This window comes from Parapedobacter sp. 2B3 (assembly GCF_041925275.1).
Classification (GTDB): domain Bacteria; phylum Bacteroidota; class Bacteroidia; order Sphingobacteriales; family Sphingobacteriaceae; genus Parapedobacter; species Parapedobacter pyrenivorans_A.
Window position 1 is genome coordinate 115,343 of record NZ_JBHEUZ010000009.1, and the last position, 96,899, is coordinate 212,241.

Genomic DNA, 96,899 nt, shown 5'->3' on the forward strand with positions numbered 1-96,899 from the left:
GGATGCATTGTTAATCTCATTTCGTATCTGCAGGCTGTCGGATGACATCACATAGAACTCCTCCTGCGGTCTTGGCTTTGTAAACGGTTCACGCTGCAGTTCACTTAGCTTTCCACTACTCAGTTGTTTCTCCAACACTCCGTACGATGGGCTCTCCCGTACATCCATAGACCCTCCATTATCAAATTGTGGCCGACCGTTGTAAACGTATAGATAGTCTTTTGTCCGAACCGCCCGTTCGTAAGCCTCGAAATCATGCCAGTTGTGTTCTGAAAACACATGGTTGCGGAAGGATAATGATGGATTTTTCAATACAGAAAGAAAGCTCTTTCCCTGCATATCCGGTGAAGGCATCACGCTGGCCATATCCAGTATCGTCGGCCCGACATCCACTCCGCTGCACAGCGCTTCCGTCACCGCAGTCTGCCCGATACGCTGGGGCCAATACACGATAAAAGGAACCTTCAGCCCCCGGTCTTGCAACCGGGTCTTGCTGCCTGGAAACGGCCGCCCGTTGTCCGCCATGAAAATGATGACGGTATGATCCAATATCTTTTTTTTCCGAAGACTATGGACAATCTTTCCTACATAGCTATCCAGCCGGCCGATCTCGTTGTAGTACGACGCGAGGTCTTTCCGCGTCTCGCCGTCGCCCAACAGCGTAGGCGGAATCTCTACCTCTCGCTCCGGGTCATGCAGCACATTAAATTGGCTGTCGGCGGACCAGGGCCGATGCGCATCGACCGAGGCCAGCCAGAGGAAAAAGGGCCTCCCGCTCGCATATGCCGTATCCAACACGTCCATCCATCGCTCCTCACCACCCTCGCCGTTCTTCCGGCCAACTTCCATCCGGTCATACGCCCTGGCTGTTTCGGGTCCTTCATGCCACTTGCCAGCAAGCGCCGTATAATAACCCGCTTGCTGCAAAAGCTCGGGAAAAAACGTCAGGTGCGCCGGCAATGGCTCATGCAGCTCAGCCGCCCCCGTATTGTGCGGGTATCGACCCGTCAATAAGCTGGTCCGGCTCGGGCTGCAGGAACTCGAAGTGACGTACATATTATCAAAGCGAATGCCTTGGGAGGATAGGCTATCTATATGAGGCGTTTTCACTTTCGAATTACCATAACAACCAATATCATCGTAGCTGATATCATCGCCGATAATAAGGATGATATTCGGCTTTAGGCCGGTAGGGTTCCCCTGACCGAACACCATGATTGCCTGCGCAACGCTAAAAGCGACGCAACCTATACATCGTAAAATATACATAGTTAAAAAGATTTCCTAACCTACTTCCAGACATCGTGTTGTTCCAGATTCGGATTAGCGTCCAACTCTGTCAATGGAACAGGAAACACCTCGGATTTTCTCCCTTGATAGTTAACCAGCGACTGATCCGGAAATCCGACTGGATCGGCCTTTAGCGTTTCATAGGCTTCCTCAACAGTACCCCAACGCTTCAGATCGAAAAAACGATGCCCTTCGAAAGCCAGTTCCACACGCCTTTCGTGCCGCAGTATCTTCCGCAACTGGTCTTGGGATAGGCCTGTGCCTTCGACATCCTCGATGGCAGGCATATCAACCCGGTTCCTGACCGCATTAATTAACGCATAGACTTCGTCTGTAAGCTGATTATCCTCAATCAACGCTTCAGCCCGCATGAGCAGAACATCCGCATAACGGATAAGGTAGTAATCCTGCCCTCCGGGGTCAGCAACGGCAGCTCCCTTTGCCGTTGTCTTTGACCGAACATATTTCTTGATTCCATAACCGGTATCGTTGGCGGTAAAAATGATGTTCCTGTCTTCGATAAAAACGTCGCCGCGGAAATATACAGATGACAAAAGCCGTGGATCCCTATTCATTTTAGGATTGGCCGCGTCGTACAGCGGTGACTCGGCAATTGACAGCCCATCCGCACAATAATAGTCGTTCACCAGGTTGCTAAGCGCTTGATGCGTCCATTTCGGAGTACTCATGTTCGTCACAGAAAATACCTCTCCCGTATTAAATCCTGCGGCTTCTTCAAATCTCACAGAGAAAATAATATCCTTTGCGAACTCTCCGTCATAGGTGAACTCATTTTCATAGGGAAAGTCCAGGTCATAGTTGTTTGAGTTAATCACCTCCAGTGCTGCCTCAGCTGCCCGCCCGAATTGCTTATCGAAGAGGAGTACCCGCGCGAGTAAGCCGTTTGCCGCCCCTTTGGTGGCATATCCATATAGACTTTCCGGATACGTAAGAGGCAAAAGCGCTATAGCTGATTCCAGATCAGCAATTACCTGGTCAAGTACTTCACGTTGGCTGTTCTTTTCCACATATGCATTGTCCAATGACTGGACACCTAAAATAAGCGGAACATCCTCGTAATAAACCGCAAGGTTAAAATAAAAAAGCGCCCGTAAAAAATACGCTTGCCCCAGGTATTCGTTGATTGCCGAGGCATCGACCAAGTTATCCGACAGCATCTTCTGGATGTTTGCCACGGCTTCGTTGCACCGCGCGATTCCCTTGTAGCTTTCCTGCCAAAGCAGCCGGAAAAGTGCTTCTGACGGATCCAGCGTACCTCTGATAAAGAAACCCGGCCCCTCGAACCGAATCCGGTTCCAGCTGTTATCGCCGAAGCTATCGTAATGAACCAAACTTACCGTACTGTTCCAGCTTCCGCCATACAATGTTCTGGATTGCAACACGTCGTAAATACCATTAACAGCAATCTGAACATCCTTTGTTGTTTTCCAGAAATTCCCGGAAGAGAGCTCTGTCTTCGAATGCAGGTCTAAAAATGACTCGTTGCATCCCATCAGGGAAAAGATCAATATCGCATACGTGAATTGTTTCATCGTTCCTTGTTCTAAATTAAAATACAATATTTACCCCGCAAGTTACCGTTTTGTAGATCGGGACCGTGTTGACCCCTGTGGTCGTCGACAGTCTTTCCGGATCAAAATTCTCCATCTGGGAGAATGTCAGCAGGTTCTGCCCGGCCACATAAAAACGAAGTTTCTGCATCCGCATTCTATGGGTCCATCTTTCTGGAAAACTGTAACCGATCTCAACATTTTTCAGCCTCAAAAAAGATGCGTCTTCGATGTAATAGGTCGATAGCTTCTGGACGTTATTCCTTGATCCGCCTGCTTTGATAATCTCTGTCGAAGGATTATCCGTTGTCCATCTGTTTTCGAAATACCTGAACACATTGGATACCTCATTCCCACCAAGCAGATTCGCGTCGCCCATAACGATGCGATCCACGTTCTGAATTCCCTGAAATGTGAAACCCATATCGAATCCCCTGTAAGACAATGATCCGTTCAATCCGTACATCCACTCAGGATACGGGTTGCCGATTACCACCCGGTCGAATGCATCAACAATACCGTCGGCAACACCGGCCGGACCGCTTACATCGCTGAATTTCAGATCACCCGGAGCCAATACATCTCCAAATTGCCCAGGAGAATTCTCGATCTCTTCAACCGTTTGAAAAATACCGGTATGCTGATAACCGTAGTAAGCCATAAAGGGCTCTCCGGATGTAATGATTGTATTATTATTAATGGTTGGGATTCCACGATCGCCAAGATTGACCACCTTATTCGGAGCCATCCGGGTAAAATTGGCACTCACCTGGTAAGCAAAATCGCCACGATGATTGTACCCTACATTCACTTCGACTCCCTTGTTCAAGATTTCCGCTGAATTCTGCGCAGCAATGTCGGTGACGCCTATGGTGGAAGGGACCGGAAAGTTGGTATACAAGACATCAAAGCTCCGTCTCCGGAAATAATCACCTTCAAGAAATACCTTACCTGACAATAAACTTGCATCCAGCCCGATATCCATTTGTTCGGTAGTTTCCCATCGGATCGTCGGATTTGCCAGACTTGTCAACGCAGCTCCGCTCACGATGGTACCACTTCCTAATACATAGTCCAAACCGGAATTGTAAGTTTGATCATAGATATAGTTGCCGATACGGTTATTGCCAGTCCTTCCCCAACTACCTCTTAACTTCACCTGATTGACCCATCTGTTGTTTAGGATATTTTTAAGGAAAGATTCCTCGGAAAGCCGCCATCCTGCTGAGAACGAAGGAAAGTTACCATATCTTCTTCCCGGGCCGAATCGTGAGGATCCATCCCGCCTGAAATTTGCTTCAAACAGATAACGGTCTTTATAGGCGTAATTGATACGCGAGAAAAACGATTGCAAGGTCACTTCAGCCCGTGATCCCGCCACGGAGGGATTTGACACGCCCCCTGAGTTGAACTCCTCAAGGTTTTCCGAAGGAAAATTCTCCAAACCGCCACTGAACCAATCGGTATTGTCATACATGACCGAGTGTCCAACCATGAATGAAAAATCATGCTGCTCACCAAAGACCATTTTATAGCGCACTAAGTTATCGTTCAATATTCGGTAATTTTTGTCAAATCGATTGGTCAACTGATTGTAGCTGCCGGCCGACACGACATTGCCGTCCCAATCTCTGTTTTCATTGTACGGGGTAAAATCGGATTGATCCTGGAATATCAGGTATAATGACAACGATGTTTCAAAGGTCAGCCCTTTAATCGGCTCCAAAACCACGTTGAACCGCTCTTTGAAGTTATAATACTCCGATTTATAATTTCCGAATTCTCCCAATTTGACGGGATTTGGTTGGCCCGTCAATGGAGAGCTGGAATAAAAACTACCGTCTACAAAACCGTAATCTCCGTTGGCATACCTGACCGGTACCGTTGGAGCCCTTGAAGCGCCCGCTAATATAGTAGCTGCAGTTCCGTCACCGCCGGAAGGCCCCTTACTTTTTTCCAAAGCCGCCGAAAAATTATTATTAACCGAAATCCAATTATTTAGATGCGACGATACATTGGCAAGGAAATTATAGCGGTCGTACTTAAATTTGCCTTTCACGATAGCATCCTGCGATAGATAGCCCAATGACAGTCGGTAAAGTGTCTTTTTCGATCCGCCGGAGAAAGACAAGTAATGATTGTGTACCCCGGCATCCTTCAAAATTTCATCCGTCCAGTTGGTGCTGGCAAATCTGTAGGGATCCGTACCGTTTCTGATCGCCTCTATATCTGCTGACGAATAACGGGCTGCTTCGGGATTCCCTCCTGCATTATTGACTAATAATTCATTAATATACGCTGTATAACCAATCGCATCAAGGAATTCCGGCACTACCGTAGGCCGCTGCGAACCGAAGTATGAATTCAATTCTACCTTGAAATTATCTGCCATTCCCTTCTTAGTCGTCACGATAATCACGCCATTGGCACCACGCGCGCCGTAAATAGCGCCTGCGGAAGCATCTTTCAATACCGTTATGTTTTCGATATCCGATGGAGCCAGCTGATTGAATTCCCGTAGACCATCGAACTGTATTCCGTCTATGACTACCAATGGATTGGTATTGCCGAAAGTTCCAACCCCACGGATCAATACTGAAGAGGCATCGTTGCCTGCAAGGCCTCCATTCTGTGTTAATTGAACCCCCGAAAACTTACCATACATCAGCTGGGCAGAATTCGCCACAGGGGTATTGACCGCATCATTGAAGGTAATCGACTGCACCGAACCCGTTAGGTTGACTTTCTTTTGCGTCCCATACCCTACCACTACCACCTCCTCCAAATCGCTTACCGATGGTTTCATCGATATACTAATCGTTGACTGGTTTCCAATTGGCCATTCGACCGCCTCGAATCCTACGATAGTAAAAACTAACGTATTTCCATTTATAGGAATTTCTACCCGATAATTGCCAGTGTCATCAGTGGTGACGGCCAAAGAAGTACCCTTGATGGCTACAGTTACTCCTGCTAACGGTTGACCAGATTCATCAGTTACTTTGCCTGTTATAATTCGCTCCTGTGACATAGAAGTCTCTGGCGCATCCTTCCCAACACTACGAAGGCCACGTCGTCCTCTTATAGCGATGGTTTTACCTTGAATTTGGTAAGTCAAAGCACGCGGCGTCAGGACCTGATCAAGCACAGCTTCCAATGGCTTGTCTACGACGTTAAGGGAAACCAACAGATCCTGTGTTACATACCGGTCGTTATATACGATCAAATAACCCGTTTGGGCTTTGATAGAAGCAAGAACCTGTGTAATAGGTTGTCGGTTGACATTTAAGGTAACTGTCTGGGACAATGTTTTGGCACTTACATGTAGACAGATTATAGCCAAAAGCAGCGACGTTAGTCTCATAATTCGGAATAATTGGATTACCCAATTGGCCCCATTTTTCCCTGCCAATAGGTAAAATACATAATTTATCATTACGTTTGTATGTTTAAATAGCCTCAAACTAGTTATAATTTATAATTCGGATTATACTGGTGCTGTTTGGACGCGAAGGGGAGTGTTGGCCGCACTTCCCTTTCACGTTTTTATTGTTATGTCTTTCTCATCGTGTCATGATTTATCTATTTATAATCTGGTTATTTACTAGGCTTCTTATTTACTAGGCTTCATTTCTACTGTACAATTAGTGTACGTCCCTCCAAGCTGATCACCGCGTCAGAAATATCCAATAGGTCCAATGTTGCCTGTAGCGTTAAATCACGGGCCATTTCACCTGTAAACGATTCTTTGGGAATACCCTTGCTATAAACTACTTCTATATCATACCAGCGTGCCACCTGCCGAATCATCTCATCGAACGGTGTATGGTCGAAATAGAACCTGCCATCTTTCCAGGCGATGTACTGATTTGGATCCACCTGCCGAACGGCTGTTGTAGCTTCTTGGGTAATGCTTTGTTCCCCAGGTAGAAGTTTATTTACGATTTTGGACGTTAGGTTTACGATTTGTACAGCCCCCTCTACCAATGTCGTCTTTATCTCAGGATCGTCTGGGTAGGCAGAGACGTTAAATCCGGTACCCAACACTTCAATTTGCTGGCCTCTGCTGATTACCTTAAAGGGCTTATCCTTGTTCCTTGCTACGGAAAAATAGGCTTCTCCCGAAATCTCGACCAATCGTTCATTACCCGTAAAATGGGAAGGATATTTCAGTGCACTATTCGCATTCAACCAAACTTGGGAGCCATCAGGAAGGGTGATTTGATAGGTACCCCCTTTGGGAGTGATAAGTGTCAACGTCTCCGGTGTAGAGGACACCTCAACTCGATCTAATATCGCAACCTGTGTAGTGCCGTCACTATAGGTGATGTCCTCGTTTCTGACAATGATGCCGGTTCGAGTTTCGTCTAATACAATTGTTTGGCCGTCTGCAAGGGTGAGCGTCGCTTTGTTCCCGCCGGGGGCAATATCGTGCGTATCTGCAATGGCCGTTTTATGATTCAGGAGTTGGTCGCCAAAGAAACCCCATATACCTAAGAAGGTAATGAGCAGGATGGCAGCGGCATAAGGCAGCCATCTGCCAATATGCAGCGAACGCCGTGATTCCGTGTGCTGCCTGAAAGCTGCATCTAACCGATCGGCCGATGCCTGCATGCGCCGTTCATCCGGAAAAAGCGAACTATCCTGTACCTTTTTGTTCAGATAGTGTTCTACTAATCGCCTTTCCTCAGGAGTACAGGTACCCTTCCGGTACTTTTCAAGCAGTTCGTTTGCGTTGTGCGCCATGTCTGTTTCTAACGTGCCTTTATAATCAAGTCAGTTAATGCCCGGCTTTTTCCCGAAAAATTTTCACTTTTTTTGAGATAGGGAAATTAGACCGCTACAAGGCCGTTAAAACAGGAAGAAAAAAAAACTGCGAAAGCGCTGATGTAACGCTTTCATGGTTTGGCTCATAAGGTTTTTAACGGTTTTTTCGGAAATCCCTAACCGATCGGCGATTTGCTCATCCGGCACGTTATCCTGCCGCATCCGGAACACATCTGCCATCTTACCGGGCAACCGTTCGACTATCATTTGGAGCCGCTCGAAGAGTTCTTTCTCTTCAATATGATCGTCAACATGATAGACTGCCTCATCAAGATAGTGCTGCAAATCGTCAACAGTTTTCTGTCTCACTTTTAGGTGCTGAATAATATTAAGGTATTTGTAACGAGCCGCTCGGAGAAGATACGGCTTCAAAATAATACGCTCATCAATGCTTCCGCGCTTTTCCCAAAGGGAGAGGAAAATATCTTGTACGATATCATCCGCATAGCCTTCATCCTCGGTCAATCGATAAGCGTACAGATAAAGAACATCGTGATAGTGTCGGTAAAGCACGGTAAAAGCATCTGCGTCGCCTGCATTTAAAAGAAAAAGGAGTTCCTGATCCGTATATTTACCGTTATCCGCCACGTCATGATTAATTTAATACAAAACAAAGGTAAACAGAATATAAACTAGTTTCCAAATGTGTGGGGAATTAAGGGGACTTATTTGTAGAATCTAACAATACGCCCTGCATACGTGCATCATACGTTTAAATGATAGTCAAACCCCGCTCTCTGAAAAAGCGAAAAGCCCGGAATTTTGGGATTACCGGACTTTTCTTATCTAAAGATATTGTCAATAACGTAAATGCAGGGCGTTTGTTTTGCGTGGCTGAAGAATTATTTTCATCTAATAAGTTTCCAAAATAATTGCTAAAATTGAGGATTAGACGAATCGACAAAACACATCAGCTGAAATGAGAGAACAATTATGAGTAATCATCCTAAAGTATTTATTTCCTATAGTTGGAGTAACCCTGATCACGAAAACTGGGTTGTCAACCTGGCAGAGCGGTTGGTCGCAGATGGCGTGGATGTGACCATTGATAAATGGGATCTCAAGGAAGGCCAGGACAAGTACACTTTTATGGAATCAATGGTGAGATCCAACGATATTCAACGTGTACTGATTATACTGGACAAAAAATACGCGGACAAAGCCGAACAACGGGCAGGTGGTGTGGGTACAGAAACGCAGATTATCAGTCCGCAGATATACGAAAATGTATCACAGGAAAAGTTCATCCCTATCGTCACGGAAAAAGATGACAAAGGAGATGCCCACATGCCCACCTATTTGAAAGGCAGGATTTACCTGGACTTCAGCGAACAGACGGATTTTGAGAACAATTATGAAAATCTATTAAGAAACATTTTCAAAAGACCGGCATACAGCAAACCGAAAATAGGCACACCCCCTCCGTATTTATTCGAGGATACACCGCACCATCAAAAGACGTCTTCTCTTGTACGGAGCTTTGACAATCTGGTCAATAAAAACCCCAATAGACTGAATCCCATGATCCGGGATTTTTTGGATGAATATTATACAAGCATTGATGAATTTGTAATTACGTTTACTTCCCGCGATACGATTGAAGCGGGGAAAACAATTTGCGACAACATTCAATCGTACACCCCTTTACGGGATGACTTTATTCTATTTTTCGACAAGGTTTTTAAACTTGGGGATCAGTTTGATATTGACATTCTTATTCACTTTTTGGAACGAACACCACAATTGACTTATCCAAGGGATGAAAGGGGTCAATGGTATGACGGCGACTATGATAACTTTAGGTTTTTTGTGCATGAAATATTCCTCTATCTTATCGCTTTGGGGTTAAAAAACGAAAACTACATGGTTATTGAAGAATTGCTACATTCTAACTACTTCTTCAAAAGTCGCTATGAAGATAAAGCGAATCCGAAGCATTTTACTGAGTTGTATGGTCATATCGCATCCATAAAACAGTATTATAACCAGGCATTTTCTCAAAATTTTTTCAGCCCGATGGCTGATTTGATTATTAAAAGAATACCGAAAGGAATGTCAAAAGACCAACTTATAGATGCGGACTTGCTTTGCCATTATGTGGCCGAATTGTCGGGAAGCTACTGGTTCCCGATTACTTATATATACCGAAGTCGAGGAAATCTGGATTTGCTTGGAAAGTTGGTATCACAAAGATTTTTTGAAAAGGTAAAAGGATTGTTCAATGTTGCCAATGCAGAAGAGTTCCAAAACCTCTTACAATCTTATAAAGAGCAAAACAAAAATCCGGAACGTGTGAGCTATTCGGGTTCGTTTGACCGTGTATTACCTATATATGAAATTGTTGAGATTGATAATGTCGCGACTATTAGATGATTTACTGATATTTTAAAGGATTTCAAGCTAAACGATATCCGATAATTTTTTGATTTCCTGAACACTAAAAAATAGAGGAGTGCCGTTGTAAGTTAGGATATTATAAATAGCGAGGTGTGACAAACATAGAAGGATACATTGAAAGCAATATTGGCATTCTTAGTGGAGAACTTGCCAAATACATTGTTGAAAAAAATGCGGCAAGCCAATCGGCGCGCCTGGCATTCCAAGCCTCGGTGACCAATCGAGGGAGTTCTTCGGGTGTTGTTGCTTTTTCCATCGGGTGCTTTTACCAAAGGTAAGGCAAAGGAGCATAAATTCCTGCCTTTTGTAAAATTGATGCTAGATAGGATGAAGGATTACACCAATTTCCCTCAAAGTTGTTTATCTTCACACAGAAAGGAGGATACGGCCATGTCCATGAACAAATTTTTCACGTCCCTGATTACACTATTGGCATGCAGTGCCAGTGCACAGGCGCAGGTAATCGTCAACCCGGATGGGACGCATTCCGTTGCCATGGGAAATATCATTGTGAATTCCGATGGCACCCATTCCGTGCGCACGGGCGATGTGATTGTCAATCCGAACGGCACCCATTCGGTGATCAGCGGCAATGTGCTGGTGACCCCGGATGATAGGCATGTCCCTTTTTTTGACACGAGCCAAAAAAAGGCCGATCACAAGGCAGCCGCAAGGGACGATAACCGCTACAGGTATGGGGCCATGACGCAGCGTGCGCTATGGTTAAAACGCATGGATGCCCTTAAAAAGCAGCGCCGGGAGGAGCGCAAGCTCCGGAAAGCGCGGAATAAAGAACTGCGAGATGTTTTTCACCGTGCCGTTAGGTGACGTCTACGGTAAGCCAAAAAAATTCCATAAATAATTTGCTTAGTGTAAAAAATACACTATCTTTGCATCATCATAATTTAGGTTTATAATTGGTTAGTAAAGGTTTCCATTCTCCCCGTTTGGAAACCTTTCGTTTTCTAATCCCCCTACACCGCTTATTTCTTATGCCATTTCGAGCGTGCGATGGCGACCTCTCTTTCATCAGCATTTAGCGCGAGACGTACTTACTGGGTTTATAATATTGGTTTATGGGATAGCTTGATGCTCACAAGGAAAACGCTGGACCAGTTTGGTCATCGGCATTTTTCTCTTGTTGGCAAGATTGTTCGGGCGCCGATTGTTGCTCCTTTTTATCCAACTGCTCCACAGACTGCTCCCGTTCAATCCGTTCCAGTTCATCCAACATCAGCTCCCTGACTTCACGCTTTATTTTCAGGTAATTTTCCCGGATGTCCTCGGTGGCGACCGTCGCAATCTTCGGGATGTCCTTGTAAGTGGCCTCTTCCGCAGCGATGGCGGCGTGGTCATTCTGGACTTCGGCATGGAACACCTTCAAGGCAATCTTTTCCTCGGGGTTGTCGGCGACCATGCCGACGAAGCTACCGGAAGATAGCGTGGCGATTTTGGAGGCGGGAATGGCGTAGTCCAGCTGCGCAGACTTGGTGAAGGTAGTGTCGCTGCTGCTGAGCGTGCTACTATTGCGCTCCTGCATAATCTTGCCAAAGGTTTCGGAAAGCGTCTTGGCCGTAGCGCCGGTGACCTGGCCAGCGATGACATTGCCGACAATGCCCGCGATGACGTCGGCCTGTTCGGAACCATAATCCTTTTTGAGCTGACTGAAGTCCTGCACGGCGATGGTGGTGGCGACCTTGTTGGAACGGGCGGTAGCGATGAGGCTGTCGATGTTATTAAAGTAGATAGTGGGAAATTCATCGAAGATGAGGCTGCTTTTCTGCCTGCCTTTTTTGTTGACGAGCTTGATCATTCGGGAGATATAGAGGGAGAGCACTGCACCGTAGGTCTGGAGTTTTTCGGGATTGTTACCTACACAGATAATTTTGGGATCATGCGGATTGTTGACGTCCAGCGTGAAGTCGTTTCCGGAGAGGACGTAGTAAAGCTGCGGCGAGGACAGCCGGGCGAGGCCTATCTTGGCGGAGGCGATCTGCCCTTCCAATTGTTCCTTGGCGTTGTTTTGGAAGGCGGAGATGAAGGGATTGATGAGTGTCTTGATCTCGTCCTGCTGGCTGAGGATGGCGAAGAGCGGGTCATAGTCCACCTGCATCAGTTCGATGACATGGGGCAATGTACAAAAGTTACCGTCCCGGTACCGGCGCAGGTACCAGATAATGGCCGTGAGGAAGTTGATGGGGGACTCCACGAAGAAGTCACCCTGTTTCTTGATCCATTCCCTATTGAGGCCAAGCATGACTGTCCGTGACGCTTCGGTAGCATCGGTGATGTCGTCCATGCTGTGCGGATTGAGGGGGTTGCACCGATGGGTGCGGCTGAGGTCATCGAAATTGATGATGTAGAACTTGGGCGGTTTGGGGTAATTGTTGTGGTATTGCAGCAGCTTGTTGTAGGCGATGCGGGTGAGGTCGTCGTACTTGAAGTCGTAGACGAACATGGTGAACCCCTTACGAATGTGTTGGTCGATGATGTGACGGATGACGAAATAGGATTTCCCGGCGCCGGGGGTGCCGATGACGAGCAGACCGCGGAAGGGATTGATGAAGTTGATCCAGCTGTCGCGTATCTTCTTCTTAAGACGGTATTTGGCAGGCAGGTTGACGGAGTATTCGTTTTCCAGGAGCCGCTCTTCCTGTGGGAACGTCTCGTTATCGGTGTTGAATGTATCCTGCTGCAACGTGAAACTGATGAGACGGGAGAGGCGCGTACCGCCCACAAGGATGGCAAGGTAGCCGGTGGCGGTGGCACCGATGTAGGCGGCGGCAAGCATTTCCACGGACAGGGGCACATGCAGGACGAGTGGGCTGGCGAAATAGCCTGTGAGACCAAGTGAGATATGGATGCCGATGCTCCGTTTATCGACTTTCTCATCCTTACGCCCCTTGACACCAAGGAGTGAAATGGCGAGGAATGTGAGAGCAGCTAATTTGGGACGGAAGTTGCCGTCAAACAGGCCCGTGGTAAGCAGATTAGCCAAGAGACTGTCCGTAATCCCCGCCGTGAGGCCCCAGCGTCGGAAGGCCAGGTAACAGGTGAGGTAACAATGGAAGCCGAGGACAGTGAGGCTGATGAGCCTACTTAGATCGGCTATTTTGCGTAGGGATTGGATATCTTCTCCGGTGTTCATTGTTTAATGGATATGGGATTATTGATTATATGTTTAATGCTATTGGCATCAATGAGCCCTTCGGGGTTTGAGACGTGAGATATGATATATTCCATGAAGTGTATGTGGAACTACGCATTCGTAATGCGTGGGTTCTGGGCTACGCCTTATGTCATAGGCTGTGGCCTTGTTGGTCATCTGGACGTTTGCGGCGTTTCTTCTTCTTTCGCTTCGGGATGAACGGGCCGTATTCGGGCCCGGTGCGACCGAGCAGGGATTCCAGTAGGGACTTGCCGCCGGTGGTGCCAGAGACGGTGGGCAGTTTTTTGAGTGCCTTTTGCAAGTAATCGGTTGGCTTCGGTGCCGGGCGCAGGTAGGTCTTTCGCTGTGGGCGTTGTTCATGTTGTTTCCGTTGCTGGGTGTTGTTGGCACTGGGTGTGGCGCGGATGTCCTGTTGGCCCAATTGCGCCGTAATGCCCCTAGCTGTGTAGGCCCTGCCGAGATCACTGCCGTTAAAAACGGTTCGGTGGTGGTTATCCACGTAGGTGATGCCGTATATTGTACCTTGCTCGCTCTCGCGGAAGACGGAGTGGATGCCGAAGGTAGCGAGTTCCTTGGTGAAGGTACCTCTGGTGAGTTGGTTATAGGCGGTCAGGACTTGGTTTATCCGTTCTGTCAAGTCATTCTTGTGAGGCTGGCGCCTTTTGTTGCTTTTTTGGAAGCGTGTTTCCAGATTGGCGAGCGTGGGCTTACCGTAGATGCTACTGGCTTTTATGGGTACACCGGTTTTGTTTCCTTGGGTGTCGGTGATCCAGTATTGCAAGCCGCCGCGCTGGTGCATCCGGGTGCCTTCTTTGCCCCTGTCTGCGGTAATGTTGAATTGGCTGAGGACGGCGTTTAACTCCGGGATGCTGGTGAAGCTGTAGTTATTTATGACGGCGTTCACGATATTGGTGATGGTGTGCTTGGTGGGCGACTTGCCGTAAGTAACTTTTTGGGGATCGGCGGCGGTGATTCCCTGTCCCTGCTTTTCCGTCCGGCCTTCGGCTTTGACGAGCTGGTATTTTTCCTCGATTTCCTTGCGGGCTGCTTCGGATAGCGTCCGGCCGATGTTGTGGATATCGATGCGGCTGCCGTCCGCGCGGATGTTGACGGTGGCGATGTGGACGTGGGGATGCGCGGCATCCAGATGACGGTAAACGAGGAAGGGCTGGTCGCCGAAACCCACGCGTTCCATGTAATCCATAGCGATGCGTTGCAGTGTACCATCGTCGGGCTTCTCCGAAGGATCGAAATTCAGGGAAATGTGCAGGGCGTTGGTCTTCACCCGGGCGTTGAGCATGGTGAGATGCTGGAAGCGCTGGATTTTTTGCGCGGTGTTCAGCTGGTCGATTTCGCCGGCGAAGCCACTGGCGAGGATAAGGTGCGCCTGACCCTCTTCCACTTTGTGCTCATTATACCGCAGCACGCCGCCGATGTCTTTTCCGCTTATGACTTTGGCAACCATCGTTGGGCGAGTTTGGAGATGATGGATAGGAGCTGTTCTATTTTCGGCTCGATACGATTGTATTCGGCGCTGGTTTTGATGTGATGGAAGGCGCGTTCGGTGGGCGTTTCAGCGACGTGGAATCGGTGCGTCTGCTGGTTGATATTGACGCCAATGGCCTTGATTTCCTTTCGTATGAGTGCCATTTCTTCCATCGCACCGTTGAGCGTGATATCCCGGTGGAGGCAGTTGATGCGCTGATTGGACAGGATTTTCCGCGCGACCTCGCCGATGCTTCGGCAGTCGCTTTCCTTTACCAGCTTTTCCAGCCTATGGTATGTCTGCTCATCCACGCGGGTGCGGATGGGGTGCGTGAGCAGGCTTTCGGGGTTATTAACTTTCTTTCTTCCCATGGTGGTGTGGTGAGTCAACGGCTCCTCCCCTGGCAGTCCACGAGTTCCGAAGTGGGTGGCCCGACCGCGGGTCGGCAAGATTTTTTGTGGACAAAAATACATCTTGCTCCCCACCCGCGTGGGGCCACCTCTTCCCTATCGGACGTGCGGTGACAGGGAGCTGGTGCCTTGAATTTTGCTAACGCGTGTTAGGGTAATTTGGGTGTGTCGTCCAGCGTGATCTTTTCGACTTCAGCAAGGGGTATCGCCGCGCGAAGCACCTGTCGGATGCGTTGACGCGGATTGCCTTTGGTCCTTTTTATGCCCCACGCCGTGCTGTGCGTGGGATGGCGGTTACACCTGTTTCTTTTGGGAATGTCATTGTTCATGGCTATTGTGTATATTTATAGCCAAAGTTGGGGGGATGTGTTGGGATTAGTTGACAATCCTGTTGGGGAGGGTGTGGGATTTTAAGTATTGATAAATTAACGGCTGCCGTTTCGTTATGCCTAAAACAAATTTTTCAGGTATCGTTTTCAATAAGGAATTAGATGCGCTCGAATATGGAGACATTGTTGATTTCTTTATTGATGTTAAAGAGGAGTCTACTCGATTAGAGTTTAAGGGGTTCTCGGCCCAACATGGGAATTTTAATAATAACTTTGAAGGGGTAATAAGGGGGATATGTGCTTTTTTAAATTCTGAGGGAGGCGTACTTATTTGGGGTGCCCCGGAAGGTATTCCTGGAGGTAATAATAATAAGGTATTCCAAGGGGCATTATCACCTTTAAGTACACTAAAGGAAAAGGACTGGCTAATAAACAAGATTTCTGATTCTATAACGCCCCTACCAATAGGAATTGACGTCGGGATATTGCAGGACAATGGGAACGTCGTTTATGTGTTCGAGGTTCAACAAAGCCCATATTCGCCACATCAGTATAAAAACACCTACTATGCAAGATTAGACGGGCAAACGAAACCTGCACCACATTATTTAATAGAGGCTTTATTTAAGAAAATCAAATACCCTAATATTGAAGGATTCATAAAGCCGGAACTCATCACCAATAATGGTGATTCCTATTTACTGGATCTTTCCGTTATCCTATTCAACTTTTCCCAACTTCAAAATGAGGAAAATGTATCTTTCCGCCTGCTGAGCACCAACGGGCGATTCGTTAACGCCGACGACCCCGAATTTTCATATCGGTATAACATGAACGGTCATCAATTGATATTTAATAATTTTGCGCCAGTCTTACATTATGGAGCCGCACATACCCATGTGGAACGAATAGCATTCAATTTAGCAGAGTTAGAGGCCATCGGTTATGAAGTTGCATTGATGTTATCATTTGGGGGCAAACGTTCTCCAGCTAAGACATCGCGTTATACATTAAATCTTTGGGATATTGATTGGGAGCATCCTGAAGAACCGAACTACCTGTTGACTTTCATTGAGGAAAATAAACTACTGATTGATAGGCAGATTGAAATAGGCGCTACGAGGGAAACCGTATTACAACAAACGCTGAAACGATAACCTCTCAATTGGAATGGAAAAGGACCTGGCTGATAATATTTATAACAATCTCATGAATTTGTTTTTTGAGCCGGAAATCCGTGACCGGAAAAAGCAAGGACTAATTGGCGAGGATTTCAAGTTACTTGCGGCCCAAGCACTGTTTTTCCCGGATGGAAAGCCGCAAATTATTAGACTGAATGAGGAAGTCTCTGTACAAGTCAAACTTAAAAAAGGAGTTGATAGTACTGTTGATGGCTTTTGGCCTTCTAAAGATGACGTGGAATATATAAGACCTAACGAGGAACAATATTTGAATTGTGGTCACGTAACCCTACTGCTGCTCAAAGACACCTACCAACTAACATTCGATTTTCAATACAATAAGAAAGCGTGTGAAGAACATCTCAAGGTCGCAAAGCAATTTTTAGCAACGAGCAAATATGCTTTGGAGAACAACCATCTTGTTGCTTTCATTGATAACTCTTTTAGTACAATTGAACTCCTAGCCAAGATTGATTTACTACTTGCGACGGATAAAAACGTAAGCGGTAAGACCAACCATAAAGCAATACAATCTGCTTTCAATAAGAAGCATAAAAAGCCATTTTCGGAATTTGAGCAGATTCAACGGGACATTTTTAACAAGCTGTTTATCGCAAGGAATAAGGTAAGGTATCTGCATGGAACGATTGTTATGGATAATGATGAAATGCTCGTTATTTATCGCGCGCTTAGTGAAATGTTTGATAATTTATCAAAACGGCTATCCATTGAATGACCGCCAAAGAATGTCACGGCCATTACAATAACGTATGACAATACAGATTCATATTTTGTCTTCAAATCGCATATTTGGCAGAGTAAATGGTATGGTTAACTTTGGCTCTTTGGTTTTTTCTTCATGATGTATGGCCAATGAAGTATATATAATCGCTGACCGGATTAATTTCATTTGTTTTAAAGTTTTCCTTTCCAGTTCTCCCCGTCCAATGGAATATGTCATTTCATCTGACTCATCCGCACCTGATCCGCCATTTTCAACGACCTTGAAAGATTTGTGCTCTATATGATTACGGATTTCGGCTAACTCCTTTGCTTCAGGTTCTATTACTGTCTGATGGGCATCTTCTTTGTCGAAAAGGTCCTTGCTTAGCCAATAGAGTCCCCGTAATGCAAGATTCTTGTTTTTGTGGAAAATGGTGCGGAGTGGCTTTCCTTTTTGGGGTTCGTGCCACAAACCGCGAAAACTGGTTCTATTTCTTTCTATGCCTATACCTAAATAAAAATTCAGCAAATAGGCGATTTTATCAAACAGTGAATAGACCAAACGATAAGCAATCTTTACCTTTTCAAGGTTATGGGAATATTCCGCATATTCAAGCGTATCTACGAGTACGATGTCTTCATTGCTGTAGCTCTGCGCTGGTAACTGGGTCCCCTCATAAAAAAGAAATCTCGCAGTGCCATATTCCTGCTTAATTTGGTTGAATAAAGAATGGAATTTTGGTGGATCGTCTGGTGCAACCGTCATACTTGGCAAATGCATAATGTCTTGGCTGGCAATGTTATAAGGCGATAGGTCATTAAGGGGATTAATATATAAGGCTTTTTCTTCACACCATTTTCGGTAATTGGCAAGTCCTTTATCTGTACCTAAATCATAGTCAAAGGAGTGTTCTTTGTCCAGATATTCTGTTGGCCAATGAATACGAATATGTTGATAAAGTCGTAGGAACGAGTCGTATGCTGCTGGATAAATATAGTCTTTCCATAGCAATGCGTTTTGGAGCGACTTGTGTGAATGGTACATGAAGATATTTCGATGTGAATCGTCGTATAGGCATCCGGCATAGCCATGTAGTCCATGGCCAATATTTCCAAGTGCCATTGGAAAATCCGGGATTACTTTCAACGCCATGTTCCAATACTCTTGTGCTTCTACAAATCTGCCAACATGGGAAAAATGGTTGCCCAAATTGGTGTAAACCTGGCATTTAAATTCCTTCATAGCGTCCTTGAATGCGGGTATGGATATACATTTTCTTAGGTGGTAAAGCTCTTTGGTAAGTTCTTCCTGATCGTAGTCCCAGCTTTCTTCTGTTTCAAATCTATTAAAGTGCCGTTTAGCAGCCCAAGCATTGGCCAAAAAATAGTGATAGTGTATTTGCCGAGGGTTGTCCAGTCGATCAATATCTATTGCTTTCGATAATAAAAAGGCTTTATCAAGGAAAGCGCGGTCGCCTTCATCCGACGAAAGGTCAACGAGTTGTCCTATAAGATCCAAAACCTCCTCCAAAGTAAAATCTATTGGATTTAAGCTCGCTAACTCGTTGGATGTAATTTTTTTCGGCATATTTGAGAATTTCTATAAATGTCGGGATAAAGACGACAAGCCAAAAGAAGAAATATTCAACATAAGTTATATATCTTTATTGTCCTAAACGTTCGACAATGGTAGATTACACATTGACACAACTAAATGTGACCGTCAGGGAGGTTGTCATAGGTAACAAGCGGTAACGAAGTCCGTCTTTAATCAAATTGAGCGCGAATCCTGTTTTAGCAATGATATGGATTTTGTCGGTGATGTAATCATCGGATACACAAAGGACAGTGATGGTAAATTTCTCCTATGGGTAAAAGACGGAAAATTAAGAAGGTCCAGTCTGACACCTTATTATAAACTGCCAAAAGATGCGAATTATGCGGCATTGCATAAAGTAAGTTGGTTTTTAAAAAGGTGCGGAATCAATTTTGAAGGTCTTGATGATAGCAAAGAAACGGTTTCAAATACTGTAGCTGATCCTAAGCAGTATGAATGTCTTGTTGATAAGGTCAGAAAATTTCTTGAATCGTTAGTTGACATGCAGATATTTCTTTAAATCTCTATTCCAATACCTAATATGAGCAATATAATCGACGTATCAAGTTTAATCGATGATAGGAACCGGGAGATGTATAACACTGTGTGTGAAAAATTTAATGTTGAATTTGAATATTCAGCAAATGATGAGTATTCGGTTTACACACAAGGCAATCAAGCAACGTTCTATATCCCTATAGGCACGTATTGTGTGGATTCTTTTTCACACGAGTTGTTGCATGTATACTTGGACTACCATGAGTTTTACCTTGGGGGAAACTTCAAGAATACAATGTGGCAAAGTAACGTCTTCCAACGGCTATTCGATATTCAATTGGCAGAGCACATGACAAACAGCATTTCGCATAAGTTGATGCTACCTATTTATTTGGCTATGGGATTCGATAGATTGAAATTTCTGTATGACTACAATGACTACAAAATGGAGCCGGGATTTCTCAACAGATTATCAAAGGCTTATAAGACTAAGGGAGGCTATAGTTTGTCAGCCGCAAATATATTTATTGGCAAATTCTTCGCCCTGAAATGCGATCCAAACCCTGAATTTGACTATTCCAAGGACCTTCAGAAATTCAAAGGGATTGACCCGCTGTTGTATGGAATATTGGATGGTTTTTATAATAAATGGGATGGTTATGATTTTATGCGCGACGAATTTTCTGAATACCGAGATAAAACAGCTTCGTTTTATGATAGCATGAAAAAATGGTTAAGGGGCAAGAAATTCGCTGATTAGCGGATAGCTTTTCATTCTCTCAAATATTTTCATTCGGCTTCCCAACCGGATTGTCAAACATTTACCTAATCCTCAATCATCTTTGCTGCTTTTGACTAAATGCAGCGAACATGCCTCAAGAAAATTCACAACAATCAACTGAAAAACAAGAAATTAAACCTTGCCAAGACGTAGATTTTTTCTTAAATTTAGTGGCGGAAATCATCATTGAAATCATTTTAAAAGAGGAAATTAATGAGCGCAATCGGTTACGTCAGGATCAGTAAAAAAGACCAGTCTAGGTATTCACTGGAATACCAGGAAAAAAGCATCCGTGATTATTGCGATGCTAATAATCTAAGTTTAGTTTCGGTCTTTGTGGATGACGGGGAAAGCAGTTATACGTTTGACCGTCCGGATTACCGTGCGTTGGAACGATTCATCAAGGAGCAAAAAGGTGCCGTTAAATACCTCATTGTGCTGGATCACGACCGATTTAGCCGCAACCTTCCTGAAGCGTTGATGAAAATCGAAGAATTGCAGCAGAAGTTCGGGCTGAAAGTGCTGGCGACAAGCGAAACGGTAGATATCGACACTTCTGACCCCTCCGTATTTCTGCTCCGTGCATTTAAATACCTTATTGCCAATCAGGAATTATTTACCATAAGGCGGCGGGCCAAAATGGGCATCCGCCAAGCCCAGCAATCCGGCAGGTATGTCAACCTTGCGCCTTTTGGTTACCTCAATAACCGGGAACCCGGCCAGCGGAGCATGATCGTCGTTGATGAGTCAAAGGCCTTTATCATTCAGAAAATATTCCGTGACTACTTGTGCGGTATCCCCCAATTCCTGATTCAAAAGGACGTGGAGAAAATGGGGTTTAAGCAAACGGCGAACGGAGCAATTGCCCGGATATTGGCTAATCCGGTATATGCCGGGCTTGTACGGGTAACAGGGACAGCAAACGAGCCGGAACGAATAATCAAAGGAGTCCACGAAGCCATCATTACCGAAGCGGAGTATTGGCGGGCACAGGAACTTATCGAGGCCAATCGCCGGGAAGAAAATCCCCATCCAAAAAGTGAATTTCCCCTAAAGACATTACTCTATGCGCCATGCTGTGGTGGCAAGGTGACAGCAGGAAGGACAAAAGGATACTCCAAACGCTATGTTTATTACCGTTGCATCAAGCACTCCAGCACAAATCTATCCGGCGCAAAGATGCATAAGAAGATGGAACTGATATTAGCGCACCTAAGCTTCAAGCAGGAGCACATCGACAGGATCACGCAAAAGGTGCTAACCGGCTTGGAGAAGACTTCTTCAATCCGTAAAAAAGAGTTGGAAGCAACGAAAACCGAGCTGGCAAAGGCAGAAGAAAAGATGATGGCCGTCGAAGAACGGTTATTCGAAAAGGAAATTTCGAGTTTTACCTACAACCGTTGGCACAAGAAACTGAATAATGAGATATTGCTATTAAGAGAGAAGATTAGCGAGCTTACCGTCAACATTACGAGCAGGGTTGAGAAGCGGTTAGAACTATTGAAATACCTGGTGGATGTGCCCTGTTTGATGAAAAAGGCCGAAGAGCATAGCTTTACGATGTGGTTATCATTGATGAACGAAAAGTTCAAACACAAGTTGACCTATGTAAATGGGGTTTTTAGAACTAATTACATCAACCCTGTCTTCAAGCATAACCTACAGATACTCAAAGAGAAAGGGCTGCTAATTTTAGAGCAGCCCCACCCAGATTTTCTGAAATTCTCGTCTTGTGCGGAAGAGCAGATTCGAACTGCCACGCCCGTAGGGCGCCACCCCCTCAAGATGGTGCGTCTACCAATTTCGCCACTTCCGCTTGAGGATTTACTGGCGCAAACTTAGATAAAATTGTATTTATATGCAACCTGCATATCATACAATTTTATCGTCCCCTCATCTGCCCTTGAAAGGACAGCGGCCACGTGTTTTTTCTACCCTGCCTACAACTATCCGTTTTTATCGATCAGCGTCTGGATAATACCATCCGCCAACCCGACGCGGGGAACGATGACCTGCCGTAGACGGCCGTATTTCATCAACGTCAGGAAAATCTCGCAGGCAGGGATGATTACATCTGCCCGGTCTTGGTTGAGCCCAAGCACATTGATGCGGTCTTTCAGCGAAAAAGAACTGAGGTATTCGTACAGGGATTTCAGCTTGGCAAATGAAATGGGTTTGTCTTCTTTATTATTATTTGCGAGCCGTGATAGTTTATTGATATTGCCACCCGTACCGATACCATACACCGCCTTGAATGCCTGCGTATGGGTTTTTACCCACGTCCGCATCTCGTTCCAGGTTTCTTCGCTGTCTTGGTTATCTAATATGCGGATGGTACCGATATTGAATGAAGCCGATGCGATCCATTTGGCGTCGGCAAACACAGACACCTCGGTACTACCCCCACCCACATCGATATACAGGTAGGCCTTATTATTGTTAAGATGCTGTTCAATATGGCTGTTGTAGATGATCTTCGCTTCTTCACTACCATCGATAATCCGCAAGTCGATACCGGCATCGCTGATTTCGCGCAGCAGCGAGCTGCCATTGGCCGCCTCGCGCATGGCCGAGGTAGCACAGGCCATGTACTCGCTCACTTTGTATACGTCCATGAGGTTCCGGAATGCGGCCATGGTCTTTACCAAATCCTCGCCCTTCGATTGGGATATCCGGTGATCGATGAATGCATCATCGCCCAATCGCAGGGGCACCCGTACCAGCGTATTCTTTTTGAACGATACAACATCGTCGTTTCTGATAATATCGGCTATCAAAAGCCGCACCGCATTGGATCCAATGTCTATTGCTGCGTATCTCACGTTTCTTAAGATTTATATTTCAGGTAATTGTAGATATCTTCCTGGGCCCGGTGCTTGATTTTACTTTTGGCGCCGATGTATCGGTTGCTGTTGGACCGATTGATTTCGCGGGCCTTGGTATTGTCCCGCAACTGGATATTGATGATGTCGCGGATTTCCTTGCGGATACGTGCGTCGATGATGGGAAATGCCACTTCTACCCGCCGGTCGATATTGCGTGTCATGAAGTCGGCAGACGACAGGTAAATCAGCTCGTCGCCGCCATTGCCGAAAATCCAGACCCGTGCGTGCTCCAAATAGCGATCCACGATACTCCTCACGGTAATCCGCTCGCTATAGCCCACCTGGCCCGGCACCAAGCAACACATGCCCCTCACAATAAGCTGGATCGTTACACCCGCATTGCTGGCTTCATAGAGTTTTTCAATCGTCTCCTCATCCGAAAGGCTATTCATTTTCAGTATCATGTAGGCCTTCTTTCCCGATTTGGCTGCCTCTATTTCACCGGCAATAAGCTGATACAGCCGGGCCCGCGTTCCTAACGGCGACGCAATGATCGACTTATAGTCTCGGCGGAACACCTGCCGCTCCAACCCCCGGAAAAGATGCTTTAGGTCGCTGGTGATTGCGGGATCGATGGTAAACAGGCTGTGGTCGCAATAGCGCTTCGCCGTCTTTTCATTGAAATTCCCCGTTGCGAGGTTTGCATAGTAAACCAAGCCCCGCTTTTCACGGCGTGTAACGAGGCATACCTTGGCGTGCACTTTGTACTGCACCACCCCGATATTGACATTGACCCCACCCTCCTCCAGCCTGTTGCGCCAGTATATGTTGGCTTCTTCATCAAAACGTGCTTTCAATTCAATCAGGCAGTTTACTTTCTTGCCATTTTGTGCCGCGTTGATCAGCGCGTTGATGACACTTGAATTTTCGGCCAGTCGGTAAAGGCAAATATTGATTTCCTGCACTTTGGGATCTATGGCTGCTTCGCGGAGAAAATGCACAATATAGTCGAACGACTGGTATGGCAGGCTAACCAAGTAATCGCGTTGGGCCATCTGGCTGAAGATACTCCGGCCAAGATCCAGATTATTGACACGCAATTGGGGCATGGGCGGATACTCCAATTCCGGACCGCCAACATTGGGAAAGTCGATAAAATCCCGGAAGTTGTGGTACCGGCCGCCGGGGATCAACGCATCCGGATCCAAATGCATACACCCTACCAGGTAATCCAGCGTATCGAGCGAAATGCCACTGTCGTACAACAACCGCATAGGCCGCCCTTTTTCGCGGCGTTGCAGGCTATGCATCAGTGCATCCACAAATTTCTCGCTCATATTGGGGTCTATATCCAATTCGGCATCGCGCGTAAGCTGGATGCTATACGCCTCGATGGAACCGGGATCGAATATAAAGAACAGATCGTCCAGGCAATACCGGATGATGTCATCCAACAGGATGATAAATTTCAGCCCGTTATTTTCGGGCAGTATGAGAAAACGCGAAATAATCGGACTTGGGATTTCCACCAACGCATACTTTACCTTCTTCCGGAAGGTCAGCTTAACGATGAAGTAGGTATGCCGATCCTTAAGTTCCGGGAACGGCTTGGCAGCATCCGCTTCCTCCAACATGATGGGTACCAAGGTGGGCAACACCTGGCGCCTGAAATATTCGCGCACGTATGTACCCCGCGCCACGTTGAGTTGCTGCTCGTTGATGATAAAGATTTTCTGGGCTTCGAGTTCTTTGATGATTTCCTGCTCATAAAGGTAGTCGAACCGCTTCTCGAGCCGCACCACGATATCCTTTATTTCGTTGAGGACTTTCTTGGGGTTGAAGCCAAGCATGGTTTTGGTTTTGTTGTTGATATCTACCAGACGGTTGAGGGTGGCCACCCTGACCCGGTAAAACTCATCCAAATTGGATGAGAAAATAGCCAAAAACCGAAGCCGTTCGATAAGCGGCACCGTTTTGTCGGCAGCCTCCTGCAGTACCCGCTCGTTAAAATATAACCAGCTTATTTCACGGTTTATAAGGGGATATTTATGCTTCACCATTGCTATCATGTGGCCGCCATAAGTTATTCGGCCAATAATAACAATGCAACGTTGCGTTAATGTTAGCGGTGCGTTAATTCACCATAACCAACCATCGTATTGAAGCGGGCTTACAACTTATTACTGCGGGGGTGGCTACCCAGTAATGCCTAGTCATCAATCATTCCAAACTTGCTGTTCCAGAATTTCCAACTGCCAGCGGATTTCTTCCTCTTTTACAGGAAAAGGCTCATCCCGCCGTATCTGTGCGTACACCGCGTTGAACAGGTCGTTGTAGTCGCCCTTTAGCGCCTCACGGTAGCGGATTTCGCGGTCGCCGTTAGGTTTCATCAGTGTAATCAGCCCTTCCTTACCCGGGGGCTCTATGCCATATTCAGGGTCTTTGGGTAAAATACCGGCTTGCAACTGGTCTTCCTGAACGTCGGCCCTGACTTTCTGAAAGGACCCTTTGGTACCGTGCAGCACGTAGGCTGGCAGCGGATTGGCCACAAGCAGGCTCGCATGGATAAATACGGTCAAGCCTTTAGGATAACTGAGCACCAGCGTAGAAAAATCGTCGACCTCAGACCCCTCCCGGTGGGTGGCGAGAATCTTTATGCTTTTTTTGGGCTTCCCGAACAAACAGATTGCCTGATCGAGGAGGTGCGGCCCCAAGTCATACAGCACGCCGCTGGCAGGGATGGGCTGTTCCTTGAAAACCTTCGGTCCCTTTTCGGGGCGGTAACGATCGAACCGGACGTGCAACTCGATGGGTTCCCCTACCGACTGCCGCTCTACAACACGCTTAAGCAATTTGAAATCACTATCCCAACGCCGGTTTTGGAAAACCATCACGTGCTTGCCTACCTTCCTTCCCAAATCGAAAATCTTCTTTGCCTCTTCGCTGCTGGGAGCAAAAGGCTTCTCTACCAAGATGTGCTTACCGGCTTCCAATGCTTGGGTGGCATAGTCTACGTGGGTATTGTTTGGCGTATTGATGATGACGAGTTCGATGGCATCGTCGTTTAACAAATCATTGACCGAATCGTAACTGATAATATTCGGATACCGTTGCTGCGCTCTTTTCTCGTGCCGTTCCACAACCGCACGCAACTCAAACCGCGTCTTCTCGTTGATGAAAGGCGCATGGAATACACGTCCTGACATCCCATATGACAATACACCTGTGACTATGCTTTTCTTCGGCATCGCTTCGTTATTTAAATCAATGATGGGCACCGTGGTCTTCATGGCCACCGGCCGCAGCGAAAAGTTCCTTAACCGCCGGCATCTTTTCCTCGGCATAATGTTGAAGGTCTTCAACGGTATTGCGGCTTAAACGTTTGAATTGCTCCAGGATGGCACCCTGTTCGTGTTGTACGTGTGCAATATAGCCTGCATTGTCAAACGCGCCCAATGTATCGGCTTCGAAATGATGCGGCACCGCGAACCCCTGGTCACCGTGATCAACCAGCAAGACCGAAAACCCTGCGGCAAAATCTGCTAATTCCGCAGCCATCGGTTCATATATTTCAACGACTTTACCGGCCAGGTCCTGAGCCTCGGCAGATGCTGCCGTTGTTCTTACATGTTTTGCCAACTGTGTTTCAAACAGGGCTTTTTCATGTACCTGTTTAAAAAAGGTATACCCTTCGCTGTCTACGTGGCTTTCATTGTTATACAGCGTACCCCTACGTACCGGTTCGCCCGGATGCGTGGTGCACGAACCAAAAACCAATAACGACGCGGCAACTAAAAAGCTATTTCTAATGTTCATCCGTATAAATTGTTTTCAATGCAACAAACTTAGCGAAAATTGCGATATACATCAACAAATTTGTGGGCACCGACCGATTACGCCAAGTTCCTGCCCGCATTGACCACGCCGTAGATGGTGCGCGTAATCAGCTTCGAAAATACCTCACTCTCCTTTTCGTCGAGTCCACCGGCCTGTAGTTTACGTATGGCATAGTGCTGGATAATCAGCAAAGGCAATACGATTTTTTCCCGCATGGCGATGGACTCGCGCTCAACCGGATAATTCTGCATCAGTACTTTGCTGCCACTGAGTTTCAGCACGTATTTCGTGGTACGCTCGAACTCGTCGCGCATCTTTTTCCAGAAATCACCGAAAACCTCATCGTGTTGGATGTACGAAGTCAGCTCAAAGTTTGACTTGGACATCGACATCATGCAGTTGTCAATAATGGTTTGGAACATCCGCGAGGTCTCGTAAAGCTCTTTCACCTGGTCCCACTTGCCTGCCTTTTCAGCTTCCTCCAACGCCGTGCCCACTCCATAAAAGCCGGGTATGTTTTGCTTCAGTTGGCTCCAGGAAGTAACGAAACTGATAGCCCTCAGGTCTTCCAAACGCAGTTCTCTATCCGAATTGCGCTTTACCGGCCGGCTACTGATATTGATTTGGGATAAGAATTTGAGGGGGCTCAACCGCTCAAGGTACTTGAGGAACAACGGATCGTGGCGCAGCGCCAGGAACTGATCGTGACTCACCTGGGCCATATACCCAAATAGTTTCTTATTCTCCTCAGAGAGTGTGTCGCCACTGCGTTGCTCGATATGCGAGGTAATGCCCGCATGCAGCAATTGCTCAATGTTATATTGCGCAGTATCCAACGACCCGTACTGGCTGCTGATGGTCTGGCCCTGTATGGTGAGCTGGATATGGTCGTTTGCAATTTCTTTGCCCATGGATGCATAGAAACGCTGGGTTTTCCCGCCGCCGCGGGCCGGGGGGCCGCCCCGCCCGTCAAAAAACACCAGGTCCACATCGTACTCACGTGCCATGGCGGTTAGCTCTATTTTAGCTTTGTAAATCGACCAATTGGCCATGAGGTACCCACCGTCTTTCGTACTGTCTGAGAAACCCAACATGATGGTTTGCTTATTGCCGCGCCGTTTCAGATGTGCCGCATACGGCGCGTGCGTATATAAAACCTCCATGACCGATGCCGCCCGATGCAGGTCATCGACCGTTTCGAACAGCGGTACGAAATCGATGTGCAGCGCTTCTCGCTGCCACCCACTCCATAAAAAGAGCTCCATCAGTTCCAATATATCGGATGCTTGCTGGCAATTGCTGATGATAAACCGCTGGGCGGCACGCTCACCGCCCGACCGCTGGATATCACCTATGTGACGGATTACTTCCAATGTATCGGCCACCAGTGGTGGTGCATCATCGCCCACGGGCAGATCATACTCCTCGAATTTCATCGTTGCCTGTTTACCGCGCTCATCGAGCTGCTCGAAATCACTCGCTTCGCCTAGCTTGCCGGCGTATTTTTCACGAAGGTAGGCATGGGTTTTCCGAAGGATGCTGCTATCCTGCCGCAGGTCGAGGGTGGCAAAGAAGCACCCAAATATCCGCACCTTTCGCAACAGGTCGTCCACCAACTCCACAAACAGACCATCGTGGTAGTCTGCCAACACCCGTTTAATCTCTTTCAGGTTATGGATGATTACCGACTTTACATTTTCCGGATTTTCGGGTGGGTTAAAGCTGTTTTCGTAAATCAGATCCTGCAACACATCCATGTACTTTTCCACTCCTTTGAAAGTGATACGCCGCTTGAGCGTACCGAAATCACGATAGTAGCACCTGAACAACACCGTGCGGAGTAACAAGGCAACACGTTTGGTGCTCTCTACGGTTACATTGGGATTGCCATCGCGGTCACCGCCAGGCCAGAATCCCAATTCAACCAAACTCTTATTCTCATCGACCGGAAGGTCGAACTCGTCGTCAATCTTAGATTGGATAGCCGAGGCGACACGATAGAACACATTCTCCAGGAACCAGGCGAGGCTAACGGCCTCATCCACCGGTGTGGGCTTATCTTTCTTCATGAACGGCGTCTTCCCCAGCTGTTGGAGTAAAAGGTGTATATTATGGATGTCGTTCTTTTTCAGGGCCTCAATCAAGTCGGTCATAATCGCCAAAACCGGTCCCGGATAGAATTGCGTAGGGTGTGCAGTCAACACCAACCGCAAAGAAAAATCACTCAATTTATCGACCAGTTTACTCCGGAGTTCCTTGTTGGTTTCGGTTTCGGCAAATACCGAGTCCAATAGCCCTGCTTCGTCCGAGCGCCCTGTTTTCTTAAACGCGGCATCTTCCACTGCATCAAAAAGCACCACTTGCCGTTCGATATACTGGATGATCCGGAACAACAGGTCGATCCGGTCCGACTCACCGACGTATTGTTCATATTGCCCGAAAAAGCTCTCAATGATTGCTTCGGGATTTAATTTTTCGGCAACGCCGCGTTCACAATGAGTGGTAAAGAACGGCAGCAACGTACCCGTGTGTTTTACCTGATAAAACGGCAATGTCATAAACAGGCTATTGAACAATTCAAAACGGGTGAGCACTTCGCTTTCGAAGACTGCTTGCTTTTTACTTAAATTCATTCGAAATTATTTATTGATGATACCGTTGTTTGCTTTTCCATCATGCAGGATTCAAGTCTGCCCGACCACCCAACATATCAAAAATCCACAAAACCACCAAATATATGAATATTTATCAAACAATTGGCCGTATTTGTTGCAAAAACACCAAAAAAAATAAAGAAAAATTAAAAATAAGAAAATTAAATGATTCCGTTTTCGGCGGCAAAGCGGTACAACGAAATCTTTGAATCATCCAGTCCGAGCTTCTTTACGATGTTGCGTCGGTGCGTCTGGACAGTAAACGTTGAGAGGAAAAGCCTATCGGCGATTTCTTTGGAATGGAAATCATCGCAGACCAACCGGATAATTTCCACCTCGCGTTTGGTGAGCTTGTATTTTTTCAAGAACTCATCGAAATAGGAAAAATCAGTAGGGGCCGATTGTGGTTGCTGGGAAAAATCGGGGAATACCTTCTCGCCCGCCAAAACCCTATCGATTGTACTGGTCAATTGGTACAGGTCTTCCGATTTAACGAGGTAGCCGCTTGCTCCGGCTTCCCTGCATTGCTCGGCAAGTTGCGAAGACAGGTAGGTTGTTACCACAACAACGTTGAGCGGCAACTTTAACTTGCTTAGTTCATCCAACGCCTGCAAACCATCTACCCCTGGCATATTGAGGTCGAGCAGCAGCACATCGGCGGAGGCCAGCATAGGCGACTGCAACAATGCCCTACCCTCTTGGAAAGTCGCAACTACGTGAAAACGGCCGCTCTCTCCAAGCACGTCCTTGATTCCTTGTACAACAACGGGGTGATCGTCAGCTATGATAACGCGTGTTTCCATGATTGGTAGACCAGTTATTAATCCAGGCTATTGACTATTGTGCTACAATACTACCATTTTTTTTGTAATACAGCAATTCAAAAAGCAATGGGATGGCCCGGACCAAAACACGGCCAAGCGTAAGGTCAATCGTTATTCTTGGGCAACTCGGTTCGTAGGGCAGCGCGGCATGGCGCAGGTCAAACCGCTTCGGAAATCGGCAGGGTCCCGATTTGTTGCCAAGTGGTGCCTACGTCTTTATGATGGGAATGGGCATCAGCCACTTTCCCGTTGGGGGCATCACTGAGGTCAGCGGTCAGCTGTGCCGCTGCTTTCCCCAACTGCGAGAACATCGCCGCCAGTTGATCCATTTCGTGATTCATTTGCTTGTTTGCCATGGTTAAAATTGGTTAAACGTAAACTCACCGCCAATTACGATAGCCCATCGGGCTACCATAGGTTGACCCAACAAACCTACCGATGCGGTGGCGACATTCAAATACCTACTATTGGGTATTTTGTAGCTACCTATCACTGTACTTATCACAATCCTTAAACCTGAGTTCGCTTATTATTTGTTGCTCAGAACGCTTTGAAAGGGTCATATTCAACTGAGAACGACGACGGAATAGCGGGCTATTTCGAGGAGCTTTCAGGAAGAAGATGGCGATTTCAAAGTGATAAAACTGACAAAGCTAACCCAATAAACACGCTATGCGGCGTTGCCTTCGCTTGACTTATCCCGATATGCCTGCACAAAGGCGCCTTGCCTATCGCTATTTATTGGATTTCTGAGCCGACAAAGAATAATCGAACCCAGGTTTTTATGTATCTTTGCGCCTACCATCCGTCTATGCATGAGTAAGGCGAAAGATATCCAGAATTTTTTTTATAGCCAGTACTTCTCCGACGGCCTTCGCCTTACCTTTGGCACCATTGTTCCGGCGTTGGTATTCTCTGCGTTTGGCAGCCTCCAAACCGGTATCATCGTGTCGTTGGGCGCAATGGCTGTTGGCTTATCCGATACTCCGGGGCCGCTGCACCACCGGCGGAACGGCATGTTTTTCTGTACACTGTCGGTCTTGGTGGCGGCGCTCCTTACGAACCTTACCAGCGGCATCCCGCTCTTACTGGTGGTTACCCTGATGGCGTTATCTTTTCTGTTTTCCATGTTTGCCGTTTATGGTGCACGCGCTTCATCGGTGGGCACGATGGGTATCCTTATCATGGTGCTTAGCATCAGCGCCATGGACGACCCTTCGTTAAACGTGGGCAACTACCTCCTCTACATCTTGGCGGGCTGTGTATGGTATACGCTGCTGAGCCTTTCACTGCACCAGGTAAGGCCATACCGCCAAGCGCAGCAGGAGCTTGCCGAATCAATTTTAAATGTAGCCGACTATATCCGTATCAAGGCCAACTTCTATGCATCCGAACTGGATACGGAAAAGAATTACCGCGCGTTGATCGACCAGCAAATCACGGTTAGCACCCACCAGGATAATGTCCGCGACCAGCTATTCAGGGGAAAGAAAAAAATCAGGGACACCACTGAAATAGGCCGGCTGCTGATCTTGATTTTCACGGACATCATCGACCTGTTCGAACAGAGCATGGCTACGCACTATGATTACGATGCTATCCGCGAACAGTTTGGGCCAACCGGTGTATTGCAGCAGTTCCATGTAACGATCCGGCGGATTGGAAATGAACTCGAACATTTATCGTATCAAATCAATGCCAATAAAAAACCCAGGGCACTGTACAACTTCAAAACAGATTTGGAACGGATACGCGCTGCTATTGACCGCGTTGAAAAAAAAGACCAGCTCAACACCTTGCCACTGCGTAAAGTGCTGATCAATATCCGTAACCTCGTACAGCGTATGGATTCGCTATACAGTTACTTTGATCTCAAAGCGAAAAATTCATTGCGGAAGGAAGAAACCGACCTCAGCAAATTCATTGAACACAAAGACATAGACATTAAAAAGTTACGGGAAAACCTGACGATAAAATCGACCCTATTCAGGCATTCCCTCCGCATGGCGATTGTGATGGGTATCGGATACCTCGTGTCCCTTACCTTTGATGTGGGTACCCATGGTTATTGGATACTGCTAACCATCATGGTTATTCTAAAACCCGGATTCAGCTTGACTAAAGAGCGCAATTTCCAACGGCTTGTCGGTACAGTTATCGGAGGCGTGGCAGGTGCCGTCATCTTGCTGGTGGTAAAGGATGAAACATCCCTTTTTATGCTGCTGCTGCTCTTTATGGTGGCTACGTTTAGCTTAATACGGATCAGCTACGTAGTTAGCGTGATGTTTATGACACCCTACGTCCTCATCCTTTTTAGTTTCTTGGGGATGAACACGCTTTCCATACTTCAGGAACGCATCATTGATACGCTGATCGGATCGGGCCTGGCATTTCTTTCCAGTTATGTGATACTACCCAGCTGGGAAAGCGTGCAGGTATACGGCACCATGCGCAAATTACTCATCGCCAATTACCAATACATCGCCCAGGCCCTTAAAATAATCGCGGGCCAACCACCGAATGTAACCGAGTACAAACTGGCCCGCAAGGAAGTATACGTTACCACCGCCAATATGGCGTCGGCTTTCCAACGGATGATGACCGAGCCGAAGAGCAAGCAAAAGGATATGAGGGACGTCAACAGGTTCGTGGTGTTCAACCATATTCTCTCTTCTTATTCGGTAACGTTGCTCAATCATGTGCAGGAAGCGTCCGAAACGTCCTTAACGGGAGACCAGGTAAAGACCGTGCGGAAAACCCTCTCGTTGCTCGCCCAGAGTATCCGCCTCTTCGATGCCGATGCAGAAGACGACGACGAAGTATTTGAAGAAATTGAGATCAGCAGTCCGTCGGATATTGACGACAACAACATCGACTCGGAAGAATTAAGGCTGATCACCGACCAACTCCAATTCTTGAAACGAATCGCGGCCGACTTGAACAACGTTTGCAACGACTTGAAGAAACAACCGACACCACGCAAAGGAGTTGGCCAATAGCCCCTACCCCCCTCGGTTGTTTTTCGTCTGTCTGTAACTTATCTTTGTACCACATGGAAATATCTTCAGCGTCTATCGACGTGCTCATCATTGGTGGCGGCCCCATCGGGTTGGCCTGCGGCATAGCCGCCAAAGCAGCCGGATTGACTTACCTCATCGTTGAGCGGGGGTGCTTGGTCAATTCGCTATACCGCTATCCGCAAAACATGACCTTCTTCTCTACTTCCGAACGGTTGGAAATAGGGAATATCCCCTTCGTATCGACCAGCCCAAAACCAAAGCGTGCCGAGGCACTCGAATACTACCGGCGTATCCAGCAGCAGTTTGAGCTGAACATCCACTTGTTTGAAGAAGTAACCCTGGTCAAGAAGGGTGCTTGCGACTTCACCGTCAGCACCTTGAAGGCAACCTACGCGGCCCGGCATGTAATTGTTGCCACCGGTTTTTACGATATACCCTGCCTACTGGATATTGCGGGGGAGGAACTCCCCAAGGTAAGCCATTACTACAACGACCCACATTACTATGCAGGCCAAAAAGTGGTGGTAGTAGGTGCCAGCAATTCGTCGATAGACGCTGCATTGGAGACCTACCGCAAGGGGGCCGACGTGACCTTGGTGGTCCGTGGCGAACAGATCGGCCCGCGGGTGAAATATTGGGTCCGTCCCGATATCGAAAACCGGATCGCCAATGGAGAGGTCCGCGCGCTGTTCAATAGCCGGCTTACCGAGATACGGCCCAAGGAAGTCGATATTCTTACGCCGGAGGGGCCCATCACCATCGATAACGATTTCGTTTTGGCGCTCACGGGCTACCAGCCCGACTTTGCTTTCCTGGAAAAAATAGGGATCAGCTTGGCCCCCGACCCATCACGGGTCCCCTTCCATCACCCCGAAACCATGGAAACCAACATACCGGGCCTTTTCTTGGCCGGGGTGGTGTGCGGCGGCATGAACACCCACCTTTGGTTCATAGAAAATTCGCGTATCCACGCACAGCAGATTGTAAATCGCATCCTGCAGGGCAACGGTCAGCGGCTGGAAGTCGATAACTAAGCGCTCGCTTTCTCCAACCCCCTCAAAAATACCGCAGCCATCTTCTTTTGGAGGACCAGTATCCGGTCGAACTCGTCTTTAGTGGGGAATAGCATGCCCTGTATGTCTTTCAGTATACTGAACCGCATGCCCACCAATGCAAAAAGCAGTATTTCGGCGGCTTCGTCTACGTCATCCACCTCCAATTGGCCGGTATCGATCCCTTTTTGGAGAATCTTGGCAAGGAGACCGCGCTCCTTGTCTTTGGAATCTTCCAGCACACACGCCATCGCATCCGGCACCTGCTGCACGGCCGAAATGGAGTATTCCAGCAGGTTATAGTACCGCGTCACAAATTCGATGCGCTTATCCAGCACAAACATCATCGCTTCGCGGCAATCGGCAATCGTAGGCACCACCGCATCCATTTCTTCGAATGACTGGTTGATGACGTGCTCCAGCACGGCAGCATACAGTGCATTTTTATCGGGGAAATAATAATACAGCAATGCTTTGGAGAAAGACAGGTCCTGGGCTATCTCGGCCATGGTGGTCTTAGCCAACCCAAAGTGTGCAAATCGTCGCTTGGCGGCCTCTAATATCTGCGTACGCTTTTTGTCTGCATTAATCATGATGCAATCAACTTAGTTGTGCTGTCAGGTCAATCTGTTATCTTTGAGCGCTCGGCTGGGCACAGTTGGCCCAACGAAACGCTATGTTAAAGGTAGTCATTATTTTGAATAGTTGAGCATATCAGTCAAATTTTATGGAACGATCGGTCAAAGAACACTTCCCGCTTAAGCAATACAACACATTCGGTGTGGAAGCATTCGCAAAACAATACATTGAAATCCGTTCGGAAGAATCGCTTGCACGGCTATTCGCTGAACATCCGGCGCTCACACAGCAACCGCTATTGATCTTGGGGGGTGGCAGCAATATCCTATTCACCAAAGATTATGATGGATTGGTAATCCATATGAATATACCCGGCATCCGCCATACCGTTTCCGGGAACACGGTTATGGTCTCGGCAGGGGCCGGCGTAATCTGGAACGAATTGGTGTGGTATTGCGTGGATCGCCAGTTTGCGGGCATCGAAAACCTAGCCCTTATCCCCGGCACGGTAGGAGCCGCGCCCATACAAAACATAGGTGCTTACGGTGTGGAGCTGCAAGACGTTTTTGCAAGTTGCCGCGTTTTCGATACACATCGTGGGGAGTTTTCTACATTTGATAAAGAAGCCTGTCGGTTTTCCTACCGCGAGAGCTATTTCAAACGTGAAGCAAAGGGCCGATTTATCATCACCGAAGTAACCTTGCAACTATCGCTCAAACCAACATTCAACACATCCTATGGCGCTATCCATGCCGAATTGGAAAAGCGGTGCATCACCGAACCGACCATCGCAGATATCGCCTCCGTGGTTTCTTCAATCCGTACAGACAAGCTCCCGGATCCATCCACCATTGGCAATTCGGGCAGCTTCTTTAAGAACCCGATTGTGCCCGTACAGTATTTGAAGCAGCTACAGTCTACTTTTCCAGACAGGAATTTCGTGTTTTACCCGGCGGGCACCGATCGGGTTAAAATTGCAGCCGGATGGCTGATCGAACAATGCGGCTGGAAAGGAAAGCGCATGGGCGATGCGGGCACTTGGAAAAACCAGGCGCTGGTGCTGGTAAACCACGGAAACGCTTCAGGGACATCTATTTACGATCTATCCGAGCAGATCATTGCCGATGTGGAGGCACAGTTCGGCATCACCTTGGAACGGGAAGTAAATATTTTATGAAATAATTGAAATTTTATTGTAAATTGGCCTTATGGTACGTGGCTTACCATCCGATTAGCACGATACTTGCAGTAACTAACGCGACACTAAGTAGACCGAAGTAAAACGTCAGGTTTTCCCAATAGGCATTGCGACCGCTTATTTGGTATCATAAAATTGTTTAACATGGAGATTCGGGCCCCAAGCCTGGACCCCCTTAAACCGTAAAAAGATGACGAGATTTGAGTTTAACACATTAGTGGTGCAACACACGGAGTCATTGAGAGGCTATGCACTGCATTTTACTCGCGATGACGAGGACGCCAATGATTTAGTGCAAGACACCATGCTGAAGGCGGTGACCTACCATGGCAAGTTCAAAGAAGGCACCAACCTCAAAGGATGGTTATATACCATCATGAAAAATACCTTCATCAATAATTACCGGCGTTTCGTAAAAACCAGCGGGTTGGTTTCCCAATCCGATGAAATCTCCAATGCGCACTTGGTCCACAGTGCGGCCACCAACGCCGGTGAGAATAAATTCGTGATGGAAGACATCAAGGAGGCAATGGCAGGCCTATCCGAAGAATACTATGTGCCTTTTAGTATGTATTTCGAAGGGTATAAATACCATGAGATTTCCGAACACCTCCATATCCCAATCGGTACGGTAAAAACGCGTATCCATGTGGCACGACGCACGATGAAGAAAGCATTGCACGCCTATAAGTATGAGCGAATCTAATCGGCGGGGCGAGCTGCCTGTTTATTCAACATCACAATTGGCACTACGAAACGGCCAAGATAAATCGGAAATATGGATTGCCTACCGCGGATATATCTATGACGTATCTACAAGCCGCCTTTGGTACCGCGGCATGCACTATGAACATTGGGCAGGGCAAGACCTTACCGATGAATTGGCGGATGCTCCGCACGCGGACGACGTGTTTTCGCGGTTTGAAGTTGTTGGCGTGCTGAGGTAAAAGTTACGCCCTTAGATATCAAATTTACTGAGTTCCGTAAACCGCTCGATACGTTCGTTAATGAGGCTGCTGTCTAATTCACGGAGTCGTTCCGCACCAAATTTCTCCACACAGAATGAAGCCAGCACTGAGCCAAAAATAACCGCGTTTTTCATATTATTGAAATTCACCGTACCCACTCTGGCCAAATAACCCACAAAGCCCCCCGCAAATGCATCGCCAGCGCCTGTTGGGTCGTAAACCTCGGCGAGCGGTAGGGCCGGTGCAGCAAAGATCCGGTCTTCACCAAACAGGAGGGCACCATGCTCCCCCTTTTTTATAATCAGGTACCTAGGCCCAAGTTGCAGGATTTTCTCCGCAGCTTTAACCAACGAATACTCCCCAGAGAGTTGACGCGCTTCCGCATCGTTGATGGTTAGCACATCCACACGCTTCAGCACACGAAGCAAATCATCCAATGCGATATCCATCCAAAAGTTCATGGTATCCAGTACTACGAGTTTAGGCTTGCGCTGCAACCGGTCTAGCGTTGTTAGCTGTACTTGTGGGGTCAAATTGCCCAGCAGCAAGTATTCGCAATCCTGGTAACTGTCTGGAACGATTGGATCGAAATCGGCCAACACATTGAGCTCAGTGATCAACGTGTCGCGGCTGTTCATATCGTTGTGATACTTGCCCGACCAAAAAAAGGATTTTTCACCTTTTTTAACCTGTACGCCGTCCAGGTTGATTCCCTTTGACCGCATGGTATTCAGGTTATCGTCACCGAAATCCTCACCCACCACGCTGACCAGCTTCACCCGGTCATAAAGATAAGAGGCCGCAATTCCGGCAAACATCGCCGCCCCACCAACAATCTTATCCGTTTTTCCGAAAGGTGTTTCTATCGCGTCGTAAGCAATGGTTCCGATAATGACTAAGCTCATGGTAATATTCAATTTGGGCGCAAAGGTATAGGTTTACATCGGCAAATAAAACAGCTTGTGCGATAATTGTAAGACGTTGGCAAATGAGGGATTTAATAAAAAGTTAACACCAAAGTACTACCTTTATTGCAACGCAAGTGAGCGGTAAAGCAAACGCTTAAAGGTAATGAAGGCAGCCAAGTACACCAGATACGGTCCTCCGGAAGTAGTTTCGGTAGTGGAAACCGACAAGCTCCAACCGGGTCCCAACGAAGTGCTCATAAAAATTCACGCCACCACGGTAAACCGAACAGATTGCGGCTTCCGGAGTGCGGAGTACTTCGTAAGCCGGTTCTGGAGCGGACTTTTCAGGCCGCACACGACGGTACTAGGAAACGAATTTGCCGGTGAAATCGCTGCCGTGGGCGAAGAAGTTACCCTGTTCCATATCGGCGACCGGGTATTCGGTTACGACGACAGCCGTTTCGGTGGCCATGCGGAATACAAAGTTGTCGCGGAGAACAGCACGTTGTCCTTGATACCCGATTGCGTTGCTTACCATGAAGCGGCACCGATTACCGAAGGCGCGCACTACGCGTTGGCTAACATCCGTGCGGCAAAAGTAAAGGCTGGACAGCAAGTATTGGTCAATGGTGCCACCGGCGCAATCGGATCTGCGGCCGTACAACTGCTCCGCTATTTCGGCGCGTATGTAACGGCTGTCTGCGCTACGCCGCATGTAGACCTCGTAAAACACCTGGGCGCCGATGTGGTCGTCGATTACTTGGCCACTGATTTCACCCGGACCAACCAAAAGTTTGATTTCATCTTCGACGCCGTCGGGAAAAGTTCATTCCGCCAATGCAAGCCGCTGCTCGAAAAGAACGGGATATATGTTTCTACCGAGCTAGGCAAAAATGGCGAGAACGTCCCCCTGGCAATACTTACCCCCATCTTCGGTGGGCGCAAGGTCATCTTCCCCATCCCCGGATTTAATACAGAAGACATCCAGCTGTTGGGTAAGCTGGTTACCGAAGGGCATTTTAAGCCGGTGATTGATCGGCGTTATTCGCTGAATCAAATCGTGGATGCGTATCGGTATGTGGAAACGGGGCAAAAAATTGGAAACGTGGTCATCGACGTGGTGACCTAACAAGACCAATCATCCCTCTAGATTTTCAGATTACGGCAATAAAAAAGCCTCACATTCCTGTAAGGCTCTTTTATCTTGCTCCTGAAGCTGGGCTCGAACCAGCGACCCTCTGATTAACAGTCAGATGCTCTAACCAGCTGAGCTATTCAGGAGTATGGTAGCTGGTATACCCCGTTTTCGGGACTGCAATATTCGGAACTTTCCACCGAATAAACAAAAAATATTTCAAAAATAACGCAATTCCCTAGCTTTCAATCACTACCCTTCTTCCCGCTTAAATCGTGCCGGGATGGTCAACCACATAGCCATACGGATACACCAGCACGTCCCAGCTTTGCCCGCCGTTGGTGGTGATGAATACGCGGTCTTGGCCATAAACCACACCGGCTCGCTCCCCATGGAAATCCAACACCGTACCCGCTACTTCCACCCCGTGCACCCGGGCATCCAGTGTGGTCCATGTGTGTCCACCATCTGTACTTTTGGCTACCCCATTTTCTAGCAACGCGTAAACGGTACCGGACGACGCGGCCTCGCAGGCCACTATCGGGCCGCCGACCGTTGCCGCTTCAAATGAGATACCGCCATCCACCGAGCGGAAAACGCCGCCTTCCCGGCCGTAAACCAAAAGGCGATCCACCGCGAGGGCCGCAACAGCCGGTTGGCCGGCGATTGCCAGTGTTGCCGCCTCCGCCCAAAACCGGCCACCGTTTTCCGTCCGCAACACATGGACACGACCTGCACCATCACCCAGCGCGCCATATAGCACCCAGCCGTGTGCCGAATCCGCAAATCCGAAAGCCAAGGCCGTAGCGCCCACTTTTTCTAGCATCAATACGCTCCGTTGCTGCTCCAAGTGGACCTGATATAGCAACATCCGCCGATCCCCGCCGGTGCCGTGCTGGCAGAGGAGCCAAACGGAGCCATCTGCCGAGATCGATAACTGCATGGCCGATACCACCCCACCCCCGGTAAGAAAGCGTCCATCTAAGAGGGGAGCACTGTACGCCTCCCAGGTTTTCCCATTGTCCGTTGAATACCGCAATGAGAATGACGCACCTCCGTTTCGCGCATTCACGACGATACCATCGCCGAAAGCAACCACACCATCGGTTGCTTGCCATGCGTGGGGCTCAAAGTCGAGCGACCGGAATTTATCGGGGGTCGTAAATATTCCCGCCTCCGTAATCCCGCTGATCTGCTGGCGCCCATCGAAATCGATGTGGATAATACGGTTATCCCCGATCAGCACGCCCACTTCCGGATTGACAATCGGTTCCATGGGATACAGGTCTAACAGTGTATCTTTACCGTTGCAGCACCACAACGACACGATTGCGACCAGCATCCATATTTTCCTGCATGCATCCATCATAAACTCAGCATGGCTCCCACCGTGATGTTAAACGAATTGAAATTAAAACGATGGTTCCGCGGCGTGAGGTAGCCTGCGGCCAGATCATCATCGATCACATTTTTCCGCACCTTCAACCGGGGGCTGAAAAGCTCGTATCCGAACTTCACATACCACTCGCGCACCTGCACCCGCAATCCTGCCTCCTGCGAAAATCCGGTTCCTTTCAGGTAACTATCCGAATAGGTCACATTTGCATCGTCACCATCGCCCTCCTTCTCTGCATCGTAGTTAGCCACCCAATTGAAATCAGCGGCTAGGTAGGGGAAGAAAGTGGCTTGCCCCAGGTAAAACACATCATAGCTTACCTGCCCGCCTAATTTCACCACCAACAACTGCTCGGTTACCCAATCATCTAGCTTATTAGAAAAAAACCTCACCCCTGCGTGGGGCCGCAGCCGGAGCCGCCATTCATCCGCAAATGCAAATACCGGACCTGCCTTCAGGTTTGCACCCACCGGGAAAACGGCATGCATGGCGCCGGCCGCAAAGCGGTCTATGCCGACCTCCGCATCCAGAAAAACCGAGGGTTTCTCCTGCGCTGAGAGGGCCGATACGGACAGTATCAGTGCCGTCCAACCTGTCAACATGTTGGTCCATTTCATAACAAGACACCTGCCAGGACGATGGTGGCCACTGTGAAGTAAATGATAAGCCCAGTCACATCCACGAGCGTGGATACGAACGGCGCCGAAGACGAGGCCGGATCAGCGCCAAGCCTACGCAGCAGGAACGGCAACATGGATCCTACCAGCGAGCCCCACAGCACCACCCCGACAAGTGAAAAGCTTACCACCACCGCAACCAGCAACCAATGGTCGCCATATGCGTGTGCAAACGCCTGCCAAGTACATACCCGCAGAAAACCCAAGCCACCTAATATCAGTCCGAGCAGTAATCCGGATAGAATCTCCCGCCGCATTACACGCCACCAATCAACGAGCGTTACCTCGCCGAGCGCCATCGCTTGGATAATCAATGTGGAGGCCTGCGACCCGCTGTTGCCTCCGCTTGACAGGATCACGGGCATAAACAAGATAAGTACCGCACTTGCCAGCTGGCTTTCGTAGTGCTCAAGTACGGTGGCAGTGAGCAATTGCCCCAGAAAGAGTACGATAAGCCACCCGGCACGTTTCTTTACCAAATGCGGGATAGACACATCGAGGTACGGCTCGTCCAACGCTTCCGTACCACCGATGCGTTGCATGTCTTCGGTATACTCTTCGTTGGCCAGCCAGAGGATATCGTCTATGGTGACGATGCCAAGCATGATGCCTTGCGCATCGACCACCGGGAGCGCTACCCGGTTGTTCATCCGAAACACGTTGATCGCCTCCTCCTGCGGGTCGTTTGCATTAAGCGCAATGAGGCGGCTGTCCATGATGTCCCGCACCCGCGTGTCGGGGTCCGCCAGCAGGATGTTCCGTATCCGGATATCGTCCATCAGCTCGCCATTTTTATCGATGACATAGAGCACGTCGATCGTCTCGGAATCGCGCCCATATTTGCGGATATGCTCGAGCACACGGGTGATGGTCCAGTGCTGTTTTACCGTGATGTAATCGGGCGTCATCAGCCGGCCCACACTGTCTTCCGGATAACCCAATAACGCCAGTGCTTCCTTGCGTTCGGAAGGGGGTAAAAGGATGATCAATCGCTTCACCACATCGCCCTTCAAATCGCTGAAAAAAGATGTCCGATCATCCGGCGGCATTTCGTTGATCAGTTCCGTGATTTTCGGTACCGAGAGCTTCGTGAAAATCCGCTCTTGCGTAGGGAAATCGAGGATGCCGAATACATGGACGGCCCGGTTGATACTTAGCGTTTCGATGAACTTCGCCCCGTACTCCGGTAGCTCATCGATGAGGGCTTCTACATCCGATATATTCAGGTCATCAAGATACTCCTTAAGCTGCTCCTCGCTCCCTTCGGCCAGTAGCATTTCGGTTTGTTCAACCAGCGTATCCAATTCGTCCATGAGCCCTCCTAACTTTAAAAACAGTATCCTACATTGGTGGAAGATTTTGCATGCAAAAGTCGGTTTTTTTAATCAAAAGAACGAAGAAGTAGGTATGAAAAAACAAACCTTAAAACCACCCAAGAAACGCCACCTTTATATCGAATAAAAGACATAATGTCAGCCCCTGAAAACTGCGGTAGCACAGCCTGTTCTTCAACAGCGGACCAGGAGCTTAGTGTTTCGATGGTAGCCCCGACGATGCAATGCGGCAGTTTGCGCGGACCGAGCGGATCGCCGGGCCCCAACCGATGCCGCCCAATGGGAGACGGGCATTTCTCCTCGGCCACCTCCGGGTGCTAGCCCGGCAAGCCACAGACTTCGCCCCGGCATCCTTAAAAATTTTTTCACCGCCAAACTCAAAAAGATAGTGTACTTTAGCCTACGGATTCCAGGGATTAAACGAAGTACATAAAATTTGCAAATAGGCCGTATTTTTGACTTCTTTTTATTCGTTAAATTTTGATAATTTCAATTTATTCAATGGAAGTTGCATATTTATAATCAATATATTAATTTATTTATATAAACTTTATATTCATATAAGAGCATCTTTAACCGAGCGATTTTACCAACAATATTAGTAATCATTTATGGCTAGCCTACCACATATACATTATATATTAAAAATCAATTGTTTAATTGCATTATTATTATGTTTAAATTCATATAATGTGTTTTCCCAGATTTTCAACGGGGACCAGTACCCCCCAAGTGTAAGATGGCGGCAAATCCAAACGGAAAATTTCCAACTCATTTATCCGTCGGCATTCGAAGATGAGGCACAGCAACTGGCCAGCAAACTCGTGGGTTTGCACGAGCGCGTGAGTGTTTCCCTCGGCAAGCGACCGCGCAAAATTTCGATCATCCTCCACAACCAAACCGTAGAATCCAATGGAAATGTACAGCTCGCGCCCCGCCGTTCTGAGTTCTACACCACCCCACCCCAGCAAGGGGATTTCCAAAAATGGCTAGACAATCTCGCTATCCATGAGCTTCGCCACGTGGCGCAGTTTGACAAATTGACAGGCTACTTAAGGGCACCTTTTTTTGAACAACTGGCGCTCGCCATTTATGGGGTCACCCTGCCCGCGTGGTTTTTTGAGGGCGACGCAGTGGTGGCAGAAACCCGGCTTTCCAACGCCGGGCGTGGGCGTCTCCCCTCCTGGGAAATGTCCCTCCGGGCAAACCTCCTTAGCGGTAAAAAATACAGCTACCAGAAAGATTATCTGGGGTCGCTCAAAGACGTTACGCCGGGGTTCTACGAACTCGGTTATTTCATGACGGCTGCATTGCAGGACAGCTATGGTCCGGCCATCCTCGATAGCCTGATGACCCGCATGGCCAAGCTCCCCGTACGCCCTTATAATTTCACCAACTCGCTCCATAAATTCACCGGCTACGGCACGCGTAAATGGCACGGAAAAGTAACTGGGAATCTCTCCGAAAAATGGCACGAACAGGTAGTCGAAAACGACCCGACAGACTACCCCATTCTGCCTTTGGAAAACGATGGAAAACCCACGAGCTGGCTGCTACCGCAAGCGCTTCCAAACGGACGTGTCATCGCTCTGTACAGGGGCGTGCGGGAGGTCCCGAAAATCGTCATCCTCGATACGTCCGGCAGGCATACGGATGTGGTGAAAACCGGCCGTCAAACCGAGGCCCATTTCGCCTATGCGGCAGGCAAAATCGTGTGGGACGAGGTGCGTCGGCACAGCCGTTATGGTAAGCGCACATACAGCGTCATCAACGTGTATGATCTCCAGAAAAACACCTACCGGCAACTCACGCGGAAGAGCAGATACTTCTCACCCACGCTGCATCCAAACGGCACACAGGTAGCCACCGTAGCCATCGATGAAAGCAATAAGGTGAGTCTGGTATTGCTCGACGTTGGGACCGGGGCGCCTTTAGCAAGTTTCCCTTCCCCCGAAAACATCCTGCTGCAGACGCCCTCGTTTGACCCTACGGGCACCAAAGTGGTGGCTACAGGCATATCCGAAAAGGGTGCTACCCTCGTCGAACTCGATATCCCTACGGGCACCTACCGTTACCTGCTCGACTGGCAGGTCCAGCAGATCGAACGGCCGGTATATGCTGGCAGCCGCATCGTTTTCAAAGCCCATTTCAATGATATCGATAACCTGTATGCGCTGGATCAGCAGGGCATCATCCACCAGCTCACCAACGCCCGCTTCGGGGCATTCAACCCTTCGGCAGACACCACGGGCAACCAATTATGGTTCAATAATTACCAGGTAAATGGGCACGAAATCAGTCGGCTGAAAATGGCTGGTTTGCCGATAAGCCATTTTAAAGCCCCTGTAAGCCAAAAAGACGTTTTCACGACAAAAGACACGTTGGCAAACGAGATATGGCCTTCTACGGCTTACAATGGTATCAAAAATCTGGTGAACTTCCACAGTTTGTCGATAGACAACGGAAATTTCGACAACATCGGTGATATCAAGCCCGGCATCTACTGGCTTTCTGACGACTTGTTGAACACCACACAAATCCGTTTAGGTTACCACTACGACAGCTATATCCGTTCCAGCACGTACTCTGCGTCGGTAGCCTACCAGCGCTTTTTCCCCAAGTTCTCACTGGCGTACAGCAACCGTGGGCAGCTGGTCGCGGCCCGGGTAACCAACGGCCAGGAAGCAGACACCATACGCGTTCGCTGGCGGGAAAACGTGGCGACATTGCAAATGGATATCCCGCTTGCTTTCTATCGGCTTAACCATGTATTCACCACCGGTGTAAATGCGGCGACATCTTACACCAACAGGTATGGGCTGAGTGAACCGCAGCTCCAGGAACAGTTCATCAACGGCATCCGGTTTCCGATGAGTTACCAAGCCTATTTCAACCACAACGTGCGGCAGAGCGCATTGGACCTAGCTCCACGGTGGGGCCAGCATGTTAGCGTCAGCTACCGGCATTTCCCTTTCGATGGTAACCTTAGCGGCGAGCATCTCTCTCTCCGTACAGCATTCTATTTCCCGGGCTTATGGCGCAACCATTCGTTGCTCGCACGCTTCAGCTACCAGCAGCGCAGCGGCACCTACCAACTGATTGATGACATCCCGTTGGTGAGCGGCTACGATCAGCTGAGCCCCATTCCTGTGGACAACACGCTGCTGTTCAGCTACCGGTTTCCGTTCGCCTATCCCGATTGGTCCATCGGCCCGCTGGCCTATATCAAACGCTTTAAAGGCGGGTTGTTTGCCGACTTTCAGAATGTGCGCACCGGCAAGCCCCTCCAGCCCCGTACATTTGGTGCGGAGCTGAGGGCAGACATGAATTTATTGCGATTCTACTTGCCTGATTTCGATTTCGGCGTCAAACTGGTTTATGCCAACGAGACAAGTGCCCAGCGGCGGCTTTTTGCTACCTATAGTATTGGGTACCGTTATTAACTATAAAAAAAGCGGCCGAAGCCGCTTCATTTTCTATTCGTTGATGGCTTTCACGCCGGGCAGTTCCTTGCCCTCCATATATTCCAGCAAGGCACCGCCCCCGGTGCTCACGTAGCTTACATGCTCGGTCATGCCGAATTTGCTTACCGCCGCTGCCGAGTCGCCGCCACCAATCAGCGAGAATGCGCCCCGCTCCGTTGCAGCCACCACGGCATCCGCCACCGCCCGCGTGCCTTTGGCGAATTTATCCATCTCAAATACACCCATCGGGCCGTTCCACAAGATCGTGTTGGAGGCCAGGATCACTTGGGCGAAATGTTCACCCGATTCCTTACCGATATCCAGTCCCATCTTGTCAGCTGGCACCTGGTCGTTGGGACCGTCGTATGCCGGTGAATCCGGCGCAAACCGATCAGCTATCTGGCAGTCGGTGGGCAATACGAGGTTTACGCCTTTCTTTTTCGCCTTCTTCACCAAGTCATTTGCCAAGTCAAGTTTATCCATCTCTACCAGCGACTGGCCGATCTCACCGCCACGGGCTTTCACAAACGTATAGGCCATCCCACCACCGATAATCAAGTTATCAACCTTGTCAAGCAGCGCTTCGATCAATTCGAGCTTATCAGACACCTTAGCGCCCCCCATAATGGCGGTAAACGGACGCTGCGGATTGTTCAGTACGCGCTCGGCATTGCCCACCTCTGCTGCCATGAGATAGCCGAAGTATTTCGCTTTTGGAAAGAACTGTGCAATCACCGCCGTCGACGCGTGCGCACGGTGCGCGGTACCGAAAGCATCGTTTACATACACATCGCCGAGCTTGGACAGCTTTTCTGCAAACCCCACATCGCCTTTTTCCTCTTCTTTATAAAAGCGGAGGTTCTCCAAAAGCAGCACCTCACCGGGCTTCAGTCCGGCAGCTTTGGCATAGGCTTGCTCACCGATACAGTCTTCGGCAAATTGCACATCCACTCCCAGCACGTCCGAAAGATGCGCCACGATGTGTTTCAGGGAGAACTTTTCCGTAGGCCCTTCCTTGGGCCTACCCAGGTGCGACATCAAGATGACAGCGCCGCCATCGTTCAGTATCTTCTTGATGGTGGGTGCCGCCCCTTGTATGCGGTTATCGTCGGTAATGGCGTAATGCTCATCCAGGGGAACATTGAAGTCTACCCGTATCAAGGCCTTTTTTCCGGAAAAATCGAAATTGTCTATCGTCTTCATATTAATGCTAATGATGTAAGGGGAACAAAGCTACTATAAGTATTGGAAAATCAAAATACCTCGTGGCTATACCACTGGGCCGCAGCCCAAGCGTCGCGGTCGAGTCCCGTTTCAATACCCCGCTCATCGAGCAGCTCCAGAAGTGTCTCCGTGGCGATGTTGCCCGTTAGCTTGTCGGCCGCCATCGGGCAGCCACCGAATCCGCGCAACGCCGTATCGAACCGGGTGCATCCGGCGTCGAGTGCGGCAATCAGTTTTTCACGGCCGGCCCCTGGCGTACTGTGCAGGTGCAGGCCCAATTCGATATCGGGAAACGCATCTTGGAGGTAAGGATACAACGACGCGATGGCATCCGGCGTGGAGCTTCCCACGGTATCGGCCAATGCGAAATGCCGGATTCCCATGGCCACCAGCTTTCCCGTATAATCGGCCACGGTTGCTGGGCTCCATGGGTCGCCATAGGGGTTGCCGAAACCCATGGATAGGTAAACCAGCGGTGTGCGACCATTGGCATGGCATATCGTACCGATCTGCTTCACGGTTTCAAGCGCTTGGGCAATGCCGCTGTTGGCATTGCGCTGTTGGAACGTCTCGGAAACCGAAAAGGGAAAACCCACGATGTCTACGTGCATATGCCGCACCGCTTCTTCCGCTCCCCGGGTGTTGGCAACGATGGCGAGGAGCTTGGTTGCACTGGGCACGCTATCCAAGAGGCCCAGCACTTCCGCTGTATCCCGAAGCTGGGGGATGGCCTTTGGCGACACGAAACTACCGAAATCGAGCCGGTCGAACCCCACGTTGAGAAGCCGCTTCATATAAGCAGCCTTGGTGGCCGTGGGGATAAAACGGTGGATACCTTGCATCGCATCGCGGGGACATTCGGTTATCAACACCTTCTTGGTGCCGTTGCCGAGCGTGTGCGGCTGTGATGCCGTAGCCATGCCGTTAATAAATCTCCATGGTAAACGGAAGCCGCGCCTGTATGCCACGCAACTGCAGGGCTGCTTTCGCCTGTTCGTAGTAACGATATTGCTCGCCGAGTGCCTGCTTGTTAAACCACGTGCTTATCCGGTCGGTCGAGCCCCCCAAGAGCGACTCAATGGGACTTTTGATGGCGGGATAGGCAACCAAGCGGTAGGTTTCCAGACCTGCCTTGCCCGCGGCGGCGGCAATTGCATCATCTATGCTGCCCAGGCGGTCTACCAGCCCATGTTCCAATGCTTGTTGTCCGCTCCATACACGCCCTTGGCCGATACTGTCTACCTGTTCCTTGGATAACCCGCGGCCGTCGGCCACGCGTTGCACGAACGTATCGTATATCTGGTTTACCTGCAGTTGGATTATCTGCCGCTCATCGGCCGTGAGCGGCCGATCCACATTGGCCAGAAAGTCGGCGTATTTGCCTGTCTTCACCTCATCAAAGGTAATGCCCAGCTTATCGTTGTACAATTCCTGCATGTTGGGGATAACGCCGAACACGCCGATGGAGCCCGTGATGGTATTGGGTTCGGCAAAGATTGAATCGGCCGCGGCCGCGATATAATATCCGCCGGATGCGGCCACATCTCCCATGGATACGATGATTGGCTTTTCCTGCCGCAACAAATCCACCTCACGCCAGATCACGTCAGAAGCCAACGCGCTACCTCCTGGCGAATTAACGCGGAATACCACCGCCTTCACCTTGTCATCACGGCGTACCTTACGCAGCTCACGCGAGATACGTTCCGAACCGATCATGTCATCGCCGCCTTCACCCGACACGATGTTGCCGACCGCATATACCACCGCTACGCGGTCGCGCACCGACGTACTGGTCGGTTTTGCGGTTGGCTTATATTTCAGGATAGACACCACGTTCAGGTCCTTGTCTTGATCGATACTGAGCGAGTCTTTCAGCTCGGCGAGGATCTCGTCCTTGTACCGTTTACCGTCGGCCAGTCCATAAGTCACCGCATCGTCGGCCGTTCGCACGAGATAGCCATCGGCAATGGCGTGCAATGAGTCGGGCGTCATGCCACGGCTCTCACCTATCTGGGCAATGAAATGATCGTATATGCTTCCCAGGAAAGAACTGACCTGCTCCCTATTGGCATCGCTCATCTTATCCAATATCAGTGGTTCCACCGCGCTTTTGAATGTCCCCACCTTCACCACTTGCGCCTCAATGCCCAATTTATCCAGTGTGCCTTTCAGGAATGCGGTCTGCGAGGCAAGCCCCCTGAAATCTATGGAACCTTCGGGGTTGACGTAAACCCGGTCGGCGGTAGAGGCCAAATAATAGGCACGTTGGGTATACCCCTCGCTATACGCAATGATGAATTTTCCCGCGTCTTTGAAATCGAGCAGCGCATCACGGATTTCCTGCAGGGTGGCGAAGCTGGCCGACACCGAAGAGAGATCAAGGCATATCCCTTGGATGCGTTCATCGTCTTTGGCCCCTTCGATACGTTTAAGTATATCATTCAGCCCGAAGCTTTTAACGGTAACGAACCCCGGCAGATCAAGCTCTTCGAACGGGTCGGGAATAGTACGCTCAGTTATTTCGTGTTTCAGGTCGATGAGCAGCAGCGAGTTGGCTGCCACGGTAGTCTCTTTGTCGGCACTCATGGAACTGACCAGTGCGCCAATGATGATCAAGCCTACCACAAACAGGAGGATGAACGAAATGACTATACCGGTAACCGTGGCCAACACATATTTGAAAAATGATTTCATATACAATTCTATATTAAGGTGTCCAAACTTAGAAAAACTTCATTGCATTGGCAAATGGCATATGTTGCCAAGCATGTATTGGACGATGTGGCGGCCGATTCGTTACACTGCTGTAAATTTGGATATAAACGGCGGTTTAGCTAAGTTTGCCTATCGAAACCGCTCGATATCGCTTTTTATGCTGGTCACAACGAATGCCTACCTGTTATTGGGTACGAACATGGGCGACAGGGTTGCCCTACTAAGCCGCGCGCGCAGCGAAATAAGCCACGAGATAGGGACATTGCGCCGTATCTCGTCGATATACGAAACGGATGCCTGGGGAAACGAAGAGCAACCCAGCTACCTCAACCAAGTGGTACTGGCCGCAACTCCCCTCCAGCCGCTCCAATTGCTTGAGAAAATCAACGGCATTGAAAAACGGTTGGGCCGTATACGCGTCAACAAATGGGAATCGCGGTTGATTGACATCGACATACTGTATTATGCCAATCAGGTCATCGACCAGGCAACCCTGCAGGTACCGCACCCCCACCTGGCCAACCGGCGGTTTGCGTTGGCGCCGCTGCAAGAAATCGCACCCGGGTTCATTCATCCGGTATCGGGGAAGACAACTACCGAGCTACTGAACTATACATCCGATAAACTGGCTGTACGACTTTTTAATCCAGATACTAATGAACAACATGAACTTTGAGCAAGCCGATTTGGCTTATCTGATGGACCTCTCCGGTGGCAACACACACCTCATCAGGGAAATACTGGAGCTTTTTGTAAAACAGACGCCGCCAGACATAGAACTCCTTTCCACTTATATCGAGCAGGAAGATTGGGAAAAAGCCTATAAACAGGCTCACCATATCAAACCCACCCTCGCTTACGTAGGAGCCAACCAAATGCGCCAGGAATTGCAGGAAATAGAAGACGCGGCAAAATACCTTCAGGACCTCGATTCCATAGCCGCCAAATTAGCGGCAATGCTACCACGGTTAGACGTGCTTTACGGGGAACTGAATGCGTATTTGAGAACGATTGATTAACAAGGCGTGGCCAGGTTCATCCGGCTTGCCGGAAGTGGATGAATGAGCACAGAAAATAAAGCGCCAGCACCAACGGGGCAGCGGCAAACCCCAACCATACCACCAAGAGGGCGCTCACCAGTAAAAAAGTGAATTTCCAAGCGTTTTCGTGCCAGGAAAGTGAGGTGAACTTTAGGGAAAAAAGCCTGACATTGCTCACGAGCAACAGGGAAGTGACCACAATACTGCTTACCAAGAAAACAGGATGATACACAATAGCCCCGTACGCACCCGCTACGAAAGGGAGTGAAATCACATAAAACGCATTCATCGGTGTATTGAGACCGACAAAATCGGTCGACTGCCGGTCGTCAATATTGAACTTTGCCAATCGGAGTGCCGAAAAAACAGTGACCACAAACCCCAAATAGGCCAAATAGGCGTTGCCCGGCCATGCCGTGCCCAGCATGCTGTAGAGCACGGCCCCTGGCAGGAAACCAAAACTCACCACGTCAGCCAACGAATCCAGTTCCTTACCGATGGGCGATTTCACGCGCAGCACACGCGCGGCCAATCCATCAAAGAAATCGAAGATTCCCGACGCAAGCACGCAATAAGCAGCGATGTCGAGCTCGCCTGCGAAGGCATAGGTTACACCAACACAACCACTGAATAGGTTCAGGCAGGTTATAAAATTGGGTATATGCGTTTTCATAAAAGATGGCTGTAGCCTGTTGGTGCTACAGCCATTACCAATAACTGACCTTTATCAATGATTAACCGTTCATGCTGATGAGGAACTCTTCATTAGACTTGGTTCCACGCATCTGGGACAACAGGAATTCCATGGCTTCCATCGAATTCATATCGGCCAGGTGGTTGCGCAACACCCATATCCGCTGCAACGTTTCCCGATCGTTCAGCAGGTCGTCCCTACGCGTACTTGACGCAATGAGATCGATTGCCGGGAAAACCCGTTTGTTGGAGAGTTTCCGATCCAGTTGCAACTCCATGTTGCCTGTTCCCTTAAATTCTTCGAAGATAACCTCGTCCATCTTAGATCCTGTGTCGATCAAGGCTGTTGCCAGTATCGTTAGGGAGCCACCGTGTTCGATATTACGTGCGGCGCCGAAGAAACGTTTCGGCTTGTGGAGCGCGTTGGCATCCACACCACCCGACAGAATTTTACCCGAAGCGGGCGCCACTGTATTGTAAGCCCGGGCCAACCGGGTGATTGAATCTAGCAGTATTACCACATCGTGCCCGCATTCGACCATCCGTTTTGCCTTTTCCAACACGATGTTCGCTATCTTCACATGCCTATCGGCCGGCTCGTCGAAGGTAGACGACACCACTTCGGCACGTACGCTACGGGCCATATCCGTCACCTCTTCCGGACGTTCATCAATGAGGAGGATAATCAGGTACACCTCGGGATGGTTTTTTGCAATGGCGTTGGCCACATCCTTGAGCAACATGGTTTTACCTGTTTTGGGTTGCGCCACGATCAATCCGCGTTGGCCCTTACCGATGGGTGTGAACAGGTCCATGATCCGTGTGGAGTAGTTGCCCGGTCCGGTAAAAAGTTTCAACCGTTCGGTTGGGAACAGCGGCGTCAGGAAATCGAACGGCACCCGGTCGCGCACCTCCGCAGGATTCTGGCCGTTGATGGCTTCTACGCGGACTAACGGGAAATATTTCTCACCTTCTTTCGGCGGCCGGATACTACCACGCACCGTGTCGCCTGTCTTGAGCCCAAAAAGTTTGATTTGCGACTGGGAAACGTAGATATCATCGGGCGAAGTAAGGTAGTTGTAGTCTGAGGACCGAAGGAAACCATACCCATCGGGCATAATTTCAAGCACCCCTTCGTTGACAATCACATTGTCAAAGTCGAGGCTGGCCGTGGGGCCTTCCATCTTGCTGCCGTTGGCAGGCTTCGGTACGCCGATTGGTTCCGGCCTACTCTCAACCGGTGCAGCAGGCTCCCGGCTGTCCGCAGAAAAATCGTCGCGGGTATTGCGCACGCTGACCGGCTCACCGGACTTCACGGTACGTGTACGTTTCCGTGGGCGCTCACCGGCGGCACCCGCTGCGTCTTCAGTAGTTGGCTCTGGGGCAGCAGCGTTTTTTGCTTCCTCCTCCCCGGTCTCAACGATTTTGGTCACCAACTCATGTTTCCGAAGCTTTTCGACGTCAGCGATACCAATCAACTTCGCTATTTCACGCAACTCGGACACGAGCTTTGCGTTCAGTTCATTAATATTCATTCAACTAAAAAATATAATAATATATGGATTTGCTGTTATACAAAGAAATTTATCCACCTCGGTCCGCCGTCCATTTTAAACAGTAGTGATTCAGCATCAATCTTCAGAAATCAAAGAGTTTTCGACGAAGTATCTAGGATAAACTTTGAGAATACTGCGCAAAGTAACGTATTCCTTTTGTCTTTTCAAAAAATATTAAAAAATAAAGTTTACGGCCTATCAACAACGAAAAATCGGGGCCAAAACCTTCCGATTTCCGGCCTTTAAAAAAAATCAAAATAACACACTGTGTATCAATTAGGTAAAACGATTTATTACCAATAGCAACAGAAAAGTCCCTGAAAAGTTTGAATAATTGGCGCGAAAACTCCTATGTTAGGCAAAATTTTCGGCTAACCTTATACGAAGCAAATAAAACAAAATGACAACTGCATCCAATAAAAGCTACTCATCAGCCCTGTATTCGCTGACCATGGTGTTTTTCTTCTGGGGATTCCTGGCGGGGGCTAACGGCGTATTCATCCCGTTCTGCAAGTCCCATTTCGACCTTACCCAGTTCGAGTCGCAACTCATTGACTCGGCTTTTTATGGCGCCTATTTCATCGGCTCCTTATTATTATACCTCTATTCGAGTGGCGTGGGGTATGACTTCCTCAATCGGATAGGCTACAAAAAGGGCATTATCTACGGGTTGCTCATCTCCGTGGTGGGTGCATTGTGCATGATTCCCTCGGTGATGAGTTCAGAATACCTATTTATTCTCATGGCATTTTTCGTCATCGCGCTTGGGTTTTCCCTGCAGCAGACCGCGGCTAATCCGTTTGCTGTCGCGCTGGGCGACCCTGCCACCGGTGCACACCGGCTCAGCCTTGCCGGCGGCGTCAACTCGTTCGGCACCACCATTGGCCCCATCATCATCACGCTCATCTTATTCGGCACGGTGGTAGCCACTCCCGACCAGGTTGCCCATGCGCCGATCAGCTCCATCAATATTCTGTATATTATTCTTGCCGGTGTGTTCTTGTTGGTTGCCGGCTTTTTCGCCATCCGTAAAATGCCGCGCGTCACTTCCGATGAAGAGCCCGAGCGCAGCAACAAACTTACCAAGGCACTGGTAGCGATTACGCTGTCTATACTGGCGCTCATTGTTATCGGGTTTGCACTGCCAGAACGGTTCGGGCACGAAGGCACACTCGGCTTGCTCGTGATTGCCTTACTGGCTGTCGTAACCATCCTATTCTTATCCAACGGCTCCGCGCAGAAGAACGGCGACGGGTGGGGCGCCATGAAGTACCCGCAGCTTACGTTGGGTATGCTGGCCATCTTCGTCTACGTGGGGGTAGAGGTAACCATACAGAGTAATCTCGGCGCTTTGCTGAAGACCCCCGAATTCGGGGGCCATGACGAGTCTCAGATTTCGCACTACATTTCGCTGTATTGGGGCAGCCTCATGATCGGCCGCTGGATGGGGGCTGTTACGGTATTCAAGATGAGCAAACGCATGCGGCTCGTGTTGAGCGTATTGGTGCCCTACATTGCCTTTGGCGTTATCCTACTCGTCAACTGGATCAGCGGGCGCGATGTTTCAGACCTATATATATATGCTATCTGCATCGCCGTGATGATCGGAGCGAATTTCTGGGCCCAGGCCAAACCCGCTAAATTGCTGATGGCATTGGGTATCCTGGGTGTCATTGCCATGCTCATCGGTCTGTATACCGAGGGTGATGTCGGCATCTTTGCCTTTATCAGCGGCGGTTTGGTCTGCTCCATCATGTGGCCCAGCATCTTTGCACTGAGCATCACCGGATTGGGGAAATACACCAGCCAGGGATCGGCTCTCCTTATCATGATGATCTTGGGCGGGGCCATCATCCCACCGTTGCAGGGAAGCATCGCCGATGTGGTGCATGACATCCATCGCTCGTATTGGGTTCCTGTGGCTTGCTTTGCCTACCTAGCGTTTTTCGCATGGAAGGTATCAGACATCCTCAAAAAGCAAGGACACGACATCGAAAGCATCCATACCGAAGGCGGGCATTAGCCCGCTACGCCTTCAGTTTGGACTATTTTTGAAATAACAAGGTTCATAATGTTATTATTTTCGGGGAAAACCGTATTTTCGGCGCGAATAATTGAATGAATATCATTGAACTGAAAAAAACCAACAAAACTAACACCCAACAAATGATTATAATTGCAGACGGAGGATCGACCAAAACCAATTGGTGCTTGCTGGACAACGCTGGGAAAAAAGTGTACTTCAATACCGAGGGTTACAACCCTTATTTCGTAGACAGCGAATATATCGTAAACTCGCTCAAAAAGGGATTGCCGAAGGATTTACCATACAACGAAGTCTCCGAAGTGAATTATTACGGTGCGGGTGTACATAACGAGGAAAAAGCGGGCATTGTTGTAGAGGCCCTAGAGAAAGTGTTTACCAATTCCCAGGTGTTCGTAGGGCACGATCTGCTTGCCGCTGCACGGGCATTGCTGGGTGACCAGCCGGGCTTCGCCGCAATCCTTGGTACCGGAACGAATACCTGCATATACGACGGCGAAGATATCGCCCACAACATCGATTCAGCCGCCTATATCCTGGGCGACGAGGGCAGTGGCTGCTACATAGGCAAGAAACTGCTTACCGATTACATTCGCGGCTATATGCCCGAAGATGTAAGGGAAGTGTTTTGGGACACCTATAAGCTAACGCCCGACGAAGTGATGGATGCCGTATATACCAAACCGTTGGCCAACCGGTTCTGTGCTAGTTTCAGCAAATTCGTATACGATGTATCGGTCAACATCAGCTACTCGCGCGGCATCGTACAGACGGCATTCGATGATTTTTTCCGTAACCTCGTTTCCCGTTATCCCGATTACCAAAACTATACGTTCAATTGCATCGGATCCGTGGGGTACAACTTCAGAAATGTGTTGGAAGAAACGGCCAGCCAATACGGCATGAAAGTGGGGCGCATCGTCCGGTCGCCGATAGACGACCTGGTGCAATACCATATCAATAAATCAGCCCAGCAATAAAATAAGCTACGATCGTATGGATGGCGGCTTAAAACAGGCCGCCTAATCCACCAAGCATATCTTTGGCTGCCCCTTGCATTTCGGTTTGGCTCACGTTCTCGGCTTGTTTCATGGCCTTGTTGATGGCCACGACCAGCACTTCTTCCAGTTCTTCCTTACCGACATCGGCAAGAAACACCGGGTCGATGCTTACGTCGGTTACTTCCCTGTTGGCGGTTGCCGTTACCTTGACGGCCCCCCCTTCCGCCTCGCCTGTAACCATGATATGGTCAAGCCGTTTCTTTATTTCTTCAGCCTTCTGCTGGGCTGCCATTAATTTATCGAACATAGCACGTATCCTTGTTTAACACCCGCTAAGGTACGGAATCGGGCGCACATAAAAAGCAACCAGCGTTAACGCCGGCGACCATCCATGATGACAGCTATCACCAACGAAATAATCGACCCGATCACTGCCGTAGAAAAGGCCGATATGTATATGTAGTTTGATAACGCGTACCGCTGCGTAGCCAATAGCGGGGGCATGCTCTTTGTTTCGGTGGCATGGCGCGCCATGTTATCCAAAAACATCGGGTTAACGAACGTACAGAAAACATACCATACCACGGGGCACAGGAGGGTAACCACTGCGGTAATCCCCAAGCCTGTCACGAATGCCTTACGGAACCGCATCCCGTGTCCCTGTGTGCTCCCGCTGGCACGGATGCCCCAATACATAATACCAACCGACGGCACCGCAAAGAAATACGATAGGTATTCATGGTACTGTATATACCTGTTGTGGAGCCCAAGCACCGTCTCGGCCACAGCCCACAGGAAGATGGCCAACGCAAAAAGTATCCCATACCGGATGGCGTTCAGCATATACGGTATATTAGCTACCAAATATATAGTTATTTTATGGTTTATCCATCTTGCCCCGGACCCGTAGATATACCACGCTGTTATGCGGCAACCCTAAGGTCGATGCCGGCGTTACATCTAACAGGTTCTGGAGGTAGACATCTACGATGCCGGTGAGTACCCGCCGCCTCGATTCCACAAATTCAGGCATCACGAAAAACTTGCCCAAGCGAAGTTTGCCATCCGGGCCTACCAGCACGGAAAACGTATGGTAAAAATCCTTGTACGCCCCATGGATGGTGATGTCATATTCCGGATACAGGTATTCATAGGCCGACGACTGGCTCATCAGCTCAAGGCTGTCATACTGCCGCCGCTCGATTTCCAATAATCCACTCTTGCTTGCCAATTTGGGGTAATTCTTGGATGAATACGAACTATCTACATGGGTGAGGTTTCGGTTGGCCCGCCACACCATTTCCTGTACAAACAACGTGTCTTGCCTACGCGGTTCCCGCAACCGCACCAACGACTTACCCAGTCCGTTGAGATACTCCTTGGCGTAGAACCGCATGTATACATTGGACCGCATTTTATTCACGCGCAACCCATCCAGGCTCAGCCGCTGCAACATGAGGCTATCCCTGTTCAGGTCGACCACTTTCCAGCTCTCGCGCGCAAAGTGGAAAAATGAATCGTGGTCGTGTGTAATCTCGAAATTGAATGACGAATCACTTCCCGGCACATAGATTTGGATGGCATCGCCGCGGGTAAACTTAACATGCCACTCGGCTTCCTGCACAAAGCCGATAGAGTCATACGCCAACCCGTTATCGAACGAGCGCCTCACCTCATAGAAATCGACCCCTACAATCGGCTCAAAAGAAGGCCGCCGCGGATCATGGCCGTCGTCTTCGGCCGTCCCTGCACAACCCGACAAATAGCAACAGAAAATAAAAAGAAACACACGACCGAACTGCGCAATGATATGACCCTTGATTTGCATGGGCTGCTAACCTAAGACAATTACGCATAAAATACAATAAATTTTACTGTTACATTTACAAAATCGTCCGGACATTGTCGGGTTCTTTCCGTATGTTAGCAGCGGCCATTTATTTAGCACCTCTATATGCATATAAACATAATTTATCGTGTTTATAAAAATCAATCAACATAATCTATATATATTTGTGTGTACTCACTAAAATAACAACAACATGGAAGACAACAAGGGAAAACTAACCAGACAAACCGGAGCCCCGGTTCCGGACAACCAAAACGCGCAGACGGCCGGCCCGAGGGGTCCGATGCTTATGCAGGACTTTTGGTTCCTTGAAAAGATGGCCAATTTTGACCGCGAGGTTATCCCCGAGCGGCGGATGCATGCGAAAGGTTCGGGTGCTTTCGGTACGTTTACCGTTACGCACGACATCACGCAATACACCAAGGCCAACATTTTCAGCCAGATTGGAAAAAAAACCGAACTATTTGCGCGGTTTTCCACGGTTGCGGGCGAGCGCGGAGCGGCGGATGCCGAGCGCGACATCCGGGGCTTTGCATTGAAATTCTATACGGATGAGGGGATATGGGATTTGGTTGGCAACAACACACCTGTATTTTTCTTCCGCGACCCGATGAAGTTTCCCGACCTGAACCATGCTGTCAAGCGCGATCCGAAAACCAACCTGCGGAGTGCCAACAACAACTGGGATTTCTGGACGCTGCTTCCCGAGTCGCTGCACCAAGTGACCATCGTCATGAGCGACCGCGGCATTCCCCGTGGCTACCGTCATATGCACGGCTTCGGCAGCCATACCTATAGCTTCATCAACAGCAACAATGTACGGCATTGGGTGAAGTTCCACTTCGTTACCCAGCAAGGGATTGACAACCTATCGGACGAAGAAGCAGCCAAAATAGTCGGCACGGACCGTGAGTCGTCGCAGCGGGACCTCTTTGATGCCATCGAGCGGCAAGATTTCCCGAAATGGAAGATGTTTATCCAAATCATGACCGAAGAGGAGGCAAAGACCTATCGCTTCCATCCATTTGACCTGACGAAGGTATGGTCCAAGAAAGACTTCCCGCTCATCCCCGTGGGCGAGTTCGAACTGAACCGCAACCCCGACAACTATTTCCAGGATGTGGAGCAAGCTGCGTTTAACCCTACGAATATCGTTCCTGGCATAGGCTTCTCGCCCGACAAAATGCTACAGGGCCGGCTGTTCTCCTACGGCGATGCACAGCGCTACCGCTTGGGCGTAAACCACTACCAGATACCCGTAAATAAGCCGAAGTGCCCCTACCATGCCTACCATAGGGATGGTGCCATGCGCGTGGATGGCAACTATGGCGATGCCAAGCACTACGAACCCAATAGCTATGGCGAATGGCAGGAACAACCCGCAGCGAAAGAACCACCGTTGGAGCTGGAAGGAACGGCTTATGCGCATAACTTCCGCGACGATGACGAAGACTATTACACCCAGCCGGGCAACTTGTTCCGCATTATCAAGGCAGATGGCAAAGCCGACACCTTATTCCGGAATACGGCAGCCCAGGTAGGTGGCGCGGACAAGTTCATACAAATCCGCCACATCCGCAATTGCTACAAGGCCGACCCCGAATACGGCGAAGGGGTAGCCAGCGCACTGGGATTGACGATGGACGAGGTGAACAGCTTCGACATGACGCCGTATGACCGCTGGGCACCAAGGCCCACCAATGGATAACAACGCAACACCCGGCGTTGTTGCCCAACCTCCCGCGGACCGGGAGGTTTTTTTGTGCCGTTAATCATCGTCCTCCAAATCGCCTTCCGGTAGCTCCAATGCTTTCACCGGTTGTATGGCGCTCCCGGCAATGCCCCTGATCGATCCGTACATATCAATGGTATTGGCAACCACCTTGTCTATCTGCTTCTCGCGTTCTTTCCATATCCGCTGCATGGCACGCTTCTCCCGTTCCAATTCGTTCCGCATGGACGAAAAGCCTTCCACGATGGCCTCCACCTGCATGCGGAATGTGTTGCTGGTAAGGAAATCGTAGAGCATGTGCATCTTATCCCCTTTATTTTCCTGGGAAGCTACCGCCAACCCGATTTGGATGACCGTTTCGCGGAGCACGCCACACAACCCCTTGAACTCCTCGTACGAGCAAATCCACACACCATCCTTGATGCCCATGCGTTCAAACCCCGCCGGCATGGCGTCAGTAACCAGCACGCCCACATCAGCACCCTTTTCGCGCATATCGGCTTTGAATTTCTCGATCCAACTGGGTTGGAAATCTTTGGTACGCTTGCTTTCGTAATAGATTTTACCGCAGTCCACGCGGTTATGCGTATTGACCACCTGTATACAATCGCCACCCCGCGCGCCTTTTTTCACCTCCTCGATGCTGTCCAGTGGAAATTGCATTGCCAACCACTCTTCAATGGCCAGTTCCTGCACCTCGCCCTGCAATTGCATAGACCCTTGCTCTTGCTTGCGCTTCATTTCTTCGGTGAGCTTTTTCTGATCGTCCAATTGCTTTTGGAGTTCGCGCAGCTTCAGTTCATTTTTATCTTCTTCCAACTTTTTGATACGCTCGCGTTCAGTCTGTAGCTGCTCGTTCATTTTCCGTTGCAGGTCGAGCTCCACCGCCTCCTTCAGCTCATCCTTCTCACGTTTCAGGCGTTCGATATCGGCTTTTGCCCGGTTCAGTTCCTTTAGCTGCTCCGATTTGTCATTAAGCTCCTGTTGCAGGGCGTTGAATTGCTCCGCCTGCTCATCGGCCAACTTGGTTTTCAAGCGATCTTCAAGGGCCTTCCTTTCTTCGCGCAGCTTCGTATCCAGCCGCTGTTGAAACAACTCATTCTCCTGTTTCTTTTTTTGCTCAAAAGCTTCCTGCGCTAATGCTAACTTCGCTTGTTCCTGTTCGTAACGTTGGCGTTCAGCCGCCAACTGGCTTTGGTATTTTTGCTTGATTTCCGTTTCCAGTTGGTGTGCCAGGATGTCCTGTACATCAATGGAAGTGCCACAGCTGGGGCATTTTATCTGGTTATTATTTGCCATCGCTTAAACTTTTTATAGTGGCAAGCCGCGCTTCGGCCGCACAGTTGAAATGCCCCACAAGATAAATATAAATCCGGTTTTTCCCGTCTCAGATTCATTCGCCCTATTTTTCACCTGATAGCGTGTCGACATTTTGAACTCGTAGGCGGGAAATCCGCTACACATCTTACTTCAACGATGCAATAGGTAGTTTGTGTTGATTGATAGTATTTTACTGAAATAAGGTACAAACAGGAGCCAAATAACTATGATAGGTTCAACTGATAACGCACAGAACGCCCCGCCCCTTCCTGTACCAGTACCCCCAGTTCGTGCAATTGCTGCAAATCACGCGTCGCGGTGGCTTTGGAAACCTTGGTAATGCCCATGTACTTCTTGGCCGTCATCCCGCCTTCAAAACCCTCTGCTCCCTTGTCCAGCATTTTATTGATCGCCTTCCATTGCCGCTCGTCAAGCTGGGTTTTATACCGATCATAAAACTGCGCTTTCTTCAACATAAACCCTACCATGGCTTTGGCATCCCGCTGCGCCTCCAGGATCACGCTTGAAAAATAAACCATCCATGCGGTAACGTCCAATGCACGCTGGTCTTTAACGTAAACCGGCGTATCGTTTAACCCTAGGTTATTCCGAATGGAAGACATCACATCCTCGCGGTTTAGGTACTCTCCCTCGATTTCAGAGGTTTTCACCGCTTCCGAAAGCATGAGCTGGAGCAGTGTCTCTTGCTTGAGCGTGTCCGGCAATCCTTGGATAAGGCCGTTCACTTCCCCTGTTTCCTGCGCAAATGCAAGAATAGACGGCTGAACTTCCGCGACATCGTAAGTAAAATCTGGCCATCCCTGTAGTTGCCAATTATACACCATGAGCCGATTACAAGTTTTATTCGGCTCATTCTTTCGCTACTTTTGTGAAGAGCGTAAACAAGCATCTTAAGCTTACAAAGCCGCAACCGCACTTTTCCAAAACACCCGGATACTTCCCGTATCCACTTTCTTCCGTGCCTGAAACAGGTCGTAATTCTCTTGAGCCCGCAACCAAAATTCAGGCGTAGCTCCCAAACCAGCAGCCAGCTTTATCGCCATTTCGGGCGTTACCCCTTGTCTGCCATTTATAATGGCAGATAAGGTCTTACGTGTGATGCCCAACCCTTTCGCTACTTCCTCAATGGGAAGCTTCTCGCCCGTTTCGTAGCGTATACCTTCAATCGTTTCCCGGATCAATTCGCCAGGATGCGCCGGATTATACATGGCCATATCTTTATCCTCCTTTTTAGTGGTAATCAATGTAATCTACGTCTACGGCATTTTCACCCTCAAACCGGAATATGATTCTGAAGTTCTTATCCACTTTTACCGCCCAAAATCCTTTCAGGTCACCTTTGAGTTGGTGCAGCCAGATCCCGGCACGTTCATTTCATCCGGTGTTGCCGCGGCATTCAAACGGGTTAGTATCAACCGGATTTTACTGACATGCTGCGCCTGTAGCTTGGATACATCACCTTTCTCATAAAACCGTTTTAATCCCTTATGCTGGATACTTCCAATCATTATGCAAATATAACGTGTAACGTATCAGGTTCCAAATGCTCTTCGGTTTTTTCACATCCCATTACCTCCCTAATCCCCGCTTCTTTCGCTTGAGCCGCTCGTCATCTTTATCGACTGTCATCTCTTTCGAATCAGACCAACAACTTTTGACCAACCAAATCTTCCGAGTATTTTAACTAGTATGACACACGATATTCAACCAAAACTCCCTATCTTCACCGTACCAATTTACCATTAACGAAAAACATCCACCATGAAACCGACCGTAGAAATACGCTTCCCTTCCCTGTCCGATCCGGAGGCAAGAACCATCGTGCAAACCGACTCCGATGAAATTACCGCAACCGCCAAAACCACGACGATTGTACACTATACACAAATGGTCGTCACCATAGACACGCCCGCAGCCACGCACGCATCGGTAGCCATACTCGAAACCGGCCTCTATCTTTTTGTTTTAATCAAAGGCCAACTCATTATGAAGCGCACAGGCGCAGCAGATATCCCTGTATCTTCATCGGCCAATCACTGCCAGGCGCTTTATTTGTGCAAAGGCGACTACGCCGTCACGTTCTCCACAGGTAAGCATCGGCTAGTTTGCTTCGCATCCGCTACCGCGTGGATCAGGCGCATCAAGCAAACACTGCCAATCATCAACGAAATCTCGGCAGCCATGCTACCGCATCAAGAAGCCGTCATTTTTCCCAACTACAAAGTGCCTGATGCATTTGCAAAACATCTCCCTGCTATTACCGGTCAATCGAACCTCAAAACACTTACTGCCGAGTTGGACCATTTCCATAACCTAAACCGGATTATGGCCCATTACGATCATTTATTGGCAGAAACCATGAAGAAATCGGCGACACGCCGTCACTATGCGCACATCGTCCACGAATTTATCCACCGTTGTAACCAGTCCCTCCTCCTTGCCGAATTTTCCAGTATCGAAACGATTGCTGCCGCCATACACGTGTCGCCCAAAACCTTGAACCGTGCCTTTCACAGCGTTTCGAAAGGTACCGTTAGCCCCGGTCGCATGCTCCTCAACCTACGGATGGCAACAGCCCACCAACTACTTTCGAAAGACGAACATATTTCAGTGCAGGAAGTCGCCCACTTGTTGGGCTACGCGGATAAGTCGGCATTCTCAAAAGCATACAGGAATGTGTTGGGACACTTGCCTTCCAAGGCATCAACTGTCCGAAATAAACCAACCCATTTGTCCTTAACAACCTACCTGCCAATGCCGTAACCACTGAATTTTGCTTTCATACTGATTGACCATCACTATGGAAACACTTGCTACGTTAAAACTACTATTGGAAGAGACCAAAAAAATCCGCGATTTACTCGCCGAGCGCATACCGAGACACGGCCAGAGAAGTCCAGCGCCGCAACTGGCGACCGAACCTCCCGAACACGTTGACATCACGTGGGTGACCGAATATTTAGGCATCTCCAAGGGCACCTTCTACAATGAGGTGAATGGCAAGCTACTGAAACCCATCATCACCGTCGGCCGCCGCCCCTACTACCTGAAATCGGACGTGATGAGGTTGATGACGGAACGGGAAAAGAAGCACCTCGGGTTCAGAAAACTGAATATTGAGCAGAAAAATAGAGCGAATAAGTAATCGCTTGCGTCCCGGAAGCAACGGTTGGCAGTGTGCAGACCATCGCTTGCGCACGGGGAGCAATGGCTTCCCGCATGGAAAGGATTACGTGCGATGTGGGAGCCATCACTTCCGAACCACAAGCGGTTACGTCCGTGTCGCTAGCATTTGCTTATGCCCCCTAGGCAACGGCTCCCACTGCTAAAACCGTTATCGCCGCATAGAAAGCGACGACTTCCCGATCGGAAGTAACCGCTTCCCGCCTACAAACCATCGCTACCACGCCGGAAGTAACGGCGGCCGCCCCACAAGCAAAGGCTTCCACCTTCCGAGCGATGGCGCTCGTATCGGAAGTAACACCTTCCATTCCGCAAGCGATTACCGCCGAAGCGGAAGTGACGGCTGGCGACTCACAAGTAACGGCCTGCGCCCCGCAAGCGATGGCTTCCGTACCGGAAGCAACGGCTTCCGAAGTGCAAGTAAGTCCATTTCAGCTCAAGTAAGTTCATCCTTGTCTAAAAAATTGAAGCGGCGCATCCCCCACCCTATGTTTGCCCCTGTCTGTTGCAACGACCAGGGGAAATCCGAAAACCTGCGAATGAGAGTAGGAACAAATTAGTTACTTTTTTAAAAACAACAATCATGTTAAAATCAATTCCATTACCCGCGCCACCCCGCACCATCCGTTGGAACGGTGGGCGCATCGCACTGGATGTGCCGGTTTTACTGTTGGCACTTCTGGCATTCGTCTTCAGCGGACCACTACTCCGCCGGATGGACGCCACAGCTGCACCGTTCGACCCGGGCTTGCTAAGTGCGTTGGCTTATGCCGCCGCAGCGGTACTGGTCGCCGGCTTGCTGGCCCGTCTGCTCGCAACGACGTTGGCGCGCTATGCCAATGCTTCTATGGTTAAACCCTTAAATCCGATGAAACCATGGCAACACCTGCTTTTACTCTTGGGCTTGTTCTGCTCGTTATTCTGGGGTTTTGTGGGGGTGCTTATCGCACTGCTCTAGACGTACACCCTACGGCCCCAGCAGCCGGAGCGAGCCACGAACAGGCCGTAACCGATGCCCGCCAACGGCTACGCAGCATCTACCTGGCCGAGCTGGGTGTGCAGGAAGCCTCCGGCCGGAACGATGGCGCACGCGTGGAGGAATACCTCCGCTACTGCGGCCTCGGGCCGGGCCACGCATGGTGCGCGGCCTTCGTAAGCTGGTGCTTTGGCAAAGTGGGGTACACCCAGCCACGCAACCCTTGGAGCCCGGCGCTCTTCCCCGCCAACCGTACGGTTTGGATGAAGGGCGGCAACGCTAGGGCGATAAAGCAGGGTGACGTGTTCGGCATTTACTACCCCACGCTGTCACGCGTCGCACATGTGGGGTTCGTCGACCAGGTCGACGGCGATTGGCTGGTTACCGTGGAAGGTAATGCCGACAACCGGGTGCTTCGCAAAAGGCGGCACATCGGAAGCCTGCATGCCGTAGCCGATTGGCTATCGGACCCGGGCACCCGTTAATTCATTTATTTAATAACATTAAAATTTTTCAATCATGAAACGACAAGTAAAAATCAATTATGGCGATTACCGCGATGCGGATCTGGGTTACCTCGCCAGCACCGTGCTTCAGGCAATCACTGAGAATGCGGAGCTTTTCACCGAACCCAATCCGCCATTGACGGAACTGGAGGCAGCCATTGCCGACTACGACGAGAAGATGCAGTTCACCAACCGCAAGGGAAGCCCGTACGACTCCGAAGCGAAGAACGCCAGCAAAGAGGTGCTGGTTGACGTGCTGCGTAGGTTGGCCTTCTATGTAAATACCACATGTAATGGCATGGTGCACCAGCTGCTCAGCTCTGGATTCCGGCTGAAGGATCTGCCCAAAGGCCTCACCGTGCCAAACACCCCGACCCGCGCCCGCCTTGTGGATGGCGATCTAAGTGGCCAGTTAGCACTCTTATTCGACCCGGTGCCCAACGCAACGGAGTTTGAGTACCAGGTGGGCACGATGGTCGACGGCGAAATCGCCTGGGGCGAAATGGCCTCATTCCGGAACGGCCGGAACAAGCGCGATAACGTTATCAATTCCCTTACGCCAGCGGTAAGGTATTACGTACGTGTACGTGCGCGCAATCCGCAGGGGGTAAGCGACTGGAGCGATCCCGTATCGCAAATTGCCCGATAGCCACGGATACCGCGGAACCATGAACCCCAACCCTGCCGGCGATCCATGGATCACCGGCGGGGTTGATTAACCGAAAAGAAAATGAAGTTTATCTTATTATTATCCCTACTCTGTGCATTATGTGCCTGCCAAACCCACCGCATCCGGCATACCTCACAACGGGATAGCAGCTACCGGCAAACAGCGGAAACCACCAAGCAAATCAGGAATGCTAACACGCAATCCGTCCAGCTGGATTGGCAACAATGGCTTGCCGATTCAACCGCGGTTGTTATTCTTCCAAAGGGGCCAGTAAGCTACCATCCAAACAACGGATTCAAGGGGGAGGCGACGGCTATCCTCTCCTACGGTACGCACATCAGGTATACCGAATTGCAGCGTGACCATAAAACTGACCAAACGGAGGAACGGTCATCCGCAAGCGATTATACGTTGGTAACGCAGACCCATGCCAAGGAACGTACATCGGAAACTGACCGCCAGCCCGCGACGGGATACTCATTCAGGTGGTTGGCCATCGTGCTGGCTACCGCATGTCTGCTGTTTCTGTTACGTCGTTATGATAACCGGCGGAACAGATAATTTTATTTACGATACGAAGCCGTGGTTTCCGAAACACCTTCACTTGCCGATGCAGAAGCGGCTAAAGATATTGTCCAACAAATCGTCCGTAGACACGCTACCCGTGATTTCACCAAGGTGATGGAGCGCCTGCCGGATATCCATCGCTAGGAAATCAGATGTGATGAGGTTGTCGATACCATCGAGTACTTTCGCGAGTGATTCGCTTGTTTTCTGCAGGGCCGCCACATGACGGATGTTGGTAACCAACACGTCATCCGTATCGAGGTCATGTAGATTTACCTTCCGCAGCAACTCATCTTTCAACTCCTCAACCCCCACGTTGTTCTTGGCAGAAATAAACAGGGGGCTGATATCGGTCAGTGCTTCCTTATGTACCTGGGTGAGCAAATCGGTCTTGTTGACGACCACCACATAAGGAACCCCTAATGCGCCTACTTCGGCAATCTGGCTCTTGATCTCATCAACGTCATCCTGCTGGGGGTCGGCCAGGTAAATAATGAGCCGCGCTTGCCGCATTTTTTCGCGCGTGCGTTCCACTCCCTTCGCTTCGATGATGTCCATCGTATCGCGGATACCGGCTGTATCTATAAAACGGAAGGATACCCCTTGGATATTGATCTCATCTTCAATCGTATCGCGGGTTGTCCCTGCGATATCCGATACAATAGCACGCTCCTCATTGAGCAGGGTATTGAGTAACGTAGATTTGCCTACATTGGGCTTGCCCGCGATTACTACGGGCACCCCATTCTTCAACACGTTGCCCTGCTCAAAAGAAGTGATGAGCCGACCGACCACGGTATTGATTTCCAGCACGAGGCCTTTAAGTTGCTCCCGGTTGGCGAACTCAACATCTTCTTCCGAAAAGTCCAACTCCAACTCGATGAGTGAGGCGAAGTGGATCAGCTGTTCGCGAAGCTGCTTCAGGATATTGGAAAACCCACCCCGCATCTGCTGCATGGCCACCTGGTGTGATGCCGCAGAATTGGAAGCGATCAAGTCGGCCACGGCCTCAGCCTGCGAGAGGTCCATCTTGCCGTTGAGAAAGGCGCGCAACGTAAACTCACCCGGTTGGGCAGCACGGGCACCCGCCTTGACCAGCAGCTGGATAACCCGCTCGATGATATAGCGCGAATTGTGCGTGGAGAGCTCTACGATGTTTTCGCCCGTATAGGAGTTCGGGCCGACGAACAGGGACACCAACACCTCGTCCAGCACCTCATCACCATCGCGGATGGTGCCGAAATGGACGGTATGGGAGGGCTGTTGCAACAGGTCCTTACCCTTGAAAACCCCGTTAACGAGGACGATCGCTTCCGCGCCCGACACCCGGATAACGGCAATGGCCCCGTTGCCGGTGGCCGTTGCCAACGCTACGATCGTGTCTTGATTTGCCATGGCGGCAAAGATACGGATTAGCTACCCAATCACCGTGCCGCTGGGCAGGATCGCCCGCTTTTTGGTCACCACGATCCCATCGCGTATCACGTGTGTTTCGAAGTCGCCGTCTTCCAGGTGCTTGCCACCCATAATACGCACATTGTTGCCGATGCAGCAGTTCTTGTCAATGATGGCATTCTCGATGTGGCAGTTTTCGCCCACACCCGCTAGGGGCACCCCGTTTTCGCGCGCGTGTTCAATCTCTTCGAGCGTCTGGTAAAAATCGCAGCCCATCATGTAGGTCGTCTTGATGACCGTTCCGGCGCCGATACGTGCCCGCACACCGATAACGGAGCGCTCAATCGCTTTGGCGGCGATGATGCAGCCATCGGCGATGACCACCTTATCCAAGGTTGTGCCCGATACTTTGGAGGGTGGCAGCATGCGCGGCCGGGTAAAGATGGTGTGTTTATCAAACAGGTTAAACAGGGGGATGTCGTCCGTAAGGCCGATGTTGGCCTCGAAAAACGAATCGATGTTTCCGATATCGGTCCAGTAACCCGGGTATTGGTAGCTGTGCACACGGCGGCGGCCAATGGATTCGGGCAGTAGTTCCTTACCGAAGTCAACACCATCGCTCTCTGCCAACAATTGCCTGAGCACTTCCTTATTGAATACGTAGATGCCCATGGAGGCAAGGTACTCACGCCCTTCTGCCTTCATTTCGGTGCTCACTTCGGACACCCAGTCGGGCAGCAACGAACTGTTGGGCTTCTCGATGAAGGAGGTGATGTTGCCTTCTTCGTCCGATTTGAGGATACCAAACGAGGTCGCATCCTTGGCATTCACCGGGATGGTGGCCACGGAAATCTCTGCTCCTGCTTTGATGTGCGACTGGATCATTTCCTGGAAATCGATTTGGTACAGCTGGTCGCCCGACAGGATAAGCACATGCTCATAATCGTGGTGCTTGAGGTAACGCATCAAGTGCCGTACCGCATCGGCCGTGCCCTGGTACCAACGATCACCCTCATTGGTCTGCTCGGCCGCCAGTATATCCACGAAGCCTTTGCTAAACAGGCTAAAGTTGTATGTGTTTTTGATATGCGTGTTGAGCGACGCGGAATTGTACTGGGTGAGCACATAAATGCGATGGTACCCCGAATTGAGGCAATTGGAAATCGGAATATCCACCAAGCGGTATTTGCCGGCAATCGGTACCGCAGGTTTCGAACGCTTTTCGGTCAATGGATACAGGCGCGTACCCTTGCCTCCCCCCAATACTACGGAAATTACACTGTGTTTGATCATAATCTATTCGGTTATATTTTCATCTATTTAAATTGCTTTTTTTTCGGTGATGAAGCTATCAGATTTATTCATCCCCCTGTGTGGTCTGAAAAATCATGATGGTTTCATCTCTAATTTTTTCTTCAAGGACGATGAAGCAGTCATGGTTTAATCATTTCCCTGTGTGACTTTTGAAAACCGTGATGGTTTCATAAAGATTTATATAGGCGCCGGCCGATTTATCCCACGAGAAATCAAGCGCCATCAGCTGTTTCCGCAGCCGCTGCATCCGCTGCTTATCGGCATACAGGACTAGCGCGCGGACAATGGCGTCAGCGGCATCGGCGGCATTGGCATCGTTGAACATGATGCCGTACCCTTCGGGATCACGGATGTCGTGCACGGTATCTTTCAATCCGCCGGTACTACGGACGATGGGCACGGTGCCGTAGCGCATGGCATACAACTGGTTGAGTCCACAGGGTTCCACCCGCGAGGGCATGAGGAGGAAGTCCGCAGCGGCATAGATACGGTGCGACAGCTCCTCCTGGTAACCGATATAAGCTCCCAACCGGCCGGGGTACTGCTTAGCGAGGTGGGCTATTGCCCCCTGCACCTGCGGATCGCCCGAACCCAGCACCATAATGGATAAGTCGGCATCTTCGCGGCCCAACAAGCGTTCGATGATATCCGGGAGGAGGTCCGCTCCTTTCTCACCGGCGAAACGGCCGATGTACGCAACAAGCGGCTTCTTCGGGTCCAGGCCGTAGGCATCGCATAGGGAGGCCTTGTTCTTGTTCTTTCCCGACTGCACGCGGCCAAGTGGGTAATGGTGCGGCAGCATGCCATCGCGCTCCGGGTCCCAAACCGCCGTATCGATGCCATTGACGATACCGACACCCTTTGCGCGCTCCATGGCAAAAAGATGCTCCAGGCCGTTCGCCTGCGTCATCAGTTCACCGAGGTACCCTTCTGAAACGGTAGTAAACGCCGTGCAGCATTTGATCAACGTGGCCAGTGGGTTGATGGTTTTATCCCAATCGAGCAGGCCCCATTTCCACGTATCAAACGGTGGCAGCAAGATGGCTTTGTTCCAGTCCATCCACCCCTGGTATTGGCCGTTGTGCACGGTGCCCACCGTAGGCACTTTTTTGAGCGCGGCAAATTGCTCACAGTAATACATCAGGAACGGCGTGAGGCCGGTATGGTGGTCGTGGCAATGCACCACATCCGGCACGATAGCTGTTTCGGTAATCCAATGCAGGAAACCGTGCTGGAAGGCCATGAACTGCTCACCCTCGTCGGCGTACCCGTAGGGTTCATCGCGGTCTAACAGGCTCGGTATTTTAATAAGATATAACTCGAAGCCCAACACGTCGTTTTGCTCTTTCAGCACGGTCATCTCCAGCGGCCTCGACCCTTGCTGGAACGTACCGGTGTACACCGCGTCAAACGCATGCTGCTGTACAAACGGCTTGTTGTACCAGGGCAGCACCACCCATGTGCGTAGGCCCGCCTGCTGCAGGTACTTGGGCAGGGCGCCCACCACATCCCCCAGGCCACCTACCTTGGCTACCGGATAACATTCGGCGCTTAAGTGGATAATGTGCTTACCCACCCGACGTGTTGTTCGTTTCCCCATCGTGTTAGTTGTCTTTCTTCGTGTCCTTTTTGGTTGTGCGCGGCTTACTCACCTTTTCGGCTTTCACAAGCGGCGTCTTCTTGCTTTGCCGCACCTGCTTGCGGGCAGGTTGCTGCTCGGTAATGCGTTTGAGCACCAGTCCGGCCAATGGCGGCAGGGTGAGCATGGCCGACCACTCTTTGTTCATCCAGCGGATAGGCTCGGCTTTTACCGCGGGCTGCTCCACACCGCTGCCGTGATAGCGAGGATCGTCCGAGTTGAGCATCACCGTCCACTCGCCTTCAGACGGCAGGCCGCAACGATAGGCGTACCGTACCACGGGCGTAAGGTTCAGCACGATGAGCAGGTCGTCTTCGGGCCTGACCCCTTTGCGCGCATAAGCCATCACGGAGTTGGAAGAATCACCAGCTTCTATCCATTCGAAGCCTTCCGGACTGAAACTGTGCTCGTACAGGGCGGGTTCACCGCGGTACAAAAAGTTGAGCGATTTAACCAGCTCGAACATACCGCGGTGCGGCTCGTATTGCATCAAATGCCAATCCAATGACTGGTTACAATTCCATTCGGTGGTTTGCCCGAATTCGCACCCCATAAAGAGCAGCTTGGTGCCCGGATGGGTATACATGTACAGGTACAACGCCCGGAGATTGGCAAACCGTTGCCATTCGTCGCCCGGCATCTTCTGTATCATGGAGCCTTTGCCGTGCACCACCTCATCGTGCGAAAGGGGTAGCATGAAGTTTTCATGGAAGGCATACAGCATGCTAAAGGTGACCTGACCGTGATGATGCTGTCGGTATAACGGGTCGCGGCCGAAATATTCCAATGTGTCATGCATCCACCCCATCATCCATTTCATACCGAAACCCAAACCGCTGCTATATACCGGGCGGCTTACGCCCGGCCACGAAGTGGACTCCTCGGCAATGGTCTGCACATCGGGGAAATACCCGTATACCGCCTCATTCAGCTCCTTCAGGAAACCAATGGCCTGCAGGTTTTCACGGCCGCCGTGTTCATTGGGTATCCATTCGCCTTCCTTTCGCGAGTAGTCGAGATAAAGCATGGAGGCCACCGCATCTACGCGCAGCCCATCCACATGGTACCGATCCAACCAGAATACGGCATTGCTGATGAGGAACGAACGCACCTCGTTGCGGCCGTAGTTGAATATATACGAACCCCAGTCGGGGTGGAACCCCTGCCGCGGATCTTGGTGTTCGTACAGGTGGGTTCCGTCAAACCGATACAGGCCGTGCGCATCGCCGGGGAAATGGGAGGGTACCCAGTCGAGCAGCACACCGATTCCGTTGCGGTGCAACGTTTCGATAAGATACATCAAATCCTGCGGCGACCCGTAACGCGACGATGCCGCAAAGTAACCGGTAATTTGGTACCCCCACGACGGGTAATAAGGGTGCTCCATGATGGGCATCAGCTCTACGTGGGTAAAACCGGCCTCCTTCACATAGGAGACTAGTTTATCGGCAATATCCCGGTAGCCAAGCAGCTGCGTCGGGTCATCCGGACTGCGCATCCAGGAGCCGAGGTGCAGTTCATAAACGGCAATGGGCCTGTTGAGCCCGTTGTGCTCATGCCGGGACTGCATCCAGCTGTCATCACCCCACTCATACCACGTGGTAGAAACCACCGAAGCCGTTTTAGGGGGCACCTCGCATTGCAAAGCAAAGGGGTCGCATTTTTCCAACGTCTCACCCTGGTACGACCGGATGTGGTACTTGTAGAGCTCGCCCACACCCACACCGGGGATAAACCCCTCCCAGATGCCCGACCCGTCCCAGCGTACAAGCAGCGTATGCGCATACGGGTTCCAACCGTTGAAATTGCCGATTACAGACACCGAATCGGCATTAGGCGCCCATACGGCGAAATAAGTGCCCCACGTACCGTTCCGCAGCACGGAGTGTGCGCCAAACTTTTCATACAGCTTGTGATGTTTGCCAGCCCGGAAGAGGTCTACATCAAAATCCGTAAATAACGAATATATTTCTACCGAATGCTGCATAGCGTCGGGTTTAAATGGTTATGTAATGGCTATACTCCTGAAATCCTTCGGCACTTTGACGATGTACCGGCCTTCGCCGTCCCGCTCAAAGGCTGTGTTTTTATCATCGACAATCACTTGCTTTACGTCAAACGGCAAAGCAACAAGGTACAAATCATATGTGTCGTATTTCTCGGAATACAACCCGTCGACATGCTGCGTAATAGCCAAGCCTTTGGAAGTACCTTTTACCACGAACTTTTTCTCCAAATAGATATGCTGCTCATACGCAAACGTATCGCCGTGGTCTTCATAAAGGTACGAATTTGTTTTCTTATCCGTATGGTACACCAGCAATTTCAACGATTCGATACGTTTTTCATGCACGTACTGCATCACCGGGTACTCGGGCAAGACCGTACCTGCCTTGACGAATATGGGCATCTTATCGATTGGTGTATCCACCTCATGCTCCTTGCCGCCCTCAAAGCGGGCGTGGCCCCAATAGTCGTACCAGGTACCTTTGGGCAGGTATACTTTCTTTCGCTGCTGGCCGGGATTCAACACGGGCGATACCAGTAGTTTGTCGCCGAAGCAAAACTCTTCTTCGCGCTGGATGTTACTATCCAAGTGCTGCTCGAGCATCGTTACCGGCCGCAAGATGGGGAAACCGTACTTGGTGTGTTCCCAAAAAACGGAATAGATATATGGCAGCAGCTTGTACCGTAGTTCGATGAACTTCCTATTCAACGCCTCGCTTTCGGGGCCAAAGCTCCACGGTTCGCGTTCGGCCGTATCGCCCGCCGAGTGGGCTCGCATAAATGGAGAGAACACCCCGAACTGTATCCACCGGGTGAAAAGCTCGGCATCCGGCTCGCCGCTGAAACCACCGATATCCGTGCCGCAGAAGGGCAGCCCCGATACCGACAGCCGCTGCAACTGCAATACCCCCAGGCGGAGGTGCTCCCAAGTGGCCACGTTGTCGCCCGTCCATACGGAGGCATAGCGCTGCGTACCGGCATAGGCGGCGCGGGTGATGGTGAAGGGCCGCTTTTTCTGGAACAGCTTCTTAAGGCCATCGTAGGTGGCGCGTACCATCTGCATACCATATACGTTATGGGCTTTCCGGTGCGACCCCCTATGGCCATCGAAATTGTGGCGCACATCATTGGGGAAAGTGCCCCTGCCAAACACGGCCGGCTCGTTCATATCGTTCCATACACCGGCTACGCCAGCCTCCACTAGTTCCTTGAACAACCCACCCCACCATTCGCGTACTTCTTTGTTGGTGAAGTCGGGAAACTGGCAGCGACCCGGCCACACATAACCTTCCATGAAATAATCGTCGCCCCGCCGGCAGAAGTAGTGGTTTTTCTTCCCTTCCTTGAATACCCAGTAATTCTCGTCTACCTTGATGCCCGGGTCGATGATCACCACCGTGCGGAAGCCGTCGTCCGCGAGTTCCTTGATCATCTTTTTCGGATCGGGGAAATAGTGTTTGTTCCACGTAAAGCAACGATAGCCATCCATGTAGTCGATATCGAGATAAATCGCGTCGCAGGGGATCTTACGCTCGCGAAAGTTCTTGGCGAGGTCGCGCACCCTACTTTCGGGGTAGTAGCTCCAACGGCATTGGTGGAACCCGAGGGCCCACAGCGGCGGCAGGTAATGGGTGCCGGTAATGCTGTGGTAGCGCTTCACCACATCCATCATATGCGGGCCGTGGATATAGTAGTATTGCAGTTCGCCGCCTTCAGACCAGAAACTCGTTTGGTCTTGTGCTTCGGCAGCGAAGTCAAAATAGGTTTTGAACGTATTATCGAAAAAGATACCGTAGGCATTGCCTTCATGCAGCCCGATATAGAACGGGATGCTGCGATACAGTGGGTCTTGGTTGAACTGGAACGAGTAGGTATCCGAATTCCAGTTGGTAAAACGTCCCCCCCGCAGGTTAAGGTGGGTAGGCTTATCGCCCAATCCATAAAACGCCTCGTTGGCCAAGGCCTCTTTGGTGCTGTACACGTAATAGCCGCCGAAGTCGGGATTTTCCTCCCAGTGCATGGGCGAATAATCCTTGTTGTACACCTTGCCTTCGCGGTCCTCGAAAGAAATCAGGAAGTCGGCCTTGTTGATGACACAGGTCACCGTGTTGGTCTTCACCCGATAAACATGTTGGTCTTCTTCAAAATTATAGACGGCCACATGCTGGTTGGTCTGCGGAACCGCATACGAGAAGTCTTCCAAAAACTGACCGCTCGGTGCGAGCCTCACGCGGATGATTTCATCGCTTACCACCTTCACTTCCACGGTGGCGCTGCCATCGCTGAAGTAGTAGTTGTTGTTTTCCTGATGGTACCCGGCCACCGGCCCCAGGTAGTTCTTTACAATCTCCGGCAAGTCCAATACCGGATTATTCACATGGTGCATTCCTTCTTCCAGTAATTGGGAAGCACTGTTTGCGTCTGTTTCTTGTTGTTTAGTCAAATCCTTCGCCATAAATAATCACCTCTTATTTTTAGCCAAAGTACATTTTTTGGGAAATTAAAACAATTTATCGGTTTATAAATTAACCGGCACACAACAACATGCTAGTTATCAATTGTTTGTTTATATCGATGGTTTACTCGCTGCGCGAGCGGCCTTCTTTTTTCCCTTGGCCCGCAGGGCTTGGTTCCGCTCTATGCCGCGGGGCATGTTACTTGGTCGCTCCCAAGTAACCAAGGCGCTTCGGCTGTGCCGCACTTGTCGTTCCGGCTACGCGCCGGGGCAACGGCGCGAACCCTAGGCCGCCTGCGGCCGATCCTGCCTCCGAACGGATGTTACTGCCGCAAGCCGAGCGGAGCTAACACGCCCCCCGACTTTCATACCCTCATGGCGCGCAAGTGAAATAACGACCATAACGTTTTAGACAAAAATTTGCACAGACCGCATTTACCTCCTATCTTTGCCCACCGACTTCATGGATTATTAATAGAAAACATGCAGCTTGCTTTCATCCATCCGTTCATACATCATCATCGCCATTGCGGCGATATGTAATTTGTATGTTTCTACGTGAAGCAATTTGAGACCCGATGTTTTTATCCTTTTATTAATAATTATACGCATTGAAACTTGCATGGAATCTCCGCTTAAATACGGCTAACCGATGGGATGCATGGTTTCGTAGACGTTTAAAAAACACATTATCCACTCATGAACAATCTGAAAATAGCGATACAGAAATCCGGTAGGCTCAACGAGAAATCGGTACAATTACTGAAAAACTGTGGCTTGAGCTTTGAAAATTACAAAAGCTCGTTGATCACTACCGTTGCCAATTTCCCGCTAGAAATCCTCTTCCTACGGGATGATGACATCCCTGAATATGTGCAAGACGGCATTGCCGACCTCGGCATCGTGGGCGAAAACGTAATTGCCGAAACCGAGGCCAATGTAAGCTACCTCCAGCGGCTGGGATTCGGCAAATGCAGCCTCAAGATTGCCGTGCCTACGCACAGCGGATTCAACGAACTGGCAGACTTGAATGGCAAGGCTATTGCCACTTCCTACCCGGTCATCCTCAAGAAATTCCTTGATGAAAACGGCATATCCGCCGATATACGCACCATTTCAGGTTCGGTAGAGATCTCGCCGGCATTGGAACTGAGCGCAGCCATTTTCGATATCGTTTCCACGGGGGGAACGCTGCGCAGCAACGGACTCAAACCGTTTGCAGACGTAACGACGTCGGAAGCCGTCCTCATCAGCAAGAACGGCATCGATGGCAACCCGGTGGTACGCGAATTGATACAGCGTATCCAATCGGTATTGCGTGCGGCAGAAACGAAATACGTCGTACTCAATGTGGAACGCCGCAGCCTCGACGAGATCATCGCCCTCCTACCCGGCGTGAAAAGCCCGACCATCGTACCGTTGGCCGAGGAAAATTGGGTGGCTGTACACACCGTGATCTCCGAGCAGGACTTTTGGGATAAGATTAACAAACTCAAAGCAGCCGGTGCCCAAGGCATCGTAGTGATGCCTGTAGAAAAAATCATCATGTAACCAAGCCATGCTGAAAACTTATCGATACCAATCGCTCCAAGAACAGGATATCCAACGGCTGCTTGCCCGGAATACCGACCCATCGAATGCGATACAGCAGTCGGTGAGCGCTATTATAGACGACGTGCGGGCCAACGGCGACGCAGCGCTCAAAAGCTACGCCGCCAAGTTTGATGGTGTACAATTGGATCGCCTATACCTCGATACCGATGAAATCGCGGGCTTGGCGGCCTCCATCGGTCGCGAACAACAACGCGCATTGGAGATCGCTTTTGCCAACATCCATCGCTTCCATGCAACACAACAACGCAAAGAACGGACGGTAGAAACCATGCCCGGCGTGAAATGCTGGCGTGAGCCGCGACCCATCGAAAAGGTAGGGCTCTACATTCCCGGCGGCTCGGCCGTACTGCCTAGCACGCTTTTGATGCTGGGCGTACCGGCGCGCATCGCGGGGTGCAAAGAAATCGTGGTATGTTCGCCGCCGCAGGCAGACGGCCGCATCAACGGATATGTGGCATACTGCCTGCAATTGCTCCAGATCAATCGGGTTTACCTCGTGGGTGGTGCGCAAGCGGTGGCCGCCATGGCGTACGGCACGGAGAGCGTACCCGGGGTAGACAAGATATTCGGGCCTGGCAACCAGTACGTCACCAAGGCCAAGAGCCTCATACAGGGCCTTACGCAGGTGAGCATTGATATGCCCGCCGGCCCTTCGGAAGTATTGGTCATTGCCGACCATACGGCCAACCCGTCGTACATCGCTGCCGACCTTTTGGCACAGGCCGAGCATGGCGCCGACAGCCAAGCCGTATTGGTATGTACCGACCAACAGCTGATGGATAGTGTTCAGAGCGCCCTCGCTGCGCAGCTAGCGGAATTGCCACGCGCAGCCATCGCGGCAAAAGCCATCGGCCATTCGTATGCTATTTTATGCGACACGCTTGACGAGGCCATGGCATTCAGCAACCGGTATGCGCCTGAGCACCTGATTATCGAAGCCGACAACTGGCAGCCCCTGTTGCGGAAGGTTGTGAATGCAGGCTCCGTATTCGTAGGGCACAACACACCCGAGAGCGCAGGCGATTATGCTTCCGGCACCAACCATACGCTGCCTACCAGCGGTTACGCCCGTTCCTATTCGGGTGTATCGGTCGATTCATTCATCAAAAAAATCACCTTTCAACACATCACCGCCGAAGGGTTGCAACGCCTTGGCCCTACCGTAGAACTATTGGCGGAACTGGAGGGGCTGCAAGCACATAAAAAGGCAGTGTCCATCAGGTTGCAGTAAGGAGGCTGTCGGCAAATATCCACAAAACTGTGTTTATACAAAGCAGGATGTCGTGGCTTTTCAAAAAATACAAAATCACACAAACAACTGAAAAACAAATAGATAAAACAGAACCTACAACTAGTAGGAATATATACTCACGATGTTGTGGATATAATCCTACAACCCGCCTTTGGGGCAAATCTCACTTTTGTAGCGTATTCATCATATAAAAACGAATAAAAAGATTAAAGCTATGAAAATGAAAACGTTAATTATCGCATTGGTATCGATTCCTCTGCTGAACCTGGCAAGCACGAACAAACAAATTGCCGTTACCCCCAACAAGAAAACCGTAGAAGCCGCTAAATCGACTGGCAAGTTTATCCTTGTTATGAGCCATGCTGACGACAAAGCGAAAGCAGCTATTTTGGAAAACCGACACACTTCAAAATTCCTAAATGATCATTTCGTTATTGAGCAACAGGGAAACACAAACGGCCAAAACCTGTACCTCATCTACAACCAGCGGCAGGAGCTGGTACACCGGGTGACCAACGAACCCTACCCGTACGAATTGGCCGTAAAAATCAAGCGTGCCCTTGACCCCGAAACGCAGTATTATACGCTACTTGCCCGGTTCGAAAATGGCGACCACTCGGCGGCAATATTAGAGAACCTCGTTAAGGCTGCCTCGGATGCTGGCGACCGGAAGAACGCATCCCGCTTGATGCAGGCTTACTTGGAAACGCAGGAATCGCCGTTGGCACCCGAAAACATCCAGTTACTGGCTAAGCACACCACCGAAAGCAGCGACCCCGGTTTTGCACTCCTGCTCGCCGACATAGCCGCGGCAGATGACGTATTGGGCAACGGGAAAACCGCAGAGAAACTGGCTTCCATCGTATTCAACGAAGTGTTTGTTCCCCAGCTGGACAAGAAAAATGTAGATCTGGATGCGATGGCCGAAAAGGCAAAGTCAATGTTGCCAAACAATGACCTCGCTTATCTCATCGACGGGATGGTTATCCAATTCCTCGAAATGCGCGAAGACTGGGACGCCCTCCAATCAGCACTGCCGGCGTACCTCAACGCACACGGCAACCAATTGAGTGAAGCGATGCACAAATACTATAGTTGGCTAGGTACCGAACACCTAGCTGGTGGCAAAAACGCAGCACATAACCGATAAGGCATTGGGCCTATCCCAAAAAATTCCGTATATTTGCCCTTCGTTTCATGACAAGGGTCCGACCGGAATTGACAGGATGGAGACGGTTATGTAAGCATGCAGCGCGTTGTGAGTATGGCGCTTTAATCTCAACTTTCAACTTTATAAATGGCGAAAATAACTACGCCTTAGCTGCCTAATTTAGAATTAGCTCAGCTTTTGTCCCGCTCGCGCTTGGCTCCGTAGCGTAGCATCAGGGGCATCGAAATACGGAACTGGTTGACCTGACGTTGCGACAGGCCGACGAGATAAAGCAACTACGGAAAACGGTATAGGCAAGCATCCGGCCTTCCCTTTCCCGACAATGAAACGGAAGCTAAGCATGTAGAAAGCGTATATTGTACCATGGCTGGACGAGGGTTCGAATCCCTCCGGATCCACAACGAAAAGAAGCCCGGCGATAAGCCGGGTTTTATTGTTTTACAGTAATTGCGAAGCGCATCTTCAGCAAGTACGGAAAACAATAAAACAAATTGAGCGTAGCGAAAGGCTTCTTTTGGGTGGAAGCCCCGCGCCCGGTGGCTGTGGCCACGCGTATGGGGCTGCGGGACACAGCCAATCCCTCCGGATCCACGGAAAATGGCCTAACGGTGAGTTAGGCTATTTTTGTTGGGAGAAGGGATGAGAACCCGATAAGAGGGTCTAGTGGGCTACTCCATGATACTTGACGAGGAAACAAGGTGCAGGTCGGCATATTGCCATGATTCGTCAAATGCGGCTTTCACATCGGCTGCTTCGGCGGTTTGTTCCAGTTTCACCAAACTGTTGTATAGCCCAATTAACGCCCACCCGTTCTTGCGCCAGATCTTTAAATCATCCCGATAAACGTTCGTGGCCTCCTCATACTTTCCGGCTTTTAGCAACACCGCTCCCAAATGATGACGGACGGAGAAAAACCAATCCGGGGGTTCGTTGTAATTGAGATTATCTTCCATCGCCACCGCTTCCTTTAACAAGGATTCCGCTTTGCCTAGTTCATGCTGTTGTACACCGATTCCAGCAGATAACACGTTGACCGCTATATGCACAAGGTTGGCCGCGGTATTGATGTCCCAAACGGTAAGGTTTTGGAGGCTGGTATCTGCGGCCAGGAAACGCAGGCTGTCCAACTGTCTTGCCGCATCGGGTAATTTTCCTTTCCCCAAAAATGCCATTCCCCTGGCGTAATGCCAAATAGCCCGTGGATATACCAGGTCTTGCTCCGGTGCAGTGATGGACAGGATGCTATCCCATGTAGCGAACTTTACGGCTACATGGTAAGGGATGGTATAGTAATGCTGTAAGGTTCCCCAACCCGGCATGCGCATGATATCTTTTGCCGTATGCCGTTGTAATTCTGTTGCCGCCTTCCGGGCCAGTTTTGAGTTGCCTTCCAAGGTGGCTGTTGCGGCTAAAAAATGATAGTTATGTGGATAATATGCAAGTGGGTAAACGCCTTGGGCATGGCAGGCCGTGGTGTATAGGCTGTCTATTTCTATTGCGCGTAAATTAACAAGTGAACCGAGGTGATAATCGCCTGTATTGATATAAATATGGGAGGGCATGTGTACCAGATGACCGGAACCCGGCACCAATGTTTCGAGCAGCTTTGCGCTTGGCAATGCGCGCTCAGGTGTGGCCGAGGCTTCCAGTGCATGTATATAGAAATGGTGGGCGCCCGGGTGCTTCGGATGCTTTTCCATCAGGTGCTCCAGCACTGCCAACAGTTCCGGTGTCCAAGGCTTTGGAGCCTTCGTTGATTTGTCATACAGATCCCAGGGATGGAGGTTCATCATGGATTCTGCATATAGGGCTCCGATGTCCGGATCGGACGGATATTGGTCATAGACCTTCTTCATGGCCACGGCGTAAGCCATATCTAACGGACTGCGGTCAGCCGGCGGCCGTGGCGCGTACCTTTTTGTCAACGCTTCTATGAGGGCAACTTCCGTTGGAGTACAGTTTCCAGCAAGTGCTTTTGCTTTCATGGCCGCATCATAAGCCCATTGGAAATGCTCCTCTTCCATTCCTCCATTGTAGTTGGGCCCCAGCACATAGGCGAAACCCCAATAGGCCATGGCGCACGTGGAATCGAGCCGGGTAGCTTCGTAAAACGACCGCGCCGCTTCTGCATGGTTAAATCCGTAAGCCAACATCAACCCTTGGTTGAAGTATTCCTGTACTTCTTTATGCGAAGCGGATATCTTGAAATCGACACCTCCCAACCCCGCAAACTTCGGGGCCCGCTTGCCCGATGTGTACCAATCCTTATCGGATGTTTGCGGGCTGTAACAGCGTACAGCCTGCGGCATTTTATCAGACCGGCCGTTTTCCTTTACGGAATTATTGCATCCGAGGAAGAGAAGCGGGAGAAGCAACAGTAAATAGAACGGGTTCATAATTTATTCTTCATTGGCCAAACTGAGCCTTTGGTAATAATTCGCTGCACGCGAGCTAGGCTCAGAACGCGTAAAACAAACTTAGGTAAATTATTGATATTTTGTTCGTTTTTTGCATCAATAAAATCGCTACGCCAACTTCCCATCTCCCCCCTTCCATTGAGAGGAAGTTTAGAGGAAACTTCCAGACAGCTTTACCAGCATAGAAGTTGTTCTCGAAGAAATATGAGTACTCGCTAATTTTTTACCGAACCCCTTGATAATCAAAAATAATCTACCTACCTTTGCGGTCCTTAAAATAAGTTTAGGACAAAAGCAAAATTAAAAAAAGGTAAATGCCTACTATTCAACAATTAGTTAGAAAAGGTAGAGTAGCTCTGGAGGATAAGAGTAAGTCCCCAGCGTTGGACAGCTGTCCACAGCGAAGAGGCGTATGCACACGCGTGTATACCACTACCCCTAAAAAACCAAACTCAGCAATGCGCAAAGTGGCGCGTGTACGTCTTACCAATGGCAAAGAGGTAAACGCCTACATCCCCGGTGAAGGCCACAACTTGCAGGAACACTCCATCGTGTTGATCCGCGGCGGACGGGTAAAAGACCTACCCGGTGTGCGCTACCACATTATCCGTGGTGCATTAGATACGTCGGGTGTTGCCGGTCGTAACCAACGTCGCTCGAAGTATGGCACGAAGCGTCCGAAACCCGGACAGGCAGCGGCTCCAACAAAAGGCAAGAAATAATTAAACGGAGGACAAGAAGATGAGAAAGTCAAAACCAAAAAAACGGATCATTTTGCCTGACCCGAAGTTTAATGAAGTACAGGTGACCCGCTTCGTCAACAATATGATGATTGATGGCAAGAAATCACTTGCTTATACCATTTTTTACAAGTCGATGGATTTGGTAGAAAAGAAAACCAATGAAAATGGCTTGGAGACCTGGAAGAAGGCATTGAACAACGTGATGCCGGCCGTAGAGGTTAAGTCACGCCGTGTAGGTGGTGCCAACTTCCAAGTTCCTACGGAAGTCCGTCCGGAACGGAAGGTTGCCTTGGGTATGAAGTGGTTGATTAGCTACGCCCGTAAACGTGGTGAAAAGACCATGTACGAAAAATTAGCGGCAGAGATCATCTCTGCGTCTAAAGGTGAAGGTGCGGCCGTTAAGAAAAAGGAAGACACCCATCGGATGGCCGAAGCCAACAAGGCATTCTCGCATTTCCGGTTTTAAGCATTAATAAAACAGCACCAATGAATGTACACCGATTTTTAGAGGGAAGCAACCATCTCCGCTAAAAGTCGGTGTATTTTTTATTGTGCGATTTTGAACACATACCTCCGCATGCTGCGGATTATCTCAGAACATTATGTCAAGGGATTTAAAATACACAAGAAACATCGGTATTGCCGCCCACATCGATGCCGGTAAAACCACCACCACCGAGCGTATCCTTTATTACGCTGGGGTTAACCATAAATTGGGCGAAACGCACGAAGGCTCTGCGACGACCGACTGGATGGCGCAGGAACAGGAACGTGGTATTACTATTACTTCGGCTGCCGTAACGGTATTCTGGAACTACCGCGGCGACAAGTACAACGTTAACATCATCGATACACCGGGGCACGTGGATTTCACCGTAGAGGTAAATCGTTCCCTCCGCGTATTGGATGGATTGGTGTTCCTATTCTCTGCCGTAGATGGCGTGGAGCCGCAATCGGAAACCAACTGGCGCCTGGCAGACAACTACAAAGTGCCCCGTATCGGTTTCGTGAATAAAATGGACCGCTCGGGTGCCGATTTCCTAAACGTGGTCAAACAAGTGAAGGAAATGCTTGGCTCTGAAGCTGTGCCTTTGCAGTTGCCAATAGGTGCTGAAGATAATTTCAAAGGTGTAGTAGACCTGATCAACAACCGCGGTATTATCTGGAACGAGGAAGACAAAGGCATGACCTTTACGGAAGTGCCGATCCCGGATGACATGGTGGACGACGTAGCCCAATGGCGTGAGAAGTTACTGGAATCGGTAGCCAGCTATGACGAGTCGCTGATGGAGAAATTCTTCGACGACCCCGATTCCATTACCGAACGCGAAGTGTTGGATGCGTTACGTAAAGCCGTGCTCGACAACTCCATCGTACCGATGGTCTGCGGATCCTCCTTCAAAAACAAAGGGGTTCAAACCATGCTCGATTTCGTGATGGAATTGCTACCGTCGCCTATGGACCAGGAAGCGGTAAAAGGCACCGACCCCCGCACCGAGCAGGAAATTGCGCGGAAACCGGACGTGAAAGAACCTTTTGCGGCGCTGGCCTTTAAAATCGCCACTGACCCCTTTGTGGGCCGGCTTTGCTTTATCCGTGCGTATTCAGGCAACCTCGAAGCAGGTTCTTATGTGCTGAACACCCGTTCAGACAACAAAGAACGCATCTCGCGGATTTTCCAGATGCACGCTAATAAGCAAAATCCGATTCCCAATATCAGCGCAGGCGATATTGGTGCCGTGGTTGGCTTTAAAGATATCAAAACCGGCGATACCCTTTGTGATGAGAAAAATCCCATCGTATTGGAATCCATGGTGTTCCCCGAGCCGGTTATCGGCTTGGCCATCGAGCCGAAAACGCAGGCCGATGTAGATAAATTGGGTGTAGGACTAGGAAAATTGGCTGAGGAAGATCCTACCTTCCGGGTGCAGACCGACGAGGAAACCGGACAGACCGTTATTTCCGGAATGGGTGAGCTCCACTTGGACATCCTGATCGACCGCTTGAGGCGCGAGTTTAAGGTAGAGGTAAACCAAGGTGCGCCGCAAGTAGCGTACAAAGAATCTATCAACGGTACCACTCAGCACCGCGAAGTGTACAAGAAACAGACCGGTGGCCGTGGTAAGTTCGCCGATATCCAGGTGGTCATTTCGCCGGTGGATGCCGATTACGACCTCTCCAAGTCGCCGTTGCAATTTGTCAACGAAATCGTGGGCGGCTCGATCCCGAAAGAATATATCCCATCTGTGCAAAAGGGATTCGAATCGTCGATGGTAAACGGTGTATTGGCAGGATTCCCGCTATCGAGCATGAAAGTGCGCCTGATAGACGGCTCCTTCCACGCGGTCGACTCCGATTCGCTTTCTTTCGAAATCTGTGCGCGCTCGGCATTCCGTGAGGCACTCCCGAAATGCCAGCCGGTATTGATGGAGCCTATCATGAAGATCGAAGTGCTTACACCGGAAGAAAACATGGGTGATGTGATGGGCGACCTCAACCGTCGCCGCGGGCAACTGCAAGGGGTAGATACCCGTGCAGGAGCACAGGTCATCAAAGCGCTCGTACCGCTATCAGAAATGTTTGGATACGTAACGCAACTACGTACCATTACATCCGGACGCGCTACGTCAACGATGGAGTTTGACCACTATGCCGAGGCACCGCGCAACATCCAAGACGAGGTGATTGCCAAAGCAAAAGGAAAAGTAAACGTTTAATATACCATGGGCTGCCTGTTGTCAATAGCTCTAACAGGCAGCCTTCACTTTAATTAAATAACATGAGCCAACGAATCAGAATCAAATTGAAATCGTACGATTACAACTTGGTAGACAAATCTGCCGAGAAAATCGTCAAAACTGTAAAACCCACAGGTGCGGTGGTAAGCGGTCCCATTCCCTTGCCAACAGAAAAGAAAGTGTACACGGTTTTGCGTTCACCCCACGTGAACAAAAAAGCCCGTGAGCAATTCCAACTCTGTGCGTACAAGCGGCTGTTAGACATCTACAGCTCCAACTCCAAAACGGTAGACGCGCTGATGAAGCTCGAACTGCCCAGCGGTGTCGAAGTTGAAATCAAGGTGTGACGGTTTCATTGAACCATTGAACAAAAAAGCCGGTCTCGTTTAAAACGAGACCGGCTTTTTTGTTAGTCTCTTGTTTGCTTACAACTGAAAACCTACACCGAATGACAATACCCGGTTGGAAAACTTGTTGTCGCTGTTATCGCTTGGCGATAAATTTGCTAAACCAAGACCGTAGCCTGCATTGATGGTGAAGCCGCCCGAAAGCCGGTAGCCCGCCATGAAGTTCACTCCGAAATCGAACGCATTTTGGTCCCGGTCATCACCTCCGAAATCAAGGTCGTAGTTTCCCTCGCCGGAAACAACATCACCTAGATTTCCTTTTGTCTTCACCTTTCCGCTCAGCGAGTAAGCGGCATACGGGCCAGCGCCCAGGAACACCGAACCGCTACTGCCGGTAGGGATGTAGTAAACCGCATTTACCGGAATCTCCAGGTCCATCACATTGGTCGTAATACTCCCGTCCATCCCATCGCCGTCATACGAAAACTTGCTGCCTTTTCCTTGCAAGGAAAGGCCCGGCTGAATGGAGAATTGAGGTGCGACCGGCAAATCCGCATAACCGGTCAGGTAAAACGAGGGGTTCATTTTCTGATAGTCCTTCGCCGCATCCGATACGTTGCTATACTTCCCCAGATTCACACCGGCCTTAACGCCGAAACTGGTTTCCTGTGCAAAGGCACCTGCCGAGACACCTACTGCTACTATTGCAAATACTAATTTTTTCATGTTCGTTTTCTCCTTTTCTATACTATTTGTTTTTAAACCATGCAGTGAATTACAAGATATGCGCCACGATTTACTTCATTAGCTTAAATAATTAATTATCAGCCTGCTATTGCCGAGAGGTTACCATACGAAACTGTATGGATTATTGTACACTGTTCGGTAGATTATCGGCAGCAGGCAACTTACCCATAATAATACGCTGCGCCTTCTTCCGATTATCAATTATTTATGTTAGCTTTGCAGTCCTTTAGAAAGAGGGTCGGGTGGCCGAGTGGCTAGGCAGAGGTCTGCAAAACCTTTTACAGCGGTTCGAATCCGCTTCCGACCTCGTTTTTATGACAAAAGAATAAAAAAATGGGAGTTACACGCTTAAAAAGAAAAGACAGAAGAAATAAGGTAGTGGCAAAAAACGAAGTGCAGTTTTTGAAACTCGGCCGCAACCTCGAAACAGGTAGCCGTTCGAAAATGCCAGCTGGCAGCCAGATTGTCAAAAACAACGCTGTTCTTGATAAACTGGAAGCCAAACTGCAAAAATAGGCTTCGGCATATTTCGATTATCTTCGGCTATTTTTCAGTATATCCGCCATCCGGCGGATTTTTTCTTTTGAAGACACCCAAACGGCATCGCCCATTCCCCCAACGTCGTCACTAACGTAATCCATCCCGCTTTCCTGCCGTACCTTGGCCGACGTGTGGAACGAAGTGGCTCCGGTGGCCTCACCCACCTGCCGAACGTTGTGTTCGTGGATACCCGAACCCGGCATCACCTCAATCCTGCCATTGGCCTGCTCAACCAGTTTGGCGATGGTTTCAACCCCCTCCGCTGCGGTATCTTTCATGCCCGATGTAAGCAGCCGGTCACAGCCGAGACCGATAATGGCTTCAAGCGCTTCAAAAGGATCCCGGCAACAGTCAAACGCGCGGTGGAACGTCACCTGCATCGGCCTAGCCTCTTCAATCAACTCAGCCATGCGTGTGGTATCAACCTGCCCATCAGCGAGCAGCATCCCAATCACTACTCCATCGCATTTGGCCTCCCTACAAAATAAAATATCCGACTTCATCTCCAAAAATTCCACTTCCGAATACAGAAAATCACCCGGTCGGGGCCGGATTAGCACATGCACACCAATAGACAAACCCGCCCTGGCCAGACATACCTGCCCCAAGGAAGGCGTAGTTCCGCCTACGTCCAGATTCTGACAGAGCTCCACGCGGTCCGCCCCACCTTCTTGTGCTGCGAAAGCCGATGCCACCGAGTTTGCACAAATTTCTAACCGGTAAATCTTATCCATGGTCGTGAGGAATTGCTTTGATTCCCAAACCTACTTAAATTTGCCGAAACATGCAACTGGTAGCCTTTTGCAGCAAATCGCTATCTTTACAACCGTATGCGCGAAACGTTTGATATCATCGTCATCGGCAGTGGCCTTGGTGGCCTCGTATGCGCCACGACCCTGGCCAAAGAAGGGCACAAGGTATTGGTGCTGGAGAAAAACCAGCAATATGGCGGCAATCTCCAGACCTTTGCGCGTAATCGGTGCATTTTCGACACCGGTGTGCATTACCTCGGCGGATTGGAAAAGGGCCAGAACCTCTACCAGTATTTCAACTACCTCGGCATCGCCGACAAGCTCCGTCTCAAACGTATGGACAGGGATGGTTTTGACCGAATCACGTTCGATAACGACCCTAACGAGTACCCGTACGCACAGGGTGGCGAGAACTTTGTGGACCAACTCTGTCGGTATTTTCCCAACGAGCGCCGTGGCATTGAACAGTTTTACACGGCCATGCAAAACGTTTGCCGCCAATTCCCCCTATACCATCTTAACGGCAAGGATGCTTATCGCTGGGATGAGGAGTTGCTCGGACTGAAAGTGTACGATGTGATAAGCCGTTGCACCACCCATCCGAAGCTACGGGCCGTTCTCGCAGGTGCCAACCTATTGTATGCCGGAATTGCGGATAAAACCCCTTTCTACGTGCATGCATTATCTATAAACTCATATATCGAAAGTGCATGGCGATGTATAAACGGGGGAAGCCAGCTTGCCAAACTACTCATCAAGGAAATCCACAAACACGGTGGTAAGACACTGAAATATAAAACAGTGTCACAGTTTAACATCGCGGATGGCTTGCTGCAGTCCGTATCCACCACCGATGGAAATACGTATCGGGCAGGCACATTCATCTCCAACATCGATCCGAAGCAAACGCTCCGCTTGATCGGTGATTACCCCATACGCAAGTCGTACACCAGCCATATCCGGCAGGTCGAAAACACCATTTCATCGTTCAGCCTCTACATTGTGCTGAAACCGGGACAGGTCCCTTACCTCAATAATAACTATTACCATTTCAAAGATGAAGCCAGCGTGTGGGGCAACATCGACTACCGCGAAGCAGACTGGCCAGCAGGCTACATGGTATCGATGAATGCGAAAACCGAAAACGACCGATGGGCGGAGGGAATGACCGTATTTACCTACATGCGGTATGAGGAGGTGGCCGCGTGGAGCGCAACATATAATACGGTCGCGGCTGGGAGTAGCCGGGGTAATGGCTACGAACAATTCAAGCGACGGAAAACGGAGATCATGCTCGATGAACTGGAAAAAAAATTCCCGGGGCTGCGCAAACACATCCGGGCAACGTACGCATCTACCCCACTCACTTACCGCGACTATATAGGCAGCGAAACAGGTGGGATGTACGGTTTTGTAAAAGATGCCAATCAGCCGCTGAGAAACAGCCTCCCACCGCGCACCAAAATCAAAAACCTTTTGCTCACCGGGCAAAGTGTAAACATGCACGGTATCCTAGGGGTGACCATTTGCGCGATGCTGACGTGTTCTGAAATACTGGGCCGGGACTACCTGCTCCAAAAGATCAATGAAACCGAGATGTAAATAATATTGACACACAGGGCAATCATTGTTTACATCGAGCTCTCATCAGCCGATAAAGAAAAAGAATTAGATGAAAAGAACGGATTACCAACCCCCGATACAGATGGAAACACTTAATCTCAAATCCCTCGAACGTATACAACCGATTCCGAAACAGGAATTTATCAAACGGTACTATCGTACGCAGCAACCCGTACTTATCGAGAACCTCACAGATACATGGAACGGTAAATGGACCTTTGACCACATCAGGGCGCTGGCCGGGGAGCAGACCATCCCCTTATATAATAATAAGCCTGCCGAAGGAAAAGAAAGTGTCTACGAACCCGTCATGAAAATGCGATTTGGCGACTACATCGATCTGCTCAAAGCCGAGCCTACCGATTTACGGATTTTCTTCTATACCCTGAAAGACCATTGCCCGCAACTGCTGGAAGAGTTCGAATATCCGGATATCGGCCTGAGGTTTTTCAAACGGCTGCCGGCATTGTTCTTCGGCGGTGGGCTATCCAAGGTATTTCCACACTACGATATCGACCTGCCAGATAACCTGCATATCCATTTCGAGGGCACCAAACGCGTAGTGCTCTTCGGTCCCGATCAAAGCAAAAACCTGTACAAGGTGCCTTTCTCGATTCATAACATCGACAAGATCGACTTAGACAACCCCGATTTTGATCGATATCCGGCACTGAAAAACGTGCAAGGGTATGAAGTGTACATGAAGCACGGAGACGCCCTCTACATGCCGAGCGGTTGGTGGCATTACATCACCTACCTCGACGGGGGATTCTCGATGACGTTACGGGCGCTGCCGCGCACCCCGCGACGGGTAGCCCAAATGCTGTATAACGTATTCGTCATGCGGCTTGTTGACAACTCCATGCGGAAAATAAGTGGTCAGCGGTGGCTCGATTTCAAGGAGCGATGGGCATATCGGCGGACGCAACGTGCCCTACAGAAGCCCGCCTGATTGATTGCCAAACCGATAGCTCAGCCCAATCTCGTGCGTGGTATTGCTGATACGTCTGCTCAACACCTCGTTGCCCGGGTTGAACTGGTAACTATACCCTATGCCAAACCCGGCAAAGTTGAACTGGGCCATGCCAGCAATCTCCCCATAACTGCGGAAGTTACCCCCTATGCCAAAAACCTCCTTGATAAAAAACAAGGCCGAGGCTTCCGCCTGTGGACGGAGGCTCTCGGAGTAGGTAACCAACACGGACGGGCGGACGTGGAAATCGGTACCCAGCGGAAACAGGGCCCCCGCCGTAAGGTGGTATACGTTGCGAAAATTGTATCGGCTATCGTCTGACCCCCCCAAGCTGCCCAGCATCAGCCTTGGCAAAGAGAGGCCCACGTAATAGCGCTCGGGGCGATACAGCATCACCCCAAACCCAACCAAGGGGTCTATTTCCCTCACATCGTCCCTAAACGCCGGATCTTGCGGATCCAGTTGCGAGAAACGGCCATCCATGTACGCTACGCCGGCATTTAACGATAAACCCAGATATTCCGTTTTGGATATACGCACGCTTTTGGCGAAAAATGCGCTGGCTTCGGAGAGCTTCTCTACCGCCAGACTTTCGTGGCGGATGCTGAGTCCGGCCGTGGCACCGAAATCTTTAAAAGCAATATGGCCACTACCCCAAAACACGGCAGGAGCGCCATCAACGCCCACCCATTGGCGCCGGCTGATTACGCTTACTTCGCCGCCATCCGCAAGCAGGCTTGCCGCCGGGTTCAACACCGTACGTAACCGTCCGTGCTGCGTATGAGTAAGCGGCTGTTGCGCATTTGCAGCTATGATGGATACCCATACCGCAGCCACTGTTGCTATTGTTATTCTTTTCATCTTTGCTTTTTGCTTTTTACTGTTTGCTCACAACACATCTCCTTAATATCTCATCACAAAGTATCCCTTCTGTGCCCGCCACTTGCCGCTTTCTTTAATCTCGACGACATAAAAATAAGTACCGGCGGGCAACAGTAATTGTCCGGTGGATATGCCACGGAACACCTTGTTTCCATTATCATACCCCGATACCTCAAACAATACAGTCCCGTTTTTGCTGATAATGGTCACTCGGTTTTCAGGGAAGTCCTTGATTCCTTCAATCATCAAGAACTCGTTGATGCCATCACCATTAGGTGATACCGCCTTATGTACCCGGACGGGGAAATCACTGCCATCGGTTATACGGACCGTCACGACCACAGGGTCGGCGGGATAGTAGTTCGCATTACCCGCCTGCGTTGCCGTAAGGGTAACCGTACCCACGCGTAACACCTCCAAGTTCTGCCCATCCAATTTTGCCACCTGCCCGTCATCCATCGCCAAGCTAACCGGCAGTCCACTCGTTGCGCGCACATCCAATGGCACACGGCCCGCTTCGCGGTCCAACTCATCGGGAGCATTAAATTCGATTTGCTGGTGGGCACGTACGATCGTCAGTGTAGATGGGGTGTACTCAAACACATAATTTGTTGATTTGCCACCTGCGATAGTAATTGGATATACCCCTACGTCACTACTTGGCATAGCTACGGTGGTGGCCACCGGCGCCTGTTCCAATGCCCGTTCCGTATCATTCGAAACGAAACCGGTATAATGAAGAACAAACGCCGGATTAGCCTCTCCGTACGGTCGGTCGACAGCTTGAACCGAAACCAAAAGTGCGGCCGGCTGGATAACCAATGTCCGTACTACATCTTTCGCGGCCCCATAATTCCCTGCACCGGATTGCGATGCAATGATCTGCACCGTACCTGCGCCGTTTATACGCACGCGGTTGCCTTCCACCAAGGTTGCTATATCCGTATTATTGCCCTGCATATCCGTAATGCGGTATGAAATCGGCAAGCCACTCGTTGCCGTCCCCTGCAAGGTGATTTCGTCATCACCATAGGTTTTATCCGGCAGCGGAGCAAAGTTGATCTGCTGCTCGAGTTCTTCCACCACCAATACGCCTACCGATACCGAGCGCTCGGCTCCCGTATTGCGCACCACCCCATTGGCTTGCAGGGTATGTCTGCCGAGTGACAGATCGGCAGGGATAGCCAATGTCCCCGCGAACGTTCCATCAGCCTGCACTGGAATATAGCCCAATAGCTGCGGCAGGGAGAAGATATATATCGTTACTACGGTACCCGGCTCGAAGCCGTGGCCCGTCACTTGCACAACGGTCCCTTGCCCGCGGTTAATCCGGATCACCGCATCTACGTCTGTAATCGGGATCACCTGTCCGTTGATGCCGATGGAAGTCAAATCCATCGTGAAGCCCTCGCCGCTTAGCCGTAGATAGCTGTTATCGATTACTTCCAATGTAACGCTTTTCGGCTCACCATCAACGATCACAATTGCTTCGCCCGGCTGCGGTGTTGGCAATTCGCCTGTTTCATCAGGCACCGGTATGGTCGGCACCACCGTAAGCGTTGGGGCACTGAATGCGCCCGTGCCGGCCGCATTGATTGCCGCCACACGCAGCCGATAAGGCACGTTGTTGGTCAACCCTGCTATTTTCACCGTGGTAGCAGCGGCAACTCCGTCGACAACGGTTGTCCAGCTTATACCATCGTCCAGCGTATATTGGATGATATAGTCCGTAATCGGCGTACTGCCACCATTTTCCGGCACGGTCCACGCCAAGTCAATCTCCCGGTCGCCAGCTGTTGCAACCACATTGCGCGGGGCGCTGGGTGCATCACCGGCGGTCAATTTGCTCCGTGCATTGTCCAACCGCATCCGTGCGGCATCTACCTCTGCTTGTGTCGCAGCCGGATCATCCAGCACCGTACGGGCTTCGCCCAACGCGTCTTCAAAATCTGCCCAACTGGCAGGGGTGTAGTTGTTTTCATCAAGCTCCAGCCCTTCGCCGATCATCTGTTGAAGTGCTGATTTATCAACCCTCAAACCAGCCATCGCTTCACGCAGCGCCTGCTCGGCAGCATCTGTTGCCGACTGGGTGGCTGACGGGTCGGCATACACGGCCTGCGCCTCTTCCAGGGCTTGTTCAAGCACCGACCAGCTCGATGGAGAGTAATCCGATGCTGTCAGGCCTCCCGCTTCCACAATGGCCGATTGTAGGTTGGTTTTGTCGACCGACAAGTTGTCGATTGCTGCCTGCAATGTGGAAAGGGCCGCATCGACTTCCGTCTGCGTGGCGTCCGTGTCATCAAGTACCCGCTGGGCGATTGCAAGCGCATCCTGTAGGTTTAACCAACTGGCCGGCGACCAGTCTGGCTCGGACAGGTCTTCCGTATATGTCACCAGCGCCTCCAGGGCCGACTTGTCCACTGACAGCCCTGCCATCGCTTCGCGCAACGCCTGCTCTGCAGCGTCCACTTCCGATTGCTTTGCGTGGGGGTCAGCATACACAGTCTCAGCCTCTTCCAACGCTTGTTCAAACGCCGACCAGCTCGATGGAGAGTAATCCGCTTCCGTCACGCTGCCCGCCTCGTCAATGGTCGATTGCAAACCAGATTTATCGACCGCCAGGCCGGAAATCGCATCACGCAAGGCCTGCTCAGCGGCATCCACTTCCGTCTGCGTGACGTCCGTGTTACCATTCACTGTTTTGGCCGCGGCCAACGCCGATTCAAGTGTCGACCAGCTTGCCGGTGAGTAATCCGCTTCCATCAGGCTGCCCGCCTCGTCGATGGCCGATTGCAAACCGATCTTGTCGACCGACAGGCCCGAAATCGCGTCACGCAAGGCCTGCTCGGCAGCGTCCACTTCCGATTGCGTGGCGGCTGGCATATTATTCACCGATTCAGCTGCTGTCAGTGCCGATTCAAGCGTCAACCAGCTAGCTGGTGAGTAATTGCTTTCAGTCAAGCCTTCGGCTTCCGTGATAGCCGACTGTAAATTAGTTTTATCTACCGTTATCGTAAATGATAGTTGGTTTGAGGTTAGTGCAGGAGTCGTAATCGCAGCCAAAAGGAAGATATCACCGGGTTTTTCGCCTGTAATGGTGAGGTTTGCCACACCACCTGCTGCATTCATAGTCGTGAGACCGGATACCGACCCGTTTCCTGTTAGTTGCACAAACGACACAGCAAGTGAGCTCTCCGTTCCGGAAGTTACGGTATTACCATACATATCTTGAAGTGTCACCGCTAATTCGCGTGTTGCTCCAGACGCCAAATCGGTTCCGTCGCTGGCAAGAATTATTTTCGCAAGCGCGCTATGGATAACATCGGAACTATACGGACTACCGTTAATGGCGGTGCCGTCAAGTACGATCGCAATGTTGTCGGTACCTGAAGTGGTAGGCGTATAGGTAACCGTGTACGTGCCGTCGCCGTGGTCCACAACCGAACTCACCGGGATACCCGCGTTAGCACCCGTAACCGATACGGACAGGTCGCCACCCACACCCATAATTGGGTTACCGTATTCATCAAGGACGGTGATGGTGGCCGTGGTCGGCTCACCCGCAATACCCGCAGGGACAGTAGCTGTCGTGTTGGATGCGTCGGCGACCGCCGGGGATACCGCACTGCTGTACGGACTACCGCTGATAGCTATACCACCAAGCGTGATTGCGATATCATCGTCGCCGGACTTGGTCGGCGTATAGGTAACCGTGTATGTGCCGTCACTGTTGTCCACAATCGAACTCACCGTAGCGCCGGCATTGACACCCGTGACCGATACCGACAGGTCGCCACCCACGCCCGTAACGGGGTTACCGTATTCATCAAGGACGGTGATGGTGATCGTGGTCGGCTCACCCGCGATACCCGCAGGGACAGTAGCACTCGTGTTGGATGCGTCGGCGACCGCCGGGGATACCGCACTGCTGTACGGACTACCGCTGATAGCTATACCGCCAAGCGTGATTGCAATATCATCGTCGCCGGACTTGGTCGGCGTATAGGTAACCGTGTACGTACCGTCACTGTTGTCCGTAACCGCACTCACCGTAGCGCCGGCGTTGGTACCCGTGACCAATATCGACAGATCACCCGAAACGCCCGTAACGGGATTATCATACTCATCAAGGACGGTGATGGTGACCGTAGTCGGCTCACCGGCCGTACCCGCTGGGACAGTAGCAGTCGTGTTAGATGCGTCGGCGACCGCCGGAGATACCGCACTATTGTACGGACTACCGTTGATAGCTATACCGCCAAGCGTGATTGCGATTTCATCGTCGCCGGACTTGGTCGGCGTATAGGTAACCGTGTATGTGCCGTCACTGTTGTCCACAATCGAACTCACCGTAGCGCCGGCGTTCGAACCACCGACATTGATTGAAAGGTTGCCTGAGACGCCCGTCACGGGATTACCATATCCATCTCCTACCGTGATTGTGATTGTAGTCAACTTGCCAGCTGTACCCGCTGGTACCGAAGCAACCGTCTTGGTGATATCAGCTGAACCAACACCAATGCTTATTTCAACGTCATTGGAGATAGCGATGCCATCCAGTGTACCCGTGATGGTGGCCGTACCCGTCGCTGCCGAGGTCAGCGTAGCCGTGTACGTGCCATTGTTATTATCCGTAACCGTACCCAGCGTGCCGATTGTCGTGCTCAGCGCAACCGTGCCCGCAGAAGCCGCCAGGTTGTTGCCCGCCGCATCCTTCAGTTGCACCGTAATTATGGATGAACCGTCCGTGGTCATGCTTGTCGGAACAGCCGTGATCGTGGTAGTGGCCACGGCTACTGCTCCCGGACCGATCATAACCGTGGCATCGTCCGTAATCGGTATGCCGTCCAGCGTACCCGTGATGGTAGCCGTACCCGTAGCAGTAGAGGTCAGCGTAGCCGTGTACGTACCGTTGTTGTTATCCGTAACCGTGCCCAGCGTACCGATTGTCGTGCTCAGCGCAACCGTGCCCGCAGAAGCCGCCAGGTTGTTGCCAGCCGCGTCTTTCAGCTGCACCGTGATGGTACTATTGCCATCCGTGGTCATGCTCGGCGGAATAG

Annotated in this window: 81 protein-coding genes, 3 tRNA genes, 1 other RNA gene and 2 pseudogenes (1 of these 87 cut by a window edge); 39 read left to right on the forward strand and 48 right to left on the reverse strand. The window is 50.1% G+C overall.

Features of this window, described 5'->3' with window-relative positions; genetic code table 11:
* From ACEVG1_RS11765 to ACEVG1_RS11785, 5 genes are all read right to left on the reverse strand, one after another.
* Window positions 1–1,215, reverse strand: partial view of a sulfatase gene (locus ACEVG1_RS11765; protein ID WP_374743876.1) — the 5' portion only. The gene continues 186 nt to the left of window position 1, outside the view; the window shows 1,215 of its 1,401 coding nt (coding positions 1–1,215); it begins with the start codon at window positions 1,213–1,215; the stop codon falls past the left edge of the window.
* A gap of 74 nt (window positions 1,216–1,289) precedes the next feature.
* Window positions 1,290–2,843 (reverse strand): RagB/SusD family nutrient uptake outer membrane protein, encoded by a 1,554-nt coding sequence (locus ACEVG1_RS11770; RefSeq protein ID WP_374743877.1) that lies wholly within the window; start codon window positions 2,841–2,843, stop codon window positions 1,290–1,292.
* 16 nt (window positions 2,844–2,859) lie between these two features.
* Window positions 2,860–6,297 carry a TonB-dependent receptor gene (locus ACEVG1_RS11775; protein ID WP_374743878.1) on the reverse strand — a complete coding sequence of 1,146 codons (3,438 nt, stop codon included), beginning with the start codon at window positions 6,295–6,297 and terminating at the stop codon, window positions 2,860–2,862.
* A 197-nt stretch (window positions 6,298–6,494) separates the two neighbouring features.
* Entirely contained in the window at window positions 6,495–7,607 is a 1,113-nt protein-coding gene (locus ACEVG1_RS11780) for a FecR family protein (protein ID WP_374743879.1), read from the reverse strand.
* 105 nt (window positions 7,608–7,712) lie between these two features.
* A complete protein-coding gene (locus tag ACEVG1_RS11785) occupies window positions 7,713–8,276 on the reverse strand; it encodes an RNA polymerase sigma factor (RefSeq protein WP_374743880.1) in 564 nt (187 codons plus the stop codon).
* 345 nt (window positions 8,277–8,621) lie between these two features.
* Here ACEVG1_RS11785 and ACEVG1_RS11790 point away from each other — a divergent pair, with 345 nt between their 5' ends.
* Window positions 8,622–10,061: a toll/interleukin-1 receptor domain-containing protein gene (locus tag ACEVG1_RS11790; RefSeq protein WP_374743881.1), complete on the forward strand. Its 1,440-nt coding sequence runs from the start codon at window positions 8,622–8,624 to the stop codon at window positions 10,059–10,061.
* A 100-nt stretch (window positions 10,062–10,161) separates the two neighbouring features.
* On the opposite strand, the gene ACEVG1_RS11795 is transcribed toward ACEVG1_RS11790, so the two are convergent.
* Window positions 10,162–10,341 carry a hypothetical protein gene (locus tag ACEVG1_RS11795; protein WP_374743882.1) on the reverse strand — a complete coding sequence of 60 codons (180 nt, stop codon included), beginning with the start codon at window positions 10,339–10,341 and terminating at the stop codon, window positions 10,162–10,164.
* A 140-nt stretch (window positions 10,342–10,481) separates the two neighbouring features.
* Here ACEVG1_RS11795 and ACEVG1_RS11800 point away from each other — a divergent pair, with 140 nt between their 5' ends.
* The gene (locus ACEVG1_RS11800) at window positions 10,482–10,913 is read left to right on the forward strand and encodes a hypothetical protein (RefSeq protein WP_374743883.1); all 432 of its coding nucleotides are present in this window, start codon (window positions 10,482–10,484) and stop codon (window positions 10,911–10,913) included.
* 265 nt (window positions 10,914–11,178) lie between these two features.
* Here the strand turns inward: ACEVG1_RS11800 and mobC are convergent, their stop codons facing one another.
* The 4 genes from mobC to ACEVG1_RS11820 all read right to left on the reverse strand — a co-directional run bounded on the left by mobC (window position 11,179) and on the right by ACEVG1_RS11820 (window position 15,479).
* The gene (mobC, locus tag ACEVG1_RS11805) at window positions 11,179–13,233 is read right to left on the reverse strand and encodes a conjugal transfer protein MobC (RefSeq protein ID WP_374743884.1); all 2,055 of its coding nucleotides are present in this window, start codon (window positions 13,231–13,233) and stop codon (window positions 11,179–11,181) included.
* Between the two features lie 151 nt (window positions 13,234–13,384).
* Complete coding sequence (locus ACEVG1_RS11810) at window positions 13,385–14,719, reverse strand: relaxase/mobilization nuclease domain-containing protein (RefSeq protein WP_374743885.1); 1,335 nt, start codon at window positions 14,717–14,719, stop codon at window positions 13,385–13,387.
* On the reverse strand, window positions 14,701–15,111 hold the full coding sequence (locus tag ACEVG1_RS11815) for a mobilization protein (protein ID WP_374743886.1): 411 nt from the start codon (window positions 15,109–15,111) through the stop codon (window positions 14,701–14,703). Before ACEVG1_RS11815 ends, ACEVG1_RS11810 begins: the two co-directional genes overlap by 19 nt.
* 188 nt (window positions 15,112–15,299) lie before the next feature.
* Window positions 15,300–15,479 carry a hypothetical protein gene (locus tag ACEVG1_RS11820; protein WP_374743887.1) on the reverse strand — a complete coding sequence of 60 codons (180 nt, stop codon included), beginning with the start codon at window positions 15,477–15,479 and terminating at the stop codon, window positions 15,300–15,302.
* Window positions 15,480–15,595: 116 nt separating this feature from the next.
* On the opposite strand from ACEVG1_RS11820, the gene ACEVG1_RS11825 reads away from it, so the two are divergent.
* Window positions 15,596–16,636 carry a helix-turn-helix domain-containing protein gene (locus tag ACEVG1_RS11825; RefSeq protein WP_374743888.1) on the forward strand — a complete coding sequence of 347 codons (1,041 nt, stop codon included), beginning with the start codon at window positions 15,596–15,598 and terminating at the stop codon, window positions 16,634–16,636.
* Window positions 16,637–16,649: 13 nt separating this feature from the next.
* Window positions 16,650–17,396: a hypothetical protein gene (locus tag ACEVG1_RS11830; RefSeq protein WP_374743889.1), complete on the forward strand. Its 747-nt coding sequence runs from the start codon at window positions 16,650–16,652 to the stop codon at window positions 17,394–17,396.
* A 48-nt stretch (window positions 17,397–17,444) separates the two neighbouring features.
* Here ACEVG1_RS11830 and ACEVG1_RS11835 read toward each other — a convergent pair whose 3' ends face one another.
* Window positions 17,445–18,971: an LA2681 family HEPN domain-containing protein gene (locus ACEVG1_RS11835; protein ID WP_374743890.1), complete on the reverse strand. Its 1,527-nt coding sequence runs from the start codon at window positions 18,969–18,971 to the stop codon at window positions 17,445–17,447.
* A gap of 217 nt (window positions 18,972–19,188) precedes the next feature.
* Between ACEVG1_RS11835 and ACEVG1_RS11840 the strand changes: the two genes are divergently transcribed.
* The 4 genes and pseudogenes from ACEVG1_RS11840 to ACEVG1_RS11855 form a co-directional block, all read left to right on the forward strand.
* Entirely contained in the window at window positions 19,189–19,500 is a 312-nt protein-coding gene (locus ACEVG1_RS11840; RefSeq protein WP_374743891.1) for a hypothetical protein, read from the forward strand.
* 21 nt (window positions 19,501–19,521) lie between these two features.
* Complete coding sequence (locus tag ACEVG1_RS11845; protein ID WP_374743892.1) at window positions 19,522–20,238, forward strand: hypothetical protein; 717 nt, start codon at window positions 19,522–19,524, stop codon at window positions 20,236–20,238.
* 110 nt (window positions 20,239–20,348) lie between these two features.
* A complete protein-coding gene (locus ACEVG1_RS11850; RefSeq protein WP_374743893.1) occupies window positions 20,349–20,504 on the forward strand; it encodes a hypothetical protein in 156 nt (51 codons plus the stop codon).
* Window positions 20,473–21,255: pseudogene (locus tag ACEVG1_RS11855) on the forward strand (recombinase family protein); the annotation flags it as partial. The gene ACEVG1_RS11850 and the pseudogene ACEVG1_RS11855, both read left to right, overlap by 32 nt.
* Window positions 21,256–21,992: 737 nt before the next feature.
* Here the strand turns inward: ACEVG1_RS11855 and ACEVG1_RS11860 are convergent.
* From ACEVG1_RS11860 to ACEVG1_RS11895, 8 genes are all read right to left on the reverse strand, one after another.
* A tRNA-Leu gene (locus ACEVG1_RS11860) sits at window positions 21,993–22,075 on the reverse strand.
* A 130-nt stretch (window positions 22,076–22,205) separates the two neighbouring features.
* Complete coding sequence (locus ACEVG1_RS11865) at window positions 22,206–23,081, reverse strand: exopolyphosphatase (RefSeq protein ID WP_374743894.1); 876 nt, start codon at window positions 23,079–23,081, stop codon at window positions 22,206–22,208.
* Window positions 23,082–23,086: 5 nt separating this feature from the next.
* Window positions 23,087–25,144 carry a polyphosphate kinase 1 gene (gene ppk1 / locus ACEVG1_RS11870; protein WP_374743895.1) on the reverse strand — a complete coding sequence of 686 codons (2,058 nt, stop codon included), beginning with the start codon at window positions 25,142–25,144 and terminating at the stop codon, window positions 23,087–23,089.
* A 156-nt stretch (window positions 25,145–25,300) separates the two neighbouring features.
* Window positions 25,301–26,428 (reverse strand): Gfo/Idh/MocA family oxidoreductase, encoded by a 1,128-nt coding sequence (locus ACEVG1_RS11875; protein ID WP_374743896.1) that lies wholly within the window; start codon window positions 26,426–26,428, stop codon window positions 25,301–25,303.
* Complete coding sequence (locus ACEVG1_RS11880; protein ID WP_374743897.1) at window positions 26,349–26,900, reverse strand: hypothetical protein; 552 nt, start codon at window positions 26,898–26,900, stop codon at window positions 26,349–26,351. The genes ACEVG1_RS11875 and ACEVG1_RS11880 overlap by 80 nt, the downstream gene beginning before the upstream one ends.
* Window positions 26,901–26,977: 77 nt before the next feature.
* Window positions 26,978–29,554, reverse strand: coding sequence for a phosphoenolpyruvate carboxylase (locus ACEVG1_RS11885; RefSeq protein WP_374743898.1), 2,577 nt, complete (start codon window positions 29,552–29,554; stop codon window positions 26,978–26,980).
* 182 nt (window positions 29,555–29,736) lie between these two features.
* Window positions 29,737–30,378 (reverse strand): response regulator, encoded by a 642-nt coding sequence (locus ACEVG1_RS11890; protein ID WP_374743899.1) that lies wholly within the window; start codon window positions 30,376–30,378, stop codon window positions 29,737–29,739.
* A gap of 179 nt (window positions 30,379–30,557) precedes the next feature.
* Window positions 30,558–30,755: a hypothetical protein gene (locus tag ACEVG1_RS11895; RefSeq protein WP_374743900.1), complete on the reverse strand. Its 198-nt coding sequence runs from the start codon at window positions 30,753–30,755 to the stop codon at window positions 30,558–30,560.
* A gap of 459 nt (window positions 30,756–31,214) precedes the next feature.
* Between ACEVG1_RS11895 and ACEVG1_RS11900 the strand changes: the two genes are divergently transcribed.
* Entirely contained in the window at window positions 31,215–33,398 is a 2,184-nt protein-coding gene (locus tag ACEVG1_RS11900) for an FUSC family membrane protein (RefSeq protein ID WP_374743901.1), read from the forward strand.
* Between the two features lie 53 nt (window positions 33,399–33,451).
* On the forward strand, window positions 33,452–34,453 hold the full coding sequence (locus tag ACEVG1_RS11905) for a YpdA family putative bacillithiol disulfide reductase (RefSeq protein WP_374743902.1): 1,002 nt from the start codon (window positions 33,452–33,454) through the stop codon (window positions 34,451–34,453).
* Here ACEVG1_RS11905 and ACEVG1_RS11910 read toward each other — a convergent pair.
* Window positions 34,450–35,064, reverse strand: coding sequence for a TetR/AcrR family transcriptional regulator (locus ACEVG1_RS11910; RefSeq protein WP_374743903.1), 615 nt, complete (start codon window positions 35,062–35,064; stop codon window positions 34,450–34,452). The genes ACEVG1_RS11905 and ACEVG1_RS11910 overlap by 4 nt on opposite strands.
* Before the next feature lie 134 nt (window positions 35,065–35,198).
* Here ACEVG1_RS11910 and murB point away from each other — a divergent pair, with 134 nt between their 5' ends.
* From murB to ACEVG1_RS11925, 3 genes are all read left to right on the forward strand, one after another.
* Entirely contained in the window at window positions 35,199–36,227 is a 1,029-nt protein-coding gene (murB, locus tag ACEVG1_RS11915) for a UDP-N-acetylmuramate dehydrogenase (RefSeq protein WP_374743904.1), read from the forward strand.
* A 211-nt stretch (window positions 36,228–36,438) separates the two neighbouring features.
* Window positions 36,439–36,954, forward strand: coding sequence for an RNA polymerase sigma factor (locus ACEVG1_RS11920; protein WP_374743905.1), 516 nt, complete (start codon window positions 36,439–36,441; stop codon window positions 36,952–36,954).
* On the forward strand, window positions 36,941–37,195 hold the full coding sequence (locus ACEVG1_RS11925; RefSeq protein ID WP_374743906.1) for a cytochrome b5 domain-containing protein: 255 nt from the start codon (window positions 36,941–36,943) through the stop codon (window positions 37,193–37,195). The genes ACEVG1_RS11920 and ACEVG1_RS11925 overlap by 14 nt, the downstream gene beginning before the upstream one ends.
* Before the next feature lie 11 nt (window positions 37,196–37,206).
* Here ACEVG1_RS11925 and ACEVG1_RS11930 read toward each other — a convergent pair whose 3' ends face one another.
* Window positions 37,207–38,121 carry a PfkB family carbohydrate kinase gene (locus ACEVG1_RS11930; RefSeq protein ID WP_374743907.1) on the reverse strand — a complete coding sequence of 305 codons (915 nt, stop codon included), beginning with the start codon at window positions 38,119–38,121 and terminating at the stop codon, window positions 37,207–37,209.
* 166 nt (window positions 38,122–38,287) lie between these two features.
* Here ACEVG1_RS11930 and ACEVG1_RS11935 point away from each other — a divergent pair, with 166 nt between their 5' ends.
* Window positions 38,288–39,253: an NAD(P)-dependent alcohol dehydrogenase gene (locus ACEVG1_RS11935; protein ID WP_374743908.1), complete on the forward strand. Its 966-nt coding sequence runs from the start codon at window positions 38,288–38,290 to the stop codon at window positions 39,251–39,253.
* A 78-nt stretch (window positions 39,254–39,331) separates the two neighbouring features.
* Here the strand turns inward: ACEVG1_RS11935 and ACEVG1_RS11940 are convergent.
* From ACEVG1_RS11940 to mgtE, 4 genes are all read right to left on the reverse strand, one after another.
* Window positions 39,332–39,405: transfer RNA gene (locus ACEVG1_RS11940), tRNA-Asn, on the reverse strand.
* 122 nt (window positions 39,406–39,527) lie between these two features.
* Entirely contained in the window at window positions 39,528–40,601 is a 1,074-nt protein-coding gene (locus ACEVG1_RS11945) for a WD40/YVTN/BNR-like repeat-containing protein (protein ID WP_374743909.1), read from the reverse strand.
* A 23-nt stretch (window positions 40,602–40,624) separates the two neighbouring features.
* Window positions 40,625–41,257: a hypothetical protein gene (locus tag ACEVG1_RS11950; protein ID WP_374743910.1), complete on the reverse strand. Its 633-nt coding sequence runs from the start codon at window positions 41,255–41,257 to the stop codon at window positions 40,625–40,627.
* A gap of 11 nt (window positions 41,258–41,268) precedes the next feature.
* Window positions 41,269–42,645 (reverse strand): magnesium transporter, encoded by a 1,377-nt coding sequence (gene mgtE / locus ACEVG1_RS11955; protein ID WP_374743911.1) that lies wholly within the window; start codon window positions 42,643–42,645, stop codon window positions 41,269–41,271.
* Window positions 42,646–43,358: 713 nt separating this feature from the next.
* On the opposite strand from mgtE, the gene ACEVG1_RS11960 reads away from it, so the two are divergent.
* Window positions 43,359–46,109, forward strand: coding sequence for a TolB family protein (locus tag ACEVG1_RS11960; protein ID WP_374743912.1), 2,751 nt, complete (start codon window positions 43,359–43,361; stop codon window positions 46,107–46,109).
* A gap of 33 nt (window positions 46,110–46,142) precedes the next feature.
* Here the strand turns inward: ACEVG1_RS11960 and pgk are convergent, their stop codons facing one another.
* Genes pgk through sppA form a run of 3 tightly spaced genes read right to left on the reverse strand, consistent with a single transcriptional unit; the run spans window position 46,143 to window position 50,051 of the window.
* Window positions 46,143–47,333, reverse strand: coding sequence for a phosphoglycerate kinase (gene pgk / locus ACEVG1_RS11965; RefSeq protein ID WP_374743913.1), 1,191 nt, complete (start codon window positions 47,331–47,333; stop codon window positions 46,143–46,145).
* 50 nt (window positions 47,334–47,383) lie between these two features.
* Window positions 47,384–48,274, reverse strand: coding sequence for a hydroxymethylglutaryl-CoA lyase (locus ACEVG1_RS11970; RefSeq protein ID WP_374743914.1), 891 nt, complete (start codon window positions 48,272–48,274; stop codon window positions 47,384–47,386).
* A gap of 4 nt (window positions 48,275–48,278) precedes the next feature.
* Window positions 48,279–50,051, reverse strand: a complete 1,773-nt coding sequence (sppA, locus tag ACEVG1_RS11975) for a signal peptide peptidase SppA (protein WP_374743915.1) — start codon at window positions 50,049–50,051, stop codon at window positions 48,279–48,281.
* A 178-nt stretch (window positions 50,052–50,229) separates the two neighbouring features.
* Here sppA and folK point away from each other — a divergent pair, with 178 nt between their 5' ends.
* Together folK and ACEVG1_RS11985 are read left to right on the forward strand one after the other, a co-directional pair.
* Window positions 50,230–50,748, forward strand: coding sequence for a 2-amino-4-hydroxy-6-hydroxymethyldihydropteridine diphosphokinase (folK, locus tag ACEVG1_RS11980; RefSeq protein WP_374743916.1), 519 nt, complete (start codon window positions 50,230–50,232; stop codon window positions 50,746–50,748).
* Window positions 50,729–51,091 (forward strand): Hpt domain-containing protein, encoded by a 363-nt coding sequence (locus ACEVG1_RS11985; protein ID WP_374743917.1) that lies wholly within the window; start codon window positions 50,729–50,731, stop codon window positions 51,089–51,091. Before folK ends, ACEVG1_RS11985 begins: the two co-directional genes overlap by 20 nt.
* Before the next feature lie 16 nt (window positions 51,092–51,107).
* Here the strand turns inward: ACEVG1_RS11985 and pssA are convergent, their stop codons facing one another.
* Both pssA and rho read right to left on the reverse strand, forming a co-directional pair.
* Complete coding sequence (gene pssA / locus ACEVG1_RS11990) at window positions 51,108–51,785, reverse strand: CDP-diacylglycerol--serine O-phosphatidyltransferase (RefSeq protein WP_374743918.1); 678 nt, start codon at window positions 51,783–51,785, stop codon at window positions 51,108–51,110.
* Window positions 51,786–51,846: 61 nt separating this feature from the next.
* Entirely contained in the window at window positions 51,847–53,340 is a 1,494-nt protein-coding gene (gene rho, locus ACEVG1_RS11995) for a transcription termination factor Rho (RefSeq protein WP_374743919.1), read from the reverse strand.
* Between the two features lie 421 nt (window positions 53,341–53,761).
* Between rho and ACEVG1_RS12000 the strand changes: the two genes are divergently transcribed.
* Window positions 53,762–55,384, forward strand: coding sequence for an MFS transporter (locus ACEVG1_RS12000; RefSeq protein ID WP_374743920.1), 1,623 nt, complete (start codon window positions 53,762–53,764; stop codon window positions 55,382–55,384).
* 143 nt (window positions 55,385–55,527) lie between these two features.
* Entirely contained in the window at window positions 55,528–56,385 is an 858-nt protein-coding gene (locus tag ACEVG1_RS12005) for an N-acetylglucosamine kinase (RefSeq protein WP_374743921.1), read from the forward strand.
* A 28-nt stretch (window positions 56,386–56,413) separates the two neighbouring features.
* Here ACEVG1_RS12005 and ACEVG1_RS12010 read toward each other — a convergent pair whose 3' ends face one another.
* From ACEVG1_RS12010 to ACEVG1_RS12020, 3 genes are all read right to left on the reverse strand, one after another.
* Window positions 56,414–56,713: a YbaB/EbfC family nucleoid-associated protein gene (locus tag ACEVG1_RS12010; protein WP_374743922.1), complete on the reverse strand. Its 300-nt coding sequence runs from the start codon at window positions 56,711–56,713 to the stop codon at window positions 56,414–56,416.
* 65 nt (window positions 56,714–56,778) lie between these two features.
* Complete coding sequence (locus ACEVG1_RS12015) at window positions 56,779–57,249, reverse strand: DUF4199 domain-containing protein (protein WP_374743923.1); 471 nt, start codon at window positions 57,247–57,249, stop codon at window positions 56,779–56,781.
* A 34-nt stretch (window positions 57,250–57,283) separates the two neighbouring features.
* On the reverse strand, window positions 57,284–58,234 hold the full coding sequence (locus tag ACEVG1_RS12020) for a hypothetical protein (protein WP_374743924.1): 951 nt from the start codon (window positions 58,232–58,234) through the stop codon (window positions 57,284–57,286).
* A gap of 214 nt (window positions 58,235–58,448) precedes the next feature.
* Between ACEVG1_RS12020 and ACEVG1_RS12025 the strand changes: the two genes are divergently transcribed.
* Window positions 58,449–59,963, forward strand: a complete 1,515-nt coding sequence (locus tag ACEVG1_RS12025) for a catalase (protein WP_374743925.1) — start codon at window positions 58,449–58,451, stop codon at window positions 59,961–59,963.
* 60 nt (window positions 59,964–60,023) lie between these two features.
* On the opposite strand, the gene ACEVG1_RS12030 is transcribed toward ACEVG1_RS12025, so the two are convergent.
* From ACEVG1_RS12030 to ACEVG1_RS12045, 4 genes and pseudogenes are all read right to left on the reverse strand, one after another.
* A complete protein-coding gene (locus ACEVG1_RS12030) occupies window positions 60,024–61,286 on the reverse strand; it encodes a DUF2130 domain-containing protein (RefSeq protein WP_374743926.1) in 1,263 nt (420 codons plus the stop codon).
* 245 nt (window positions 61,287–61,531) lie between these two features.
* Complete coding sequence (locus ACEVG1_RS12035) at window positions 61,532–62,152, reverse strand: DUF4172 domain-containing protein (protein WP_374743927.1); 621 nt, start codon at window positions 62,150–62,152, stop codon at window positions 61,532–61,534.
* A 72-nt stretch (window positions 62,153–62,224) separates the two neighbouring features.
* Window positions 62,225–62,542 carry a HigA family addiction module antitoxin gene (locus ACEVG1_RS12040; protein WP_374743928.1) on the reverse strand — a complete coding sequence of 106 codons (318 nt, stop codon included), beginning with the start codon at window positions 62,540–62,542 and terminating at the stop codon, window positions 62,225–62,227.
* Between the two features lie 16 nt (window positions 62,543–62,558).
* Window positions 62,559–62,836, reverse strand: a pseudogene (locus ACEVG1_RS12045) (type II toxin-antitoxin system RelE/ParE family toxin).
* A gap of 253 nt (window positions 62,837–63,089) precedes the next feature.
* On the opposite strand from ACEVG1_RS12045, the gene ACEVG1_RS12050 reads away from it, so the two are divergent.
* On the forward strand, window positions 63,090–64,091 hold the full coding sequence (locus ACEVG1_RS12050) for a helix-turn-helix domain-containing protein (RefSeq protein ID WP_374743929.1): 1,002 nt from the start codon (window positions 63,090–63,092) through the stop codon (window positions 64,089–64,091).
* A 37-nt stretch (window positions 64,092–64,128) separates the two neighbouring features.
* Complete coding sequence (locus ACEVG1_RS12055) at window positions 64,129–64,473, forward strand: helix-turn-helix transcriptional regulator (protein WP_374743930.1); 345 nt, start codon at window positions 64,129–64,131, stop codon at window positions 64,471–64,473.
* 160 nt (window positions 64,474–64,633) lie between these two features.
* On the opposite strand, the gene ACEVG1_RS12060 is transcribed toward ACEVG1_RS12055, so the two are convergent.
* Complete coding sequence (locus ACEVG1_RS12060; RefSeq protein WP_374743931.1) at window positions 64,634–64,819, reverse strand: hypothetical protein; 186 nt, start codon at window positions 64,817–64,819, stop codon at window positions 64,634–64,636.
* 275 nt (window positions 64,820–65,094) lie between these two features.
* Here ACEVG1_RS12060 and ACEVG1_RS12065 point away from each other — a divergent pair, with 275 nt between their 5' ends.
* The 4 genes from ACEVG1_RS12065 to ACEVG1_RS12080 all read left to right on the forward strand — a co-directional run bounded on the left by ACEVG1_RS12065 (window position 65,095) and on the right by ACEVG1_RS12080 (window position 67,224).
* Window positions 65,095–65,469, forward strand: coding sequence for a hypothetical protein (locus tag ACEVG1_RS12065; protein ID WP_374743932.1), 375 nt, complete (start codon window positions 65,095–65,097; stop codon window positions 65,467–65,469).
* Entirely contained in the window at window positions 65,388–65,972 is a 585-nt protein-coding gene (locus tag ACEVG1_RS12070) for a CHAP domain-containing protein (RefSeq protein WP_374743933.1), read from the forward strand. The genes ACEVG1_RS12065 and ACEVG1_RS12070 overlap by 82 nt, the downstream gene beginning before the upstream one ends.
* Before the next feature lie 34 nt (window positions 65,973–66,006).
* A complete protein-coding gene (locus ACEVG1_RS12075) occupies window positions 66,007–66,642 on the forward strand; it encodes a hypothetical protein (protein WP_374743934.1) in 636 nt (211 codons plus the stop codon).
* An 81-nt stretch (window positions 66,643–66,723) separates the two neighbouring features.
* On the forward strand, window positions 66,724–67,224 hold the full coding sequence (locus ACEVG1_RS12080) for a hypothetical protein (RefSeq protein WP_374743935.1): 501 nt from the start codon (window positions 66,724–66,726) through the stop codon (window positions 67,222–67,224).
* Window positions 67,225–67,263: 39 nt separating this feature from the next.
* On the opposite strand, the gene mnmE is transcribed toward ACEVG1_RS12080, so the two are convergent.
* The 5 genes from mnmE to ACEVG1_RS12105 form a co-directional block, all read right to left on the reverse strand.
* Window positions 67,264–68,625: a tRNA uridine-5-carboxymethylaminomethyl(34) synthesis GTPase MnmE gene (gene mnmE, locus ACEVG1_RS12085; RefSeq protein WP_374743936.1), complete on the reverse strand. Its 1,362-nt coding sequence runs from the start codon at window positions 68,623–68,625 to the stop codon at window positions 67,264–67,266.
* Window positions 68,626–68,646: 21 nt separating this feature from the next.
* Window positions 68,647–69,915: a glucose-1-phosphate adenylyltransferase gene (locus ACEVG1_RS12090; protein ID WP_374743956.1), complete on the reverse strand. Its 1,269-nt coding sequence runs from the start codon at window positions 69,913–69,915 to the stop codon at window positions 68,647–68,649.
* 154 nt (window positions 69,916–70,069) lie between these two features.
* Window positions 70,070–71,539 carry a glycogen synthase gene (locus tag ACEVG1_RS12095; protein ID WP_374743937.1) on the reverse strand — a complete coding sequence of 490 codons (1,470 nt, stop codon included), beginning with the start codon at window positions 71,537–71,539 and terminating at the stop codon, window positions 70,070–70,072.
* Window positions 71,540–71,543: 4 nt separating this feature from the next.
* The gene (glgB, locus tag ACEVG1_RS12100) at window positions 71,544–73,565 is read right to left on the reverse strand and encodes a 1,4-alpha-glucan branching protein GlgB (RefSeq protein ID WP_374743938.1); all 2,022 of its coding nucleotides are present in this window, start codon (window positions 73,563–73,565) and stop codon (window positions 71,544–71,546) included.
* An 18-nt stretch (window positions 73,566–73,583) separates the two neighbouring features.
* A complete protein-coding gene (locus ACEVG1_RS12105; RefSeq protein ID WP_374743939.1) occupies window positions 73,584–76,040 on the reverse strand; it encodes a glycoside hydrolase family 31 protein in 2,457 nt (818 codons plus the stop codon).
* 699 nt (window positions 76,041–76,739) lie between these two features.
* Between ACEVG1_RS12105 and hisG the strand changes: the two genes are divergently transcribed.
* The 5 genes from hisG (at window position 76,740) to ACEVG1_RS12130 (ending at window position 80,694) form a co-directional block, all read left to right on the forward strand.
* On the forward strand, window positions 76,740–77,591 hold the full coding sequence (hisG, locus tag ACEVG1_RS12110) for an ATP phosphoribosyltransferase (protein WP_374743940.1): 852 nt from the start codon (window positions 76,740–76,742) through the stop codon (window positions 77,589–77,591).
* A gap of 7 nt (window positions 77,592–77,598) precedes the next feature.
* The gene (hisD, locus tag ACEVG1_RS12115) at window positions 77,599–78,885 is read left to right on the forward strand and encodes a histidinol dehydrogenase (RefSeq protein ID WP_374743941.1); all 1,287 of its coding nucleotides are present in this window, start codon (window positions 77,599–77,601) and stop codon (window positions 78,883–78,885) included.
* 241 nt (window positions 78,886–79,126) lie between these two features.
* A complete protein-coding gene (locus ACEVG1_RS12120) occupies window positions 79,127–80,056 on the forward strand; it encodes a hypothetical protein (protein ID WP_374743942.1) in 930 nt (309 codons plus the stop codon).
* 54 nt (window positions 80,057–80,110) lie between these two features.
* Window positions 80,111–80,478: a transfer-messenger RNA gene (gene ssrA / locus ACEVG1_RS12125) on the forward strand.
* Window positions 80,479–80,568: 90 nt separating this feature from the next.
* On the forward strand, window positions 80,569–80,694 hold the full coding sequence (locus tag ACEVG1_RS12130) for a hypothetical protein (RefSeq protein ID WP_374743943.1): 126 nt from the start codon (window positions 80,569–80,571) through the stop codon (window positions 80,692–80,694).
* Between the two features lie 51 nt (window positions 80,695–80,745).
* On the opposite strand, the gene ACEVG1_RS12135 is transcribed toward ACEVG1_RS12130, so the two are convergent.
* Window positions 80,746–82,473: a tetratricopeptide repeat protein gene (locus ACEVG1_RS12135; protein WP_374743944.1), complete on the reverse strand. Its 1,728-nt coding sequence runs from the start codon at window positions 82,471–82,473 to the stop codon at window positions 80,746–80,748.
* A gap of 335 nt (window positions 82,474–82,808) precedes the next feature.
* Between ACEVG1_RS12135 and rpsL the strand changes: the two genes are divergently transcribed.
* The 4 genes from rpsL to rpsJ all read left to right on the forward strand — a co-directional run bounded on the left by rpsL (window position 82,809) and on the right by rpsJ (window position 86,322).
* Window positions 82,809–83,216, forward strand: coding sequence for a 30S ribosomal protein S12 (gene rpsL, locus ACEVG1_RS12140; RefSeq protein ID WP_374743945.1), 408 nt, complete (start codon window positions 82,809–82,811; stop codon window positions 83,214–83,216).
* Window positions 83,217–83,235: 19 nt separating this feature from the next.
* Window positions 83,236–83,703 carry a 30S ribosomal protein S7 gene (gene rpsG / locus ACEVG1_RS12145; RefSeq protein ID WP_374743946.1) on the forward strand — a complete coding sequence of 156 codons (468 nt, stop codon included), beginning with the start codon at window positions 83,236–83,238 and terminating at the stop codon, window positions 83,701–83,703.
* A 136-nt stretch (window positions 83,704–83,839) separates the two neighbouring features.
* Entirely contained in the window at window positions 83,840–85,954 is a 2,115-nt protein-coding gene (gene fusA, locus ACEVG1_RS12150; RefSeq protein WP_374743947.1) for an elongation factor G, read from the forward strand.
* A 62-nt stretch (window positions 85,955–86,016) separates the two neighbouring features.
* A complete protein-coding gene (gene rpsJ / locus ACEVG1_RS12155; protein WP_090632042.1) occupies window positions 86,017–86,322 on the forward strand; it encodes a 30S ribosomal protein S10 in 306 nt (101 codons plus the stop codon).
* A 78-nt stretch (window positions 86,323–86,400) separates the two neighbouring features.
* On the opposite strand, the gene ACEVG1_RS12160 is transcribed toward rpsJ, so the two are convergent.
* On the reverse strand, window positions 86,401–87,048 hold the full coding sequence (locus tag ACEVG1_RS12160) for a porin family protein (protein ID WP_374743948.1): 648 nt from the start codon (window positions 87,046–87,048) through the stop codon (window positions 86,401–86,403).
* Between the two features lie 257 nt (window positions 87,049–87,305).
* On the opposite strand from ACEVG1_RS12160, the gene ACEVG1_RS12165 reads away from it, so the two are divergent.
* Both ACEVG1_RS12165 and ACEVG1_RS12170 read left to right on the forward strand, forming a co-directional pair.
* Window positions 87,306–87,376: transfer RNA gene (locus ACEVG1_RS12165), tRNA-Cys, on the forward strand.
* Between the two features lie 26 nt (window positions 87,377–87,402).
* Window positions 87,403–87,585, forward strand: coding sequence for a spore protein (locus tag ACEVG1_RS12170; protein ID WP_374743949.1), 183 nt, complete (start codon window positions 87,403–87,405; stop codon window positions 87,583–87,585).
* Between the two features lie 17 nt (window positions 87,586–87,602).
* Here the strand turns inward: ACEVG1_RS12170 and ACEVG1_RS12175 are convergent, their stop codons facing one another.
* Window positions 87,603–88,343 carry a copper homeostasis protein CutC gene (locus ACEVG1_RS12175; RefSeq protein WP_374743950.1) on the reverse strand — a complete coding sequence of 247 codons (741 nt, stop codon included), beginning with the start codon at window positions 88,341–88,343 and terminating at the stop codon, window positions 87,603–87,605.
* Between the two features lie 96 nt (window positions 88,344–88,439).
* Between ACEVG1_RS12175 and ACEVG1_RS12180 the strand changes: the two genes are divergently transcribed.
* Together ACEVG1_RS12180 and ACEVG1_RS12185 are read left to right on the forward strand one after the other, a co-directional pair.
* Window positions 88,440–89,963: a phytoene desaturase family protein gene (locus ACEVG1_RS12180; protein WP_374743951.1), complete on the forward strand. Its 1,524-nt coding sequence runs from the start codon at window positions 88,440–88,442 to the stop codon at window positions 89,961–89,963.
* 70 nt (window positions 89,964–90,033) lie between these two features.
* Entirely contained in the window at window positions 90,034–90,936 is a 903-nt protein-coding gene (locus ACEVG1_RS12185) for a cupin-like domain-containing protein (RefSeq protein ID WP_374743952.1), read from the forward strand.
* Here the strand turns inward: ACEVG1_RS12185 and ACEVG1_RS12190 are convergent.
* Both ACEVG1_RS12190 and ACEVG1_RS12195 read right to left on the reverse strand, forming a co-directional pair.
* The gene (locus ACEVG1_RS12190) at window positions 90,919–91,818 is read right to left on the reverse strand and encodes a PorP/SprF family type IX secretion system membrane protein (protein WP_374743953.1); all 900 of its coding nucleotides are present in this window, start codon (window positions 91,816–91,818) and stop codon (window positions 90,919–90,921) included. The two genes, ACEVG1_RS12185 and ACEVG1_RS12190, sit on opposite strands and share 18 nt — an antisense overlap.
* A 42-nt stretch (window positions 91,819–91,860) precedes the next feature.
* Complete coding sequence (locus tag ACEVG1_RS12195) at window positions 91,861–96,885, reverse strand: filamin/ABP280 repeat domain-containing protein (RefSeq protein WP_374743954.1); 5,025 nt, start codon at window positions 96,883–96,885, stop codon at window positions 91,861–91,863.
* Between the last annotated feature and the right edge of the window lie 14 nt (window positions 96,886–96,899).

Coding starts and splice junctions, on each gene's coding strand:
- ACEVG1_RS11840 (WP_374743891.1), top strand. CDS start 19,189: ATGGATTTTGTCGGTGATGTAATCATCGGATACACAAAGGACAGTGAT.
- mnmE (WP_374743936.1), bottom strand. CDS start 68,625: ATGGCAAATCAAGACACGATCGTAGCGTTGGCAACGGCCACCGGCAAC.
- ACEVG1_RS11790 (WP_374743881.1), top strand. CDS start 8,622: ATGAGTAATCATCCTAAAGTATTTATTTCCTATAGTTGGAGTAACCCT.
- ACEVG1_RS11795 (WP_374743882.1), bottom strand. CDS start 10,341: ATGGAAAAAGCAACAACACCCGAAGAACTCCCTCGATTGGTCACCGAG.
- ACEVG1_RS12160 (WP_374743948.1), bottom strand. CDS start 87,048: ATGAAAAAATTAGTATTTGCAATAGTAGCAGTAGGTGTCTCGGCAGGT.
- ACEVG1_RS12175 (WP_374743950.1), bottom strand. CDS start 88,343: ATGGATAAGATTTACCGGTTAGAAATTTGTGCAAACTCGGTGGCATCG.
- ACEVG1_RS11930 (WP_374743907.1), bottom strand. CDS start 38,121: ATGAGCTTAGTCATTATCGGAACCATTGCTTACGACGCGATAGAAACA.
- ACEVG1_RS11895 (WP_374743900.1), bottom strand. CDS start 30,755: ATGGCAAACAAGCAAATGAATCACGAAATGGATCAACTGGCGGCGATG.
- ACEVG1_RS11770 (WP_374743877.1), bottom strand. CDS start 2,843: ATGAAACAATTCACGTATGCGATATTGATCTTTTCCCTGATGGGATGC.
- ACEVG1_RS12030 (WP_374743926.1), bottom strand. CDS start 61,286: ATGGCAAATAATAACCAGATAAAATGCCCCAGCTGTGGCACTTCCATT.
- ppk1 (WP_374743895.1), bottom strand. CDS start 25,144: ATGGTGAAGCATAAATATCCCCTTATAAACCGTGAAATAAGCTGGTTA.
- ACEVG1_RS12050 (WP_374743929.1), top strand. CDS start 63,090: ATGAAACCGACCGTAGAAATACGCTTCCCTTCCCTGTCCGATCCGGAG.
- ACEVG1_RS11945 (WP_374743909.1), bottom strand. CDS start 40,601: ATGCTGGTCGCAATCGTGTCGTTGTGGTGCTGCAACGGTAAAGATACA.
- ACEVG1_RS11935 (WP_374743908.1), top strand. CDS start 38,288: ATGAAGGCAGCCAAGTACACCAGATACGGTCCTCCGGAAGTAGTTTCG.
- ACEVG1_RS11950 (WP_374743910.1), bottom strand. CDS start 41,257: ATGTTGACAGGTTGGACGGCACTGATACTGTCCGTATCGGCCCTCTCA.
- ACEVG1_RS11825 (WP_374743888.1), top strand. CDS start 15,596: ATGCCTAAAACAAATTTTTCAGGTATCGTTTTCAATAAGGAATTAGAT.
- ACEVG1_RS12105 (WP_374743939.1), bottom strand. CDS start 76,040: ATGGCGAAGGATTTGACTAAACAACAAGAAACAGACGCAAACAGTGCT.
- ACEVG1_RS12000 (WP_374743920.1), top strand. CDS start 53,762: ATGACAACTGCATCCAATAAAAGCTACTCATCAGCCCTGTATTCGCTG.
- ACEVG1_RS11910 (WP_374743903.1), bottom strand. CDS start 35,064: ATGATTAATGCAGACAAAAAGCGTACGCAGATATTAGAGGCCGCCAAG.
- ACEVG1_RS11920 (WP_374743905.1), top strand. CDS start 36,439: ATGACGAGATTTGAGTTTAACACATTAGTGGTGCAACACACGGAGTCA.
- ACEVG1_RS11810 (WP_374743885.1), bottom strand. CDS start 14,719: ATGGTTGCCAAAGTCATAAGCGGAAAAGACATCGGCGGCGTGCTGCGG.
- ACEVG1_RS12070 (WP_374743933.1), top strand. CDS start 65,388: ATGGCAACACCTGCTTTTACTCTTGGGCTTGTTCTGCTCGTTATTCTG.
- ACEVG1_RS12035 (WP_374743927.1), bottom strand. CDS start 62,152: ATGGTGTATAATTGGCAACTACAGGGATGGCCAGATTTTACTTACGAT.
- rpsJ (WP_090632042.1), top strand. CDS start 86,017: ATGAGCCAACGAATCAGAATCAAATTGAAATCGTACGATTACAACTTG.
- glgB (WP_374743938.1), bottom strand. CDS start 73,565: ATGCAGCATTCGGTAGAAATATATTCGTTATTTACGGATTTTGATGTA.
- ACEVG1_RS11890 (WP_374743899.1), bottom strand. CDS start 30,378: ATGGAAACACGCGTTATCATAGCTGACGATCACCCCGTTGTTGTACAA.
- ACEVG1_RS11800 (WP_374743883.1), top strand. CDS start 10,482: ATGAACAAATTTTTCACGTCCCTGATTACACTATTGGCATGCAGTGCC.
- ACEVG1_RS11880 (WP_374743897.1), bottom strand. CDS start 26,900: ATGAACATTAGAAATAGCTTTTTAGTTGCCGCGTCGTTATTGGTTTTT.
- ACEVG1_RS11780 (WP_374743879.1), bottom strand. CDS start 7,607: ATGGCGCACAACGCAAACGAACTGCTTGAAAAGTACCGGAAGGGTACC.
- hisD (WP_374743941.1), top strand. CDS start 77,599: ATGCTGAAAACTTATCGATACCAATCGCTCCAAGAACAGGATATCCAA.
- mobC (WP_374743884.1), bottom strand. CDS start 13,233: ATGAACACCGGAGAAGATATCCAATCCCTACGCAAAATAGCCGATCTA.
- fusA (WP_374743947.1), top strand. CDS start 83,840: ATGTCAAGGGATTTAAAATACACAAGAAACATCGGTATTGCCGCCCAC.
- ACEVG1_RS12075 (WP_374743934.1), top strand. CDS start 66,007: ATGAAACGACAAGTAAAAATCAATTATGGCGATTACCGCGATGCGGAT.
- ACEVG1_RS12185 (WP_374743952.1), top strand. CDS start 90,034: ATGAAAAGAACGGATTACCAACCCCCGATACAGATGGAAACACTTAAT.
- ACEVG1_RS11925 (WP_374743906.1), top strand. CDS start 36,941: ATGAGCGAATCTAATCGGCGGGGCGAGCTGCCTGTTTATTCAACATCA.
- ACEVG1_RS12025 (WP_374743925.1), top strand. CDS start 58,449: ATGGAAGACAACAAGGGAAAACTAACCAGACAAACCGGAGCCCCGGTT.
- ACEVG1_RS12095 (WP_374743937.1), bottom strand. CDS start 71,539: ATGGGGAAACGAACAACACGTCGGGTGGGTAAGCACATTATCCACTTA.
- ACEVG1_RS11850 (WP_374743893.1), top strand. CDS start 20,349: ATGCCTCAAGAAAATTCACAACAATCAACTGAAAAACAAGAAATTAAA.
- ACEVG1_RS12180 (WP_374743951.1), top strand. CDS start 88,440: ATGCGCGAAACGTTTGATATCATCGTCATCGGCAGTGGCCTTGGTGGC.
- pssA (WP_374743918.1), bottom strand. CDS start 51,785: ATGAAAACGCATATACCCAATTTTATAACCTGCCTGAACCTATTCAGT.
- ACEVG1_RS11775 (WP_374743878.1), bottom strand. CDS start 6,297: ATGATAAATTATGTATTTTACCTATTGGCAGGGAAAAATGGGGCCAAT.
- ACEVG1_RS12120 (WP_374743942.1), top strand. CDS start 79,127: ATGAAAACGTTAATTATCGCATTGGTATCGATTCCTCTGCTGAACCTG.
- ACEVG1_RS12040 (WP_374743928.1), bottom strand. CDS start 62,542: ATGGCCATGTATAATCCGGCGCATCCTGGCGAATTGATCCGGGAAACG.
- ACEVG1_RS12010 (WP_374743922.1), bottom strand. CDS start 56,713: ATGTTCGATAAATTAATGGCAGCCCAGCAGAAGGCTGAAGAAATAAAG.
- pgk (WP_374743913.1), bottom strand. CDS start 47,333: ATGAAGACGATAGACAATTTCGATTTTTCCGGAAAAAAGGCCTTGATA.
- rpsL (WP_374743945.1), top strand. CDS start 82,809: ATGCCTACTATTCAACAATTAGTTAGAAAAGGTAGAGTAGCTCTGGAG.
- ACEVG1_RS12020 (WP_374743924.1), bottom strand. CDS start 58,234: ATGCAAATCAAGGGTCATATCATTGCGCAGTTCGGTCGTGTGTTTCTT.
- mgtE (WP_374743911.1), bottom strand. CDS start 42,645: ATGGACGAATTGGATACGCTGGTTGAACAAACCGAAATGCTACTGGCC.
- folK (WP_374743916.1), top strand. CDS start 50,230: ATGCTGGTCACAACGAATGCCTACCTGTTATTGGGTACGAACATGGGC.
- ACEVG1_RS12055 (WP_374743930.1), top strand. CDS start 64,129: ATGGAAACACTTGCTACGTTAAAACTACTATTGGAAGAGACCAAAAAA.
- ACEVG1_RS11875 (WP_374743896.1), bottom strand. CDS start 26,428: ATGCCGAGGAAAAGATGCCGGCGGTTAAGGAACTTTTCGCTGCGGCCG.
- ACEVG1_RS12005 (WP_374743921.1), top strand. CDS start 55,528: ATGATTATAATTGCAGACGGAGGATCGACCAAAACCAATTGGTGCTTG.
- ACEVG1_RS11985 (WP_374743917.1), top strand. CDS start 50,729: ATGAACAACATGAACTTTGAGCAAGCCGATTTGGCTTATCTGATGGAC.
- ACEVG1_RS12195 (WP_374743954.1), bottom strand. CDS start 96,885: ATGACCACGGATGGCAATAGTACCATCACGGTGCAGCTGAAAGACGCG.
- ACEVG1_RS11830 (WP_374743889.1), top strand. CDS start 16,650: ATGGAAAAGGACCTGGCTGATAATATTTATAACAATCTCATGAATTTG.
- ACEVG1_RS12135 (WP_374743944.1), bottom strand. CDS start 82,473: ATGAACCCGTTCTATTTACTGTTGCTTCTCCCGCTTCTCTTCCTCGGA.
- ACEVG1_RS11905 (WP_374743902.1), top strand. CDS start 33,452: ATGGAAATATCTTCAGCGTCTATCGACGTGCTCATCATTGGTGGCGGC.
- ACEVG1_RS12065 (WP_374743932.1), top strand. CDS start 65,095: ATGTTAAAATCAATTCCATTACCCGCGCCACCCCGCACCATCCGTTGG.
- sppA (WP_374743915.1), bottom strand. CDS start 50,051: ATGAAATCATTTTTCAAATATGTGTTGGCCACGGTTACCGGTATAGTC.
- ACEVG1_RS11845 (WP_374743892.1), top strand. CDS start 19,522: ATGAGCAATATAATCGACGTATCAAGTTTAATCGATGATAGGAACCGG.
- ACEVG1_RS11815 (WP_374743886.1), bottom strand. CDS start 15,111: ATGGGAAGAAAGAAAGTTAATAACCCCGAAAGCCTGCTCACGCACCCC.
- murB (WP_374743904.1), top strand. CDS start 35,199: ATGGAACGATCGGTCAAAGAACACTTCCCGCTTAAGCAATACAACACA.
- ACEVG1_RS11835 (WP_374743890.1), bottom strand. CDS start 18,971: ATGCCGAAAAAAATTACATCCAACGAGTTAGCGAGCTTAAATCCAATA.
- ACEVG1_RS11970 (WP_374743914.1), bottom strand. CDS start 48,274: ATGGCTACGGCATCACAGCCGCACACGCTCGGCAACGGCACCAAGAAG.
- ACEVG1_RS12015 (WP_374743923.1), bottom strand. CDS start 57,249: ATGCTGAACGCCATCCGGTATGGGATACTTTTTGCGTTGGCCATCTTC.
- ACEVG1_RS12060 (WP_374743931.1), bottom strand. CDS start 64,819: ATGGAAGGTGTTACTTCCGATACGAGCGCCATCGCTCGGAAGGTGGAA.
- ACEVG1_RS11820 (WP_374743887.1), bottom strand. CDS start 15,479: ATGAACAATGACATTCCCAAAAGAAACAGGTGTAACCGCCATCCCACG.
- hisG (WP_374743940.1), top strand. CDS start 76,740: ATGAACAATCTGAAAATAGCGATACAGAAATCCGGTAGGCTCAACGAG.
- ACEVG1_RS12170 (WP_374743949.1), top strand. CDS start 87,403: ATGGGAGTTACACGCTTAAAAAGAAAAGACAGAAGAAATAAGGTAGTG.
- ACEVG1_RS11885 (WP_374743898.1), bottom strand. CDS start 29,554: ATGAATTTAAGTAAAAAGCAAGCAGTCTTCGAAAGCGAAGTGCTCACC.
- rpsG (WP_374743946.1), top strand. CDS start 83,236: ATGAGAAAGTCAAAACCAAAAAAACGGATCATTTTGCCTGACCCGAAG.
- rho (WP_374743919.1), bottom strand. CDS start 53,340: ATGAATATTAATGAACTGAACGCAAAGCTCGTGTCCGAGTTGCGTGAA.
- ACEVG1_RS11900 (WP_374743901.1), top strand. CDS start 31,215: ATGAGTAAGGCGAAAGATATCCAGAATTTTTTTTATAGCCAGTACTTC.
- ACEVG1_RS12190 (WP_374743953.1), bottom strand. CDS start 91,818: ATGAAAAGAATAACAATAGCAACAGTGGCTGCGGTATGGGTATCCATC.
- ACEVG1_RS12080 (WP_374743935.1), top strand. CDS start 66,724: ATGAAGTTTATCTTATTATTATCCCTACTCTGTGCATTATGTGCCTGC.